The sequence below is a fragment of the Prosthecobacter sp. Pr1 genome (assembly GCF_057652315.1).
In genome coordinates this window covers 57,672-173,014 of sequence record NZ_JBYFBS010000009.1, presented here as the reverse complement: position 1 = coordinate 173,014, position 115,343 = coordinate 57,672, and the positions used below count along the sequence as shown (strand labels likewise).

The 115,343-nt window shown below is 57.9% G+C and carries 81 protein-coding genes (2 of these 81 cut by a window edge); 34 read left to right on the top strand and 47 right to left on the bottom strand.

The window, feature by feature from the left end:
* Positions 1–1,306, top strand: partial view of a Gfo/Idh/MocA family protein gene (locus tag AC24GY_RS16260; RefSeq protein WP_487685139.1) — the 3' portion only. It extends 224 nt beyond the left edge of the window; only the last 1,306 of its 1,530 coding nucleotides appear in the window; its start codon lies off the left edge, out of view; the stop codon is at positions 1,304–1,306.
* Between the two features lie 174 nt (positions 1,307–1,480).
* Here AC24GY_RS16260 and AC24GY_RS16255 read toward each other — a convergent pair whose 3' ends face one another.
* From AC24GY_RS16255 to thiD, 3 genes are read right to left on the bottom strand one after another with little or no spacing between them, the layout of a single operon-like run.
* Positions 1,481–1,690, bottom strand: a complete 210-nt coding sequence (locus AC24GY_RS16255) for a hypothetical protein (RefSeq protein ID WP_487685136.1) — start codon at positions 1,688–1,690, stop codon at positions 1,481–1,483.
* A complete protein-coding gene (locus AC24GY_RS16250; protein ID WP_487685133.1) occupies positions 1,690–2,787 on the bottom strand; it encodes a S41 family peptidase in 1,098 nt (365 codons plus the stop codon). The genes AC24GY_RS16255 and AC24GY_RS16250 overlap by 1 nt, the downstream gene beginning before the upstream one ends.
* Positions 2,784–3,614 (bottom strand): bifunctional hydroxymethylpyrimidine kinase/phosphomethylpyrimidine kinase, encoded by an 831-nt coding sequence (gene thiD / locus AC24GY_RS16245; protein WP_487685129.1) that lies wholly within the window; start codon positions 3,612–3,614, stop codon positions 2,784–2,786. Before thiD ends, AC24GY_RS16250 begins: the two co-directional genes overlap by 4 nt.
* A gap of 71 nt (positions 3,615–3,685) precedes the next feature.
* Between thiD and AC24GY_RS16240 the strand changes: the two genes are divergently transcribed.
* Together AC24GY_RS16240 and AC24GY_RS16235 are read left to right on the top strand one after the other, a co-directional pair.
* Positions 3,686–4,066 (top strand): ApaG domain-containing protein, encoded by a 381-nt coding sequence (locus AC24GY_RS16240; protein ID WP_395739355.1) that lies wholly within the window; start codon positions 3,686–3,688, stop codon positions 4,064–4,066.
* A gap of 227 nt (positions 4,067–4,293) precedes the next feature.
* Positions 4,294–4,734 (top strand): hypothetical protein, encoded by a 441-nt coding sequence (locus tag AC24GY_RS16235; protein WP_487685125.1) that lies wholly within the window; start codon positions 4,294–4,296, stop codon positions 4,732–4,734.
* 14 nt (positions 4,735–4,748) lie between these two features.
* On the opposite strand, the gene AC24GY_RS16230 is transcribed toward AC24GY_RS16235, so the two are convergent.
* From AC24GY_RS16230 to AC24GY_RS16210, 5 genes are all read right to left on the bottom strand, one after another.
* On the bottom strand, positions 4,749–5,510 hold the full coding sequence (locus AC24GY_RS16230) for a formylglycine-generating enzyme family protein (protein WP_487685122.1): 762 nt from the start codon (positions 5,508–5,510) through the stop codon (positions 4,749–4,751).
* Between the two features lie 3 nt (positions 5,511–5,513).
* Entirely contained in the window at positions 5,514–7,532 is a 2,019-nt protein-coding gene (locus AC24GY_RS16225) for a prolyl oligopeptidase family serine peptidase (protein WP_487685119.1), read from the bottom strand.
* Between the two features lie 32 nt (positions 7,533–7,564).
* Entirely contained in the window at positions 7,565–8,167 is a 603-nt protein-coding gene (locus AC24GY_RS16220; protein WP_487685116.1) for an Ntn hydrolase family protein, read from the bottom strand.
* 55 nt (positions 8,168–8,222) lie between these two features.
* A complete protein-coding gene (locus AC24GY_RS16215; protein ID WP_487685113.1) occupies positions 8,223–9,443 on the bottom strand; it encodes a nucleoside/nucleotide kinase family protein in 1,221 nt (406 codons plus the stop codon).
* Positions 9,444–9,515: 72 nt separating this feature from the next.
* Positions 9,516–13,703 carry a DUF7133 domain-containing protein gene (locus tag AC24GY_RS16210; protein ID WP_487685110.1) on the bottom strand — a complete coding sequence of 1,396 codons (4,188 nt, stop codon included), beginning with the start codon at positions 13,701–13,703 and terminating at the stop codon, positions 9,516–9,518.
* 199 nt (positions 13,704–13,902) lie between these two features.
* Between AC24GY_RS16210 and AC24GY_RS16205 the strand changes: the two genes are divergently transcribed.
* The gene (locus tag AC24GY_RS16205) at positions 13,903–14,736 is read left to right on the top strand and encodes an AraC family transcriptional regulator (protein ID WP_487685107.1); all 834 of its coding nucleotides are present in this window, start codon (positions 13,903–13,905) and stop codon (positions 14,734–14,736) included.
* 51 nt (positions 14,737–14,787) lie between these two features.
* Complete coding sequence (locus AC24GY_RS16200; protein ID WP_487685104.1) at positions 14,788–16,173, top strand: hypothetical protein; 1,386 nt, start codon at positions 14,788–14,790, stop codon at positions 16,171–16,173.
* A gap of 35 nt (positions 16,174–16,208) precedes the next feature.
* Here AC24GY_RS16200 and AC24GY_RS16195 read toward each other — a convergent pair whose 3' ends face one another.
* From AC24GY_RS16195 to AC24GY_RS16180, 4 genes are all read right to left on the bottom strand, one after another.
* Entirely contained in the window at positions 16,209–18,962 is a 2,754-nt protein-coding gene (locus AC24GY_RS16195; RefSeq protein WP_487685101.1) for a phosphoenolpyruvate carboxylase, read from the bottom strand.
* A gap of 110 nt (positions 18,963–19,072) precedes the next feature.
* On the bottom strand, positions 19,073–20,383 hold the full coding sequence (locus AC24GY_RS16190; protein ID WP_487685098.1) for a Gfo/Idh/MocA family protein: 1,311 nt from the start codon (positions 20,381–20,383) through the stop codon (positions 19,073–19,075).
* An 87-nt stretch (positions 20,384–20,470) separates the two neighbouring features.
* Positions 20,471–21,760, bottom strand: a complete 1,290-nt coding sequence (locus AC24GY_RS16185; RefSeq protein ID WP_487685093.1) for a DUF1501 domain-containing protein — start codon at positions 21,758–21,760, stop codon at positions 20,471–20,473.
* A 19-nt stretch (positions 21,761–21,779) separates the two neighbouring features.
* On the bottom strand, positions 21,780–23,858 hold the full coding sequence (locus tag AC24GY_RS16180) for a DUF1549 domain-containing protein (protein WP_487685090.1): 2,079 nt from the start codon (positions 23,856–23,858) through the stop codon (positions 21,780–21,782).
* 215 nt (positions 23,859–24,073) lie between these two features.
* On the opposite strand from AC24GY_RS16180, the gene AC24GY_RS16175 reads away from it, so the two are divergent.
* Positions 24,074–24,682 carry a hypothetical protein gene (locus AC24GY_RS16175; RefSeq protein ID WP_422315377.1) on the top strand — a complete coding sequence of 203 codons (609 nt, stop codon included), beginning with the start codon at positions 24,074–24,076 and terminating at the stop codon, positions 24,680–24,682.
* 53 nt (positions 24,683–24,735) lie between these two features.
* On the opposite strand, the gene AC24GY_RS16170 is transcribed toward AC24GY_RS16175, so the two are convergent.
* Positions 24,736–25,245, bottom strand: a complete 510-nt coding sequence (locus tag AC24GY_RS16170) for a hypothetical protein (protein ID WP_487685086.1) — start codon at positions 25,243–25,245, stop codon at positions 24,736–24,738.
* Positions 25,246–25,436: 191 nt separating this feature from the next.
* Between AC24GY_RS16170 and AC24GY_RS16165 the strand changes: the two genes are divergently transcribed.
* Positions 25,437–25,868, top strand: a complete 432-nt coding sequence (locus tag AC24GY_RS16165) for an FKBP-type peptidyl-prolyl cis-trans isomerase (RefSeq protein WP_487685290.1) — start codon at positions 25,437–25,439, stop codon at positions 25,866–25,868.
* Positions 25,869–25,913: 45 nt separating this feature from the next.
* Here the strand turns inward: AC24GY_RS16165 and AC24GY_RS16160 are convergent, their stop codons facing one another.
* Genes AC24GY_RS16160 through AC24GY_RS16150 form a run of 3 tightly spaced genes read right to left on the bottom strand, consistent with a single transcriptional unit; the run spans position 25,914 to position 30,013 of the window.
* Positions 25,914–26,615, bottom strand: coding sequence for an alpha/beta hydrolase (locus tag AC24GY_RS16160; protein ID WP_487685083.1), 702 nt, complete (start codon positions 26,613–26,615; stop codon positions 25,914–25,916).
* A 15-nt stretch (positions 26,616–26,630) separates the two neighbouring features.
* Entirely contained in the window at positions 26,631–28,652 is a 2,022-nt protein-coding gene (locus tag AC24GY_RS16155; protein ID WP_487685080.1) for an ATP-dependent helicase, read from the bottom strand.
* Positions 28,653–28,708: 56 nt separating this feature from the next.
* Complete coding sequence (locus AC24GY_RS16150) at positions 28,709–30,013, bottom strand: S8 family peptidase (protein WP_487685077.1); 1,305 nt, start codon at positions 30,011–30,013, stop codon at positions 28,709–28,711.
* Positions 30,014–30,132: 119 nt separating this feature from the next.
* On the opposite strand from AC24GY_RS16150, the gene AC24GY_RS16145 reads away from it, so the two are divergent.
* From AC24GY_RS16145 to AC24GY_RS16135, 3 genes are all read left to right on the top strand, one after another.
* Positions 30,133–31,893 (top strand): SLC5/6 family protein, encoded by a 1,761-nt coding sequence (locus tag AC24GY_RS16145; RefSeq protein ID WP_487685074.1) that lies wholly within the window; start codon positions 30,133–30,135, stop codon positions 31,891–31,893.
* 26 nt (positions 31,894–31,919) lie between these two features.
* A complete protein-coding gene (locus AC24GY_RS16140; protein ID WP_487685071.1) occupies positions 31,920–32,075 on the top strand; it encodes a hypothetical protein in 156 nt (51 codons plus the stop codon).
* A 114-nt stretch (positions 32,076–32,189) separates the two neighbouring features.
* On the top strand, positions 32,190–34,289 hold the full coding sequence (locus tag AC24GY_RS16135; RefSeq protein ID WP_487685068.1) for a DUF1549 and DUF1553 domain-containing protein: 2,100 nt from the start codon (positions 32,190–32,192) through the stop codon (positions 34,287–34,289).
* Between the two features lie 191 nt (positions 34,290–34,480).
* On the opposite strand, the gene AC24GY_RS16130 is transcribed toward AC24GY_RS16135, so the two are convergent.
* Positions 34,481–35,311 carry a class I SAM-dependent methyltransferase gene (locus AC24GY_RS16130; RefSeq protein WP_487685065.1) on the bottom strand — a complete coding sequence of 277 codons (831 nt, stop codon included), beginning with the start codon at positions 35,309–35,311 and terminating at the stop codon, positions 34,481–34,483.
* A 121-nt stretch (positions 35,312–35,432) separates the two neighbouring features.
* Positions 35,433–35,993 carry a GIY-YIG nuclease family protein gene (locus AC24GY_RS16125; RefSeq protein ID WP_487685062.1) on the bottom strand — a complete coding sequence of 187 codons (561 nt, stop codon included), beginning with the start codon at positions 35,991–35,993 and terminating at the stop codon, positions 35,433–35,435.
* Positions 35,994–37,186: 1,193 nt separating this feature from the next.
* On the opposite strand from AC24GY_RS16125, the gene AC24GY_RS16120 reads away from it, so the two are divergent.
* A complete protein-coding gene (locus AC24GY_RS16120) occupies positions 37,187–38,587 on the top strand; it encodes a DUF1501 domain-containing protein (protein ID WP_487685059.1) in 1,401 nt (466 codons plus the stop codon).
* 146 nt (positions 38,588–38,733) lie between these two features.
* On the opposite strand, the gene AC24GY_RS16115 is transcribed toward AC24GY_RS16120, so the two are convergent.
* The 3 genes from AC24GY_RS16115 to AC24GY_RS16105 form a co-directional block, all read right to left on the bottom strand.
* Positions 38,734–39,726 (bottom strand): DUF3500 domain-containing protein, encoded by a 993-nt coding sequence (locus AC24GY_RS16115; RefSeq protein ID WP_487685056.1) that lies wholly within the window; start codon positions 39,724–39,726, stop codon positions 38,734–38,736.
* Between the two features lie 321 nt (positions 39,727–40,047).
* On the bottom strand, positions 40,048–40,806 hold the full coding sequence (panB, locus tag AC24GY_RS16110; RefSeq protein ID WP_487685053.1) for a 3-methyl-2-oxobutanoate hydroxymethyltransferase: 759 nt from the start codon (positions 40,804–40,806) through the stop codon (positions 40,048–40,050).
* On the bottom strand, positions 40,800–41,336 hold the full coding sequence (locus AC24GY_RS16105) for a hypothetical protein (RefSeq protein WP_487685050.1): 537 nt from the start codon (positions 41,334–41,336) through the stop codon (positions 40,800–40,802). The genes panB and AC24GY_RS16105 overlap by 7 nt, the downstream gene beginning before the upstream one ends.
* 116 nt (positions 41,337–41,452) lie before the next feature.
* Here AC24GY_RS16105 and AC24GY_RS16100 point away from each other — a divergent pair, with 116 nt between their 5' ends.
* From AC24GY_RS16100 to AC24GY_RS16090, 3 genes are all read left to right on the top strand, one after another.
* Entirely contained in the window at positions 41,453–41,677 is a 225-nt protein-coding gene (locus tag AC24GY_RS16100) for a hypothetical protein (protein ID WP_487685047.1), read from the top strand.
* Between the two features lie 190 nt (positions 41,678–41,867).
* Positions 41,868–43,202 carry an MFS transporter gene (locus tag AC24GY_RS16095; RefSeq protein WP_487685044.1) on the top strand — a complete coding sequence of 445 codons (1,335 nt, stop codon included), beginning with the start codon at positions 41,868–41,870 and terminating at the stop codon, positions 43,200–43,202.
* 84 nt (positions 43,203–43,286) lie between these two features.
* Positions 43,287–44,744 (top strand): APC family permease, encoded by a 1,458-nt coding sequence (locus AC24GY_RS16090; RefSeq protein WP_487685041.1) that lies wholly within the window; start codon positions 43,287–43,289, stop codon positions 44,742–44,744.
* Between the two features lie 471 nt (positions 44,745–45,215).
* On the opposite strand, the gene AC24GY_RS16085 is transcribed toward AC24GY_RS16090, so the two are convergent.
* From AC24GY_RS16085 to AC24GY_RS16075, 3 genes are read right to left on the bottom strand one after another with little or no spacing between them, the layout of a single operon-like run.
* Complete coding sequence (locus AC24GY_RS16085; protein ID WP_487685038.1) at positions 45,216–45,632, bottom strand: hypothetical protein; 417 nt, start codon at positions 45,630–45,632, stop codon at positions 45,216–45,218.
* Positions 45,633–45,648: 16 nt separating this feature from the next.
* Positions 45,649–47,103: a hypothetical protein gene (locus AC24GY_RS16080; protein WP_487685035.1), complete on the bottom strand. Its 1,455-nt coding sequence runs from the start codon at positions 47,101–47,103 to the stop codon at positions 45,649–45,651.
* 9 nt (positions 47,104–47,112) lie between these two features.
* The gene (locus AC24GY_RS16075) at positions 47,113–47,313 is read right to left on the bottom strand and encodes a hypothetical protein (RefSeq protein ID WP_487685032.1); all 201 of its coding nucleotides are present in this window, start codon (positions 47,311–47,313) and stop codon (positions 47,113–47,115) included.
* A 632-nt stretch (positions 47,314–47,945) separates the two neighbouring features.
* Between AC24GY_RS16075 and AC24GY_RS16070 the strand changes: the two genes are divergently transcribed.
* On the top strand, positions 47,946–50,252 hold the full coding sequence (locus AC24GY_RS16070; RefSeq protein WP_487685030.1) for a PEP/pyruvate-binding domain-containing protein: 2,307 nt from the start codon (positions 47,946–47,948) through the stop codon (positions 50,250–50,252).
* Positions 50,253–50,284: 32 nt separating this feature from the next.
* Here AC24GY_RS16070 and AC24GY_RS16065 read toward each other — a convergent pair whose 3' ends face one another.
* Positions 50,285–51,973: a class I SAM-dependent methyltransferase gene (locus AC24GY_RS16065; protein WP_487685026.1), complete on the bottom strand. Its 1,689-nt coding sequence runs from the start codon at positions 51,971–51,973 to the stop codon at positions 50,285–50,287.
* 148 nt (positions 51,974–52,121) lie between these two features.
* On the opposite strand from AC24GY_RS16065, the gene AC24GY_RS16060 reads away from it, so the two are divergent.
* From AC24GY_RS16060 to AC24GY_RS16000, 13 genes are all read left to right on the top strand, one after another.
* A complete protein-coding gene (locus AC24GY_RS16060; protein ID WP_487685023.1) occupies positions 52,122–52,814 on the top strand; it encodes a queuosine precursor transporter in 693 nt (230 codons plus the stop codon).
* A gap of 206 nt (positions 52,815–53,020) precedes the next feature.
* The gene (locus tag AC24GY_RS16055) at positions 53,021–54,184 is read left to right on the top strand and encodes a hypothetical protein (RefSeq protein ID WP_487685020.1); all 1,164 of its coding nucleotides are present in this window, start codon (positions 53,021–53,023) and stop codon (positions 54,182–54,184) included.
* Between the two features lie 12 nt (positions 54,185–54,196).
* Positions 54,197–54,556 carry a hypothetical protein gene (locus AC24GY_RS16050; protein WP_487685017.1) on the top strand — a complete coding sequence of 120 codons (360 nt, stop codon included), beginning with the start codon at positions 54,197–54,199 and terminating at the stop codon, positions 54,554–54,556.
* A gap of 20 nt (positions 54,557–54,576) precedes the next feature.
* Entirely contained in the window at positions 54,577–55,377 is an 801-nt protein-coding gene (locus AC24GY_RS16045) for an SDR family NAD(P)-dependent oxidoreductase (RefSeq protein ID WP_487685014.1), read from the top strand.
* Positions 55,378–55,442: 65 nt separating this feature from the next.
* Entirely contained in the window at positions 55,443–56,513 is a 1,071-nt protein-coding gene (locus AC24GY_RS16040; protein WP_487685011.1) for a pyridoxal phosphate-dependent aminotransferase, read from the top strand.
* A 17-nt stretch (positions 56,514–56,530) separates the two neighbouring features.
* The gene (locus tag AC24GY_RS16035) at positions 56,531–57,244 is read left to right on the top strand and encodes a B3/B4 domain-containing protein (RefSeq protein WP_487685008.1); all 714 of its coding nucleotides are present in this window, start codon (positions 56,531–56,533) and stop codon (positions 57,242–57,244) included.
* A 4-nt stretch (positions 57,245–57,248) separates the two neighbouring features.
* The gene (locus AC24GY_RS16030) at positions 57,249–57,794 is read left to right on the top strand and encodes a DUF3291 domain-containing protein (protein WP_487685005.1); all 546 of its coding nucleotides are present in this window, start codon (positions 57,249–57,251) and stop codon (positions 57,792–57,794) included.
* Complete coding sequence (locus AC24GY_RS16025) at positions 57,791–59,260, top strand: pyridoxal phosphate-dependent decarboxylase family protein (protein ID WP_487685002.1); 1,470 nt, start codon at positions 57,791–57,793, stop codon at positions 59,258–59,260. The genes AC24GY_RS16030 and AC24GY_RS16025 overlap by 4 nt, the downstream gene beginning before the upstream one ends.
* Positions 59,261–59,271: 11 nt before the next feature.
* Entirely contained in the window at positions 59,272–60,279 is a 1,008-nt protein-coding gene (locus AC24GY_RS16020) for a prephenate dehydrogenase/arogenate dehydrogenase family protein (protein ID WP_487684999.1), read from the top strand.
* A gap of 853 nt (positions 60,280–61,132) precedes the next feature.
* Positions 61,133–62,770 carry a TIGR02677 family protein gene (locus AC24GY_RS16015; RefSeq protein WP_487684996.1) on the top strand — a complete coding sequence of 546 codons (1,638 nt, stop codon included), beginning with the start codon at positions 61,133–61,135 and terminating at the stop codon, positions 62,768–62,770.
* The gene (locus AC24GY_RS16010; protein ID WP_487684994.1) at positions 62,767–64,011 is read left to right on the top strand and encodes a TIGR02678 family protein; all 1,245 of its coding nucleotides are present in this window, start codon (positions 62,767–62,769) and stop codon (positions 64,009–64,011) included. Before AC24GY_RS16015 ends, AC24GY_RS16010 begins: the two co-directional genes overlap by 4 nt.
* Before the next feature lie 3 nt (positions 64,012–64,014).
* Positions 64,015–68,067: a TIGR02680 family protein gene (locus AC24GY_RS16005; RefSeq protein ID WP_487684991.1), complete on the top strand. Its 4,053-nt coding sequence runs from the start codon at positions 64,015–64,017 to the stop codon at positions 68,065–68,067.
* The gene (locus tag AC24GY_RS16000; RefSeq protein ID WP_487684988.1) at positions 68,064–69,314 is read left to right on the top strand and encodes a TIGR02679 family protein; all 1,251 of its coding nucleotides are present in this window, start codon (positions 68,064–68,066) and stop codon (positions 69,312–69,314) included. Before AC24GY_RS16005 ends, AC24GY_RS16000 begins: the two co-directional genes overlap by 4 nt.
* A gap of 1,341 nt (positions 69,315–70,655) precedes the next feature.
* Here the strand turns inward: AC24GY_RS16000 and AC24GY_RS15995 are convergent.
* From AC24GY_RS15995 to AC24GY_RS15940, 12 genes are all read right to left on the bottom strand, one after another.
* A complete protein-coding gene (locus AC24GY_RS15995) occupies positions 70,656–74,834 on the bottom strand; it encodes an NACHT domain-containing protein (protein ID WP_487684985.1) in 4,179 nt (1,392 codons plus the stop codon).
* Positions 74,835–74,863: 29 nt separating this feature from the next.
* Positions 74,864–78,442: an SEL1-like repeat protein gene (locus tag AC24GY_RS15990; protein ID WP_487684982.1), complete on the bottom strand. Its 3,579-nt coding sequence runs from the start codon at positions 78,440–78,442 to the stop codon at positions 74,864–74,866.
* A 286-nt stretch (positions 78,443–78,728) separates the two neighbouring features.
* A complete protein-coding gene (locus AC24GY_RS15985; RefSeq protein ID WP_487684979.1) occupies positions 78,729–79,637 on the bottom strand; it encodes a 5'-methylthioadenosine/S-adenosylhomocysteine nucleosidase family protein in 909 nt (302 codons plus the stop codon).
* A gap of 979 nt (positions 79,638–80,616) precedes the next feature.
* Positions 80,617–81,105 (bottom strand): hypothetical protein, encoded by a 489-nt coding sequence (locus AC24GY_RS15980; protein ID WP_487684976.1) that lies wholly within the window; start codon positions 81,103–81,105, stop codon positions 80,617–80,619.
* Positions 81,106–81,162: 57 nt separating this feature from the next.
* Complete coding sequence (ruvB, locus tag AC24GY_RS15975; RefSeq protein WP_461527109.1) at positions 81,163–82,167, bottom strand: Holliday junction branch migration DNA helicase RuvB; 1,005 nt, start codon at positions 82,165–82,167, stop codon at positions 81,163–81,165.
* A 241-nt stretch (positions 82,168–82,408) separates the two neighbouring features.
* The gene (locus AC24GY_RS15970; protein ID WP_487684971.1) at positions 82,409–83,188 is read right to left on the bottom strand and encodes a hypothetical protein; all 780 of its coding nucleotides are present in this window, start codon (positions 83,186–83,188) and stop codon (positions 82,409–82,411) included.
* A 124-nt stretch (positions 83,189–83,312) separates the two neighbouring features.
* Positions 83,313–86,540, bottom strand: a complete 3,228-nt coding sequence (locus AC24GY_RS15965) for an FtsX-like permease family protein (RefSeq protein WP_487684968.1) — start codon at positions 86,538–86,540, stop codon at positions 83,313–83,315.
* Complete coding sequence (locus AC24GY_RS15960; protein WP_487684966.1) at positions 86,537–87,211, bottom strand: ABC transporter ATP-binding protein; 675 nt, start codon at positions 87,209–87,211, stop codon at positions 86,537–86,539. Before AC24GY_RS15960 ends, AC24GY_RS15965 begins: the two co-directional genes overlap by 4 nt.
* Positions 87,212–87,317: 106 nt before the next feature.
* Positions 87,318–88,601, bottom strand: a complete 1,284-nt coding sequence (locus AC24GY_RS15955; protein ID WP_487684963.1) for a phenylacetate--CoA ligase family protein — start codon at positions 88,599–88,601, stop codon at positions 87,318–87,320.
* A gap of 177 nt (positions 88,602–88,778) precedes the next feature.
* Positions 88,779–89,648, bottom strand: a complete 870-nt coding sequence (locus tag AC24GY_RS15950) for a D-hexose-6-phosphate mutarotase (protein ID WP_487684960.1) — start codon at positions 89,646–89,648, stop codon at positions 88,779–88,781.
* A gap of 10 nt (positions 89,649–89,658) precedes the next feature.
* Complete coding sequence (cdd, locus tag AC24GY_RS15945) at positions 89,659–90,045, bottom strand: cytidine deaminase (protein ID WP_487684957.1); 387 nt, start codon at positions 90,043–90,045, stop codon at positions 89,659–89,661.
* The gene (locus tag AC24GY_RS15940) at positions 90,045–92,627 is read right to left on the bottom strand and encodes a CehA/McbA family metallohydrolase (RefSeq protein WP_487684954.1); all 2,583 of its coding nucleotides are present in this window, start codon (positions 92,625–92,627) and stop codon (positions 90,045–90,047) included. The genes cdd and AC24GY_RS15940 overlap by 1 nt, the downstream gene beginning before the upstream one ends.
* A gap of 77 nt (positions 92,628–92,704) precedes the next feature.
* On the opposite strand from AC24GY_RS15940, the gene AC24GY_RS15935 reads away from it, so the two are divergent.
* From AC24GY_RS15935 to AC24GY_RS15915, 5 genes are all read left to right on the top strand, one after another.
* Positions 92,705–93,670: a heparan-alpha-glucosaminide N-acetyltransferase domain-containing protein gene (locus AC24GY_RS15935; protein WP_487684951.1), complete on the top strand. Its 966-nt coding sequence runs from the start codon at positions 92,705–92,707 to the stop codon at positions 93,668–93,670.
* A gap of 62 nt (positions 93,671–93,732) precedes the next feature.
* A complete protein-coding gene (locus AC24GY_RS15930) occupies positions 93,733–97,206 on the top strand; it encodes a DUF1553 domain-containing protein (protein WP_487684948.1) in 3,474 nt (1,157 codons plus the stop codon).
* 129 nt (positions 97,207–97,335) lie between these two features.
* Positions 97,336–99,285, top strand: a complete 1,950-nt coding sequence (locus AC24GY_RS15925; protein WP_487684945.1) for an acyltransferase family protein — start codon at positions 97,336–97,338, stop codon at positions 99,283–99,285.
* A gap of 134 nt (positions 99,286–99,419) precedes the next feature.
* Positions 99,420–100,760, top strand: coding sequence for a DUF1501 domain-containing protein (locus AC24GY_RS15920; RefSeq protein WP_487684942.1), 1,341 nt, complete (start codon positions 99,420–99,422; stop codon positions 100,758–100,760).
* Positions 100,761–100,792: 32 nt separating this feature from the next.
* A complete protein-coding gene (locus AC24GY_RS15915; protein ID WP_487684939.1) occupies positions 100,793–102,253 on the top strand; it encodes a hypothetical protein in 1,461 nt (486 codons plus the stop codon).
* 84 nt (positions 102,254–102,337) lie between these two features.
* Here AC24GY_RS15915 and AC24GY_RS15910 read toward each other — a convergent pair whose 3' ends face one another.
* From AC24GY_RS15910 to panD, 9 genes are all read right to left on the bottom strand, one after another.
* Entirely contained in the window at positions 102,338–104,446 is a 2,109-nt protein-coding gene (locus AC24GY_RS15910) for a hydantoinase B/oxoprolinase family protein (protein ID WP_487684936.1), read from the bottom strand.
* Positions 104,343–105,914 carry a hydantoinase/oxoprolinase family protein gene (locus AC24GY_RS15905; RefSeq protein WP_487684933.1) on the bottom strand — a complete coding sequence of 524 codons (1,572 nt, stop codon included), beginning with the start codon at positions 105,912–105,914 and terminating at the stop codon, positions 104,343–104,345. The genes AC24GY_RS15910 and AC24GY_RS15905 overlap by 104 nt, the downstream gene beginning before the upstream one ends.
* Complete coding sequence (locus tag AC24GY_RS15900; RefSeq protein WP_487684930.1) at positions 105,911–106,624, bottom strand: tetratricopeptide repeat protein; 714 nt, start codon at positions 106,622–106,624, stop codon at positions 105,911–105,913. Before AC24GY_RS15900 ends, AC24GY_RS15905 begins: the two co-directional genes overlap by 4 nt.
* A 27-nt stretch (positions 106,625–106,651) precedes the next feature.
* Positions 106,652–107,086, bottom strand: a complete 435-nt coding sequence (locus AC24GY_RS15895) for an NYN domain-containing protein (protein WP_422317291.1) — start codon at positions 107,084–107,086, stop codon at positions 106,652–106,654.
* 94 nt (positions 107,087–107,180) lie between these two features.
* Positions 107,181–107,978, bottom strand: coding sequence for a PIG-L deacetylase family protein (locus tag AC24GY_RS15890; RefSeq protein WP_487684926.1), 798 nt, complete (start codon positions 107,976–107,978; stop codon positions 107,181–107,183).
* Positions 107,979–108,057: 79 nt separating this feature from the next.
* The gene (locus tag AC24GY_RS15885; protein WP_487684923.1) at positions 108,058–108,951 is read right to left on the bottom strand and encodes a sugar phosphate isomerase/epimerase family protein; all 894 of its coding nucleotides are present in this window, start codon (positions 108,949–108,951) and stop codon (positions 108,058–108,060) included.
* A 156-nt stretch (positions 108,952–109,107) separates the two neighbouring features.
* Positions 109,108–110,022 (bottom strand): dihydrodipicolinate synthase family protein, encoded by a 915-nt coding sequence (locus AC24GY_RS15880; RefSeq protein ID WP_422317297.1) that lies wholly within the window; start codon positions 110,020–110,022, stop codon positions 109,108–109,110.
* A gap of 66 nt (positions 110,023–110,088) precedes the next feature.
* The gene (locus AC24GY_RS15875) at positions 110,089–113,205 is read right to left on the bottom strand and encodes a PVC-type heme-binding CxxCH protein (RefSeq protein WP_487684919.1); all 3,117 of its coding nucleotides are present in this window, start codon (positions 113,203–113,205) and stop codon (positions 110,089–110,091) included.
* Positions 113,206–113,293: 88 nt separating this feature from the next.
* Positions 113,294–113,644 carry an aspartate 1-decarboxylase gene (panD, locus tag AC24GY_RS15870; RefSeq protein ID WP_487684916.1) on the bottom strand — a complete coding sequence of 117 codons (351 nt, stop codon included), beginning with the start codon at positions 113,642–113,644 and terminating at the stop codon, positions 113,294–113,296.
* A gap of 92 nt (positions 113,645–113,736) precedes the next feature.
* Between panD and rsmA the strand changes: the two genes are divergently transcribed.
* On the top strand, positions 113,737–115,083 hold the full coding sequence (rsmA, locus tag AC24GY_RS15865; RefSeq protein ID WP_422316806.1) for a 16S rRNA (adenine(1518)-N(6)/adenine(1519)-N(6))-dimethyltransferase RsmA: 1,347 nt from the start codon (positions 113,737–113,739) through the stop codon (positions 115,081–115,083).
* Between the two features lie 59 nt (positions 115,084–115,142).
* Here rsmA and AC24GY_RS15860 read toward each other — a convergent pair whose 3' ends face one another.
* On the bottom strand, positions 115,143–115,343 hold the end of the coding sequence (locus AC24GY_RS15860) for an HAD family hydrolase (RefSeq protein WP_422316804.1). It continues 393 nt past the right edge of the window; 201 of the gene's 594 nt are visible here — the last part of the coding sequence; its start codon lies off the right edge, out of view; it ends in the stop codon at positions 115,143–115,145.

Here is a 115,343-nt window from a genome sequence, read left to right as displayed (position 1 = left end):
CCTCGAAAAAGGACTGAGCTCCTACGACCAGGAAAAAATCAAAGTCACCGGCTACTCCGATCTGCGCAAACTTCTGGAGAACAAGGACATCGACGCCGTGAGCATCGCCACGCCAAACCACTGGCATGCCCTCTCCACCATCTGGGCCGTGCAGGCGGGCAAGGATGTGTATGTCGAAAAGCCCGTGTCGCACTGCGTGTGGGAAGGCCGGCAGATGGTCAAGGCCGCGCGCAAGTACGGCAAGATGGTGCAGACGGGCACGCAGTCGCGCTCCAGCCGCAAAGGCCTCGCAGAAGGGGTGAAGTATGTGCAGGAAGGCAATCTCGGAAAGATCCTGCTCGCACGCGGCCTCTGCTACAAGCGCCGCCCCAGCATCGGCAAGACCGAAGGACCGCAGCCGGTTCCTGAATCCATCGACTATGATCTCTGGTGCGGCCCCGGCCCGAAGGGCCCTCTCATGCGCGCGAAGCTGAAGTACGACTGGCACTGGACCTGGGCCTACGGCAACGGCGACCTCGGCAACCAGGGCATCCACCAGATGGACATCGCCCGCTGGTTCCTCGGTGAATCAGAGCTCTCCCCCAGCGTGTGGAGCGTGGGTGGCCGCCTCGGGTATGAAGATGACGGTGAAACCGCCAACACGCAGATCATCTACCACGGCTATGAAAAGGCCCCGCTCATCTTTGAAGTTCGTGGGCTGCCAGACGCGAAGGACGGCAAGAACATGGACAAGCTCACGCAAACCAGCAAGGGTGTGAAGTTTCAGCCTCTTCCCGGCAAGGAAGGCAAAGATGGCAAAAAAGACCCAGGTGTCGAAGGTGCGGGCGTCGGTGTCATCATCGAGTGCGAAGGCGGAACCATCGTGGTGCCGAATTACTCGGGCTGCGTGGTCTTCGACAAAGAAGGCAAGGAGGTGAAGAAGTTCGAAGGCAGTGAAGACCACTTCAAAAACTTCATCAATGCCTGCCGCAGCCGCCGGGTGGACGATTTGAATGCCGACATCCTCGAAGGCCATCTCTCAAGCGCCCTCTGCCACACCGCCAACATCAGCCATCGTCTCGGCCAGAAAGAGAAGCCTGAAGCGATCATGGAAAAGATCAAAGGCGACACCTTCGCCACCGAAGCCTTTGGGCGCATGCAGGAGCACCTGGGGAAAAACGAGGTCGATATCACCAAAGACCTCCTCACCCTCGGCCCCGTCCTCAAGATGGATGGCAAGACCGAGCGGTTCATCGATCAAGACGCCGCCAACGACATGCTCAAGGACAAGTATCGTCCGCCCTTCGTCGTGCCGGATGAGGTTTGAAGTACGACAGACACTCCTGTCTGTCGATCAGCGGCACCGCCAGCCACCCTGCACCCCGTCCACAGCAAAGCTGACGCATGGTGGCTTCGATCCGTCACTGTGGCACCGTAGTTCGTTCGTGAACCCTGAGTTCTGAAGGTCCCGCTGATCGACGGACAAGAGTGTCCATCGTACTCAAGCTGCGCCCATCATCTCCCCATAGGAAAAGTCACAGACGTGCATGCGCACGCGAACCTGCGCGCCTTCCGCCAGTGGAAAATCCGGCAGCTCTTTCTGGATGGTGCCAAAGATCTCTTTCCCGTTTGGCAGCAAGGCATGGCAGGTGCGTGGACTGATCACACGACGAATCGTGGCGGTGGTTTCAACTCGGGTGATAATATCCATCACTTGGTCACGGGAATGGCACGGCGTGCCGGAGGTTCATTGGTGGCTGGAGGCTTGCGGTTCCAGTCGATTTTGGCGGATTGAAACAAGGTGCGTGCTGTGATGAGATCCACCGCGCGCTGCAGCACGGTGTCAGAAGGGCGCGGAGCATCCTCAGGCAGTGCCTTCCCGGCGGAGCGCCTGAGGTAGGAGTCGAGTTCGGGATTGGTGTTAGCCACGAGCGCGGCCTCGTTGAAGCGCGGGCGCGGCTTGTCGATGATGGAGCTTTTGACGTCCTTGGCATCGGTGGCGTGATACACCTGGCGCTTGAGCGTGGTCGGCATGGAGATCGGAAAATCAGGCTGCAGGCCCTTTTTGAACACCGAGCTGTCGTCCGTCAGCAGCACCTCGGCGCGGGCAAAGCGCAGGGACCACTCAGCATCCACCGGCACCGTTTCATAGCGCACGGCTCCACCGCGTGTGGGGGCACCAATCAAGAGCGCCTGCTTCCGCTGACGCAGCACTGCGGCCATGGTTTCACCCAGATTGTTGGTCTCATCATCCACGAGGACAAGAAGCTGCTGCGACCACACCGGCTCGCGCACGTTCGTTTCGACTTCGGAGGCCGCCTGCCCCATCTGCTTCATTTTGAAGAGCACTTCGCCTTTGGGCACAAACAAGCTCAGCATGTCCGCCGCGTCATTGAAGTTTCCCGGCGGCGCCGGACTGCGCAGATCCAGGATGAGATGGCTCACTTTTTTAGCCACAAAATCCTGCAGATGCTTTTCCAGTTCCTTCGTTTCTGTCGGCGTGAATTCGCGGGGCCTCAGGTAGCCAGTCTGCGGCGTCAGCAGTTCTGCCTGCACACCAGAAAGCGCGCCGGATTTGGCTTCGCTGGTCCGGGGGACCAGTTCCGCGCCGAAATCAAGACGCTGCAGCAAGCCGGAGAGCGCAGCACGGTTCAGCACATCAAAGGTCAGATCGCTGCTGCGGATGTATTCCTTCTGCAGAATCCGAAACGCCGTCTGGATGCCTGCCTGGCTGACGTCCTTCGGCTCCGGGCCGCTGGCGGCGAACACGGAGGAGGTGAAGGTCAAAAGGATGGCGAGTCGTCTCATGCGTCGGTCTGCTGCAGATGATTGAGAGCATGTACGGGCCCTGCGCCAGCACTTTGCCACATGAAATGCTGGGCGATGGCGCGGCTGACGAACTCCTTGGCCGAGGCAACTGCCTCATTCAACCCCATTTCCTGCGCCAGACAGGTGGCGATGGCGGCGGAAAACGTGCAGCCCGTACCATGCGTGCGCACTCCAGGCGTGCGCGGGGCGGTGTGCCAGAAAAGCTCACCATCCAGGCACAGGACATCGGCGGCATCTCCTTTCAGATGCCCGCCTTTCACCAGCACAGCGGCATCAAAACGGGCGCTCAGTTCGCGGGCGCAGTCCTCCATGGCTTTGAGGTCTGGCACCTCCCGATCCCACAGCACGCGGGCCTCGTCCAGATTCGGCGTGATCAGCGAGGCCAGCGGCAGCAGTTCGTCGATCAAAGTCCGCACGGCGGCGTCTTCCAGCAGCTTGCCTCCGCTGGTGGCGATCATAACTGGGTCCACCACGAGGGGGATGCGCCCATGGCCAAACTGCTTCCAAGTTTCCGCCACCGCGTGCACCTGATCCCGCCCTCCCAGCATGCCGGTCTTCGCAGCGGCAATGGGAAAGCCCCCAAACAGCACACGCACCTGATCGGCAATGAAGTCCGCATCCAGAAGGCGCACCTGGGAAACGAGGCCCGGCGTCTCTGACACCACGCTCGTCAGCGCATTCAAGCCGTAGCCACCCAGGGCTGAAATGGCCTTCAAATCCGCCTGCACCCCCGCTCCGCATGAAGAATCTGAACCTGCAATGGTGAGAACGACGGGAGGGGAGGATAGCATGGTGGCGGTTGGCATGATGGTACGAGTCCGGCTGCTTTTTGCAAACCCCGGCTTGTGGCATCCTGCGTATGGACTAAACTCATCCCATGAATTTCGATCCGTTGCCAGGACTCACGGTCACGGTGGACAGCATCGCCTACGATCCCACTCGGCCTGCTCCGCCGGACAGGCCCCACCCGTTTGTGTATCATCTCTCGATCCACAACGACTCGCCCGACATTGTGCGCATCTTTGGCCGCAAATGGATCGTGCGAGACACAGACGGCGACACCATGGTCGTCGAAGGCGACGGTGTCGTCGGCCAGTTCCCCAATCTCTCCCCGGGGGAAACCTTCAGCTACAATTCCTACCACGTCATCAAGACCGAAAGCACCGCCACCGGCTCCTTCTTCGGCACCACCCCCGATGGCCGACGTGTCTGCACCAAGATTCCGCCGATTGAGATGCATCCGCCGCTGATGGTGTAGAGGCAAGGAGAAGGACAAGGTGCGGCACTTGCCAAGTGCCGCGGATCACGCAGGGAAGTCGCGTCCCCTTAACGGCACAATACTCCATCGTGGAGTTTTGATAGCGTTGTTTCCAAGCCGGGACTTGGCAAGTCCCGCTCCTTGGGGACGCATCACTCCACGTTTGGCGCAAATCCGTTGATAAGGTGGTTCACAATAAGCATGTAGTGCCTCGAACCGCAGGAAAAATGAACGAAGTCCAAAGAAAGCCAATCTGGAAACCTCTCAGGGTATTCCTGGTCGGGGCCATTGCGATAGCGATGGTTGGTTATTCGTTTTTTCCGCCTTCAATTGCTACATGGCAGGCAACTTCTTTTGAGGTTGATCGCTCATTGTCTCAGAAGGTATCGATCGAAGCACAAATCCGGGCCATTGAGAAACGAGATCCCCACAAGGATTTCGCGATGTATGTCAGGGACCAAAATCTATTCCTTTACGCCGTAGCCGACTCTCAGGTGACTATACCTGGCGTTGATCATTTCACGCTGCCATTTTTATTTCCTGTTCGCGTCATCACTGGAACAGGAGAGACCGGGGCGGGAGGGCGGAACGAGCATCTCAATCGAGTAGCACGGAAGTTCGCTGAGCAGTTCAATCAGGAAATGTACGGATACATTGTGACTTGGTAAATAATGGGAACGCCTCACTCCTTCTCACACACAATCCTGAACCCCACACTGTCGAGGTGCACATTGTAAGGGTCCGGTCCACGGAATGACGCCAGTAGGCGCTTCTCGCTACCAGTTCTGAACGCACCGCCACGGACGATGCGCAGGGTATTCTTCGGCGGATCATACCAGCCATCCACCCACTCCCAGACGTTGCCGGCGAAGTCGTAGAGACCATTGGCATCGGCGGGGTAGCTGCCCACGGGCGCGGTATCTGGATAGCCGTCGTCCATCTCCAGCCACTTGGCGTCGTAGCTGTTGTGATACTTTTTGCCAAATGCCTCATCGCAAAAGTTGCCGACCTCTTTGCTCAGCGGACCCTTGCCCCAATGATGCACGCCCGTGCTTGGTGGCTGCTGATTCGGGGCGATGCCTGGCTTCTCCTGCAAACCTGCCAGCACGCTCCACTCCTGATCGGTGAGCAGTCGGTACTTGCGCCCTTCCTTCTTGCCCAGCCATTCGCAGAAAGCCTGCGCCTCCGCAAAGCTCACGTTGATGGCAGGATGATCGGCCGTTTGCGGAAACTCAGGCTTCCTCCAATCCACGTTCGTGGCAATCGCGAACGGCTGATAGTCCTTCACCCGCGTCTCATAGCGGCAGACCAGCACGCCAATGCTCGCCACCTTCACAAACGGCATCTCCAGACTGTTGGAGAATGCCGTCTCGATCTTGGTCTGCTGAGCACCGGCACACTGAGCCAGCAGCAGCAATGCAAGGGCGGTGAGCGTGCGCTGCATGGCCTACTTCTTCACAGGGGCGGCTTTCCACTCCCAGCTCTCACCGAAGAATCCCGCATCGCTGATGCCACCGGGGGCCTGGCTGGTCTTGGGCTTGGTGAGGTCGATCACCGCCCAGTCGGGCAGCTTGGCCACCTGACGGGCGTTGTTGAGGTAATCGTATTCGCGGTAGGTGAAGCCACTGTTGATCACCACATACTTCGCAGGGTTGAGCGGATTTGGGTAGATGAGCACGGGGGCATTCGTCGCGGCATCGTAGGTCTTGCCATTCGCCACGAGCTTGTCCTTGGACCACTGGATCGGCAGCTTGTCAGCGATCTTGGCCAGAACGGTATTGCTCTGCGGGTCGCCCCAGAGCACGAGGTTGTTCGCGGCGATGTCGGCATCGCTGATGGCGGTGTCATCCTTCGTCGGCGCATCGCCACGGAACTGACGGCGCCATTCAAACTGCGCGCGTTCAAGCTCCGCCTTGGCCCAGGCGTCCACCTTCTCGCTGGCTCCAGCCTTGGTGGGTTTCACAAACAGGAACTTGTCCATGAAGGCGTCGTCGATCGGTCCTTCGAGGCCGTGCTTCTTGACCAATTTGCCATCACCTTCGTTGTCCAGCGTCTGCGTCCACTTGCCGTTCTTCATCTGGAAATGCACCAGCCATGAGCGGTCCAGTTTCGGGCGGGTCACTTCAAGAAGCTGGCCGTCGATGCTGACCACCGGCTTGAAGAGCAGGGGCATGGGGCAGGTGCCGGAAGGCATGTCGAGCGTGAAGGCGCTGATGTTCTGCAGCTTGATCATGATCTCAGACGGGCCGGTGATGCGCGCATGAATGCGACCGCGCACCCAATGTTCTTCCAAGGCGTCCACCGTGACCCAGAACATGTGGTTGTACCGCAGGAACCAGGTGGAAAGATGAATTTCCTTCGGCATGCGGTTGCGCCCCACGGCTGCGATGCTGGCAAGGCGCTTCTCGATTTCGACAAGCGAGTCCGGATGAATCTTGTGCCCCGTCTGTGGGCCAATGATGTGCAGAAGATCCACGTTCTCGCCACGCAGGGCTTTTTCCATCATGTCGGCAGCCTGCTTCTGTTTGTCGATCTCGCCGCTGTAGGCCACGGTGGGGCAGTTTTCCAGATTCAGGGCATTGTCGGTGGCATTATACCAGTGCCAGAGCTTCTGCTGATACCAGGGGGCGCCGCTCACATCTTCGTTCTGAAAGCCGCCAAGGAATTCGGGAGTCTCGGCAAAGCCGGCACCTGGATTCGCCGCGCACCATTTGTCCGCGTAATTCACTGCAAACTGCCATGCCGCCGCGCCGCCCATGCTGAAGCCGCGCACGATGATGCGATCTTCATCGACGGCATAGAACTTGGAAGCATGATCAATGGCTTCGATCAGATCGATCTCTCCCGCGAACTTGTTCGCACAGCAGTAACGACCGTAGGCGTGCAGCACCAGCGCACCTTTGGGGGTGATCTGTCCGACCTGCTTGCGCCGCTGATCCAGGAAGGCCAGCTCGCTGAGAGTCTCGCCACGACCATGACACCAGATGTCCATGCGCACCGGGGCGCCCACATAGCTCTCAGGAATCACCATGCCGTAGGGCTGCACCGAGCCATCAATCTTCGAGCGGTAAGCGCGCACCACCAGCCCCTTCTGCTTCGTCCACGGTGCCTGACCCGCTTTGAACTGTTCGGCACGTTGCAGGCCTTCGGCGATGATTTCATCCGCGCTCTTGAGCTCACCCAGCTTGTGCACCTCATTGTAGCGCAGCGCCCAATCGACCGCCTTGTGGTAGATCTCAATGTCAGGCAGCAGATCCGCGAGCTGCGGATTCTTAGCCTGCGCCTTGGTGGCGTCATCGATGGCGGTGCGGAGTTTTTTCAAACCTTCCGTGAGCCGGCCACGATCCGCATCAGGCACGTCCACGCCAGGAGGTGGCACCGGACGCACGTTTTCGGCTTGATTGTCCTTGGGGCCATCGGCAAGGGCGGCGCTGAGAGCGAGGAAGGGGAGGAGGAGGCGCTTCATGGTTGGAGAAGAGAGAAGAAAGACGAAAGAGACTATTTCTTGCGGGAGGTTTTCGGTTTCGCAGCGGAGAGCAGCGGCACGCTGTGAATTTCAAAGGGCGCACTGGTGGCGCTGTCGAACTCAGCGGCGGCTTCGAGCCCGGCGCGCGCGATTTCCTCGGCGGTCTTGCATTTGTCATACGCCGTCTGCATCGCGCCCAAGGCGTAATCCCGGCCCGAGCCTGCGGCCCAGAATTTGTGAAACTGCTGCGCGGAGCGGTACGAATAAATGGCGAAGATACCGTGCGGGTTGGCCAGCAGTCCGTAGAACTGTGTGGTCTCGAATTCCTCGCCTTTGTCCGGCATGGCGGCCATGAAGTACTCCACCTTCAGCCATGCGTGCGAATGACGGAAGGTTTCAAAGATGGCCTCGCAGGAGGAGAAATCACGCGGACGGTCTGGGTTGGAAAAGTAGCTGTTCATCACCACCAGGCTCGCCGAGGTGCCGGTGAGCCCAATAAAAGTGTCCGCAATCTTGGTGATCTTGGTCTTGTTGACGACGTGCTGCGCCTTCTGCCTCAACGAACCGAGACAGCTGAGCGTGTCAGCGCCGATGCAGGCGACGCCATTCTTCTGAGTAACTACGATGGTTGACATGTGACGTGATGTGTAAAGGGAGCGCAGGGATCTCGCAACCCTCAAACAGCACGCTTTACGGCATGAACTGCCCGCGCCGAATTTCGGAACCCTTGAAGATGATGCGGAATCGGAAGACCTTTTTCTTCCGGCACTGAATCAGGCCAGTCTGCAAATCAAAGCGTTCCGGAATCTCGATACGGTGCAGGTCCGCCGTGGCGTGGTAGCCGCGTTCGGAGAAGATGTCGATGAGCATCGCCAGTGCTTCGGGATCGTGGAAAAGCTTGTCCTCCGTGTTGATGTCAGCACGGCCGGAGATCGCATGCCGCACGATGATCGGCATCATCTTGTCCTGAATGAAAGTCACCACCGCCTGCATGAGCTCCGGCTTTTCCACCTTGTAGCCATCGAGACGGCGCACGAGGTCCTGCCGTGCATGCCGCACGATCTCGCTGGCCAGCGGCAGATCGCGCAACTGGTCGAAGGTCCGCGGATCGAGTTCGAGAGAGCTTTGGTATTCAAGCTCACGAATGATGTTGTCCTGCACCAGTTCCAGCGGTGCCTGCGCATTGATGAAGTGGTAGTGGAAGATCTCCTTCAGCGAGACCAGCGCGTCGTAGGTCTTCTCTTTGAAGACCTGGTAGCGATTGCGCGCCAGCGCAGGATCAAAATCCGTGGCACGCTCCTCCCACAGTTCGCCCAGGCCTGAGCTGCGGACTTCAGCATTGTGCGCCAGCACCTCCTGGCCGCGCTTGAGCTGGCGGGCGATGCTTTCCGCCTCATCGACAAACAGCACCATGATGTGGAAAATGGGCTGCTTGAAATGCGCGGCGTCAGGTGTCTCTGAAAAGTCACGGCGCAGGCGGATCATCTCATCAAAGAGCATCTTCAAGCACTCCACCTGCACCTTGGTGCGCGGAAAGCCGTCAAGAATCGCGCCGTTTTGCTGCTCAGGCTCGAGCAGCTTGCGAATAAGAATGCCTACCACCTCGCGGTCGCCCACCATGCCGCCCTGGGCTTTGAGCTTTTGCGCTTCCGGGCTGTCGAGCAGCGCGCTGACCACAATCGGTTGCGCCGTGATGCCCCGCACCTCGCGGATGAAGTCCGTGTTCGTACCCTTGCCAGCCCCCGGCGCCCCGCCCAGCAGGATCAACTCCTTCGGAAACCGCAGCTTCTCGCGGCCATATTCCTCCTCCAGCTGCTTCCAGACATGGTTGAAGATGAGCTGGGCGTCTTTGATTTCCAGATCTGCCGGCGCGGCAGGTTTGGTGGCGGGTTCGTTCGTGGCAGTCGGCATCGCTGCGATTATCCCAAGGATGGCCGCTTGCCAAGTACAACGAGCGACCTTGCGTAGTCCCGCTCTTCGAATCTACCCCTTGAGCGTCATCAAATAAGCCAGCAAATCCGCCACCTGCTGCTCCTGCAGCGCATCGAGCAATCCCTCTGGCATCAGCGAACGCCGGATAAATTTCGTACTGCGAATTTCCTTCTTGTCCAGTCGGCGGTCGGGCAGCCCAGGCATGCGGATAACGACGGCTTCTTTGTCCTCGCTCACAAAAAAAGCATCAATGAGATCGCCGTTTTTCATCTCCACACGGTAGATCCGGTAACCCGGCTCCATGGCGGCATTCGGGGTCAAAATATTACGCAGCACCGCCTCCAGGCCCATCGCCCCCGCTCCACTGAGATTCGGGCCGATCTGGCCGCCCGCACTGCCGATCTGATGGCAGGCCATGCACAGCGCACTGAGCACTTTGCCATTGGCCGCGTTGCCCTTGGGGGCGAGCGCGGTGAAGCGGGCGAACTTCGTGTCCAGCGCCTTTGCCTGCTCCTCGGTGAGCAGCGGTGGCGAGTCGATGGTTTTGGCGATGCGGGCGCCTTTGCCAAAGATGCTTTTCAGTTCCGGCTTGAGCCGGTCTGTGGAAGAGAAGACCAGAGCAGAACCGGCTAAAGCCGGGACGACAATACGGTCAAACGTGGCGCGGATCTCTTGAGCACTGCGCGCTGTTTTCCACACGCGGAACTCCGTGATCACACCCTCCGTGCCTTGCTTGGGCCCACTCCAGCCCATCTTGCAGTTCTCCCATTTGGCAGGCGCAGGCTTCGAGCCTGTGGCATCCAGTTCGCCATTTTGATAAATGCGGATGATGTGTTTGTCATCGCGAGTGACCGCAAGGTGCGTCCAGAGATCGGGCGTCATGGGCTTGGTCGACACGCAGACATCCTTCAGCTCTCCTCCGGCATAGACGCGGAACTTGGAACCGAAGAAGTTCATGTCCACGCCTCCGGGCGTGCCCAGAAGGCTGTCAGCATTGCTGATGCCTTCGGCGAGACGCACCCAGGCCTCGACGGTGAATGGCCCGTCGAGCGTGATCTTCGCATCCACCACAGCCGTGTCTTCCCCATCAAGCAGCAACACTTCTCGGAAGATGCCCCCGAGTTGCTGCTGAAGTTTTTCGAGTGCAGGATCATTGCCGAGCACGGTGGCAAGCCTCTCAACCGTGGGGCCATCGAGATCCGCCTGCGGCAATGTTTTATCGAGCAACGCGGCCACGATGGTCTGTGCGCCCGCCTTGGTGCTGGCAAGAGTGTTCAGGGCCGCACGGCGCTGCGCTGGCTGAAGCGAAGGATAAAGCGTGAGGAGCTTGGCTGCGGCATCTGGCGCGCGCGAGGCGGCGAGGGCTTCGACTGCCGCATCACGCACCTGGGGTTTTCCAATCGTGGCGAGCGAAACGAAAACATCTGCAGCGCCACTGCGTAAATCCTTCAAGACTTGCAGCGTAGCGATGAAGTCTTTGGAATCACTGGATTTCGTGCCTTTTGAATCAACCACCATGCTGAGATCACCTCCGCTGATGGTGATCGCCATTTTCAAAGGCTGAACAAGACTGTCTTCCAAATCGACGAGTTGGAAGCCGCCGATGAGCTGGAGAGCGAGGTTGCGGACAGAGCCATCAGCACTCCCGATCATTCCTTTCGCCGTTTCCGTCAGCAACGGCGCGATCTGTTTCGCATCAAGCTTCGTGCGCTGGGCGAGCAGTTTCTCAGCAACAACCGTGCGCGACTTTTCATTCGTCAGCAGCGCCTTGAGGGCATCGCCCACTCCGGCTTCCGCCGGGAACTGGGCGAGACGGAGGAGCTCTTCATCATTCGGAGCACGATCCAGATGCGGCAGCAGCTTTGCCACACGCGATGCGCTCGTCTTCGGTTCCAATGCAAGCGAGGCAAGCACGCGGGCTTCCACAGGCAGCTTCGAAGCACCCTCGGAGTCGAGAAACTTCGCGACGACATCAGGATGCCGTTCCAGGAACATGCGCACCAGGAAGCGTTCGAACTCGCGGTCATAGGCCTCGCGCACAGGAATCTGTTTCGGCCCACGGGAGGATTGGCCGAGCGGTCCGGAGAGGGAGGGTTTGGCGAAGGAGAGCAGTTCGCCGATGTTTTGATTGGAAAGATTACGACCGATAGCGCGGATCTGAACGCTCTCACGGGGATAAGCATACTCAGACGCCGCCCAGTGGTTCGCGGCCAGCTCTTTTCTATCACTAAGAGTTTGCCAGGCAATTTGAGTTTTTCCAACAGGGCCATCCTTCAGTGCTGCATTGAGTTCTTCAGTGCTCAGCTTCGTGAAGTCGGCCACTTCCGCTTTGGCCCCCTTTTGCTTTACACGCCAGATACGCCCCCGCGTTTTGTCACGATCCGGATGCGCGCGCGGCACCTCGTTGTGGGAGATGATCTTGTTGTACCAATCCACGATGTAGATGCAGCCGTCGGGACCATTGGTAAGCCCTACAGGGCGAAAGAAAGGATCATCGCAGGTGATGAGGTCGGGGAGTTGCTCCAGCTTCCAGTACGCGCCATCGCGATGCATGCCGAGGGTTTGAATCTTGGATGTGATGGGATTCGCCACGGCCATGGTATGCGCCGCTTTGGGGGCACGCAGTGAGCCATTCTCAATCAATGCAAGACCGCTCAATCCGGTGCCGCCCATGCGGAACTCCGCCTGAGGTGGGAAGTCGGGCTGGTAGCTTTTCTTGAGGGCCTCCATGCCGCCGGGATAATACGCATACTCATGGAAGGGCATGATGGGGTAGCCGTAGTCGTTCGCTTCCTGAATGAAGGTTTCACCTTCGCCAGTAATCACGAGCCCCCAGATGTTGTTTGGGCCCACACTGGTCATCTCAAAATCGCTGCCGTCGGGCCTGCAGCGGGCCATCCCGCACTTGGGGTAATCAATGACCACATCGCTGCCGGGCTTGCGCACCTTGCTGTTGTTGAAGAGGCCCTGCGCCATCCAGATCCAGCCGCCGGGGGCTCGGGTGAACTGATGCGGAAAAAGGTGCGAGTCCTGCACGCCGAAGCCGGTGAGGATGACGTCAAACGTGTCCGCCTTGCCATCGCCATTGGTGTCCTTGTAAAGCTTCAGGTCATGCCCATGCTGCACGTAGCACGTGTCGCCATTGCCCCAGGGCAGCATGCCTGTCGGGATGGCGAGGCCGTCGGCGAAGACGGTGGGATTGGTGAGTCCACCCGCGGGAATCGGCCCATTGACCGACTCCCGCGGATAGACGACCACCTTGTCCTTGCCATGGGCCGCATACACCGCTTCTGCGGCGGCGGGGTTTTCATTCGCATCCACCGGGTACTCCAGCGCCGTTTGCGTCCACATTCGCCCTCGTTGATCAAAGTAAACGCTGACGAATTTGCCCAGCCCTTCGCTTTCTTTGACGACGAGTTCGATCTCGTAGCCTTCCGGCACATGGAACTTCTTCAACTGCTCCTCGGCGGACAAAGCGGTGCCCTGGACGTTGTTGTAGCTGATGTCACGCTTCGGCGCCGCTGCTGCATCCGCCTGCGGCTTTGGCGTCGGGGCGACGAGTTTGCGTGCGACATCCACGCCGCCGAGCGATTCCCAAGTCGGCGCGCCCGGCGTCGGGGGAAGTTCTTCAATCGTCACGTCCTTGACCTGCACGAGGCAGACACCACCGCTATGCACCTGCGGTCCAATGAGGCCATCCAGTGCGATGTTCTTGTCCACTTCGGTGTAGTCCATGCAAAGAACGCCATTGATCCATGTCTGAATGCGCGGCCCTTCAGCACGGATGCGGTATTCATTCCAGCCAAAGACATCGATGGCCTTGTCCAGCGCGGCCTGCTGCTCCGGCGTGGGTGCCCAGATGACCTTGTTGCGGCGGAACTCATCATAAATTTTGCCAAACCAGCCCGCACCGCAATCCACCTGATACCCCGTCATGTGCGCACCACCAGGTACTCGCAGGCTGCGAATCTGAATCCCGCTGTTGAGCATGCCGGTCTTCGGATCACCGCTGACCTTGATCTTGAGCTTCAGCTCAAAATTTTGATAATTCTTCTTCGTGCAGATGAAATGGTTCTCCTTGATCTTCTCCGTCGTGGAGCCGCCGGTGATCATGCCGTCTTCCACCCGCCAGATATTGGGATCATAGTCCCAGCCATCGAGCGACTTGCCGTCAAAAAGGGAAATCGGCTCCGCATGGAGCGCGGTGGTGAGGAGGAGCAAAGAGAGCAGGTGCTTCATAGGTTGGAATAACGGGTTGGTTAAACGCAGGCTAGCAGGATGACATGCACGGTGTCATGCCTGAAATGCACCTGGGCGGCGCGCCATGCCAAATCAAGGAGCGGGACTTGCCTGGTCGCATGCGAGCTGTTTCAGCGCATGACGGCACTTGGCAAGTGCCTCTCCTTGCCAATCCTGCGCGGCGCGCTGTAATGCCCCCATGAACCACGAACTCTCCGAAACCACCCTCGACGGTCCGCGCACGCGGCGCTGGGTGGTGGAGGCCCGCGAGTGCGTGGAGATGACCACGCACCGCATCGCACGCTTTGGCCTTGATGAAGCGCTGCCTCCCTACCGGCGCGTGCGCATGAGTCCGACGGGCAGTTTTGTTCTCGCGTGCGTAAGTGGCGAAGGCTCCATCTTGCTCGATGGTCGCTGGCAGCGGGTGAAGCCCGGCATGGTGTGCCTCGCGCCGCCACGCGTGTTGAATGCCTTTGAGGCCAAAGGTCGTGAACGCTGGTGTTTCGCGTGGATTCGCTATGACGAGCCGAGTTTCGTCACACCCGTAGTTGGCGCAGCTTCCCCCGTGATGCCCACGGCCCACGCAGATGAAATTGCCCGCATCATCCATGGAGTGCGCGCCGAGTGGGAAGGGGAGCGCGAGCCGCGAATCCTGCACCACTGGCTGGAGCTGCTGCATGCCACCATCCGCCGCATCGCCCAGCCCTGGCGCAGTCGCGAACCACGCGTGGCCAAACTGTGGGCGGATGTGGAAAAGGACCTCATGCGCGACTGGACACTCGCCGAACTGGCGCATCGCAGTCACTGTAGCCCCGAGCACCTGCGCCGCCTCTGCATGAAGGAACTGGGCCGCAGCCCCATGCAGCACCTTACCTGCCTGCGCATGGAGCAGGCACGCCGCTTCCTCGAAGCCGGAAACGACAAGCTCGAAGTCGTGGCCGCAAACGTCGGCTACGCCAATGCCGCGATTTTCTCACGGGTGTTCAAGCGCTGGGTCGGCGTGGCACCGGGGGAGTATCGCGGGAGAGCTTGAGATCAATTCAAGCATTGACGCCCTCAGCCTGACTTCGCTATTCTGCCGTATATGTGGCGCTCATTTCTTTGCCTTGGGATCATGGTGGCTGCCGTTGTGACTGCGGCTGAACCCACCAAGCTACGTTTGGTCGCCGACCTGAATCCGGGGCAGAACGGCTCAGGCCTGACGAATTTCTTTGTGTGGAACAATCAGGCGTGGTTCTTCGCCGCCTCCGATCAGAGCGGTAAAACGGTGTCGCTCTATCGCTCAGATGGCACCCCAGCAGGCACACGACGCATCAAGGATTTTCCGTGGCAGGAACGCGGTTCCATTTTCGAAAACCCCTTTGTGTTTGAGAACCGCTTGTACTTTCAAGGGCCTAACGCAAAACTTGGCAAAGGCAGCCGCATCTGGGTGACGGACGGCACCGAGGTTGGAACACGACCCATTTCTGAAGATGGCAAAGATGTGTGTGATGAATCCAAACCATTTCTGATCGGCGACCGTCTGGTGCTCTCGCTTCATGGCGACTATAAAGGGCATGGTTTGGTGGCACTCAATCTCCACACGGGCGTGACGGAAACCATTGCGGTGCCTTTTGACGGCTGGGAAGACTATACTGATGGCGCAATGCTGAACGGTTCCATGCTGAAACTGGACTTATTTGGGAAGTCAATCTGGAGCATTGATGGCACACGTTCCGGATTGAAAAAGCTGGTGCTGCCGGGACTGCCGGTCTTTGATAATGATGGCGACCTCAATCAATTCGTCTCCCTGCCGAATGGAGTACTCATGCTGCCCAACGGTCAATGGAAGCAGCCATTGGAATTGTGGCACACCGATGGGAAATCCGTGGCCAAAGTGGCATCGTGGTGGCCCGACAATCCTACTTCTCAGCTCTGGTTCGGTCGTGTGGGCGTTCTTGGAATGATGCTTGCCTATGATCGCACCCGACGCTGCGGCTTGTGGATCAGTGATGGCACGGCAGCAGGATCCAAGACCCTTAATGACAGCGATCCGTATAAAGAGGCATCCTTCTCCTTTTCAAGTGGTCCTCATCCCAGCCCAGTGGTTGCCGGAGATCGGCTCTTCTTTGTCATGGATGACGGCAAGCATGGTCTTGAGCTTTGGTGCTCGGACGGCACCAAGAATGGGACCCACCTCGTGACCGACATTGTGCTTGGCAATGAAGAGGCAGAGATTTTCAAACTGATCCCAACGGCCGATGGCCGCGTGTTGTTCCAACGCAAGAACTCAAACTCGGGCACAGACGTTTGGATCACAGATGGAACAGAGGACGGTAGCCGGAGACTAGCTATTTTGAACCGGGCGACAGACATCGTTGCGGTGCTCCAAGGAATGATTCTCGTTGTCTCGGAAAGTGATCAGTTCGGGCGTGAGCTGCAGGCGCTGGACATCCCGGAACTGACCATGCCGACAGCCGGGTCCAAATGACCGCGGCGCGAAGCTTGAGACTTCAAGGCCATGTTTTAGCCCGTCGTCCTCAGTCCCGACGCAATCGCATTGATCGAAATCAGCAAGTCCGACACCATCGCATCCGCAGCTTCGGTTTTACCGGCAGCGGTGAGTCCACGCCATTCACGCAGTAGCGCGATCTGCTGGTGGTGCAGCACCTTGAGCGGTTCTTCGCGAATGTTCAGCGTGTAGGCGAGGCGCGGGCGGCGGCCTTCAATGGTGCCTTGGAAGAGGTCATCGATGATGGCGCGGGTGGCTTCGTATTCGCCGAGGATGGTGCCGAGAAAGCGATCTCGCACGGCGGTGTCCTCCACCAGAGCAGCGTAGGCGCGCATGAGGTCGGTGTTGGCGCTGACGAGGGAGCTTTCGATGTTCGTGAGAACGTAGCGTAGGAAGGCCGAGCCGGGAATCGCCGCGGCCAGGGTGGCATAGCTTTTGGGATCTTCAGTCTTGAGCTTGGTCAGAGCGCTGCCAGCACCGAACCAGCCGGGAAGGTAGAAGCGTGACTGCGTCCACGAAAACACCCAGGGAATGGCGCGCAGATCATCAAGCGAAGCCTGTCCTGTGCGGCGGGCCGGACGTGAGCCAATGCGGGAGTTTTCCAGGGCATCGATCGGCGTGGCCTGTCGGTAGAACTTCATGAAGTCCGGCGCATGCAGGAAGGCGCGATACGCATCACGGCTGTCGGCTGCCAGTTTGTCAAACAGCGGCTCTAGTTCAGGCGGGGCGCTGGATTCGGTGCAGCGATGGCGTGCAGTAGCCGCCGTGGCGGAGGCCATGAGCAACTCGGCATTGTAAACTGCGGACCCAATGTGCGCGTACTTTTGCGCGATGGTCTCGCCCTGCTCAGTCATGCGCATGCCGCCGCTGAGGGAACCATGCGGCAGCGCCTCCATGAACCAATGTGTGGGGCCCGCTCCACGTCCGACGGTGCCTCCACGGCCATGGAAGAAGATCGGGCGCACACCATGCCGATGGATCGTGGTGGAAAGCTCACGCTGCGCACGATGCAGCGCGCACTGGCTGGCCACGATGCCGCAGTCTTTGTTGGAGTCGGAGTAGCCGACCATCATCTGGAATACTGGCGTGCCGCCCTTGCTTTGTGCGAGGAGACTGCGCTTGGCCACAGGATGCGAAAGAAACGCCTCTACAATGCCAGGGCCGGATTCGAGATCGCCCATCGTTTCAAACAACGGCACCACGGGCAGGGGACACACGAGTCCTTCTTCGCTCCAGGCCATGAGCCCGGCTTCACGCGCCAGAAGGAAAACGACGAGCATGTCTTCGACACAGCGTGTCATCGAGATGATCAGAGAACCGAGGCCCGCATTGCCATACTTGGCGCGGTGATCGGCCAGCACGCGGTAGCAGTCCAGCACCGTGTCCGCCTCAGGTCCGGCAGAAATGCCAGGAGATAGGAAAGGACGCGGAGAGGCGAGCTCACGATCAAGCAGTTCACGCTTTTTCTCGATCGGCCAGTCGATGAAGGAACCACCGTCCAGCAGGCCTGCGGCACGCAGGAGTTGATCGAGCGCCTTCTCATGAAACGCAGAATTCTGCCGCACATCCAGCACGGCGGAGTGGAAACCAAAAGCAGTCAGATTGCGGCGGAATGGAACGATCTGCTCCTCGACGACGGCCTTGGAACCAACATCGAGCAAGGTCTGCGCGAGCACATCAATGTCAGCACGCAGTTCCTCCGGCTGCACATACGCGACCGGTGAAGCGGGCTTCTCGATGGCCAGCACAACCTTCGCGTGCATGAGGTAAACAGCGGCGCGCCACGGCTCCTCCTTGTTGCGCTCCAGAATGTTGGCAAGATCCACGCCCGGCTCGGTTTTGAGCTGCGCAGTGAGGGCGGCGATCAGCTCCGTGAGCTGCGGTGGCGTGATCTGGAACAGTGAACTCAGCGGCAGATGAAAGGCGAGAGCTTCCAGCCCACGACGCTGCACTCGCAACGCGTTCTTGCGCATGACTTGCAAGGCATGGCGCGTGACATCCGCCGTCACGAATGGGTGCCCGTCGCGGTCCCCACCGATCCAGGAACCAAAGCGGATCAGGGGCGGCAGGGAGTCCACCTCTGTCACATCATACCCAGCAGCCTGCCAGGCTTCGCGCAGGTGCACGTGCGCACGGGTGAGCGCCTCGGGAAACACATCGCGCAGATAATGCAGCGCGTTTTGCAGCTCAGCCTCGATGCTTGGGCGTGTGACGTGAATTTCGCCGGTGCGCCAGAGGTTTTCGAGCTGGGTCTGCAGCTGGCTTTGCAGGCGGGCCTGCTCGCGCGGCGTGTAGGCCGGGTTCTCATGCCGGTTCATGAGGCTGTAGATCTCCCGGTGCAGCTCGCGCACCGTCTCGCGCTTGGCCTCGGTGGGATGGGCGGTGAGCACGGGCTCCACGCAGACATCACGCAATGCCGCAAGGATGTCGGCCTCCTTCAGTCCGAGGGTTTGCAGTTGCTTCAAATTGTCCGCCCACAGGCCCTTTTCAGCCTCGGGTCCGCTCTTTTTCTCCCGCAAACGTCGGATTTGTGAGGCTGCCCGCTCCTCCACGACATTGAGCAGCTGAAAAGCGATGGAATAGGCCTGTCCGAGCGAGCGGTTCGTCTTTTGCGGCACCCCGGTGCCGATCCAAGGCAGGCTGGCCGCCAGTTCGGGTTCCCCAAGCTGCTTGAGAACGGCGGAAAAGGCCGCCATGAGGTAGCGCAGGTCGTCTTCGAGAAGTTGAAAGCCGAGGTTGCGGAGGTTTTGCGGGGGAGTTTCGGACATGGCTGGGTGGAGCTTGCGAATCAAAGCAGGAAGGATGCCTGATTCGCAGAGCCATGTCGAAAGCCGATGGAAAAGGCAAGATCAAGCGGCAATCGCTGGAATGTCGGCTTTTAGACCGGGTAGGCCCAAGGCTTACGGTACTCCCGCTGCATCAGTTTGCTGGCCTCTGCGTCGCCGATGATCAGCTCTTTCTCCGGATCCCACTGGATGCTGCGTCCCGCCTTGTAGCTGAGCATGCCGAGCAGCGGCAGGCAGGTGGAACGGTGGGCGCTTTCGATGTCGGCGATGGGCTGCTTTTTCTTTTCGATGGCATCGATGAAGTCGGCCCAGAGCAGGCCGATGTTGTGGCCATCCGGCTCCTGAAGCTGGTGGTTGCCGTGCTTCTCGCCCTCTTTGGGATTCACCGGGTAGAAGGTCCAGCCATCGCGCCAGCCGATGTGCAGCACGCCTTTTTCCCCATAGAAGTAGCAGCCGATCTTATGCTTCTCGTTGTTGTTGTCGGCAAATTTACGGTGCTCCCACACGGCGGTGAACTGCTCAAACTCAAACGTGGCCACCTGATGATCCGGCGCATCGGTGGTCTGCTCCTTGTCATTGAGCACGGCAGGACCGGCGATAGGTCGCCCTCCGGTGCAGAAGATTTTCTTCGGCCCTTTCTCGCCGCTCCAGAGCATGATCTGGTCCAGCCAATGCACGCCCCAGTCGGCCATGGTGCCGTTGGCGTAGTCGAGGAAATGGCGCCAGCCTCCCGGATGCAGCTTGGAATTGAACGGGCGCATCGGCGCTGGGCCGCACCACATGTCCCAGTCCATCCCTTCGGGCACCTGGCTGTTCGGCTTCGGCTGCTCGGGTCCACCCTTGCTGTCGGCAAAAGCACGCACCATGCCCACTTTGCCCACGGCGCCGGACTTGAGGAAATTCATCGCCTCGACGTGATGCGGGCCGATGCGGCGATGCAGCCCCACCTGCACCACGACGCCAGCCTCGCGTGCGGCTTTCACCATCGCCTTGCTCTCATTGATGGTGTGCCCGGTCGGTTTCTCGACGTAGATATGAGCGCCCGCTTTGCAGGCGGCAATGGTTTGCAGCGCATGCCAGTGGTCCGGCGTGGCGATGATGACGATCTCCGGCTTCTCCTTGTCCAGCAGTTCGCGGTAGTCCTTGTAGAGCTTCGGGTCATCGCCGGAGATTCCATTCACCGTGTCACCGGCGTTGGAGGCCACGTCTTCATGCACGTCGCACAAGGCGCAGACCTTGATGCGTCCGGAAGCCAGAGCCTCCTTCAAAATGTTCATCCCCCACCAGCCTGAGCCAATCAAGGCCGTGCGATACTTCTTCGCCGGATCAGCGCCGAAGATGTGAAACGATGAAGCGGCAAACGCGGCGGTGCTGGCGGAAAGAAAATGGCGGCGGGAAGTCATGGTCAGGAAGGCGATGAAAGCATCGCGAGGCAAAGTACGCCAGCCGTTCGAGAGGCTTGCGGAGAATTCAGGCGGAGAGCTTTCGCGCTACGCAAACAGCTCCATCACCGCCTTGCCCTTGTCTCCCACCGTGAAGGGCCGGTTGCTGGGCGACATGACGACTTCATCAATAGGCAGCCCAAGGCTCCAGCCAATCGTGGAAAGGAAATCCTGCGGGCTGGTTTGCTTGTCGGCCACCGCCATGCCTTCCTTGTCACTGGCCCCGTGGATGTAGCCGCCTTTGATGCCACCACCCGCGAGCAGCGTGGAGAAAACCTTCGGATGATGGTCGCGTCCGCCGTTGCCATTGAGCTTGGGACCACGGCCAAATTCTGAGCAGAGCACCACCAGCGTGCTTTCCAGCAGCCCACGTTCCTTGAGATCTTCCAGCAATGCGGAGAGCGCCTGGTCGAGTTCGGCACCATGTTCATCGAGACCGTCGTCGATGTTGTTGTGCATGTCCCAGCCGCCTTTGGCGACTTCGATGTAGCGAATCCCTTTTTCCACCAGACGCCGCGCCAGCAGGCAGCCCTGGCCAAATTTGCCCTTGCCGTACTTTTCCTTCAAGGCCTCCGGTTCGTCATCGAGGTGGAAGGCCTCCAGGTCCGTGCTGGACATGATGCTGATCGTTTTGTCGTAGAACTGCGTGTAGCTCTTCACCTCCGAGGTCTTGAAGCGATCGCGGAATCCGGCATCAAGTTGATCCAGCATGGCGAGGCGCTTGTTCATCTGCTCCGGGCTGGCCTCGCTCTTGGCGTATTGCAGGCCCACATCGGGATCGAGGATGGGCAGCGGGGAAAAGCTGGAGGGGAAGAAGCCGTTGCCGTTCTGTGGCTGGCGGTTCACGCAGACGTTGGAGGGCAGCGTCTTGTGGCTGGAGCCAAGGAAGTGCTGCGCCCAGGCGCCGATGTTGGGATGCTTGATGGTCCCGCGCTCCTCGTAGCCGGTGCGGATCACATACTGCCCGGCGGCATGCACCCCCGTTTTGGAAGTCATGCTGCGGATGATGCTGAACTTGTCCGCCTGTTTGGCGAGGTTCTCCATCGTTCCTCCCAGTTGAAAGTCAGCCTTGGTTTTGATCGGCGCTTTCGGTCCCTGCGTCGGGCCATCCTTCGGGTCCAGCGTATCGATGTGGGACATGCCTCCGATCATCTGGAGAAAGATGACGTTCTTGGCCTTGCCAAAGCCGGGGCCCGTAGGCGCGGCTGTCTTGGCGGTTTCGGCTGCAAAGGCGCTGCCGCCGAGACCGTGCAGCACGGTGACGCCGAGAGCGGCACTGGCCCAGCGCTCGCAAAAGGCACGACGGGAAATGGGATCAAGCTGGTTGTGAAGATTCATGGCAGGAAAGGGTGAGAGTTTATTCCACGAAGATGAATTCACGGGTGTTGAAGAGCACCCAGGTCAGATCGCGCATGGTCATGCCGTTGCTAAGTCCCGCAGTGGCGGTGGCCAGTTCGTCGGGCTTGGGTTTGCGGCTGAAGAAGCTGAGGTAAAGGCTCTCCACCTGCTGCTCCGGTGTCTTCTGCGCGCTGGCCGTTTTCACCACGAGTGAATCATTCTGGCCGATCACACGCTGCGCCTCGCCATTCATGAGCATCAGCACCTGCGGGATGCTGCCTTCCTCGCTTTCACTGTCGGCGATCTGGCGGTCGCTCTGGCCAAACATGCGGAGGAAATGCTGGTCCTTCTCAGGTTGCGGCAACTCGGAGGCGCGGGCCAGAACCAGTCCGTCGCGCACTGGTGGGGCTAGGGTCAGGTCTTCTTCGCCGCCTTGATTCATCATGCGCTTTTTCCTGTTCTTTGGGTTGCCTGCGGCCTTGCCGCCAAACTGCCGCATGCTCGCGATGGCGTTTTCGATCTGGCCTTTGACGACATCGGGCGAGGCATCACCGCTCAAGTCGATGCTCATGGCCTTGGCGTAGGTTTCGCCACGATGGCCTTTGAATTTGTCCACGTCAGCACCGATGACGAGCGTGGCGCAGGAGTCCCAGGCCTGCTCGGCGGTCATGCGGCGAAGGATCGGGCCAGGAAAGAGATAGGCGGAGTTGTCCGCCAGTTCATGGCTGGTGGCCTCACGTTGGTAGGTGTCGGTGTTGCACAGCACACGCAGGAACTGCTTGAGGTCGAATTTCAGACGCACCATTTCATTGGCCAGGTGGTGCAGCAGCACCGGATTCACGCTCGCATTAGGGTCATCCAGATCCGCGACCGGTTCCTTCACGCCGATGCCAAAAATGTGCTTCCACATGCGGTTCGCGATGGTCATGGCAAAGCGCGGATTGTCCGGGGAGGTCATCCATTTGGCAAACTGGGCGCGCAACTGCTCATCGTGCTTGGTGGTCTGCACGCCCTGATAGGCCTTCTTGGTTTTGTCATCACTCCAGGTGATCAGCTTGGGAGTCACCAGATCCCCGGGCTTGGCGTCCGGGTATTTGTAATCATCCGGCATCTTCAAATCATTCGTGCTGGAGTCTTCGACGGCCAGGGCATTGACGCGGAGGAGGTTCTTCGCCTGCTGCTGTAGTCTTTTGTCCCCCAGTGAGGCAATCACCTTGCGCATGCCCTGCATGCCTGCACCCGCATTGCCTTTGGCCCCGTAGGTTTCCGTGGCACCAAAGAAGGCCGCCATTTCATAGAACTGGCGCTGCGTCCAGTCGGCAAAGGGATGGTCATGGCACTGCGCGCAGGACACGTTCGCACCGATGAAGGTGCTCAGCGTGAGGCTCAGATTGTCCAGCCGCATGCCGGCATCGCGCAGCAGATAGCCGGTCGCGCCGTTTTCCAGCAGCTTGCCGTCCGCCGTCATCATGGAGTAAACGAGCTTGTTCCACGGCACGTTCTCTCCGATCTGCTTCTTCAACCAGTCCTGATAGGTGTAGAAGCGCGCCTTCTGGGCCACGTCCGCCATGCGCAGCATGTCGGCAAAGTAGTTGAACAGGTGGCTGCGATAGCCCTCGGACTCCAGCAGCCGGTCGATCACTTTCGCACGCTTCGAAAGGCTGGTGTCATTGATGAATTCCAGCGCTTCTTCCCGCGTGGGGATGCGCCCCGCGAGATCCAGAAAGACGCGTCGGACGAACTGTTCATCGGAGGCGAGCGGGTTGGGCTTCTGCTCCACCTTCTTCAGACCGGCTTCGACGAGCATGTCGATCTGTGCTGCGGCCTGCGCCAGATTGGGGTCGGACGGAATGCCGAGACCTTCAGGCTTCAGCGTTTTGGCCGCCTGTTGATCAGCGGCGGAGAGCTTGTCCAAGGAGAGGCGGTAGACGTAGCCGTTGCGGACTTGGAGGAAAACATTGCCGTTTTCAATGCCACGGAAGGTCGCCTCTAGCTTTCGTCCCTGGGAGTCAGTCCAGGTACGGTAAACTTCATTGTCGGCCTGAAGGCCGGTGACGAGGAGTGCACAGGCAAGGGAGATACAAAGACGCGTTTTCATGATGGAATCGTCCGCAGATCCGGGGCGATGGCCGGTTAAACGAAGAGGTCATCAGGAAGTTTCAGTTCTTTTACGAATCCTTTAGCTGAGGATGGAGATGGACCTTGGACAATCCCCGGAAACATCTTTGCCTGCGGCAAAGAAAACACATTTTCATCCTTCAAATTGGCCTATATTCTTCTATGTCAGAGAAGTATTGTCAGTCGTTGTCCCTCATGAATCCTTGGATCGCCCTTTTCACTGCCCTATGTTGTCTCTTCACCCTCGCAAGCTGCGAGACACCGGCTCAACGGGCGCAGAAGGTCAAAGACGAGCGCCTCCTCATAGTTAAGCGGCCTGCCATGGCGGAAAAAATCATCGAGGACGTGGTGAAACTGCCCGAAGAAAAAGAACCCTCCATGTGGGAAATTGCCCAGACCTTTCCCGCCTATGACTGGTCCATCAATGCCTTCCATCGCGATGGGCTGACCGAGGAAAAGGATGATCACTTCATTCTCAAAGGCGACAAATCCCAGACGCCTATCGAAATTAAGCAGATGGCCGATGCCAAGCCCCTCAAAGTGCAAATGACCATCGGCCCGATTGATGATGGTTTCGGCTTCCGCAAACCGAAGCTCCACTACGCTTTCAAGCGGGTGGAAGGCGGCTGGAAACGGACGGCCTGGCATGTGACCTGGCATGGCCCCGCCTCCAAGGACGGCGAGGAAGAGCACCCGCTGAGCGAAGAAGAAAACCGGGAAAAGATCGAAAAAATCACAGGTGAACCCTATGTGGACGAAGTGGAGGCAGCAGCAGCGGCAGACATGACCAGCGCATCACTTTAATTAAAGCACTTCCGGGCTTCAGTTCGTTTTTTGCAAAGAGCAAAACTCGCCCTCTACGCAAACACCGGCGCAAACGAATCGATCAACGGCAGGAAAGCCTGCTTCGAAGCCTCATAGTCGGTGCAGTTGTAGTCATGCAGGCTCACGCGCACCAGCCAGGGAAACTGCGTCATGCGCAGGCAGACGATACGGTAGTTGGTGTTCCGTTCAAGGCAGTCGCTTGCCGAGATGGCCGTCTCGCTTTCATCATGCTGCCATTCTTCGATGATCTCCCAGTGGTGATCGATCATCGCATGCAGATTGCGAATTTCCGTGTCACGCCAGGTCGCCAGATCCGCCAGGGCGGAGGAGCAGGGGTTGGTGCGTGTAAAAACAGAGATGTAGGCCCCTTTGGTCCCGTCGCTGGCCTCGAAATAGAATGACCTCGGCCCATCAGTCATAGGTTTCTGCACCCAGTCGCAAGGCAGCAGGATCTGCCATTGCTCGGTGCTGATGGTGTTGTAGTCGGGCATGGCTTGGTTTTCGGTGTCTTTTAGCAAATAAAAGACCTCGGATTTTATCATGAAACAGGTCCCCTTGGCAACAGATGTCCTCCACGTTGGGCACCTCAAGTTGCACCCGGCATTGTGGCTAAACGCTTGACGAAAGTCGCTCATGAAGTCAGTTCTGGCCGATGAACGTTCTCTCAACCAGCCTTCCCTCATCCTTCCATCCTCGTCGTGCATTCGGTGCCGCCCTGCTCGGGTGCTTTCTCATGGCGGCAGGATGGACCAAGGCAGAAGAAACAGTCCCATTCCCCAAGCTTCCAGAAGGGGCTGGAGAGATCAGCTCCAAGGCTGCGAAGACCTTCACCGCCACCGAGTCAGGCTTGAAGTATCGCATTCTGCGCGCAGGCACCGGCGCCAAGCCCACTCCCCAGCAAAAGGTGGAGGTAAACTACCACGGCTGGCTGTTCAACGGCCGGGTCTTTGACAGCTCCTACATGCGCGGCATGCCGATCACCTTTGGCCTTAATCAAGTCATCAAAGGCTGGACGGAAGGCATGCAGCTCATTGGCAAAGGCGGCATGATCGAACTCGAAATCCCCGGCTACCTCGGCTACGGCCTGCAGGGCCAGCCCGGCTCTGGCATTCCACCCAATGCGACACTTCACTTCCTGGTGGAGCTGATTGACATCACGGAGTGAGGCAAGGACTGGCGATTCATAAGCAGAAGGCCCCGCTGACAAGGTTCAGCGCTTCATTAACCACGCCAGCGATTGAGGCAGTTCCGCAGCCCAGGAAGCGGAGTCGTGACCACCGTTGTATTCGTTGGCATAAACATCGTGACCGCCAGCTCTGAGCGCGGAACTCAGACGCCGCACGGAGTCGAGCTGGCTGCTCCTTTGAACCAAGGGCGTGGGTGGGTGCGAAGCGTTCGTTTGCAGCTCTTGCAACCCTACGCTCATCCACATGCGCTGCGACGGTGATGGCATCGTCGGGAGCGCGTTCAGCAGCCATTCATCCTCCCACCATGCCGAGGGCGACTGAGCGAGAACGCCGGCAAAGACACCTGGATGACGCAGCGCCGTGAACACGGCCTGCAAGGCGCTCAAACTCAAACCGCACAGGAACAACCGTTCAAATTGAAAAACCTCGTGATCGATCCACTGCGGCACCTCCTCAGCCAAGAAGGACGCAAAGGCCTCGTTGCAGGTGTAATCCCCATGCCGTCCCGCCGCGCTCACATTTGGCAGATAGACACAAGCCACTGGTGACAGCAGACCTGAAGCTTGCGACTCATTCAGAATCACAGGAGCCTTCACCCGATTTGTATACAGCTCTCCGTCGAGGAAAAGCAGGCAGTCCTTGGATGCGCCAGCAGTAGCAGGATAGTAAACTGCTTGTCGTGAAGCCGGCAGATGTGAGCTGAGTATTTTGTGTTCAGTAAACATGAGGTGGAAGCTTCTCTACCATCCGCTCTTCACATTCCACACCTCCACAAGGTCCTTCGGCAGATCCGAGATAAATCGCGAGGGACGCATCATGATGTCGCCATCCCGGGCCTGGTGATTGATGACGGGATAAGTCAGATACAGCTCGTCCTTCGCCCGGGTCACGGTGACATAGAAAAGGCGGCGTTCTTCTTCGAGCGCCGCGTCACCGCCTTCATCGATGGCGCGTTTGTGGGGGAACATGCCGTCCGCCAGCCAGACGGCGAAGACGACGTTCCATTCCAAACCTTTGGCCTGATGCCCTGTGGTAAGTGTTACAGCATCACGATCCTGCTGTTCCTGCTGGGCCGGTTTGTTGTCAGTGTCTACACCACTGAGCAGGGAAAGCTGGCTCAGGAATTCCAGTGGATCGGTGAAGCGGTCGCTGAAGTTGCTGAGCTGTTCCAGGTCCTGCTGGCGTTGCTCGTAGTTCTTGAACTTGGACTTCATGTAGTCCTCATACACCCCGTCGGTGATGCTGCGGATCATCTGCGAGGGAGCCACAACCTTGCCTTCTTTGTCGATGAGTTCATCAAGCGTGTAGGCAAACTGTTCCCACGTGGACTTGGCTTTCTTTGGCACCTTCAGTGGCAGAAGCACTTCGGAGAAACTGGTCGGCATGGTTTCCGCCTTTGCGGCATCGGACTTGAGCCATTCCTGCCACAGCTTCGCGGCGCTGACATTGCCGATGCCTTCGACGAGGCGCACCATGCGCATGAAGCTGACCTCATCCTGGCGGTTGACGGCAAACTTCATGAACGCCGCCACATCCTTCACATGCGCCTGCTCAAAGAAACGCAGCCCGCTGGTGATCTGAAACGGAATGCCACGCTGCGTGAGCTCCATCTGGATTTCCATGCTATGGAAATGCGCACGATAGAGTATCGCGATGTCATTGAGCTCCGTGCCTTCATCCTGCAGTTCCAAAATGCGCTGAGCCACGAAGGCCGCCTGCGCTGAGGAGCTGTCCAGCGAGACAAGCGCGGGCAGCATGCCTTTCGATTCGCGGGCGGGCACCAGATTCTTCGGGATCTGCCCACGGTTCATGGCTATGGCCGCATTGGCGAGGTTCAGCACCTCGGGCACGCTGCGGTAGTTCACCTCAATCTTGTGCACGCGGGCCTTCGGCCAGTGCTGGTCGAATTCGAGGATGTTGGAAACGTCCGCCCCACGCCAGGAGTAAATCGACTGCGCGTCATCTCCCACCACCATGAGATTCCCCTGCGGGCCTGTAAGCAGCTCGACCATGCGGCACTGCAGGCTGTTGGTGTCCTGATACTCATCAACGAGGACGAATTCAAACTGGTGGCGGTAACGTTCCTGCAGATCTTCATTTTCCTCCAGCAGCTTCACCGTGAGCGCCAGAAGGTCGTCGAAGTCCATGCAGTTGGTCTCACGCTTTTTCTCCTGGTAAAGCGTGCGCATCTTGAGGATGCCCGAGGCCACCTCTTCAAAGTAGGGGTAGCGTGTGTGAATGATCTCCTTGAGGCTGCAGAGCGTGTTGTCAGCCAGCGAGAAGATGTCTCCCAGCACTTCGGCCTTGGGAAAGCGGTACGTGGTGGTGTCGATGCCGCTGCTGCCCAGCACCGTTTCCATGAGGTCCTTCTGATCCTCGCGGTCCATGATGGAGAAGCCTTTGCGGTAGCCAAGGCGCTCCGCGTTGTAGCGCAGAATGCGGTTGCCGATGGAATGGAAGGTGCCGCCCCAGATGCGGGTCGCATCTTGAGTGACGAGCTCTTGCACCCGATGCTGCATCTCACGCGCGGCCTTGTTGGTGAAGGTCAGCAGCAGGATCGATTCCGGCTGGATGCCATTATCCAGCAGCCACGCGACCCGATACGTCAGTGTGCGCGTCTTGCCGCTGCCTGCCCCCGCAATGACCAGCGCCTGCCCCGGTGGACTCGTGACCGCCTCATACTGCTGCTCGTTGAGCTCCGCCTTGTAGTCAATGCGGTTGCTGGGTTCGTGCGTGCTGTGCAGCGTGTAGTTGCGGGCCATCGTGGAAGTAGAAGGGGGTGGTTCAGGAGTCAAGATCGCTCAACCTTGACCTCTTCTCACTTCGGCACCTGAATCAACCCCGCCCCGACTGCCGTGGCGGGGGCTTGCAGCGGCTCTGCTGTCCGTGTGAGCAGCGGAATGATGTTGGGACCGTAGTAGCCGCGACCCAGCAGGTAAGCGACCACACCACTGGTGATCGCCGTGGCCTGCGACGTGCCGCTGCCGATGACAAATCGATTGTCGGCATAGCCAGAAACGATGCCGACGCCCGGGGCTACAAGGGTGAGGCCTTCGCCCGAGTTTGAGAAATAGGCCTGCGTTCCATTGGCATCCACGGCCCCCACACTGAGCACACCAGGAATGCCGGCCGGCATGGAGAGGGAAGTGAGCTGCTCATTGCCTGCTGCGGCGACGATCACGACATTGCGGCTTTGCGCATAGCGCACCGCTTCATCCAGCACTGGGGAGTCGCCATTGGCACCGAGGCTGATGTTGATCACACGCGCACCGAGATCGGTGGCCTTGATGATGGCGGATGAAACCAGCGCGGTGTTGCTCTCGCCATTCGTGTCTGCCACACGGATGTCCAGCAGTTTGACCGCTGGAGACACGCCGCTGACGTTAGGGTCATTCCCTGCGATGAGCGAGGCCATCGCGGTGCCGTGTCCATTGAAGGCGCTTCCGTCGTTGACGAGGTCGTAGTGGGTGATCTTCACATTCGCTAGTGATGGGTGGCTGGTGATGCCGGAATCGATGACTGCGACGGTGACTTCCTGCCCCCAGCTGGAGCGGTCGCCGCTGGCACCAATGACATCCAATCCCTGGCTGCGAAACGGGGCCTTCCCACCCGGATTTGATGTGTCGGATTCCGCAATGGGAGGCGGCAAACCGGGGATGCGGGTGATGAGATTCGGGCCGACGTGGGAGTACTCCTCGGCATGCGCATTGAGATCCCGTTCCAGCGCGGTTGTGTCTCGAAAACGGACGCGGGCGGTGCGCAGTTTGATGTCGTAACCGATCAGTTCGAGTCCGAGGGAGGCGGCGCGGTCCCGAAAGGCGGCCAGGGCCTCGGGGGTGCGGAAGGTGAGGAGCGCTTCGTTCGGCATGGAGCCGGGCACGTTGAGCGTGGCGATGGTGGGCGTGGCGGCCGGACTGGAGGGGGCAGGGGAGGCCACCACAGGTGCTTGTGGCATTGCCGTGAGCGCGGGTGGGGAGCCTGACTTCAGGCTGCGTTTTGCCGGTGTCGCCCCGGCTTTGAAGGAAGGCTCGACATTGGAAACCCAAAACAGCCACAGCATCGAACCTGCCATGATCAGCACGGCGGTGGCGAAAAACAGGACTGGCAGGCGGTTGGGGCGCATGAACGGGAAAAGTTTCGCACATCGGCGCACTGGCGCGAGTTCTGCTTTTGCGGAAATACGCGGCACTTTTCCGAACAACAACCTTGTTGTGCCTCCACGCACTCCCTAACTTAACCACCATGTCGCAAAAGAAAGAAGCCTGGGGATCACGTCTTGGAGTCATCATGGCCGTCGCGGGCAGCGCGGTGGGCCTGGGGAATTTCCTCCGCTTTCCCGGCCTTGCGGCGCAGTATGGCGGCGGTGCCTTCATGCTTGCCTATGCAATCTCGTTTTTGATCATCGGCCTGCCGATCGGCTGGGCGGAATGGGCGATGGGGCGCTATGCGGGCAGCAAGGGCTACAATTCCGCACCCGGGGCCTTCGCGGCGATCTTGAACAAGCGCTGGGCCAAATACATCGGCATCATCGGGGTGATCGTGCCGGTGATGATCTACATGTATTATGTGTTCATCGAGTCCTGGTGCCTGGGGTATGCAGTTAAGTTTTGGACGGGGGGCGTGGATTTGAAATCGACAGAGCAGGCGGTGGCGATGTTTAAAAGCATGAGCGGGCAGGTTGGCGACGGCTCCGCGCTGTCGTTTTCGTGGGACACTGCGCTGCCATGGCTGGTGGGGGTTTTTGTGTTCAATTTTTGGCTTATCTACCGTGGAATTTCCGGGGGCATCGAGAAGATGTGCAACTACGGCATGCCCATGCTGATCGTGCTGGCACTGATGGTGCTGGCGCGTGTCATGACACTGGGGGCGCCGGATCCTGCGAAGCCGCACGACAATGTGGTGAACGGCCTGGGCTACATGTGGAATCCGAGCAAGGTGAAGATCGAGCGAACGCAGCCTGCGCCGGGTGAGGCCAGGGTGGTGGAGGAACTGGTGGGTTCGGCGGCCATCACGGCAGCGGAGCAGAAGGTGGCAGCGAGCGGCGGCGCGTTGAAACTGGTCACCATCACCCCATGGCAGCAGCTGCAAAATCCGCTGCTGTGGATGGCGGCGGCGGCGCAGATTTTCTTCAGTCTCTCGGTGGGTTTTGGCGTGATCATTGTGTATGCGAGCTACCTGCAAAAAAAGGACGACGTGGTGCTCAGCGGCCTGACGGCGAGCAGTGCAAACGAGTTCTGCGAGGTGGCGCTGGGCGGACTGATCACCGTGCCGGCGGCGGTGGCCTTTCTGGGGCTGGCCTCCGTGGCGGGGCAGGGCACCTTTGGCCTCGGCTTCACCGTGCTGCCTCTGGTGTTTGCCAAGATGCCGCTGGGTGCGTTCTTCGGCGGGGCCTTCTTCTTCATGCTCTTCCTTGCAGCAATCACGAGTTCGATCTCGATGCTGCAGCCGGGGATCGCCTTCCTTGAAGAAGCGATGAATGTGGGCCGCAAGGTCAGCGTGACGATCCTTGGCATGCTCACCACGCTGGGCACGGGGTTTGTGGTGTATTTCACCAAGGATCTTAAGGCGCTCGACACGCTGGACTTCTGGGTGGGAACCTTCCTCATCTTCATTCTCGCCACGATCCAGATCATCATCTTTGGCTGGCATTGGGGCATCGAGCGCGGCCTCCGCGAGGCGCATCAAGGAGCTGCCATTCGCATCCCTCGTATCTTTGGCTGCATCATGAAATGGATCTGCCCGGTGTTTCTGCTGGCGATCTTTATCATGACGATTCTTACCAGCGTCTTCGGCTTGGATCTCAGCACTGGGACCTTCGGCAGCGTTTCATCCTACGTGGCGGATCTCATCGGCGATGTGAAGGACGGCAAAGTAAGGGAGACGAATTTGGCCGCTCAGCTCAGCGTGGCCCTGGTGATCGTCGTGGCCATCTACTTCGGGCTGCTTTCCTCCCGTTCCAAGGCCTACCAGCGCGCCGAGCAGGGCCTGGACAAACACGACTGATTGCGAACCCTGAACCCCTCCTATTCATGACCACCTTCGGCCTCATTGTCATGCTGCTTTCTGTTGGCACCGTCGCCACCTTGTTTGGCTGGTGCATCTACAAGGTGCTCACCACTCCGAACGAAACGGAAAAGGTGCATGGTGTGGAGTTCCACACGCCGGACATGGACGCGGACAGTTAGATTTTAGTGTGTTGTCCGATGTGATGACGCTGAGGGGAAATTGAGCTGGGCGATGTGGTGCCTCTTTTTTCACGCGCTGATTCAAGAATGCGGTGGTGAGAGCGTATTGGGAGAGTGATCGCGCGCTTCACAGCTTTGCTATGCCTGCCTGTGTTTGTCATGGCAGGGAGTCCGCCTGTGGCGGAAGGGCTGTGGTCGCTGAAGGCATTTGCGGTGCAGAAAGTTCCGGTGGTGCAGATGACGGAGTGGCCGAGGTCGAGGGTGGATGAGTTTGTTTTGGCGCGACTGGAGAAGGATGGGCTGGTGCCGAATGAAGAGGCGGAACCGCTGACGCTGCTGAGGCGGGTGTACTTTGATTTGATCGGGCTGCCGCCGCCGCTGGAGGTGGTGGAGGGATTTCATATATCGAAGTTTCCGGCGGTGGTGGATGGGCTGCTGGCCTCGCCGGAATTTGGTGTGCGCTGGGGACGGCACTGGCTGGATGTGGCGCGCTATGCGGAGACGAGCGGGAACACGCGCAACATGGCCTATGTGCTGGCGTGGCGTTACCGGAACTATGTGGTGCGTGCCTTCAATCGGGACACGCCATTTGATGAATTCATCCGTGAGCAATTGGCGGGCGATCTGCTGCCGCCTGCCGCTGATGCGCTGAGGCATGATGACCAACTGCTGGCCACGGGTTTTCTGAATGTGGGGGTGAAGTCGCTTGGGGAGTCTGATGCAATGCTCTATGACATGAATGTGGCGGATGATCAGATCGATGCGACGTGCCATGCCTTTCTGGCGCTGAGCGCGAACTGCGCGCGCTGCCATGACCACAAGTTTGATCCTATCCCCACGGCGGATTATCACGCGCTGGCGGGCATTTTTCGGAGCACGCAGAATTTGTCCGGGGTGGAGACGAACAACGTGAGGAAGGAGGCGGAGGCGATGCCGCTGGGGCGTGACGGAGTGCAGCAGATGCAGGCGGTGAAGCAGCATGAGAAGGTCATTGCCGACATGCAGAAGGACTACGCGGAAGTGGCGAAGAAGCGCAACACGATGCGCGAGGAATTGGTGAAGGCGGGGATTGATCCGGCGAAGAAACCGGCGGTGATGCCGAAGGAGATGATGGAGAAGATGAGCACGCTGACGGTGCTGGAGAAGGATGTGGGCGAGTGGCAGAAGAAGCTGGCGGAAAAGCAGAAGAGCATGCCGGTGGCACCGCCAGTGGGGATGTCTGTGCGGGATGCGGAGACGCCGCTGGACTGCCCGGTCTTTGACAAAGGTGAGATCAAAAAGCCGCTGGCGGCGGTGATGCGCGGGGCGCTGTCGGCGATTCCCGTGAAGCTAGCGACCATCGGCCCGAAGGAGAGCGGGCGCAGGCAACTGGCGGACTGGATTGCGAGTCCGCAGAATCCTCTTACCGCGCGGGTGATCGTGAACCGCGTGTGGCTGCATCTGTTTGGCCGCGGGCTGGTGGGGACGCCGGATGATTTTGGGCGCATGGGGATGCAGCCGACGCACCCGGAGCTGCTGGATGATCTGGCGGCGCGGTTTGTGAAGGAGGGCTGGTCGGTCAAAGCCTTGATACGTGAGCTGGTGCTGACGCGCACTTATCAGATGAGCTCAAGTACGCGCTCGGACGTGGCGCAGGCGAAGGATCCGACGAACCTGCTGCTGTGGCGTGCGAACCGGAAGCGGCTGGAGGCGGAACCGCTGCGCGATGCCCTGCTGGCGCTGGGCGGCACGCTGGATCTGACGCCGCGTGAGGGATCGCCAGTGGCGGACAAGGCGAAGGCTATCACTCCGCAGGGACGGGAGGTGGGACGGAAACATTTCCTCAATGATCTGCAGGACGACACCACGCACCGGAGCATCTACCTGCCCATCGTTCGCGGGGCTCAGATGCCCATGATGCAGTGCTTCAATGCCGCCGATCCGGGGCTGGTGGTGGGAGGTCGCTCTGCTAGCATCACGCCGGTGCAGTCGCTGCTGCTCATGAACAGCGAGCAGGTGATGCGGCAGGCGGAGGGGGTGTCAAAGCGGCTGGGCGGAGGGAGCGCAGAGGAGAAGATGGTGAGCGCGTGGAAGATGATCTGCTGCCGGGTGCCGACGGTGGAGGAGCGGGAGATGATGAAGGGGTTTCTCGTGAGTGCGGGGGATACGCCGAGCGGCTGGGCGCAGCTATGCCATGCGCTGATGCAGAGCGGGGAGTTTCAGGTGGTGTATTGAAGGGGGGCGGCGAAAAGGGGAGGGAATAAGCGTTGAAATACGAATTATCTTAATAACAGATGTATCAAACATTGAAGGCTGGAATGTGTCCCAATCAGTCATTTCCAAAAAAACAAGACAGATCAAGGAACAATTGACTGAAGACACCGTTGGGCGTGGAGTGATTCCCTGCGACTGATGGTTACGCGACTTCATTCTGCAGGTTTGCGTGATAAGATCGAAAGCATTGCGAGTGTCTTTAGATTCGGCATACGGCCAGAAGTTCCAGGAGACGCTACCATCCGAATCCCACGATCAGTCGGCTCTTGGTATTCGCGGAAACTGACGTCGAAGACCTCTAGGCTTGTGGGCTCCGCCTGCTCTCTATGTGATTTGAATAAGTCGTCCACAAGGAATTGCTCTTTGGGTGGTTCTCCACGATCGACGACCTGAAGCCACCCGCCGGGACGCAATAACTCGTCGGCAAGTGAGTAGATCCGGTTCTGGACGTGGAGGCGATACTCGTTGCCGTCCTTGATGCGGAGGTTGGAAATGTTGCGGCAGGTCTGGCGCATCATAAAAGTCCCAATGAGCCAAACAGTGACAGCATCGAACGGTTTCTCGGCACGAATAAAGCGTAGCATTTCTGGGTCGTTCATCAATGTGTCAGCATGGACCAAGGTGACCTTGCTGGTGGCCGGAATGCGACTCTGATCGAAATGCAGGTCGTGGGTGCCATCGCTGAATTCTTCGTAACCAAGTCGGTAAACAGGTTGAACCGAATAGCCAGCCGATAAGATGGCTTTATTGGAGCGGTGAATGCAATCGGCGTTCTCTTCTAGGGAGACAATTGCGGGCGAGTAAGCCTTCAGCAATGCCAACAGGCCTTCGCCGGTGCCACAGCCAATATCAAGAATGCGCTTCGGAGAAAGCGGCGCAAGCTGCTCTGCCATCCATGTGTAGCAGCCTTGTTTATCGAAATGGACCGAGTTGCTGGCCCAGTGGTCACAATAATCGGTCTTTTCCTTCGTGGTAGGTTTCATTCGGACTGGGAAAACGCGTATAAGTCGCCTAACATATCGGATCAGGCGACGGCGAGCGTCGATGACTCGATAGATGCCATACGAGCCGCTGCCTGCATCCGTTTTGTTCGCCTTTGATTTGTTATGTAACTTCATCTGTCGGTGCCACTGAGATTTTGGGCATCAACGAAAAGAACGCCTCGCGCTGGTTAACGATACCGGCAAGATCGGCGGTTCTGAAAACCTCGGTGTGAAGCCGTTCGCAATCCGACGTGATGCAATCAATGGCAGCTCGCTCCCACGTTCTTCGGCATGGCCAATTGCCGGTGCAAACAGCAAATGGTGCCGAGCATCGATGCTTCGTCAGGCGTCCTTCGATATCTGTCGTGAAGCCGACCTTAAAGCGTCCACTATCGTGTTCAGGCTCCAACTGAACCAAATAGAAGTATCCAATTTCACCCTCTCCAATCAATGCACCGGAATCACTGGCCGCTGCACGGCGTCCGCTCAGCAACGCCTCACGAACTCGGTCGATGTCCGATGAATCAATCGTATCGACCTGTTGGTTGCCTCGCTCCTCATCCCGTCGCTTCTGCGTGACGATACCCAAGCGACGAACAATCTTGAAAATGGTGGGACGATGGGCCTGAAGCTCATCAGCAACATCCGCAATCGTCACTCTGTCTTCAGAATCGGTTAGCATTCGGAATCACTTTGTAGTTGGGCGAACGATCCCAAGCTCAAGGGCTGCACGGAGCGGCTCGCTGCAGCACATGGTTAGGCCGAGGGCTTGAGTTTTGTTCATTCCTATTGGTGGTCTGTACGCTCATTGCATGGATTGGAGGTGCGACTGGGTTCAGTCTTAAGACGGTGAACTTGCCTCAAGTTCATGGTTAACGGCATCTGAGAGCAATTCGAGAGCAAGTTCGCCGCCGAGAAATACAAGATTATTGACCCAGTCACACCTAATACCATTTGGATTTGTGTCCCAATCAAGACAGACAGCAATGTCTGGGTCCAAGGCCTCTAGCCGAGCTCCTTCATGAACGAGCGGACAACGCAAGAATTTGTATATCAATTCTTCAAATGACATGATCTTTCCAGTCTTCGGAACTCCAATATTGTGAACCTGAGGGCGTCCTGGACGCCGCATTTTCGAAGTAAGAAAAGCAACAAATCGTTCACGATTTTTCGTGTTACTTGGATCTCTCGCACATGCCAAAGCATCCACCGCACAAACCAACAGCAAAATCGCCCCATGTTTTCGGCCTTGAGCATAGAGAGCTCTTGCGTCGTCCAGGAGCCACGAAAGATTATGACTTGAGGGTGTTGTTGCCATAGTTGTTAGAGCGCATGTCGCGGACTAGTTGATGAGAAACAATTCTGTTGAGAACGTCAACAACATTATGGGCTGCCATTTTGTCGAGTGATGCTCGCAAGTGATGGGCATCGTTGCGTCTGACAGACGCCGCTGGTGGGCGTGAGGTGCGGCGGAGTGGTGGGTTCGCTTCCCAGCTTGCTTTGAGGCAACCCAGCGGAGCACTCGCTAAAGCTCGGCACCACTGGGCTATATTACGCAGCTCCGTTGGAGCTGGTGTGTGGCGGAGTGGTGGGGCAAAAGATGACGATGGGTTATACGGAGCATAAGGTCGCAGAGACTGGATTCGCCGGGAGGTGCAAGAGAACGAACCGTGTCTCTATAGCGATTTCAGAAATTGATTTGCTGATCGCAGCTTCGAGAGATGGCGGAGCGGTGGGACGTTTGGCATGCGGGCAAGATTGCCCGCGCTACTACCGGCTGCGCGGTAGGTATAGGAGGAAAGTTGAACAGGGAGCATTGAGTTGCGGGCAAGCGACAAGAATTGAGCGTGGGTGGCGTATGTGTGGGGCATGGGGATGATTTTCAGCCGCCGGGATTTGCTCAGTGCTTCGAGTGCTGGGTTTGGTATGCTGGCGCTGCGAGGATTGTTTGGGGCGAATGCGCAGACGGCGGCGAGGATGAATCCGCTGGTGCAGGGGCCGACGCATTTTCCGGCGCGGGCGAAGCGGGTGATTTTTTTGTTCATGCAGGGCGGACCGTCGCAGGTGGACACGTTTGATTTCAAACCGGCGCTGACGAAGCAGCATGAGGTGCCGAATGCGAAGGGGAGCACGAATGTGTATTACCAGTCGCCGTGGGAGTTCAAGGCGCGGGGGCAGAGCGGGATGCTGATTTCGGATCTGCTGCCAAACATTGCCCGGCATGCGGATGACCTGTGTGTGATCAATTCGATGCACACGGATCACAATGCGCATCCTCAGGCGATATTGCAGATGAACACGGGGAGCTTTGCGTTTACGAGGCCGAGCGTGGGCTCGTGGTGTGTGTATGGGCTGGGCACGGAGAATCAAAATCTGCCGGGCTTTGTGACGATCAATCCGTCGTTTTCGGGCGGTGGGCCGCTGAAGCATGGCTGCGCGTTTTTACCGGCGGTGTGCGGCGGGACGGCGATCGGCCAGGACAGCGGGAATGGCGCGAGTCCGGATTCACCGGCGACGTCGCTGAAGGATATTCAACTGCCGTTCATGAAGAATGCGCGACTGGATGTGACGGCGCAGCGGCGGCAGCTGGATCTGGTGCAGTCGCTGAACCGGCAGAGGCTGGCGCAGGATGGAAGCAACGAGGCGCTGGAGGGATTGATCACGTCTGCGGAGCTGGCCTTCAATATGCAGCGGGAGATGCCGGAGGTGATGAACCTGAACAAAGAGAGCAAGGCGACGCAGGAGATGTATGGGATTGGCGATGGGAAGGTGACGGATCAGATCGGGCGGGCGTGCCTGATGGCGCGGCGGTTTGCGGAGGCGGGGGTGCGTTTCATCCAGGTGAACCATGAGTTCTGGGATGATCACAGTGACATTTTTAAAGGGCACCCGCAGCATGCGCGGGAGACGGACCAGCCGGTGGCGGCGCTGCTGACGGATCTGAAGCAGCGCGGGCTGCTGGAGGACACGCTGGTGCTGTGGGGCGGGGAATTTGGCCGGCCTCCCCTGCTGAACAAAAACAAGGGGCGTGATCATGACCACCTTGGCTTCACGATGTGGATGGCGGGCGGTGGAGCGAAGCCGGGGATCCGGTATGGGAGCACGGATGAAACGGGAATGAAGGCGGAGCAGGACAAGGTGCATCTGCATGATCTGCATGCGACGATGCTGCACCTGCTGGGGCTGGATCATGAGCGACTGACGTATCGCTATGCAGGAAGGGATTTCCGGCTGACGGATGTGTTTGGGGAGGTGAAGCGAGGCTTGCTGATGTGAGGGAGCGAAAAGGACAGAAGTGGGGGCGATTCGGGGATGAGATCTTGGCGGAAATTTTGTCAAAAATTTGCACGCCGACCCCATTTTGGACGGCGCGAAACGCCTGAAAAATATGCGGACTTGTGCTGCTCTCTGATCTCTTCCGGCTAAACCGGAAGATGGAAGTAGCCGTGGATGTGGGGGTAGCCGCGGAAGTACCAGACGAAGTCGGGGCTTTCGATCTGCCAGGTGTCCCAGACTATGTCGGCGCCGATGTCGTATTTGCCGCCGTAGCAGGAGATGAAGAGGCGCTGTGCGAGGTTTTTGTCCTCGATGGTCTTCATGGTGGCGGCGACGTCATCGGGACGGAAGCAGACGAGCATGCGGCGCATGGTTTCGAGGAGCTTGGCCTGCTGGTCTTTGGTGAGATCGGCTGAGCTGAGGCCGGGGAGGTCGGTCTTGCGTTTTTCGATGACTTTGGCGGGGCTTTCGGGGCGGGGTTCGCGGCCGACGAGGATTTTTTCCTGCTGCCTGCCGTCGAGGGCCTGGACGAATTCATTGAAGACGAGGCCCTGATACCAGAAGGGATTGCCTTCGTGGTCTTTGGTTTCGTTGAAGGCTTTGGCGAAGTTGCCGTAGAAGATGGGGCGGCCGCCGAAGCCGAGGCCTTGATCGGTATGGGCGTGGCAGCGGCGGGTAACGTGATGGCCGGTGTAGATGAACTCGAAGTCGGGATCGGCCGGGGTGCCGAAGAAGCCGACGGAGGGGGTGTTCTTGATGTTGCCCATCAGGTCCTTCTGCACCTGCCAGTTCATCTTCTCGCGGTGGTCGGGATGGTGGAGGGACTCGAAGATTTGCCGGACGAGGTCCTGCTGATCTTTGGTGTAGAAGGTGTGGAGGCGCTGCTCGGGGCAGATGTACCACCAGTTGCTGACGTAGCCGCGCTGGGGGTGATCGAGCGGGAGGACGATTTTTGAATGCTGCTCTTCGGTGAGGCTTTTGTAGAACTGGGTGGGCAGGGAGTCTTTTCCTACTGCTGCTGGGGTGGTCGCGGCACGCAGTGATGGGAAGGCGGTGAAGGCGGCGGTGGCTCCGAGGGTGCGGAGGATCTCGCGGCGGCTGAGGAACTTCCGGTCGAAGGGAGCGAGGAGGGAATTCATTGGGGCATTTTCTCAGAGAGGGCGGGAAAAGACCAGCGGGAATTGGCAGCGCGGTGTGGGATTGCTTGAACAGCGAAGTCAATGAACTCAAGGCGGCATGATGGTGGAACGGAGTGTCACGGTGGAAAGTTCTTTGGGTGAAGCGTGACGCTGTGGCCGTTCGTCCAGAACCGCCTGAAGGCGGAACTACAATACGTACGCTGGGTTTGCGATGTTGGGGGGCGAAGAGGTGGGCAGTTTTCGCAGAGCAACTGAACTCAAGGTGACTTGGTTGCGGTGCGGAGGGTGTCAGTGGAAATTATCCGGGCGAGGCAGGGGAACTCAGGCCTGCACGTCGGCCATGTATTCGCGGACGGCGCGGAGGGTTTCGCCTGCGACATCGGCGCGGGCTTTGGCAAAGGGGGGGCGGAACCAGGGGAAGCTGCCGAGGAGGTCCGGGGTGACGAGGACCTGGCCGTCGGTGTCGGTGCCGGCTCCGATGCCGATGGTGCTGGATTTGACGAGGCCGGTGATTTGCGTGGCGACGACGGGGACGATGCTTTCCAGGACGATGGCGACGGCTCCGGCTTGATCGATGGCCTGGGCGTCGGCGATGAGTTGGTCGATGGATTCGGCGGTCTTGCCTTTCTTTTTGTAGCCGCCTTCTTCCTTCACGCTCTGCGGGAGCATGCCGATGTGGCCGACAAAGGGGATGCCTGCGGCGATGATGGCGCGGATCTGCGGGAGCATGCCGACGCCGCCTTCGAGCTTCACACAGGCGGCACCGCAGGCCATGAGACGCCGGGCATTGGCCACGGCCATCTCGGGGGTGAGGTAGCTGGCGAAGGGGAGATCTGCGATGACGGGGGCGCGGGTGACACCGCGGCAGACAGCGGTGGTGTGGTGCACCATCATTTCCATGGTGACGCCGGTGGTGTCTGGCATGCCGAGGACGACCATGCCGAGGGAGTCGCCGACGAGGAGGAGGTCCACACCGGCGTCATCAAGCATGCGGGCGGTGGGGTAATCGTAGGCGGTGAGGACGGCGAGCTTGGGGCCGCTGGCTTTGCGCTGTGGGAGTTCGGAAAGGGAGGTTAGCATGAATAGGCGATGCCGTAGCGGGGGATCTTGTTTCGTTTGAGGAGGATGAAGGCCACCAGAGGATAGAGCAAACCGAGCGCGATGCCGATGTAGCCGGAGACGAGGGTGACGTTTCGCGTGGTCTCAAGCATGGCGGGATTTTTTACCTGCTGCAGGGTGTAGGCAAGGGTGAAGGGCAGGGTGTAGGTAATGGTGAGCCAGGCGGTGAGCAGTGCAGCGGCGATGCCATAGAGGGCGCAGGCCAGGGCGGCTTTGCGGGCCAGTGCGCTGAGGCGGAGTAGGCCGACACCGGAACCAAACTGAACCAAGGCGTAAAGGAGGCCCGGGAAAAAGAGGACCCGCATGTAGGAGGCGTAGGTGGGATTTCCGCGCATCATGTCCGCCATGAACCCGGTCTGGCCTTCGAGCGGGGCAAAGCAGACGCTGGAGTTCTGAACCATGCTGACGAGGGTGAAGCTGCCGAAGAGGATGTACAAGCCGCCAATGACCTGAAAGAGGGTGGTGGATTGGGAGGGCGGGGGGGATTCCATGGGGACCGCACTAGGGCAGGCGGTGCTGGCGATGTCACGCTGAAAATCATGCGTGACAGATCATCGCCGATATCATTGAATAACTCCCAGTCTGCTTTCAACCAACCTGACCAACCATGAAAACACTGCTGACCCTTCTCGCCTTCACGGCCTCATTGACGCTCAACAGCATCGCCGCTGATCCGCCCGTGAACACCGAATGCCCGGTGTGCCACAAGGACGCGCGTCTGATTTTCCGCAGCAATACCAAGGACGGCAAGCGAGTGATCTTCGCCACGGCGGAGTGCAAGGAGAAGTTCGACAAGACGCCGGGCAAGTATCAGGTGAAGCCGAAGTCCTGAGCTGGACGTGGAGTGATGCGAACCTTCGGGTGATGTGATGCGTCTGGCGGTGAGCCTGAAGGCACTCACGCATCATGCGCTGGATGTGTGTGTGGATGCTCGATTCCGCTTTTGATGGACGGGATCGAGTGATTCCGCATTCCGTGCTTGAGCGGTGGATTGACCCACGGATAGACTGCGGATTCATCTCATGCCATCCAGCCTCCCGGAACCAACCTCTCACACCGCGGCACTCGACCGTGCACGCCGCAAAGCTTACTGGCATCTGCTGCCGCTGCTGTTTGTCAGCTACATGATCGCCTATGTGGACCGGCAGAATGTGGCGGTGGCGAAGCTGACGATGACGCGGGATCTGCCGGGCTTTGACAATGCGGTGATCGGCTTCGGTGCGGGGATTTTCTTCCTGGGCTACTTCCTGCTGGAGATTCCCGGGACGTTGATGGTGGAACGCTGGAGCGCGCGCAAGTGGATCTGCCGGATCATGATCACCTGGGGCGTGATGGCGGGGCTGACGGCTGCGGTGACGACGCCGTGGCAGTTTTACACGGTGCGCTTTTTTCTCGGGCTGGCCGAGGCGGGCTTTTTTCCGGGCGTGGTCGTTTACCTCACGCACTGGTTTCCCAGCCGTGACCGGGCTCGTGCGCTGGCCACGTTTCTCGTGGCGACGCCGATGGCGCAGATTGTGAGTCCGAAGATCTCGAATGCGCTGCTGCAGATTGGCTCGGATGCGGCGCATCCTCCGGTGCTGGGCATGGTGGGCTGGCAATGGGTGTATGTGTTCTGGGCGCTGCCTGCGGTGGTGCTGGGGACGTTCGTGTTTTTCTGGCTGGTGGACCGGCCCAAGCTGGCGAAATGGCTCACGGAGGAGGAGAGTACGGTGCTGGAAGCGGAGCTGGAGCGCGAACGTGCGGAGACGCGCAAGGGCAAGCGCATGACGGTGATCGAAGCGCTGAGGCACCCCAAGGTGCTGCTGCTGGCGCTGGTTTATTTTTGCACGGTGACCGGCAGCTATGGCATCGAGTTTTTCATGCCGAGCATTTTGAAATCGTGGTATGCGATGGACATGAACCAGTTGACTTGGCTCATCATGCTGCCGCCCGCCGTGGCCATGTGCGGGCAGCTTTTCATGGGCTGGAGTTCGGATCATTTCAAGGAGCGCCGGTGGCACGCGGTGCTGCCGATTGTCATGGGTTCGACGGCGCTGGGGCTGATGCCGCAGACGCAGGGCAATCTGGTGCTGACGATGGTGTGCCTGATGACCGCCTTTGCCGGATTCAAGAGCTACATGCCCGCTTTCTGGGCGCTGCCGAGCATGTTTCTCACTGAGTCTGCAGCCGCAGGCAGCATCGGACTGATCAATTCGATTGGAAATCTCGGTGGCTTCCTGGGGCCGAATGTGCTGGGCACGGTGGAAAAAATGACCGGCTCATTTGTGGGCGGGCTTTACTATTTGTGCTGCTCCATGCTGGTGGCCGCCACGATCATTTTTAGCTTTGGGCTGGGGAAAAAAGAGACTGTCAAATGACGTGTTATTTGGCAGTCGTACTGGCACTTTTAATGATTGCGGCTTTGTGCGCGTCTTCACATACTCGCGCCACTTTCCCGCATTATGAAAAAAGGTCTGTTCAGCACCAAATCCACTTCGCAGCTCATCGCCGAGTCCAATGATGATTCGCACGGACTCAAGCGCGTGCTTTCGCGCTGGGCGCTTGTTTCACTCGGCATTGGGGCGGTGATCGGAACGGGCATCTTTGTGCTAACCGGACATGCGGCGGCGGACTTCGCCGGACCTGCCGTGGCCTTGTCCTATATTCTCTCCGGGCTTGGGTGTTTATTTGCCGGGTTGTGTTATGCGGAGTATGCGGCGGCCATCCCCATTGCTGGCAGCGCCTACACTTATTCGTATGCGACTCTGGGGGAACTGGTGGCGTGGCTCATCGGCTGGGATTTGATTCTCGAATATCTGTTCGCAGCGGCCACAGTCGGGGTCGGCTGGTCCAAGCATTTCACCCCGTTCATGAAGGATTTCTTCAACGTGGAGTTGCCTGAGCAGTGGTGCCGAGCCCCCCTGGACTACATTGACGGGCACATCACGCACACGGCCAATTATGTGAACATTCCTGCCATTTTGCTGATCTGGATCATCACGGCGCTGCTGGTCGTGGGCATCAAGGAATCCGCGAGTTTCAACAATGTGATGGTGGCGATCAAAGTGGTGATCATTCTGATGATCATCGGTCTTGGCTGGGGCTACATCAACTCCGCGAACCTGACGCCGTTCATCCCTGAAAACACGGGGGAGTTTGGCAAGTTCGGCTGGAGCGGTGTTCTCAAAGGCTCTGCCGTGATCTTCTTTGCCTACATTGGATTTGACGCTGTCTCGACGGCGGCACAGGAGACGAGGAATCCGCAGAAGGACATGTTCTGGGGGATGATCGGCTCGCTGGCGATCTGTGCGGTGCTGTTTGTGGCGGTATCCATCGTGCTTTGCGGCATGGTGAACTACAAGGAGTTGCATGTGGATGCCCCGGTGGTGTACGCGCTGGAGAAGGTGGCAGGGGACAGTTTGAAATGGCTGCGCATGGCGGTGGAGATCGCGGTGCTGGCGGGGCTGAGTTCGGTGATCCTTGTGCTGCTGATGGGGCAGCCGCGAGTGTTTTTCAGCATGGCCAAGGATGGGCTGCTGCCGCCGATGTTTGCCAAGGTGCATCCCAAGTACGGCACGCCGCACATCACCACGATCGTCACTGGGCTGGTCTGCTCCCTGCTGGCGGGTTTTCTGCCGCTGAATCTGCTGGGGGAACTTGTGTCCATCGGCACGCTGATGGCATTCAGCGTGGTCTGCATCGGCATCATCGTCCTGCGCAAGACCAAGCCGGACATGCCGCGGCCTTACCGCACGCCGTTTGTTCCGGTGGTGCCATTGCTGGGTGCTGGCATCTGCGTGCTGCAAGCGTGCTCTCTGCCAGCGGACACTTGGATCCGGCTCTTTGTGTGGATGGCCATTGGGCTTGTTATTTACTACTTCTATGGGATCAAGCACAGCAAGCTGCGAAAGGAGTCTTGAGACTGTGTTTTGCAGGCTAGGCCACAGGCCTATAAGCTGGCATATTTTGCAATGCGGTCTGGCGGTTGGTTGAAAACTCGGGAAGCTTGGCGGGGTTTACTGGTTAACCGTCATGTCCCTCACTCCTGATGACTTCAAACATCGCCTACGGGCCGGTGATGAAGAGTCTGGGAGGAAGTCGGAAACGCAAGAGAGAGCGAAGGTTCCTGCTCTTCCTCCTGTAAAGGCGCTGCCGAAAATTCGGCGCAGTGTCATGTCTCGCGTGCAGGCTCCACCGGCAGATACATGGCGGGTGCGCTGGGACAAATGGGGCGGACGCTCGCTGGCTTTGAGCCTTGTCGTGCATGTGCTGATCTTGAGCGTGGGAGCACTGATCGTGGTGCATCATGTTACCGACAGGCAGTTGGACTTCATTCCTGGTGGAGGCACAGTTCAAGGGGCGCAGGCGGAAGAGGCGTTGCAGCACAAGATTCAGCAGAAGAAAAATCCGTGGCTGAAACAGGCGATGCCCAATCGCAAACTGGCGGTGGCCAACAGCATCAAGGATGTGATGGTGCTGTCGGAGCTTCCGGACATGCTCGATTTTTCGCCGACATCCAAGCCGATGGGTGGCGGCGGGGCGGTCAGCGGAGGATTTGGCCTGGCGGGGGCGGCGGGAGGTGTGGGCACCGGGGTGGGGCTGGGGGCCAAAAACGGCATGGTCTTTGGCCCTTTGTTTGGCCTGACTATCAAAGCCAAAAAGCTGGCGGTGGTGCTCGATGTTTCTTCTTCGATGATGCCGCACTTGGAACGTGTGGTCAACGAGGTGGACAAGGTGGCGAAAGGAAGCGTGGTGGTGCTGTATTTTGGCTGCGGTCTGGAGCCGCCTGAGAAGCCATTGGTGGGCACGAAAATATTTCGCACCTCAGCGGTCGAGTTTGAAAAATTCTGGCGTCAAGGCGGGGCCACTTTCATGGAGACGGCGCAGTACAAAATCAAAACCGAAGACCCTATCCCGAGCAAGGATCTGTTCCTCAAGTTGTCTCGCCGTCCGCAGACTTATTTCATCCACAATGTGGGAGTGGGCTACACATGGCTGGCGCTGCTGAGTGATGAGGTGCGCAATGCGGATGGGCTGTACTGGTTCTCCGATTTTCAGGATCGCGTCGACTTCAAGCAGATGGCTGTGGTGCTCGACAACTTGAAGCGCCGGAAGCAGCGGCTTTACATTCACTCGTCCGGCAAAGGGGAGTACTTTGATCTTGTCAAAAACCAGCTCGTGGTTCCGACGGAGGGGGATTCGTATATTGAGGAGTGAGGAAAGTGAGAAGCTTGCAACCAGCTTGAGGGCGAGGGAGTTTGCGCAAGCCTCTCGCATACCTCCGGCATGCGATTTTGAGCTTGTTGGCTGATTTGGCGTAATCCGGTGGTTTTCGCTCGCAAAGCCTCGCTTCACCACCGGCTTGTTTATAATTTCATTTCCTGGTTTCGTTTTAATACTGGTCTGAATTTCTGACTGATCGGCTGGTACGGAAATCTGACCGTTGCTGGTCTGTTTTTCTGACTGATCAACCGCTGGTGCGATTTTCTGACCGATCAGAGAATCCGACCAGCACAGGGCATAGGTCGCGCTGCGTCGTTCATCGAAACGATGGCTGAACACGCCGTCGGCCACACGGATGATGTAGTTCTTTTCTAGCGCGGTGCGCACGGCCTTGGCAAGATCGGAACGGCTGCCAATTCGCGCGTAGTTCTGAATGTGCTGGAAGGAGAGCGCCACCTGCTGACGACGACGTCCATGCTTGGTCTGAAAGCCAATGCTGTGACGGATGACCGAGCCGACGACCTTGATGACGGAGAGGGGTTCATTGGGAATCACGACATCAAAGAACTCGTTCGGGATGTCGGTGCGATTGCCGTCGCCTTCAAAAAAGCCCCGGAATTCGGCAGGCCGGGTGGTGTAGGCCGCCCCGCTCCAGTTCAAGGCATAGAGCGCCGACTGGCCGGCATCATGTGCAAGTTTCGGTCGTCCTTCGCGAATGCATGCGATGACCCGACCTGTGAGAGCGTCATCAAGGGCACAGCGGATCATGTCGCGGCTCACCCCCGCCTTGTGCTCCAGCTCACTGTAGGAGGCTTCGATCTGCTCCTCCTGTGGGTTGCCATTGGCATTGCACCATCCAAGGGTTTTGCGAATGAGGTAGCCAACGATACGCACGACACCACGCGAGAAGTGCGGAATGACCACGTCAAAGAACTGGTTCGGCGTGTAAGTCGTGTTCGAGGTCGGCGGTCTAAATCCCCGAAATGTCGAAGCCGCCGGGCTGGGTGCCTTTGGTGCAGAGAGGACGATTCGATTTTCCGTAATCGTGTGTCCCATATTTGTGCGCTAAAGTCGAATTACCGGCTCGGGCTTCGCGGTCTCGACCTTTTGTTCATGCTGCTCCGCAAGCCACTTCACATACCACCGAAGGATGGCGTTGATGATGAAACTGCGGCTGCGCTGCTGCTCGCGCGCCAGTCCGTCAATGAACCCGAGCACATCACTCTCGAACTTCACGCCCGCAGATTTTCGGATGATTTTTTCCATGCCCTTATCTTACCATGAATGTGACACGACTGGTCACGTCGCCCTGTGGATAACCTGCGGTGCCTCAAAACTTGGGTCGCCCGTAGTTTTGCACCTCTCCGGCTTTGCCGTATTGTTTCCCGCGCGGCTGCGGATGAGTGAGCAAGAGCCTCGTGGCAAGGCGGGGAGGCACTTGCGAGGCTTATCCGGCAGTGGCGCTATTCATTGCATGGGTGGCCGAAGGAACCGCCTGGCTTGCCATTCGCGCAGCGATGCCAAGTGGGGCGGTTGTGGTGGCGGAGTTGCCTCAAGCGCTTGAGCGATGACGGGCAGGTGGAAGAGGGGGCTGACGGTCATCGCTGAAGTGCCTCAATTTGGGTGACTGTCCTGGTCTTGAGCGAAGAGAATGACGAGGGAGGGAGGCGGCAGGTTGAATGGTGAGGGCGTTGCGGGACACCTCCCGCTCGAAGGGGTAGCGGCGCACGCAGTAGCCGCGAGGGGAAGGCTTTCCCCGCCGTTATTGCGTATCGGCACTGCGGGGCGTTCGTCAGTCTTCTAAGATGGTCACTTGAGAACTGACGACCAATCTGATATTATGATTTCAATATTTTCGAGCCTAATTTTTTTAGGCGAACCTGCCAGCCACGCTCACTATGACAACCCCTCGCAACGCCTATATACATCAGCTTCGTTCCGTTTCACGTGTTCATATTGGGCAGGTGGGAGGTAAAGCTGCATCTTTGGGGGAAATGTGTACCATTCCTGGATTGTGCGTGCCTGCCGGCCTTGTCGTGGCTGTAGATGCCTTCTTCAATCATATTGCAGCCGCCCAGATTGATGATCAGATATCAAAGATCGTGAGCAAGCTTGATAGCGCGAATGACATTGCTGAACTGAATCAAGCTGCTCAAAAAATCAGGGGTCTTCTTGAGGCGACAGAGATCTCCTCAGAGTTGATCAGCCAGATCCTTGGTTCTCTAGAGGGGGGGCATGACAAATTGTACGCGGTTCGGTCAAGCGCGACCCAGGAGGACTCAGCAGATGCAAGCTGGGCAGGGCAGTTAGACAGCTACCTAAACGTCGAAATCGAGCAGATAGGAAAGAAGATCATCAAATGCTGGGCCTCGTTGTTTTCACCTCGTGCATTGAGGTACATGCTCGAACATCCTGGATCAATCGGTTCTGGCGTGGCGGTTGTGATACAGGAGATGGTCAATAGCAAATATTCCGGGATATCGTTCTCGGTTGATCCTGTTACTGGGGATGAAAATAAGATCGTGATCGAGGCCACTTCGGGGCTTGGAGACGCTATCGTTTCGGGACGGGTCATACCGCATCAATATACCGTTCGGGCATCAGATTTCGCCATTATAAACAGGTTAATCGGTCAGCAACCGGAAGTAGAACGGCTCCTCTCCGACGAGTTGATCAACAACATCGCCCGGACCAGCAAGTCACTAAGCACCCACTTTGGATATCCATGCGATGTGGAATGGGCAGTATCTGATCGGCTTTACATCGTCCAATGCCGGCCCGTGACGGCAGTCTCCTCGTCAGTGCAGGATGCCCAATCACGCCTCAGAATGACCTCACTTTGGAGGTACCACGGGACGTACACCCAGGGGTTGTTTTCCGCCTCGTTTTGGGGAGGTTGGTTCGATAGAGCTACGGTTTCCGCTCTCGGATTCACAATCGATCATAGTGGATACATGGTTTTCGCTGGAGGATCGGTGGCATATGATCCAGAGACCTGCCGCGCTATCGAAGTCCAGGTTCGCACCTTAATGGCTAACAACGAATGGGGCATCTTCACTCAGTTCCGCGATGTGGCAGCTCAGGTCTTTGAAGAGGCATTGCGGGAGGCCAAGCAAATAGGTGCAAGCGAACCATCCCTAGATACATTCTTGCGACTGGTTGCGTCAGGAAAGAAGTTGACACTTTTCTGGTATCTTGCGGCGATACCATTGAGTTTCGCCATCGAAACTATTGTGTCGGAGCAGGCAATCAAAGACGGTATCTCCGCAGAAGATGTGCCGTTGCTTGTACCTCATGTAGAAACGCCAGGGACCGCTCAACAAATTGACGCCCGGTTGCTAAAAGCGCAAATTCGAGACGCATCATTTTCCCAGGTGTTGAAGTCGGAAGAACTGACGTTAAAATTGGAAGCGTTTGCGACCAAGTACGGGTGGATCAAGTTCGGAAACTGGAGGGGAAGTGAGTTAGATGCACAAGATGCATACAATCTGATCGTCTCGGTGCCTGACGTCTCCGACCTTGTTGGCATAAAGCCGGTTTCGCCCGAGCTGGGCCAATGCCTCGGGGTAATGGAAGCCATCCTGTATGTCAAGCAAGCGGGGGCCGAGTTCATGTCGCAGGTCCAAGCGACGACTCGCGCCTGCCTCGTGAAGCTCGCTTCTAAATTGGGACTCAGCCTCGACGAACTTCTAGATAGATCCATCGACGAGGTTCTCGAAGGCTTGGCATCCGGATGCTTGAATCCATTGTCACGAGACCCTGATTGCTGGGCCGTCACCTCGAACGATGCCTATCGTACAGGCTACCTCTTCGACCCTACTGCTGTAGCGTCCCTCAAGCTGGCATTAATTCCGTCCGCCTCGACTGAAACAACAACCATAGCGGGGACAACGGCACAGGCTGGAGCTGTGTCTGGACGGGCACGTATTGTGCTAACCGTCGATGACCTGCACAAGGTCCAGCCAGGCGATGTTCTCGTGGCGGACATGACAACCCCGGAGTTTCTGGTTGCGATGGGGCTGGCTTCAGCATTTGTCACAAACATGGGAGGGATGCTTTGCCACGCGGCCATCGTGAGCAGGGAGATGAAAAAGCCATGTGTGATTGGAACCCATATTGCAACGAAAGTCCTCCATGATGGCGATCTGATCCATGTCGATGCAACGAGTGGCTTGGTGCATTTGCTTCAGCATGCAAAAGCTTGACTCAAAGATACATTGTTGATTGATGTCTGAATTTACTGAAGATCAGCAACTCCGTGCTCCTGGTCATTCATGGCACGTCTGCTTTCGGCTTTATCAATCGTGATAATCCAGTTTTCCGCCGGCATTTGACCTGACTTTCCAAAGGATTCTTTTATAAATTTTGCGATTTGTCTATACTGATTATCGCTGAATTCAAAACAGCCAAATAGTTCGATTACTTCTCGCCCATATGGCGTTAAGGTTTCCTTGTCTATAATTTCCGACAAAGGAAAAGGCTTATTATTTTCAATAATAGCTTCCATTGTTGCGCCGGATGAAAATCGACTTTCTATGTCCTTCCACAACTCCTCGGCATAGCATCTATCGGGCTTTCCCTCAATGTGTAGCTGGAGTCCATTAGACTTGCGGCGAAGCCCGTCGGCGAAGTTACACAAGAGGTTGATAAAATTGTTTTTTAGAGGCGCATGCCAGATCACGGCAAAGCCATCCCTTCTAAGTACGTCAAAAATTTTGTCCACATAACTTGGGCAACTGAGATAAAGCGAATGCGAAGCAATCACCAGATCAAATGTCCTGGGTGCCAATTCTGTGCTTTCAAACGTCCGTGATATTACTTGAGCTTGTTTGATGTTATCGTTTCGCAGGTCCATTGGTGGAGCTCCGGGGTCAATGAGGATAATTTGGATGTCACGATACCCGAGCTTCGTCAGTTCTCTGATAACTGCATTAGTGACGTCACCATTGCCAAAGCCAATGTCAAGCACGCGAAGTGGTCTCGGACGAGTAGTACTTGTTATCTGAAAAAGTCTGCTCACCGTGGTCGCAAGATAGTTCTCTGAACCAAGGCGCTCGACAATTTTCCGGTAAATTTCCGCTTTTCTTCGTTGACCGAATACAACTCGGTAAGCCTGTTGAAGCTGCTGGTCGAAAGGGCGACGATCTTCAAAACAGCCAAGGAAAGGGATTGGCTCGGCAAGTTCGAGGAGCCGCTGGCGGTATGCAAAGGCTTCCGCGCTAGGCATCCGAACCCATATATCTTTGATAACTTCACTGCCATCTGTCAACAAATGAGATCCTCTATAGTAGCTTAAAGCATTGTATATTTTTGCTGGTCCTTGTTGATTCCGAATTGTGAACAAAATGCATCTACTTTTCCATCCAAAGAAGAGACTTGGCTGATCGCAAATGCGGTACCCCTTTATTCGATTCAGAGCGGTTTGTTGCCCGGATAAACGCCGAGAAAACTTTGAGTGCAATTCCCGAAACGCTTCCAAAGTATTGGTCCCATCGACATTAGAGTAAAAGTAGTTAAAACAAATACCTTGTCCGATGAGCTTTGCAATGTATTCAAAGAACTCGGGGTTGGAGAGCTCAAGGTAGTTATCTCCCGCAACTATGGACGCGGTGAAAGACAAGTTGGGCTGCACGGTGATTGCATCAACCATGTCTTGGTAGATTTTTTCCAGGGATCCAGAACCAAGAATACCATCATGGCGTTGATCGCTCGGTCGAATTAGGAACTCGTCCTCTGGGACACCCAGCAGCGAAGAAAGATTTTTGATTTGATCAGGCTTCAACCTTGCTCTCTTGGCTCTGGAATATTCACTCGGATTATTAAAATTCATGGCGTGAGCAAGGTCGCCGAATGACTTGTTAGCCCTCTTTGCCAGCTGCTCAAGAGCGTCAAAGTTGCAGATGGGAAGCGATGAATCTTGGTTCACTGATTATTTGAAGTGAGTCGTGACTTGGCAAGTTTGACAAAATTTGACAAAATGGTAGCTTTTTCTGTAAAAACGTTGCCAACTTATTTTGAACCTTTGTCAACAGTTAAATTTTGTGGACCTCAATTCGTATGCTAAACTCATCTCCATGGAAGCGAGAATTGCCATTTATATCATTGTCTCTCTAGTCGTCGCCACTATCATTGCTATCTTGGCAGGGAGACGGTACGGTAGCTGGCTCGTCGAAGTGTCTTACGCAGGCCTTGTTGCGGCATCCATGGTTACCGCTAGCAAGCTTGTTGTTCTGACGAGCGGCTCTGTTGTCAGTGTTGCGGTGGGTATATATTCCGCAACCTTCCTGCTCACCGACTTCCTCAGTGAGCGGTATGGACGAGGTGCGGCCTATCGTGCGGTGTGGATGGGTGTTGTTGTTGAGCTCCTAATGTTAGGGGCGTCCTGGTTTACGATCTGGGTTCCGCCGGCTTCATTCTGGACGGGCCAGGCCGCGTTTGAAGTGGTTTTTGGGGGCACGATGCGAATTGTATTCGCTTCGGTAACAGCCTTTGTGATCGCCCAGCTCATGGACGTTTACGTTTACAACTGGTTTATCGACCGGAGCGGGAGGCGAAAGCTGTGGCTTCGCAGCAATATCTCGACGATTTTGGCACAGGGAACGGATACGATTATTTTCTATAGCGTGGCCTTTGCTGGAACGGGCGTGGACCTGTTCAAACTCATCTGGGTTACTTGGATTGTTAAGATTGCCATCTCCTTGCTGGAGACCCCATTTCTCTACATCGCTCGCTATTACACCCCACAACCCAAAGAAACTCAATCTTAAACACAAACCACAAACTAAAATCTGCGTTCAACAAAAAAACCCTGTGCCGGTGGTGAGACAACGACACAAGGTTATCCGACAAGACTATCACATCGTTGCCGTGTTCGGCTAGAACAAGGGTAACTTCTCGGGACAGCGCCAGTTGTCAAGGGAGTTGTGAGGCCAAAATGGCACTTGCGGGTTGATCGCGCCTAACCGCGCCGCCCATGTACCACTCTCCCCACTACAACGTTGCGGAGTTGAATATGCGTTCACGTATCATTCAGCCACCTCAACCCATAAGCGTTCAATCATCTTGTTTCACGCCCTGTTGTAAGGGCATTTTTCTCCCCATTGCTGAAACTGTGATTCAACAGACGGGCCAGGGCATGCTGGATACAACTGTCCTTGCTGTTCTTCGTGATACTTGCGACGAAATTGGCCGGGGACAATCAGCGGCATGGCGAGTGGCCATGGTTGAAGAGCTTCTTCATCAGATTAGCCGTCCAGCAAAACTGCCTCGAAGTGCAACAGACCGTGTGTTTGAGGTCACGCGCGTGCATGGGGCAATGTATACAATTTATGCTGCTTCCAGTGTCCTTGCGGGATCACGTTTGGTGAGTGCCTCGAAATTAGGTGCGGTTTCTCAGAGTCAACTCGCGTCAACGCTGCACCACTTGGTCAACATGCCGAACTTGATAGCGACGGCGCAGCAGTCCTTACCTATGATGACTGAAAAAGGAAAGGAAGAGGATGCGATTGCCATGGAAATGGAACTCACCCCAAGAAAGGGGCTTTCGTTTGCTCATCGCCTGCCAATTCTGCGCACGGTGCTGAAACGCTGGATCGGTGTCCATCACGTTTTTTACTGCGTCCTCGGTGCGGCGGCGGGAGCCATGGAGACAGGCGCGAAGCTTGTGAGCAACGGTGAGCATGATCTCGCCCTTGGGGTTCTCCAAGCGGCGGAGGCACTAGTGCGCGACTCATCACATCTCTTTTCAATAGCCACCCCTCAGGGATTTGTTTATCGAATGCTGGTGCGCCCTTGGATGATGGCCGTCGCGCCGAACCTCTCAGGCGGCGAAGGGGCAGAGCACGTTGTTTTTCTCCGGGCATGGCGGAAACTTCAGAGTACATTCAAACATGTTGACACCGCCTCGGTAATTGGAGGTGCCTTTGAAAACCTGCGTGCCACCTACGATCTCGCATTTGTGAGGCATGAATACGTTTGCAGGGCGGCAGTCGGAGCGCGCAGCAGCCTGAAAGGAAAAAAGGGGGGGGCTGCTGCCCCCGACACACTGCTGAAACTGCGAACAGCCAGGCTCGGAGTCACGCCATCGCGTTGTCCAATTACTCGTCTGATCGATTTTTTTTCGAAATCCAACCGCTAACCCAGCAAACCAATGAAAACATTAAAACACAAACATCACTGTCAGGAACGAATCCAAGTCCAGGAAACCATCCCCCTAAAGGAAGAATACGCGACGTGGGCCGATGCCTGCTTTGTCGCTCAGGCTTACGATGACACCGCAGAGGTCAATGCCCATCGCGCGGACGGTTATCTAGACCACGCCCAATTCTTCTTCCTTCCCGCCACCTCGGAGGCTTCTCCAAAGCTCATTGTTCAGTATCTCTGGCGGGATGCAGAAAGCCTCCGCACTCTGCTTGAGCAGGAAAAGTTGATCCTTGCAGAATGGTTTGAGCGCTACACCAGCGGCCCCCGCGAGGTCGTTGCGATGGAGAAGCTTCCAGTGGACCTCTGAAACCTCTCGATGTCTTAGTCATGAAAATTGATCTCCATGGTCGGCGCGCACTTGTCACAGCGGGAAGCAGGGGAATTGGTGCCGAAACCGCCGTGGTGCTGGCGGAAGCCGGTGCCAGCGTCGTGGTGAATTACAACAGCGACGAGACCGCTGCGCAAGATGTGGTGCGTCGCTGTCGAACCGCCGGTGCGACCGCCTTTGCAATGCAGGGCGATGCGTCGATGCCCGAGACAGCGGATCGTCTCGTGGCGTCGGCTGCCAAGCAGCTTGGTGGTCATATCAATCTGCTCGTGGCCAATTATGGTCCGTTCGTCTTTGGTCCGCTCACAATGCTCCGACCGGATGCGTTTCAAAAAATCGTGTCCGACAACCTGTTCTCGGCGCAGGCTTTTTGCTCTGCTGTGCTGCCTGACATGATGACCATGAAGGACGGAGTAATACTGGGCGTTGGGCTCTCCTGTGTCATGGACTCTCTTGACGCCGCGCCCAATGTTGGGGCCTATGCCCTGAGCAAGGCCGCCCTGGCCAGCTACATGCGCACCCTGGCTGCCGAGACAGCGGCCCATGGGATAAGAGTTTGCGTGGTTGCTCCCGGCCTGATCGACAATGGTCATCTGCCGGATGGCCAGAAGCGATGGATGGAAGAGCGAGTTCCTTCGGGGCGACTCGGAACTCCCCGCGAAGTCGCGAATGTCATCGCATTTCTCGGTTCCGATCAAGCTTTGTATTGTAGTGGCGCGGTGATCGCGGTTGCAGGCGGATGGCGGTGGGATCAGGACCGCTCCACAAAATATGATCGAACGATGCACGGAGGCACCTAATGCGAACCCAAGGACATTCCCAGCGTGGCGAGGCAGTCCTCATTGAGGACTTCCGCGCTGAGGCCATGCGGTTTGGCGGAGTGGACCTCGCGTCGGGCACCTGGGAGCATGGTGTCCTGCCATTCCCGGAGTGCGTGTTCGGCGGCACCTTCATCATGCCCGGTTATCCGGATCTCAGAGGCCTGCCAGAACTTCGGGAACAGATTGCCAAATACTATGGTGCCTCCATCTCACCAGAAAATGTCTTTGTGACCCAAGGTGCCACCGGTGGCATCATGACCACGCTGGCCGCGCTTATGGAGGCGGGCGAGGAAGTATTGACTGTCGCGCCCTGCTATCCCGGCATCCTTGATGTGACGCGTCAATTGGGGATGTGCATTCGCACCGTTCCTGCTGTGCCATGCGAGGGACATAGTTTTGGCGCAATCGACTGGACGGCCATGCGCACAGCGGTGTCGCCCAAGACCAAGATCATCTTCCTGTGTGATCCCGACAATCCCACCGGACGTGTGCTGGACGAGGAGGATTACCGCCAAGCTGCCGCGCTCTGCGACCACTATGGCGTGATCCTTGTAGTGGATCGCACTTATGAAGCATTTCCGATTCAAAAGTCCATTGTGCCAACGGCCAAAATCTTCGGCACGCACACCATCATCATTGGAAGCATATCGAAAAGTCTGGCGGCAGCTTCGCTCCGGGTGGGGTGGATCTTGGCTCCTTACGCCATCGACCGCTCTATGGTTGTCACCATGGACGCACAGTTTGGCGGCGTCACCCAGCTCGCGCAGGAGATCGTCGCTCGGGCGTTTTCTCAGAATCTCCTTTCCACCCTCCAACATGCAGCCAAAGAGCGTCATCAGGAGTTGTCTAAATTCATACAAGAGGCTGGCTTTCTTGCATGGCCTGTGGGCGGTGGGATATTCATGTGCGTCGAGACCACTGCTTCTTCTCCGCGTGATGGCTGGATGGCGTTAGCACGCCAAGGCGTGGTCGGCATACCTGGATTTGCGTTTTCTGCTCGCTCCCAATCCTCGGCTTCATTTGTGAGGCTCTGCTTTGCCCGCTCCTCAAAGACGATTGCCAGTGCTGGACATCACCTTACCCGCATGAGTGCAAAGAATTTGTCAGAACACTAAAACCAAAAAACAACAGTATGAAAAAGAAGTTCACTATCGATAAATGGATTTGGGACCGGTTCCCAGGAATGAAGCTGGTGTGCCTCGCAGGTCACGGCCTTGATAACAGCGGCGATGGCACTGGCATCACCGCATATCTTGAAGGAATTCAGGAAAAAGTTCGCTCTCATCTGGCCGGACGGCGCGCCGACTCGGTGGAGGCGTTCACCGCCTGGCGGGCCGTGCAACCAGGCAAAAATTTTCCTGCCGCCCACGAGGCGCTTGGCCTGCGGGTTGCCGGTGGAAACCGGCTCCGCTCGATCTCACCTCTGGTTGATCTTTACAATGCAGCCAGTCTTGAGTTTCTGAGCGAAGACATCGCTGCACCGATCGGCGCGTGGGACAGCGATGTTCTTCCGGAAACTCGTCTGATTGAAACCCAGGGAGGCGAAACCTTCACCGAGCTTGGCAAAGCTGCTCCAGTCACCGCGCTTCCCGGCGAAATTGGATATGCCACGCTTGGTGGAGAGGAGTTGGTTACACGGCATTTTGTCTGGCGCCAATCAAGTCTGGCTGCGGTATCGCCGAAAACAAAGGCGTTTTTCCTGGTAAGCGAAGTGATTGAGCCTTTCGCCAGCAAATCAGAGTTCATAAGGTCACGGCTTTCGGATTTGGTGAAGGAAAAATTTCAAATCGAGGTGGCTTCGACCGTGCTCGGCGAGCCCGAACAAGAATGGATCTGGGAGGAATAATGCCATGCATACTATGGAATATCATCAACATGGTTCAGAGCCCACAGGTCGCTTCTCGAATTTCCATCTGGCCCAGTTCAATTTCGCCACCGCGCGTTTTGAACTGTCCGATCCACGAATGGGCGATTTCGTAGACGCCCTCGACCACATCAACGAACTGGCAGACAACATGGACGGTTTTGTGTGGAGACTACAGACCACCGCGGGTAATACCATCGAGATCCGGCCGTGGCCCAGTCACCCGCTCCGTTTGGTCACTCTCAGCGTGTGGCAAGGAATCGATGATTTGACGCGGTATGCCTACAGCGGGGAACACGCGAAAATTATGGCCCGCCGGCGGGAGTGGTTTGAGGAGGCCAATCCGAATGATCCTTACCTCGTGCTGTGGTGGGTGCCTGCCGGTTACATCCCCACAGTGGATGAAGGCGTGGAGAAGCTCACATTGCTGGCTGCGGCGGGATCCACCGCGCAGGCTTTTAGCTTCCGTTCTCAGTTCGATCCTTTTGGCGAGCCACTTCTCCGTGAGGGGAACAAACATATCAAGCCATGAGCAAGAACCTTCCATTGCTGCCATCTTTGGAAAACATCGGCGATATTTCGTCGGGAGAGTTGGCTGAAGCGTTCGAGATGGTTCGTGACCACGTCGCGGAGCACTTCGGTTCAAACACGCACGCGCCGGTCATCGATCCGCAGTGGTCGCCCCTAGACCTGACGAATGCCCTACCTCTGCTGCCAATGAACGGCATGCCGCTGGCGCAAGTGATAAGACTGTTTGAAACAAACATCGCGCCAGGCCTGCTGAGATGGAATCACCCGAGGTTTGCGGCGTATTTTTCCACCAGTGTGGCCACCCCCGCGATCATCGCCGACACCTTTACCGCAGCCTACAACAGCAATCGGATGCTTCGGTCCGCAAGCCCCGCCTCGGTGGAGCTGGACGGCATCGTGGGAGTCTGGTGTGCTGAACTTCTCAAAATCCCCAAGGGATTTGCATCCCAGTTCTTTGTCAGCGCCTCTGAAAGTCACCTCCACGCCTTGCTAGCCGCCATTGGCCGAAAGACAGAAGGCCGCTCGCGCAGCGAAGGTCTCATCGGAAGCCCCCAATTCGCGATTTACACTTCAGAACTGGGGCACTTTTTCGCTCGTAAAAACGCCGTCGCAACCGGGCTCGGTGAAAAGTCGGTTCGCAAAGTGCCTGCTGACGGGCAAGGGCGTCTTCTGCTGCCCGAGCTGCGCCAAATGATTCTCTCCGACATCCAGGACGGCGTTCAGCCGCTCATGGTCATCGCCACCGTCGGCACAACTTCCATTACCTCGGTGGATAGCGTGCCGCAGATCGCCGCCCTTTGCCGCGAGTTTTCGATTTTCAGTTATGTGGATGCGGCGTATGGCGGGGCGTTTGCCGCCCTTCCGGAATGCGCGTGGATTGCAGAGGGGTGGAACCTGGTTGACGCGATCTGCATCAATCCACACAAAACACTTTTCGTGCCTCAGGGATGCAGCCTCCTTTATCTGCGGGACCGCGGAGAGCTCCGTCGCATTTGCGATCACCGTGCCGAATACCTTCCTTCTTCAACTGACGAAGGAGATCCCATGGATTTCTCCCTGTGGTGTGGACTTCGGGTCAACAGCCTTCCGCTTCTTTTCAACTTGCTGGTTTTTGGAGCAGAGGGAATTCGAGCGCGGCTTCGCAGAACGTTGGAATTGGCCGGGTTTGCCGTCAATGAACTACAGCGTCACCCGTATCTCGAACTTCTGGAACAGCCGAGATTTGGCGTCGTTTGCTTCACCATCAAGGAAGACCTAGATCCATTCGCGCAGCAGGTAATGGTCAAAGGGGTCTGCCATGAGGTCCAAAAAAGTGGCAACTGCTGGATAACCACCACGCATTATAAAGGGCGTGAGTGGTTTCGCCTGGCGTTGGGCAATCTTCACACCAGGACAACAGACGTGACGCTAATCATTTCCGAAGTGGCCAGCATCGCGCAAGCCTATCTCAAAAAACAACCAACCTGAACATCATCGTCATGTACAAGCTCATCAACGCCCACAATGAGGTGCCTTTGAAGGTCACGACTCCCACCATTGGCATCATCGGCGGACAGGGGGCGATGGGGCAAATGCTTGCCAGAGAGTTTCGGGCTGACGGTTACAAGGTCATGGTGAGTGGCGAAGACATGGCACACACCCCCCGCATGTTGCGGCGGCTCAATCGCGCCCTGATTCGCAACAGCGATGTCATCATCTTCTCCATTCCGATTGACCGATTTGGAGGTGACCTCCGTGAGATTGTCGGGTCCAACCTTAGGACCGGACTTCGCGGCAAGCTTGTGCTGGATGTTTCATCCACCAAGCAGGAGCCGATGGTCAAATTGTGCCAGATGAAAGGACCTTCCGTCATCGGAATGCACCCCATGTTCGCGCCAACGGTCAAAGGATTTCGCGGCTTGAACGTGGTCCTTTGCCCCGCATTGCAACCCGACGCCATGGGAAACAGCGTCATGCGGCAACGGCTCGACCAATGGACCGCATGGATTCTGGCGTTTTGGCAAAAGCGCGAGGTAAACGTGTCTTTCATGTCATCTGCAGCGCATGACAGAATGGTTCCCTCAATTCAATTCGACGTTCTTATGTCCGTAATGTGTTATGCGCAAACGCTGCAGCAGATGCATGTCAACATGACGCACCTACTCAGGTTTTCGACCCCGAATTCTAGAGTGCTCGGGGCGACCATGTCCCGTATGTTAACCAAACAGATGGTGCAAACCTACACTAATATTGCCTTCGGGAACCCGCAGAATTTTGCTGCGGCCGATGCTTTTGCGGAATCGGCGGCGGAAATTCGGAATTTCCTGCATACCGGCGACCGCAATGGATTTCAAAAAGCGTTGGAATCTTTGGGGGAATTTTTGGATGGTGGTCCTGCGGACGAACTCCGTTCCGATGCCGCGTTCCTCCAACGATCTCTAGCAAATCGAAAATCCATTGAGCAGATTCCCGAGATGCTTTCATTCGGGACGCAAAAGACAATGTAAAGTTTAGGAAACTCCTGAGAATAAGGAGACTTGGGGGGATAGTTTGAAAAATCGCCATCCCTTTGCCTCGATTCGTAGAACGAGCCATAGCAGAAATTGGGCTGACCCGCATCCCTAAATCAAGCGCGGCTGTGGATGAGTGAGCAAGAGCCTCGTGGCAAGGTGAGGATGCGTCTGCGAAGCGCATCCAGCAGTGGAGCTGCCATGGTGGGCGGGGGAATCGCCTGGCTTGCCATTCGCGCAGCGATGCCAAGCGGGGCGGTTGTGGTGGGCTGGCCGGCATCACGCACTTGAGATGGCGCAGATGGCGAGGTTTGCCCGAGAGGGCGGTTTGCATCTGCGATATCTGAAGTGCCACGAATCTGGTGGGCGAGGCGGGCTTGCGTGAAGACGCAGGCTGTCCGGAGCCTGGGCAAGCTCTGAAACTTGAGGGCGTTGCGGGACACCTCCCGCTCGAAGGGGTAGCGGTGCACACAGTAGCCGCGAGGGGAAGGCTTTCCCCACCGAATATCTCAACCTCCAAGGGCGAAAAATACCCAACGCATGGAAAACGAAAACATCTAACGTTGAACTGCTACGTGCTGACCTCTTGGTCATATCCCAAATACTCCCACAACAGTTTCCGATTCTGCTCAGATGGAGGGTTCTTATGCAGTTCCCAATATTTGAGCGTGCCCTATGAAATCCCTAGCTGGCAGGCCAGTTCCTTCATCGTCAGATTCTCTTTCAGTCGCTTGGCACGCACATGATCAGCAATGCAGGTCGGTTTCAAATGCCTGTCATACCGCAGCCACCAGCGCCGCGTATAGCGGTTTAAATGCTTGGGAGAACAATGGGTAAGGCTTTCATAATAATGGTTGTGCATTTTCGGGTTCTAAATAATAAATATTTTGAGGTGCCAGAGCTCTTAATCCATCGTAATCCAGCCCCTGAAGCCGCCACGGCTGTGGACGGCTTGGACGTAAATCATCGTGTGTTTCACCACCTTGCGGCACAAAAAGTGGGGGCGTACAGAATCGTTCTCCGTGTTTTTGTTGCAGCTAAAGAGAGGTTTGAAATAGCACTCCGCCCTGCGGACGTGTTAGAACGGCTAAGCGATGATGAAAAACGACAAGCAGGACTCGACGACGAGGACTCCGTTACCGGTTGTTTGTCGTCTCTCTGCGACTGGGGAAATCTGAGTGCAGCTCGGGATGTTGTTTCGGCGCGAACAATAGAGGAATATTTGCGCCCCAAGTTGCTTTATCAGCTCACACACGCAGGAGATCTGGCAGAGCACGCACTGGCAGATTTTGATGAGGGGCTGGTTCGGCCTGGAGAGCTTTCCGCGTCAGCTCTGCACGACATTGCGGAAGCCCTTGAGGAACTGTTGGCTCTTATGGGTGGCGAGGAACTGGACGCAGGAAAAGCCGTACGCACGCTCACGGAGTTGTCATCCCGCTTCGATACATTGGTCACGCGCGCCCAAATGTTTATTGGTGGATTGCAGCGTGAGTTGGACAGGCCGGAGGCTGAGGAAGTGTCCTTTTTGGCTCTCAAAGAGGAGCTTCTCGGCTACCTTGATCGCTTTGTGAAGGAGTTGGTGAATGCCACATTCCGGGTGAGCCGGTCACTGCAAAAATTGGAGAGCCTGAACATCTCCCCCGCGCTCGAAGCAGCGGCCGATGCTGAGATTAAAGATGCCCTTTCACCCACGGATGAGCAGCGACTGCGAGCTATGCTGTTGTGGCAAAATCGATGGGCAGGCCTGCGAGCATGGTTTATTGGCAGCCACGACCATCAAGCTCACGCAGAAAGCCTTCGCTCGAGGGCGCTGGCTGCCATTCCAGCATTGCTGGAGCGGGTGCAACGGATGCATGCTTTGCGGGCGAATCGCGCCGACCGCGGCACGGACTTTTTGACTCTGGCGCGTTGGTTTGCTGAGGCACCGGAGGAGGATGATCTGCACCGGCTGTGGAGAGTTGCCTTTGGACTGAACTCGTGTCGGCATCTCCGTGTGAATGTGAGCACCTTACAGGCATGGGATCACATCGAAGAGGGCGAGCGCCCATCGTGGGAAAAATGTCCTCCTTACATCATAACCATCACTCAGTGGCAGCGCGGACGTTCTGGCATGCGCGGAAAGCCTCCGGCCATTGTAGACCGCAGCGCGGCCAGGGAGGAATTGCGTGCTCAAGCGGAGAAGGAGAGCCGGCTGCTTCAGGAGGCACGCAAGTCCATCGCCATCCGCACCCCCTGTGTGTTGTCAGAGCTGTCGGAGCTGGATGGCCCCGCCTTTGATGTTTTGATGGATGCCATAGCAGAGGCTTATGCAGTCATTGGACACGGTGAGATCCGAGGCTCTGCTAATACAGCTGACGGAGGCTTGAGTGTCAAAATCGAATTGCCCCAGCCTCAAACCGCAGGAGCAGTGCTCAATACGCCGGGAGGCGTCCTGTTCGGTCCTGACCTGCTCATCACTCTGCGCCTCACAGATGAACCTGCTGCATGAATCGTCCCGCTTTTCAGGAGGCCATCGATTACCAACGCTCCTCCGATACAGAGCGTCAGGAAGCTCTCCGGTCGCTTCTTCGGCAACCTCTGCTAATCGCGGAGCATCCGGAGCATGGGGAGGCGTTTGCAAAGGTTCGGCGTCATGCAGAAGCGTTGCGTCAGTGGTTTGCTAAAAACACAGGCTGGGCGTTGGAGGTGACAGCAGAATGTGCACGGCTTTACAAAGTGCCCGCCAGGGTCACGGATCCTACTCATCCTGCGTGGGTGCCCAAAAAGGAGGGAGTGCCGTTCTCGCGTCGCGCCTACATTTTGATGTGCCTAGCACTGGCCGCTCTCGTCCGTAGCGAGCGTCAGACCACATTAGACAAATTAGCCGCCACCATCGTAAACATGTGGTGGGAAGAGCCAGCATTCAGCGTTCTCACGTTTGATCTGGATGCGGCGGAGTCACGACGTGATCTGGTGAACGCACTCAGGCTGCTCACGGAACTCCATGCACTCAGGCATGTTGATGGCGACGACAGCCAGTTTGAGCGGGACCGAAGTCACAACGTCCTGTATGATGTCAATCATCTCATCATATACAGGCTGCTTGTGACCCGCCGTCCTCCGGCAGCCATCCAAGAACATAGCTGGAGGCTCAGACTTGAAGCGTTAGTTGCTGAGCCCGCTCTTGACGAAGGAGAGCAGCGCAACCAACGCATCGCTCACTACCTTCATCGCAGGCTCCTGGATGATCCAGTGCTGTATGCCAATGCGGCAGATTTAACGCCTGAGGCTCTCGACTATCTGCGTAGTCAGCGGCCTTTTATTCTACGCAGGCTGGTGGAGGCCACAGGCCTTGAAAAAGAAGATCGCGAGGGCGGCATTGCGCTTGCCGATCCCACGGGTGACTGCACCGACATAGGCATGCCGGAGGAGGGAACTCTGGGCCATGCGACACTGCTCACGGCCGAACATCTTGGATCGTTACGTCAAAACGACCCAGGCGGCACTGTCACTGTCACGCTGGTTGAAGAATTTTTGGCCCAGCAGGCTGAGGCATTTCGTGGTTACTGGCGGAAAGAGACTTTGGCAGAAGGTGCGCAAAAGGCCCTGGCCAGGGATGTCATCCGCCGCCTTGAGAGCCTCGACCTTGTGCGTCACATTCGGAGCGAGTTGCTCGTCATGCCAGCCATCCACCGGTACCGCCATAAACTGAATACCAGCACTCAAACCGAAGCCGCCGACAATTCTTGAATCATGCTGCCTGTTCCACTCACATCCCGATTTCAAGCGCTCCGAAGCGGCTTGATCAATCTCTTTAAATATGAACAGCAGGAGTTCTGGTTTGAGAAGGGACGGCTGCTGGTCCGTGGCAACAACGGAACTGGCAAATCTCGTGTCCTGGCCCTTCAACTGCCGTTCCTTCTTGATGGACGAATTGAAGCCCGTTACGTCGAGCCTGATCGAGATCCCGCGCGCCGAATAGACTGGCATCTGCTCATGGATCAGTACCGTGAGCGCACAGGCTACACATGGATTGAGTTTGGCAGACGTGACGAGGCAGGTGTTGAGCACTATGTGACATTGGGCATTGGGCTTCGAGCCGTGCATGGAGGAGACAGTAATCGCTGGTTTTTTGTCACTGAACAACGCGTTGGGGCCGGCTTTCAATTAGTGGAAAATGCCCACCCATTGAGCAAGGATCGGCTCACAGAAGTTCTTGGTGCAGGGTGCCTATATTCCGGTCCTCGTGAATACCGTGCAGAGATTGACCGGCGTCTGTTCTCTTTGGGGCGAGAAAGATACGAGTCGCTGATAGAGCTGCTGATCCAGCTACGCTCGCCTCAGTTAAACAAAAAGCTGGAGGCTCAGCCGATATTCGATGCTCTTTCGGATGCACTGCCTCCACTCGCGGATAACGTTGTTCAGGATGTGGCTGATGCTTTCAAGCGGCTGGATGAACTGCGAGCCGAATTTCATGCTCTAAGTGATCTCTCCAAGTCTCTAACAGCGTTTCGTGCTTTCTACCAAACTTATCTCCAGGCCGCCATCCATCGTCTTGCAGGAGAGGTGAGAGCCACGCACTCAAAATATGAAGATGCATCACGCAAAGTAACAGCCATCCAGCGTGATATCGGTGAAGCCGCTGAGAAAGAAGCCCGTGCTGAAGGTGAGCTCACTCAGGCGGGAGACGCCTTTACGAGGACAGAGATTCATCTGCAGACCCTGAAAGACAGTGAAGATGCAGATAAGGCGAGGTTGCTTGACGATGCCGAACTTGCAGCCAGCAAAGCTCAGGGGCACTATTCCTCAGCGCGCCAGCATGCAGAGGCTGCAGAAGACAAGCTCGCCAAAGCCGCATCAGACGTTGCCTCTCAGCAGAAGGAACACGACGCGCGGCTGAATGACCGTGATATAATATGGAATAAGGCTGCGGAGCAGTCACAGCTAGCCGGATTTCACACCGAACATCAATCATTAATGCCATGGCCGCAGGATTCTACCGCTGTTGGCAAATTGAAATTGGAACATCAGCGGCTGGCAAAGGACCATTTGCATCGTCTTGATCAGGTGGATCAATTGCTCAAGCTCGTCGACGATGCACGTGCTTCTGTTGGGAAGGCGCAAGCGGATGAGGATCGTGCTGCAGATGTGGTCAACTCTCACCGTGCAGACGCAGACCGACACCATCTTGCGGCAGAAGCCTCTCTGAAAAGTCTCGCTGAAGAATACACCAAATGGCATCAGCGACTGCGCTGGCTTAGACTGCCTGCTTTTTCGGAATTATCCCAGTCAATGGACGATTGGCTGGAAACTGCCGACAGCACTCATCGGATACTAGCGACCATTGTCACGAAGGCTGGAGAATCTGAGGCTGCTTCTCGCAGTCAGGCAAGAACTCAATGCAACCATGCGCTAGACCAACTTCTGCATGAAAAAGAACGCCTTGAGCTCTTGCGCACCGAACTTGCTCATGAAGCTCCTCCACCGCCCGTTCCGGCAATTCGTGATGCCGCCTCACGGCGGGGACGTCGTGGAGCTCCATTGTGGCAGATTTGCGAGTTTCATCCTTCATTAAGTGACGCACAACGCGCAGGTCTCGAAGCAGCATTGGAGGCATCGGGAATTTTGGATGCCTGGATCACGCCTGAGGGCAAGCTGGTTGGCGAAATGCCTTGCGACAGTTTTCTCCTCGCCCAGCAACCAACGCCATCTGCATCGACGCTGGCCACATGGCTTGTTCCAGATCTCTCACCCGAATGCGACATCACCCCGGAGACTCTCACGCATGTGCTGAATGGTATTGGCGCTGGAGAGCATCATTCATCCCATTGGGTGACGCTTGATGGGCGCTGGCAGCTTGGCCCGGTCTATGGCCGGAGCTCCAAAGAAGCGTCACAGTATCTCGGAGCAACAAGCCGAGAGCTTGCACGGATTCGGCGGTTGACTGAGGTCGAAGGGCAACTCAACGGTCTGCAGAGCCAAGAGCAGCTCCTCACTCAGGAGCATCGAACGTTGGACGTGCGTGAGCAAGAAGCAGGGGAGGAGTCAAAATCTGCACCTGGCGATGAGGACATCTTCGGAAGTTTGACACTTCGAACTGATGCACGCATCAAGCAGACGAAAGCAGATAATGACCACGCACTCGCCATCGAAAAAACCGAGAAGACCAGACAACAACTGGACGAGGCGGTGACCAAGCTGAACCGAGACACAATGAATCTCGGTTATACGGAGAATTTGCACAGACTGCCTGAATTGCGCGCCGCCTGGACGACCTATGATCGGGTAATCACTGAAGCTTGGGGATGCCTGCAGGCATGGATCAGCGCTTTACAGCATCTGACAGCCGCACAAGGGAGAGAGAGGGTGAATGCGGAGGACCATGAATTGCGCCTGTGCGAACTGGAATCTGCGCGAGTATTGGAGCTTCAGGCGAAACAGGCCTATGAGACATTGCTCGCAAACTCAGGTGCGTCGGTCATTGATTATCAAAGGCAATTGCGAAATGCCGAAGAGTCAAAATCGGCAGCAAAGTCTCATTTGAAGGCTGCCGAAGAAACTTTAAATAAAGCCAAGATCGAGCATGCGACGCATAAAGCACAGCTCGAACCAGCAAAGAACAACGTCACTGACGCGGAGAGCCTCCGTGAGCGCGCAATAGCGATGCTTCGAGTTCCTGCTCTTCACGGCCTGTTTCCTGAAGCGCATGAGAGCTTGGTTGATGTTGAAACCGATGCGTGGGCGGCCACGCGTGCCGTGGCTATAGCCCGTCGTATCGACAAGGATCTTCCAGAAATGAATGTGAGCGACGAGGCGTGGACCAGGCGGTTGAATCAGCTGGACGAACACATTAATATTCTTCGCACCAGCATTGGGGGCATTTGTGATGTGATAGATCAGACGATCAGCCAGGGCCTTAAAGTCGTAGAGTGCCGGTACCACGGCATAATGCACAAGCCGGCAGGATGTCTTGCAGCTGTGGATAACGAGTGCGAAATCCGCGAGCGGCTCCTCGGCGAAAGGGAGCGAGAGATCATCGACCACCACCTTGTGGCCGAGGTGTCCATGCGGCTCCGGGCGCTTATTGAAGGAGCGGCAATTCGAACTGAGCAGATGAATGAAGAGATGACGCGGTGTGCCACGACTCTAGGGCTCTCTATGAAACTGGTTTGGGATCCGAAAACCGAAGACTTGCCACAAGGTCTCCCGGCAGTTCGCAAACTGCTTCTGGGAGATCACGCTATCTGGACACCGATTGAACGTCAAACCGTCGGGGATTTCCTGCATCAACTGATTCAGGATCAGAGGATTGCCAATCCAAAAGCCACGGCAGCGGAGCAGTTGCAGCTCGCGCTAGACTACCGGAAATGGCATCAGTTTTATGCTATGCGCCGCCAAAACGACAAAAGCAAATGGGACCGGCTGACAAAACAAAAGTATGGCACCGGCTCCGGCGGCGAAAAGGCGCTGCTCATAACGATTCCAAAGATGGCCGCTGCTTCGTCGCATTATCAAACTGCCGCCAAACATGCGCCACGCTTCATACTTTTGGACGAGGCATTTGTAGGCCTTGATTCTCCGACGCGTGCCCAACTCATGGGACTGCTTGAAGCTTTTGATCTTGACTTGGTCATGACCAGCGAACGCGAGTGGGGGACACATGCCACGGTGTCAGGAATTGCGATTTACCAGCTCGTTGCAAATGCCGATGCTGTGGCCGCGACTCGGTGGGTTTGGAATGGTGCAACCTGTCGGCGCGCGCCTGTTCCAGACACTCCAGAGCTTCGTTCCCTCGCTTCCGCATGACTCAGCAACAACAGCTTCGCAATATCTTCGATCAACCTGGGTGGCGACGCTTCATCGATGCAATGCTGAATTACCGGGATCAAGGGCGACCGTTTCCGTCGGCTGTGACACTAAGACAGCCAACGCAAGATGAGCGGCTCCTTTATGCAAGGCTCCTGCGCGTGCCTTTACAACGCGGCGGTAGCACGTTGCGGTATGACCTGGGCAGAGTTGCAGACGCGTTGGTAAATGGCGGTCTGGAGCGTGACTGGCAGGCGATTCTTGAACTGCTTCATGGTCCGGTCTCAGAAAAGCATCTTGCTGCCAGGGCAAACAAACAAGCCTGGCAAGACTTCTGGCCGCAGATAACGAGCTCTCTTGCGGCAGCGCCGTTTGACCAATGGGAGGATTGGCTGCTGTCCTTAAAACGTGATGGTGTTCTCAGGCGGTATGCTGACGGGGATACAAGCCAGGCTCAATACTGGGTGGAGACAGCGGCTAAACTCCTCCGGGTTTTGCCGTTCCCAGTGGAACAGTCTCTTGCCAGTGTTGCCGCTGAACACTGCGGCGGCAGCCATGCGCTGGATGTGGCGACGCCATTGTCCACGCTGGTTCTTAGATGCCTAGGGCTTCGACTCAAACAGCCCTTGCCGTCCAGATCTGAGTCACGACGAGAGCTTTGGGGAAGTTTTGGGGTGATCTGTGATGAACTCAGCGCGCCCGTGCTGGCATTTAACCTCAACCTCCCTGGTGAAGAACCTCTCTGCCGCCTTTCGTCTTTGGCAGCGGCAGAAAACCATCCGCTGCACCTCACCACTCGTCTGATTTGGTCTACCGAGTGGGAGTCGGTCCGATGCCCACCTGAGGTTTATGTCTGCGAAAATCCGACAGTTGTCAGCATGGCAGCAAATCGCTTTCGACATCGATGCCCGCCGCTGATCTGTGTGAATGGCGAGCCAACCACGGCAGTTCGATTGCTGCTAAGGCATTTGAGATCCGGCGGCTCCCGACTGCATTATCACGGAGACTTCGACTGGCGTGGTATCGCCATCGCCCGACGCGTAATAGAAGAACTCGGAGCCGTCCCGTGGGACTTCGACGCCGCAGCGTATTTGGCCGCAGGGCGCTACCCAGGCCGCGAACTTGGCGATAATCCCGGCCCCTCACCTTGGTGCCCCCAACTGTCGGTTGAAATGCAACGACACGGGATTGCCTATGATGAAGAAGTGCTCGCCGAAGAATTGCTCGGCAAAGTGTGCGAGGGGTAATAGGCGTCAGGTCGGTGCCGGAGTTCCCCACCAGCCGTTAGACAGGCCAAAGAGACTTTGGCGATCAATCATATCGGCCATCAAGGCCGAGATGGTGATCGTCTTTTTTACCCGGAGGCAGTAAAATGAGCTGCTGTGGAGGAGCAAGCAAAGCCTCGTGGAGGAGGGGGAGGCAGTTGCGAAGATCATCCGGCAGCGGCTCAGTGACAGCGGCGAAGGAATCGCCTAGCGATGTCAGGTGGGGCGGTGGTGGTGATAGGAGGCATGAACACTTGGATGACCTGGATGGCGAGGGAGGGAGGAAGACGGTTTGCAGCCAGGCATCTGAATGCGCCAGCAGGGGGGCTGTTCGAAAACCTGCTGACCGAAGCGGGGAAAGTCCGAGGGCGTTGCGGGACAGCTCCCGATAGAAGGGGTAGCGGCCCACGAAGTAGCCGCTAGCGGAAAGCCTTCCCCCAAACAGCAGCAAATCGATTTCTTCAGGGAAGTGACAAAAGCCAACACCATCTATTTCAAGGGTCTAATGTTCCCCGATCAAGACCGCCCTTCTGGATCAAACCCCAAGTACTCCACAAGAGTCTTTCGATTGCGGCCTGTGGGGGTAGATTTATGCAATTCCCAATATTTCAGCGTGCCATGTGGAATCCCCAGTAGGCAGCCTAATACCATGCACAATTGAAAACAGGTCTTATTTCATCTCGGGTGCTGGGAGGTTTGGGGTCGGAGCGGAGTGATGGGTGATCGCGGGGGGGAGGGATCGGGACGATCCCCCCTCCTCCAAGGCATGCGTGGAGGCGAAGCTCTGGCGGAGAGGGACCATCCTGGTCCCTCAGCGCTCCGCTGGGTCTGGCGTTCTTAGATCACCAGGCGTCGAAAAGATGCGGCTGTCTCTGTGACGTAATCTGGGTGAAAAACAGACCCGTTTTCAATCCATCGTGATATAATTCCTTCATCGTGAGATTCTCTTTCAGCCGTTTTCCCCGCACATAATCCGCAAGGCAACTTGGACTCAAATGTTTATCCGACCGGAGCCACCAACGCCGCTTATATCGCTCTAAATGAACGCTTAAGCGCCGCTGATGAAAAGCCAACAAACGCATCCAATTAATTCCAGTTAACGAGTGGTTGTGGTGATTGAAGGCTTGCCGTGCACAGGTGAAAGCGGGTCTGAACATCTGGCGTGGGCGAAGCGCTGGAGGTGCGCTTGCGAGACAAGGCGGTATGGCAGGGGAATGCTGCTGGGGAACCCGGTGTATGAAGAAGGCGCTGGGTTTGCTGACACCAAAATGGTGGCTGCGATGCATCCCAGCTGTTTTTGATGTAGTGAAAGCGTTTGGCTGTCTAGAGCGGAATTGATGCACCTGTGGGGGCTTCCGCCTGGTCTTGTTCCTGGAGCCGGATTTCACCGGCAATCTTGAGCAGGGTCTCCTCCAGAAGTGAGCGCACTTTGTCGTTTTTGTGAGCGCCGATGAGTGAATGAAGAACATCGGCATACTCACCGGAGGAGATGGGCCTGCTGCTTTGTGAGATATCATCCTGACCAGATTGAAGAAGACACATCTGCTTCTTTGGGCCTGCGTTTTTCCACATCTCAATCCAACGATCTTTGGGCATTTGATTGGCTTTCTGCCTCCGAGTCTGAAGAGCGGCAAGCAGGCGCCTGGCCCAGTACCAAAGAAACAGAATGATCACCAGAACGACTGTCCCCCCCCCAAAAAGACTGACCAACGCAACGATCACGGGTCTGAAATGAGGGTTTGTGACAGTGCTGGAATTTGCGATGTGCGACAAAGCTGCCATCAGCCAGCAAACCAACGCAAGCAGCATGAAAAGAGCTGCCGGCAGCCTGAGGGCTTCGACGACATAGCCAGCGCCTTTGATGGTGAGAATTTTTTGGTTGGCTTTTCCCAGGGTGTGGCCAGCCCAGAAGAGGACCGCGACGCCGAGGCATTTGAGGCCGGTCCAGCCGGAGGTCATGTCTGGCAGGGAGATCTCCGCAAAATAAAAAAACGCCGCGACCGCTGCTGTGAGGAGAGTTACAAGCGCCGGGGCCCCATACTGATGCCAAAAATCGCTGAACCTCTCCTGGAATGTGAGGCGCGGAATTTTTGGGGGAGGCACCTGCGAGCCTTGTTTGGCGGAGCGGGCGGAGGTCGAAAGCGATCCGCCACCAGAGAACCCTGAATTTGCCAAGGACATCACGGAAAAAAGCAAGACAACAGATGCGATGGAAATGCTGAGGAGGCCGAGCTGAGGCAACAAGGGCTGGAGGTCAGATGAGAGGAAGGCCACCGAACCCAGGGCCAGTGCTGCCAACAGCCAGCTCAGCCACCGGCGTTTGCGAGGAGGGGGCGACTCTCTGCTTTGGTCATCCGGAGGAGCCTTCCCGAAGGCCCGACCGGCGAGGCGCAAAATATCCGAAAAATTTAGGAAGCAAATGAAGGCGAAGTAGATGAGCAGCTCGATCCATTTTTTTTCAATGGCGATGCCAAGCCAGTCACGCATGAAGTCCGCGATGATCTGACAGGCATGGCTTTTCGCACTCATCAGCGAATTCCAGTAGTTTCCGATGCGGGTGCCCATTTCGCTGAGCCCGTTTCCGAGGCGGTTAACCCCTGAGGAAAGCCAATCGGGAAACTTCCATTGGTTCTTACCGAAGTCCAGGCTTCTGAGCCAGTGCCATGCGGAGGCAAGCCACCCATCCACAGCTGCCGAAACAAACTGCCGCCTGCGAAAAACAACAGGATACACCGGTGCCAGCAATGCGAGTAGAAAGAAGGCGCCTAAACTAAGCAATGTCTGCCAGACGGAATTGACCCCAGGGTCTAGCAAGTTTGTCCGAATCATTTTGCGGTAATTGCCGAACTGATACTTTTCGGCATTTTTGCGCGGTGCCATCCAGATGCAGAAAGCGCCCACGGAGACATACCGGGTGAGAACGGTGGCCCAGCCCCAGAGACGCAGAGAACTGCGCAACAAAAGGCATAAAAGCCCCCAGACGACAAGGCTAAGGATGGTGAACTCAAACAGGGACAAGGCAACAAGGGCGCAAAGCACAACCCCGAGAGCGAACTGGGCGTGCTGACACCCTTTGAGTGCGGCCTTGCTCCAGCAGTTAGGCACCGACCGGTCTCCACAGCAAAACAAGATAAGCATGGACGCGGTGCCCGAGAGGCCCACCCAGCAAAACCAAGGCAGATAGAGGAGGCGTTGAGGCATCTCATAAACAGGCGTCCACCAATCCGGCCCCCACCACCAGAGGGTGGGAAACAGGGGCCCTGCCCAGATCATCGCAACAATAAGCAGGCAGAAGAGGCCAATGTCGAGCATCCAGAACCCAAAGGAGGCTTTCAAGGCGGCGTGGTTCTCCTCGTCGTAGTGCTTGTCCAGTGCGGCGGCCGCTTTCATGCGGTCCACCCGGTAGGTGCCCCTGGCCAAAGCGATGCAGATGATGTTTTTGTCCGCGTCACTGCTATGACGGCGCACGTTGGGATTGTTCACTGTCATCTCGAAGAATTTGTTCCTTGTCCAGTCAGAGGCGGTGGCAAGGGTCCTGGAGATGAGCGCAGGGTCCTCTTCCGGACGTGGCGGGAGGAACTGTAAAACATGGAGCATGGCCGCCGCCGAAAACTTGCCATGAGTGAGCAGGAAGCGATGTGCCCTGTAAACCACCGGGAGCAGATCCGCTCTGACCGGCTCGATGACTTCGCGCGCCTGAGCGACCACACGGGAGGCCACTTCGATTCGCATCATCATCAGCCGTTCCTCTTCGAAAGTCAGAACAGGCGGGGCATCGGCACCTGAGGTTCGGCTGGCAAGTTCCGTTTCTTTGATTTCAAGCAGGCTGGCGAGGGACTGGGCGAGCGCGGAGACCACGCGCGCGTCCGAGGTGCCAAGAAGGATGAGGTTCTGCATGGTTTCCAGCCAGCGCGCGGAGTCGAGCTTCTTGCTCCAGTCGATCTCGATGTCCGGACAATGCAACAGGTGCCAAGCGGCAAAAAACTCGTCGAAGCGGTGATGCAGGAAGCCGACGGAGCGTACTTCATGGTTGGTACGTGCCAGCAGGATGCCCGCTTTGGAACCTTCCTCGATGACCCGACGCATATCGGCAGTTCCTTCAGTCGTGCCATCGTGCAATTCCGATTCTGGAATGATACAGCCGCGGTTCTTGTTTGCGATCTGGTAGGCGATCCTGCCCAGATCCAGAAACAGCCGGTGCTTATCCGGCGGCGGATCATCCTTGCCAGCGTGATGTTTGTTCCACTCACGGTCGACTTCGTTTTCGAGATACTTGTGCAGAAGGGCGACCCGGGACTCCGGTGCACCGTCGCCATGGCTGAGGCTGGAGCAGAGCAGCTTGAGGACAAAGGGATTACCCACGGCTTCCCCAAGCTTGTTGGAGACCTCCGCCGTAGCAATCCATCTAGCCAGCGCGGCGGCGTCCGCATACCTGACTCCCTCAATGGTCAACGGGAGCATCTCCCTCATGTTCAGCTCGATGAAAGTTTGAATTTGAGCCACGTTGAACGGGCGAAGCTGAAGGCGCTGGTGTCGGAACACCGTGTGAAAGTCAGTAAGGCGGCAGGAAAACAAGCAGCGATTGTGACGACGAACCGTCTCCTGGGCAAAGTCGTTGAGTGCCCTCGTATGGTCGTCATACCGGTCGCGGCTCATTTCGTCCATGGCGTCGAAAATCCACACCAGACAGCCCCACTGCTCAAGCTGCAGCAGGTATTCGCACAGCGGGGACCTAATTTTCTCCGAGTTCAGCTCGGCCGTGACGTAGTCCAGCACATCGTTCCACCAGTCAATTTTCCCGGATTTGACATGGAAGCCGCCAAGTTCCACGTGCACCGCAACACTGCAACGGCCCCCCGCTTCGATGATATCTAGTGCGGTCTGGGCCAGGGTCAGCGACTTGCCGCCGCCAGGGTCGCCTAAAATGGCCACCGGCTGTTTGGCGCGTGCGAGAAAATGAGCGACGTTTTGGATCTTCAGGGAGCTGGACTCCGTGCCGAATCCATCCGTCTGCACCAGCGTGGGAAAGATGCCGCGGGAATAGGGATGCGGTTTGACCGCACGGTGTTTCCCAAGCTCGTTGGCACCCAGGGGAACATATTTGCTGTCGGCAACCTTGTCCTGAAGATAGCGGCGGAGGATGTCATTGTGCTGCTGGATCACTTCCTTGATTTCGCCTCGCATCCACAGCCGGTTGAGCCGGCGCTGCCACTCGGACCTGACAACCGAGACCGGCGAATCTGCCATCCTGGCATAGGCCCTGCCTGAGGGATGTGGGGGACGAATGCGATAGAGCTTTTTCGCCGCCAGCCAGAAATCCGACCATCTTTCATTCAACCGGATCTGCTTCTCCAAGGTTTCAACCCAACCCGCAGGAGTGTCCGCGGAACTGAACTGAGTATGGTCCAGGCCGAGCTCCCTGATAAGGCGGGAAAGCTGCGCCCAATTCTGATCATGCAGCCGGGAACGGGTAGCGTCGTCAAAGAAGGTGGGAACGGACATGCGGAGACGGCGGGAAAACGTGAAAGTGGCTAGGGAGGAGGCCATGCCACCGTGGTGACGGGCGGGCGGTGGAAGAGGGCTTGAGAGTAGCGTATCAGCTGTTCGCGAGTGCGGCGCCAGTAGCTTTCCCTAGCCTTGCTAGTATCGCTAGTCTTCGAATCTAGGGTTGAAAACCAAAAGGCGGTGCTTCGTGCATAATCAAGCAGGCCTGCGTGCGGATTCCCCAAGTCGGCAAGCCGCCCCCAGGTATCGGAATTCTCCTCTTCCAACGCTTTTTCATAGCACTCCAGAGCTTTGGCGATGTCTTGAACGGTACCCATGCCCTTTTCATGGAAGATGCCCTTGCGCAACAGACAATTCTTGTCTGCGAGTAAAGCGCCTCTGGAATACCAAAAGTAGGCTAGGTCCAGATTTTTGGTTACCCCGGTGCCGTTCTCATGACAAAGCCCCAGACGATAGATCGCATATTTATCCCTACGATAAGCAGCCTCCATCAGCCAAACGGCACCTTCCTGTTCGTTTTTGTCCACCCCAAAGCCACCTTGCAAATGCAACCCAAGGTTGCGCATGCCCGTGACCTCGTTCCGACCAGCGGCCTTGCGGTACCATTCGACCGCCTGTCGGCCATCCTCGGGTGTGCCAACCCCCTCCCCGTAACACCATCCGAAGTTATTCATGCCTCCGCTGTCTCCAGACTCTGCGGCCTTTTGGTTCCACTCAAATATTTTCTTTGGATTTTTGCTGACGCCGTTACCGTTTAGATAGTCCAAAGCCAGCCGAAACATCCCCGTAGCATTGCCAGCCTGAGCAGCTTTCTGATCCCACTCGAACTCTTTTGCGGCATCATGCCCAAAGTCTCCATTTTCGCCATACCCCGAGGCGATTTTGATCATGGCCGGGGTTCCTCCTTTCTCGACCATTTTTTGCTGCCATTCCTCGACTTTCCCTGGATTCTTGGCGACGCCGATGCCTTTTGCATAGCAGACTATCAGTCGCCACACACCGTCGTCATGTCCAGCCTCGGCGGCTTTTTGATACCATTCAAATGCCTTGCCAGCATCAGGCTTCTGAAGGCTTTCTCCCTTTGCGTATTCTTTTGCCAATTCAACCATGGCGGAAGTGCCGTCCGCCTCCATCAGTTTTTGGCGCCACTCGGCCGCCTTTGCAGGGTCCCGTGCAATGCCCACGCCTTCAGCGTAACATGCGGCGAGGTGCAACATGCTGCTGCTGTGGCCCGTTATCGCGGCTTTGCGATACCATTCGAAGGCCCTGACAGGGTCTTTACTGGTACCTTCGCCGCGTTGATAGCGTCCGGCCAGTTCCCATATGCCTTCTGTGTTTCCAGATTCTGCGGCTTTGCGATACCACTCGAATTCTTTGACGGCATCCGGCCCCAGATTACCAAACACGCCATACCCCTCCGCAATCCGAATCATGGCCTCGGCTCCGTCTTTCTCGATCATCCGTTGATGCCATTCGGCGGCCTTTGCAGAATCCTTGGCAACTCCGATGCCTTTGGTGTAACAAGCAGCCAGCTCCCACATACCCTCGGTGTCCCCCGCCTCGGCGGCTTTGCGGTACCAATTGAAGGCTTGGCCAGGGTCCTTGGAAGTTCCATTGCTGTTTTCATAGTGTCCAGCCAACCACCGCATGCCCTCGGTGTTTCCTGCCTCAGCGGCTTTGCGATACCACTCGAATACTCTAGTGGAATCAGGCCCCAAATCCCCCCACGGTTCATATTCCTTTGCAATCCGAGTCATGGCCGGGCCTCCGTCTTTCTCGATCATTCTTTGCTGCCATTCGGCAGCCTTAGCAGGGGCCCGTGCTACACCCTTGCCCAAGTCACAACCAACAGCCAGCTGCCACATGCCATTCGTATTGCCGGCCTCCGCAGCTTTACGATACCACTCGAAGGCCTGGTTGGAATCGACCCCCAGATCTTCTCCGTTAAATCCATTTCCGATACGGATCATGGCCGGAGTTCCGTCTTTCTCGATCATCCGTTGATGCCATTCGGCGGCCTTTGCAGAATCCTTGGCAACTCCGATGCCTTTGGTGTAACAAATGGCCAGCCACCACATGCCCTCGGTGTTTCCTCCCTCGGCGGCTTTACGGTACCAATCAAAAGCTTTGGCTGGGTCCTTGGTGATCCAACCGCCTCGTGCATAATGCCAACCCAGCTTCCACATGCCCTCGGTGTTTCCCGCCTCCGCAGCTTTGCGATACCATTCCAAGGCCGTTCGCCGGGGGGCATTCCCTGTTCCTTCGCCTTTCTCAAGCATCCGAGCCAGGGCCGTCATACCTTCGGTGTTGCTGGCTTCCGCCGCCTTGCGAGCCCACAGAAAGGCCAGGTCGGGATTGACTCTGAAAGCAGCCTTTCCTTCATATCCCTCCGTTGCAATCCGAACCATCGCGGAGGCACCTTCTTTCTCCACCATCTTTTGCTGCCATTCTGCGACCTTCGCAAGGTCCCAGGCAACTCCAATTCCTTTGGAATAACAAACGGCCAGTTCCCACATGCCATCGGTATTGCCAGCCTCAGCTGCTTTTTGATACCATTCAAATGCCTTCCTGAGATCTTTGGAAACACCGATGCCTTCGGAATAAAAAAGTCCTAGTATGAACATTGCCCCACCATTGCCCAGCACTGAGGCCTTGAGGAAGCATCCTGCCGCCTCTTTTTCATTCTTTTCCACTCCCTCGCCTGTGAGCAGACAAAATCCCAAGCATTTCAGGCCTTCATGGTCGTTCAATCTAGCAGCCTTGCGGTACCATTTGACTGCATTGGTTGGGGACTTAGGTACACCGACGCCATTCTCATAGCAGCGGCCCAGGTGACACATGCCGCTGCTGTCGCCACCTTCAGCGGCTTTAAGGTGCCAAGCCATGGCCTGTTCCAGTTCGACAGGCCTGCCTTTTCCATACTGAAAGCATTTGCCCAACATCGTCATGGCATGAAAATTTCCTTCAGCAGCGCCTTGTTGGAAAACGCTGGCGGACTTTTGAAACCAGTGATCGGCCATGGCAGCATTTTTAGATGTGCCTGTACCATCCTGATAACACCACGCCAGGTGCCACATGCCATCGCCACATTCCAAGTCTGCGGACTTTCGGTAGTACGCCAGCGCCGTTTCGAGGTTTCTGGGCAGGCCAATGCCGTACTCCTGGCATTCCCCCAAGCGCCACATGGCCTCGGCGTTGCTTAGGTCGGCAGCTTTCTGAAACCAAGCCGCAGCATTTGTGAGATCTACATCGCCACAGGCACCCTTGGCTAGAGAAAGGCCCAGACGGACCATACCATCAGCGTGCCCCAAATTGGCTGCTTGCTGAAAAAGCTGGCGGGCGCGGCAAGGATCACGTGGCACCGCCGAACCCTGTTCCAAACGCAAGCCTTCAACTACCAGATCAGATGAAGACTTGGCGGCAGGTGCCGGCTGCGGACCGTGGTCGACGACTTGCTGCGCCCGTGTCTGGCTTGACGAACTCGGGTGGAAAATGCCAAGGAATACTGCGGTGGTCACAAGGCTGCCAAAGCGTAGAGATGGGAAAGCAGCGCCGGGCCGTGAATATCCGGGGGACAAAGGAAACAAGGGCGTCATCTTGGTCATACCACAGGCGAGTTCCGGACTGAGGCCGTCTCCGGACTCATCGCCCTTATGATGGGAATGCAGCTCTCCGGGCGTTATCGGATGATATCGTAGTAATTTGAGGCATACTTCTAGGATTGACATATCGATATATCCCTCAGCAGAGCTTGCACCAATTTCATCATTTGCGCATGGCTCAAGCAATTTTTGGATATTCTTGGATACAAAGCATCCTCTGTCTTCCAGAAACGAGGCGCTTGTCTCGTCTTGACGTTGAGCGCCCTAACTTTTCCTTTCCCCGTGCGACTCAGCTGACCTGGGAGAAACCGTCCACGGCTGTGAAAAGTGCCTTGGCCACATGAGCTGCATTATGCGCCGCTGTTTGCTGCCAAGCATCCTTGTAGGGATGGTCTTTACCATGCCCCCAGTCGCAGATGGCCTTGATCACCAGCCAGTCGATCTTTGCACGCGCTGCGCTTACATACAAGCCGACGGCCTCCATCTCACCGCCCAGGGCTTCTGCAAAGAGGGACTTGAGGCTTTCGCGGTAGTCGAGATTGTCCACCAGCTTCTGGCCCGAGAGCAGCAGGCCGAAGCGCAGCTTAGGCCAGGACGGAGAGCGCCGCCTTTCGGCCGCGTCAATATGACGGAGACGGTTTCTGAGAAAGTCGGAAGTGCTGGCCTTGTCTCCGCGCGGAGTCAAGATGCCGTTAGCATTCATTCGACCTAGTTCGTAGTCTTGAACCTGGGTGGCAACGATGACGTCCCCAATTTGCTGCTTGATCTCATCACAGCCAAAGGCAATGCCCACCGCGACGACGGCTGAAAGCCGTGACTTCCAATGATCAATGGCATCCTGGGTGCGCTGCTGTGCGCCACCGATAGCGCCAGCGCCCATTTCACAGATTGAGTGGACGATCTGGCAGCCATTGTGAACACCTAGGTGCTGATAGGTGATACCACCGTGATCCTCACGAATGGGCACTGCCCCCGGCTCCAGAAAGGCATTCCACAGCTCGTCGGTCTCAACGCTGGTCACAGAGAGCAAAACAACGACTGGCAGGTCTTCGTGCTTTGGCGGGCTGGCCGGTCGGCGATTCTCCTTTGGGTAGATATTATGAGCTCTGGCCACATATCCCCAGAATTCGGGCCACCTGGCTGTCAATGTCAGTTGATCCGCGAGGGTCTCCACCCAGGAGGCAGGCGGAGCTGTCACGCAAAATTGGGCCTTATCCAGGTTTAGATTCCTTAGGATCGAGGCAAACTGAGGCCAAGACAAATGCCCCAGTCGCTGCGTTGTCTCATGATCGAAATGCTGAGGGAAGGAGTCGGAAGTCATGGCTTACGCGTTTATTTTTGAGGGAAGACCATTCGAATTGAATTGGCAGATCGTGCCGTGGGACATGACACACATCTTCCTGTCGTACCCTGCTGTCAACGATGGTGAAATCGACTGGGTGGCACTTGCCAATGTGAGCTCAGTGCGGGCACAGGGGCCACGTGACGAGGCGGGGGGAGTGTGCAAAACTCAGCCTACAGCGCCGGTTCCGATGTGAATGGTGGAAGCAACCCGATTGCCATTGCTACAATAATGACAATCGGCGCGACGGGGGTGGCTTGGTGGCTCATGCTGCAATGGCCGTTTGCATCTGGACCTATGAAGTGTCTCGAATCTGGCGACCGGGGGAGCGCAAAGCTTAGAATGACCACAGTCTGAGGAGGCTTTTTGAATATCGAGGGTGGAACGCCTACCTCTTGAAGGAGGAACGGCCCAGACAGTAGCCGCAAGGAGAAGAATTTCCCTATCCATATCAGCAAATTCAAGTCACCAGACCAATGACAAAGAGCCAACACTGATTTGCTACAAGGTCTAATGTTGAGCATTCCTTGAATGACCCTCAGGATCGAATCCCAAGTATTCAACCAGCACATTTCGATTGCGCCCAGCGGGCGGACATTTGTGCAATTCCCAATACTTGAGTGAACCATGCGAAATTCCCAGCTTTCCAGCTAATTCCTTCATTGTCAGATTCTCTTGCAGCCGTTTGATCCGCACATAATCCGCCAGACAAACCGGCTTCAAATGCCTGTCCGACCTCAGCCACCAACGACGCCTATACCGCTCCAAATGAACGCTCAAAGTCCGCTGATGAAAAGCCAACAAACGCATCCGGGAGCGAAGCAATAGCAAGCACTCACCGCACAGGCACGAACCGCACGATGTTGCGGTGGTAGACCTCGCACTCCTTCTTGTGCATCCAGATGCTGAACCAGAAGAGCAGCGCGCCGAAGATGACGACGGAAAATACCAGCAGCCGGCTTTTGGGAGAACGCGATGCGGCGAGGGCGGCGAGGCTGCAAAGCGACATCACATAGTAGGGCCATGCCCAATCCTTGCGCCGTTGGGTTTGCTCCTGAATCAGCGGTGCGAAATCGGGAGAGCGGGTGGCAAGGATGCGGGGGGTGGCCTTGTCGCGCAGATCGATGTAAGGCCAGACGCTAGCGCAGGAGACGCCGATGATGGCCAGTGCGAGCATGCGGCACTTGGCCTCACCGAACATGAAGGAGACGATCAGAAACGTCAGCCCGATCCCAAGCCCGTACAGGGGCAGGGGCTCCAGCAGCAGATGGAGGTACTCGGGGTCGCAGATGCTCTGCCAGAGGGTGGTGAGTTCGCGCCACATGGGGAAGGATGCTGAATGATAGATGACCGGGTGCTAAGGCGGGCCACTTACAGGCCTTTAAAACAACTCCGTCTGCCCGGTGGTCGGAGGCATGAGGCCGAGTTTGCGGTAGGCGGCGGGCATGGCGACGCGGCCGCGGGGGGTGCGTTTGAGGTAGCCTTGCATGACGAGGTAGGGCTCGTGCACGTCTTCGAGGGTGCTGGTGTCTTCACCGACAGCGACGGCGACGCTGCCCATGCCAACGGGGCCGCCGTCGAACTTGCCGATGATGGCTTCGAGGATGCGGGTGTCCATTTCGTCGAGACCGGATTCGTCGATGTCGCGCATGGTGAGGGCCTGGCGGGCGACGTCTTCGGTGACGATGTTTTGAGCTTTGACCTGGGCGAAATCGCGGACCCAGCGGAGGAGGTGATTGGCGATACGCGGCGTGCCACGGGAGCGGCGGGCGATCTCATGCGCGCCTTCGGGCTCGATGGCGACGTTCATCAAACGTGCGGAGCGGATGAGGATGTGCTGGATCTCCTCGGCGGTGTAGTAGTCGAGACGGTTGGGAATGCCAAAGCGGGAGCGCATCGGCGCGGTGAGCATGCCGGCGCGGGTGGTGGCACCAACGAGGGTGAAGGGCGGGAGATCGATGCGGATGGTGCGCGCCTTGGGGCCTTGATCGATGATGATGTCGAGGCGGTAGTCTTCGATGGCGGGGTACAAGTATTCCTCGATGCTGGGATGCAGGCGGTGGATTTCGTCGATGAAGAGAACGTCGCGTTCCTGAAGATTGGTGAGGATGCCGGCGAGATCGCCCGCGCGATCGATCTGCGGGCCGCTGGTGGTGTGGAGCTTGGTGCCGATGGCGTTGGCGATGAGATTGGCGAGGGTGGTCTTGCCCAGGCCGGGCGGGCCGCAGAGGAGGACGTGGTCCAGAGACTCGCCGCGCATCTTGGCGGCTTCGACCATGACGAGGAGCTGTTCTTTGACCTTGGTCTGGCCGTGGAACTCGGAGAAATCCGCCGGGCGGAGGGCGAGATCGAAGGGAGAGTCGGGGTCGTTGAGCGCGGGGTTCACTGCTTATATAGGAGCGTGCGCGGCGCAGAGTGCAAGGTGTGGCGCACGGCTCTTCGTGCAGGGATGGGCAGATTTTGGCAATGCTGTGCAGGGGACGCTGAGGGGGCGGATTTGATCAACCACGGAACACACAGAATACACGGAAAGGATTTCGGATTCTGCGGAGGTGTGTTTCGGTGTGACCATAATGCTGCACCCGCGATGAGAGGTGCCTGTGAAGCAGCGGAATGCAGCGTCCTTATTACCCATTTGGCCTCCGCGAATCGGGCGGCGCGAAGCGTGAGTGATCGTTGGGATCGAGTTGCACTTTCTCCACGGGAGGATTGATCGTGGTTGATGGATTAGGAGACATCGCAGCCAGTGGTGTCTCAGTCTCATTGGCTGAGAGCGGATTGCTGACGACCGTGACATTGCTCGGGGCAGTGGCGTGCTCCAGCCAGCGGAGGATACCTGCCACAGGCAGTGCTACGATGAGGAATGTTAGAATTGGATGGTAGGCTCCATCGAGGATGTGTGCTTGAAACTCGGAGACCCAGGAGGCTGGCGGAAGATTGGCAAAGGTAAGCACAACCGCGACAGCCAGCACCACCCATTGCAGCCAGCGGAAGGCGTGACTCAGCGCAGGGGCTGCCCGCAGGCGGGCAGCCTTTTCCTCGTGTGCGGCCTGCAACTGGTCCATGAACTCTTCAATCGCGGCCACACGTGTTTGTGCCGGCAACTGGCGCACCTCCCACATGGGATGCCAGTGCAGCATATCGCGCACGGGTGAAAACAGCATGGATGCCCGCCGTGCCTGCGCCCATGAAAGCGGTGCACCTAGCCGCAGCCGTGCATGCAGCCACGAGGACAGGGGCCGCAGGGCAAACCACCAGATGAGGATCCCTGCGAGGAAGCAGAGGATAAAGAGAAGAGGATGTCCCTTGGCCGGTGGATTGGGCACACTGAGCAGGAACATCGCCATGGTGAGGGACATGCCCGCGAGTTTGGCCAGAAGGTCGAAGATGTGCGTCCAGAAAAGCATGGAGAGTCAGGATGAGGGACGCTCGATGTTTGTTCTGAGAACTGCCGATTGGCAATGGTTAAGTGGGAGGGGATCTGAACCAGAGGCACTTGGCAAGTGCCTCTCCTTGGGGGCTGTGTGAATCTTACTCGCGACGGATGGAATCGGTGAGGGTGCCGCGCACGGCGGTGGCTACGGCGATGGCGCAGATGATGAGGCCGAAGCCGAGGACGGCGACGATGAGCTCGACGAGGAAGGTGAGGGGCAGGCTGCCGCCGCGTTCGATGAGTTGAGGAAGCACGGCGAGTGAGGCGGTGACGACGCCGAGAATGAGGCCGAGGACGAGCAGGAGGCTGTGCTCTCCCATGATCATGCTACGCAGTGCTCCGGCGCGGAAGCCGAGGGCCTGCATGAGGCCGAGCTCGCCGCGGCGTTCCAGCACATGGCGGGCGATGAGGACGCCGATGCCAGCGGTACCCAGCAGAACGCCGAGACCGCCGAGGACGGTGAAGATGCCGATGTAGGTGTTTTGCACGCTGAGGAACAGCTCCAGCCGCTGGCGCGTGGGCTCCAAGGCGAGGCCACGCTGCTCAAGCTGGCGGGTGAGATGGGCGGCGATTTCGGCTGACTGCTCAGGCTTGGAATCGACCAAAAAGAAGCGGTAGCCGGCGGCATCGGGGTACTTGGAGAGGTAGTCTTTTTCGGTGATGATCATCTTTCCCTGAAGGATGGAACCCGCCAGCAGGCCGACGATTTTCACCTGGAAGGTGTTTCCGGAGCTGTCTTGGTAGTCCAGCGTATCGCCCACGCCTTTGCCGAGGCCCCACATGGCGGTGGCTTGATCGGCGATGGCGGGGATGGGATGCAATACAGGTATATCAATTGCACCCTCAGAGTCGGAGGGCGGCTGTTTCAAATTCTCCCAGGAGCCTGATGCAAAGGCAAAGGTGCCGGTGAGTTTGGCCGGATCTGCAGCGACGAGCACGGGCTTTTGGGCGCGGTTGAGATTCAGGCAGCTTGCGTCATCGCCATCGCGCACGCGGAAGGGCACCACGCGGGCCTGCGGCATGAGCTTTTCATCGAGGCCGAAGGCGTCCCAGCCTGCTTTCACATTGAGGTCTTCATACACTGGAAGCGACGATTCGCCGATGAGGGCAAAGCCGCCGGTGCCGGAATCGCGTGCGGTGGTGTCTCCTGCGCTCATGCGGAAGGCGTTTACTGCCACCACGAGGAAGATGCCACCTGCCATCATGCCGATGACGGCGAGGCTGCGGGAAGGGCGGCGGGAGATATTGCGCAGGCCGATCTGCCGGAGGGAACGAGCGAGTGTGCCGCTGTCCCGCCGCATCCAGCCGCGAAGGAAGAGGAGGCCGGCGATCATCATCAGCATGCCGGAGCCAAAGAACATGCCCGCGACGGCTTCGGGATTTTTCAGCACAAATCCGGAGGCAAGAAGAGCCAGCGCGACGACTGCGAGAATGAGCATCGGTTTGCTGCCATGCTTTTTCTGCACCGGCGCGAGGTCATCGCTCCAAGATCCGGCGAGCAGGTCACGCGCCTGAATTTTGAAGAGTTTCCGACTGGCCCACCCGAGGGTGAGCAGCACCACGACCAGCGTGGCCAGCGCCGCATTGAAGATGGTAGCGAAGCTGGCGCTGAAGATGAGGGGCAGCCCTTGTGTGGCGCCGGTCCAGATGGCGGAGAGTCCGTGCAGCGCGGTTTGCGTGTAAAACATGCCGCCAAAGACACCGAGCAAAACGCCTGCTGTGGCGATGACGCCTGCCTCCAGAAGCCAGGCGCGGCGCACCATGCCACGAGTCCAGCCCACGGCCAGTAGCAGGCCGATCTGCGGGGCGCGACGCTCAAGGGTGAACAGGAACAGCAGCGCGGCGAAGACGAGAGCGGCCGCGATGAGAAACATGCTGAGACCGATGAAGAGGCCGCCGAAGTCCACGCTGCCTTTGGCGGCGTTTCCGGCATCCTGTTTGAAATCACGCGGCACCAAGCCGATGTCTGCAAGCTGCAGGCGCAGGGCGAGTGCGTTTGACTTTGCCTCCATGGTCTGGCCTTCATTCGGCAGGCGAATGGCGGTGAGCTTGCCAAAGCGATTGGCCCAGAGTTTTTGACCGGCAGCCAGGGTGATGAAGCCCTTGGGGGTGCCTTTGAATTCATCCCAGTAGGCCTCGTCTTTGTCGCGGATGGCCTTCATGTCCATGGGGATGCCGGGCTCCCAGTCGCGGCAGTTGTCCACGTCCGAGACGCCGGGGAAATCGGGAGTCCAGGCCTTGGTGACCATGGGATCATCCATGGGAAGGATCTTCGCGACTTTGAACTTCGCGGACTGCTGCTTGAGATCTCGACCGAGACCTACCACGAAGTATTTGACCTCCAGTTCATCGCCGACCGCGAGTTTGTGATCATCGGCCAGCCATTGGGTGATGGTGATTTCATCATCCTTGCCGTGTCCGGTCGCTGTGACCATGGAGTAAGGGGTGCCGCCCTGCTTGGAAGTGATGCCGTTGACCAGATAAGTGAGCACACCGTAGGCACCTTTGAATTCGCCGAGCTTGTCCGCGATGCTGCGGTCCAGGAACACGCGGCTGGTGCTGATCTCCCAGTCCTTCTGCGCGCCTTCGAGGCGTTTGAGTTTGAGTGCGAAATCTTCGAGGGTGCGATGTTCTTCCACATGCGCACGCAGGGTGTTGAACTGCGGATGAAGAAGGGCATTCACCCGGCCATCCATTTCGAGCTGGGTTTGCAAATCGGCGAGGTTTACAAAAACCGAGTCTGGCGGCACCTGCGAGGCGGTGAGCTGAAAGGCACCGAAGTCTTCCGCACTGACGACTGCTGCGATGGTGCGACGGAGGGAGATGTCTTGATTGGTGCTGCCGGAGAGGGGGGCATCGCGCGAAATGGCGCTGGGGCGCTCAAGGCGCACGAGGATGGTGTCGCCAGCTTTCACTCCGAGTTTGCGCGCGAGCGGTTCATTGATGGCCACGGCGGACTTATCAAAGGCGATGTCCCTGGAACTGGTGCTGAGCTTCCAGAAGCTGGCGTCCACGCCTAGAACCTGAGCGCCATTAACACGCACCTTGCCATTGGCTGCACTCGCCGCGCCGGTGGCGATGATGACGGGGGCTGCATTGGTTTTGCGTGCCAGGGTTTCGGTGAACCAGCGGTCTCCGCCGAGAATGCCGCCTTCCACCTTGCCGAGTCGCAGGGCCGCCACGCGCTCCAGGCTGGCACGCACGGAATCACCCACGAGCATGGAGCCGGTCAGAATGGTGGCGGCCAGGAAGGTGCCGAAGAGGAGGCCCAGATGGCCACGCCAGTAATGACGTGCGGACTGGAGGACGTAATCCGTGAGTTTCATTGCAGAGCGCCTTCGTGAATCGTCAGCACACGGCCCATGCGGTCTGCCTGTGCGCGGTGGTGGGTGACCATGATCAGCGTGACGCCGCTGCTTTTCTGAAGCTGGAGCAGCAGGTCGGTCAAAGTGTCGGCGCTGGTTTCATCGAGAGCGCCGGTCGGTTCATCGGCAAGGATGAGTCGTGGCTGATTGATCAGTGCGCGTACAAAAGCCACGCGCTGGCGTTCGCCGCCGGAGAGCTGCGCGGGCTTCCAGTCCATGCGGTCCTTGAGCCCTACCTGTTCGAGAAGGGACTCGGCGCGCTGCAAAGCATCTGCGGGAGGTGATTTCAGGGCGAGCGTGGGGAGCAGCACATTCTCCAGCACGGAGCACTGAGGCATGAGATGATGCAGCTGGAAGATGAAGCCGATTTTTTGACTGCGCACGGCGGCAAGCTGCTGAGCCGTGAGGCTGGTGAGGGCCTGATCATCAAACGTGATGTCACCGGAATCGGGCAGATCGAGCGTGCCAAGAATGTTGAGCAGGGTACTCTTGCCGCAGCCGGAGGGGCCGACGACGGCCACGGATTCACCGGCTTCAATGCTGAGATTGATGCCGCGCAGCACGGGCACCTGAGCGCCGCTGCCAGGGTCGGTGTAGGATTTGGAAACGTTGGTTAGTTGGATGAGTGGCATGGGATGAGCGTAAACAAGCTGTGGCAGATGAACAGCGGGAAAATGAGGCATCCATTATGCCTAGTTTGTCACTGTAGCTTCGTTATTCGGCCCGCTTGCGGATGGTTCAGGCTGCTTGAACGATGCGCCAGCGCTTCGCTTTGAACTCATGGCGGGGCAGGGTGTTGGGCTCGGCGAGGCGCACTGAAATACGAAGCGAGAAGGTGTCTTTTAGCTTGGCTTCGAGACGCTTGAGCAGCGGCTTCGCCACATTGCCGTCCATTTCGACGACCAGTTCGATCTCGTCCATGGCATCCACCTTGCGCTGTTCGACCATGTATTCGACCACTTCAGGGAACTGCCGCACCACGGCTTCGATGGCGCTGGGATAGATGTTCACGCCGCGCACGACGATCATGTCGTCCACACGGCTGAGGATGCCGCCGTCCAGCATCAACCTGCCGCGATGGAGCTTCTTTTTCACCCAGTCGCCGGTGCGGTAGCGCAGCAGCGGGCAGGCGGTACGGTCCAGCGTGGAGAGGATCAGCTCGCCGCATTCGCCGTCGGCGACTTCCTCGCCTGTTTGAGGATTCACGATCTCAGCAAGGTAGGCCTCCTCCATGACCACAAGCTGCCGTGGCATGTCTTCCGTCTCGTAGCTGACGGGGCCGACCTCGGTCATGCCGTGATGATCAAAGATGCGGGCTTCCCAGAGTTCCTCCAGACGTTTGCGCACCTCGGGCACGCTGCCACCGGTTTCACCTGCCACGATGATCTTGTTGATGCGCAGGCCCATGCGTTCCACGCCGGAGGGGGCGCCGATCAGTTCGCCCAGCCGTAGTGCATAAGTGGGAGTGCAGCAGAGGACCGTGGCGCCATAGCGGGCCATGGCCTCCAGGCGTGCCTGGCTGGACATGCCGCCAGTGGGGATGATGAGGTAGTCTTTTGCGGCTGCTTCATAGGCCGTCCAAAAACCGAGGAACGGGCCGAAGGAGAAGGCGAAGAAGATGCGGTCGCGGCCTTTGACGAGCCCTGCGGCATCGAAGACGCGCTGCCAGCACTTGAGCATGGCATCCCAGCTTTCGGGAGTGTCCACCCAGGCCATGGGGACGCCAGTGCTGGTGCCGCTGGTCTGGCAGAACCGGGTGTACTGGCTGATGGCCCGGGTCAAATTGGTGCCGAAGGGCGGGTTCGCGAGGCGGTCTGCCTGAATGTCCGCCTTGGTGGTGAAGGGCACCTGCGCGATGAAATCCTCCACGCGATTGAGGCGGCTTACTTTGAGCTGCCATTCGCGGATCTTCTTGCCGTAGAAGCTGTCCGTGGTGGCGAGATTGAGCACGATGGAGCGCAGCTTGCGCCACTGGTTGGAGCGCAAACGAACCCGGTCGATCAATGGAGGACCCTCAGACACGCGTCAAGACATGGCGAGGCATGGAGCGGGGTCAAGCAACGGGGTGGATTGAGCAAATGACGAAACCCGAATGACGAATGATGAAGAAAATCCGAATGTCTTAAATGCCTTCGCTCATAGGATCATCGACATTCATTCGTCATTGGCGCGTTGTGTGGCTTTCAGCGCCACAGGGAGCTACAATTTCCTCACGTCGATGCGCTGCATCAGCAGATGCTCATGGCCAGGCTGCACGGTGACGACATCCTCGCCAGCGTTGGCGGCTTCGATGCAGAGAAACTCGGGGTAGGCTTCATCGGGAAGATCGGCGAGGCGCTTGGATTTTTCGATCCACGGATTCCACACCACCGTGGCGAGGCTGCCGGCTTTTTCGATGACGAGTTCGCGCTTCCAGAGCGGATCATGCACGATGACGGTGGCGTCGGAGATGTACATGCGGTCCACTTCCTGATCGATGACGATGGTGCCGTGCTGCGGGCGTTTGTCGGGTGACAGGCGGCCTTCGACGTACTGCGTGCCATGCAGGCCATGGATGGCGACTTTGCGCACGTCTTCTACATTGAAATAAGTGTGCAGCGCGCCGGTCATGGTCCAGGCGGCGGAGTCGGTATTGGTCACTTGCAGCGTCACTTGCAGCGAGGCCCCCATGTGGACGTGCAGCCTGGCTGAAAAAGCGTGCGGCCAGAGGGCTTTCGTGGCAGCGGAATCAGACAGCTTGAGAACGATGTCCACCCCTGCCGTGGTCTCACGCGCCACATCGACCTCCCACAACATCTGGCGGACAAAGCCATGGGCTGGCTTGCTGCTGTCCGTGGGGTTTGGGCCAAACCAAGGCCAGCAGACGGGAATGCCACCGCGGATGGGCTTCCCAGTTTCCAGCAGCGCATCGGCGCTCATGAAGAGCACGGGGTCGTGTCCTTCGGGAATCCAATCGGTGACGTGAGCTCCGTTTAGCGCGATGCGACCCGACGCAGCGGGATGCTCGATGACGAGGATGGGATAACCTGCGGGTTCTTCAATGAGTGAAACGGAAGGAGGGAGAGTCATGCGGGCGCACTCATATCCTGAAGCTCGCCGGCAGCAACTCCGCCATCGTCATTGCCACTGGTTTTCCATCGCGCAGAAACCAAATGGACGTGTCCGGCCATGCAAATTCTGCGATCACCTGACGGCAGGCCCCACAGGGAGGGAACTCATGCCCGATGGCGATCACCGCGAGTTCGGCGATTTTCATGCTGGGGCCCTCTTCTGCGACAGCGCGGAAGATGGTGTTGCGTTCCGCGCAGATGGTCAGGCCATAGCTCGCATTTTCGACATTGCAGCCGGTGAAGAGATTGCCCTGCGCCGTGAGCAACGCACAGCCGACCTGAAAGCGCGAGTAGGGGGCGTAGGCTTTCGCGGCGGCGGCGGTGGCGCTTGCCAGGAGGGAGGAGGCGTGGGGCATTAATTCTTCTTTTTCTTCTTCGGTTCGGCTGCGGGTGGTGCTGCTGGAGTCGGAGAAGCAGGTTGCGGGCCGTCTTTGATCAAGCCGGCTTTCATGAGTTTCTCTTTTACGGCATCCACCTTGAGTCCTCCTGTGGGGAGTTCGAAGCCGAGGTTGTCGCCGTTGGGGGTGAAGCCATTGCCGTCGGCATCGACGTAGATGGGATTGTTGTAGGCGCAGGGGCGGATCTTGGCGTAGTCGCTGGTGCCGTAGCCGATTTTTTGGTCGCCGTCCTCGTCGATGGCGACGACGATGAGATGGGCGTCTTGCTGCAGCGGCACGTGGATTTTCTCGTCGAACTTGATCACGCCGTCCTTGAACATCTGCGGGTGGGATGCGCGGGTGAAATTGAGTTTGGGATCGGGGCGGCTGTTGACGAGAACCTGCACGCGGTCGATGTCCATCCAGTCGGTGCATTGCACGCGCACTTTGAGATCGATGCCGCCGGTGGAGCGGTCATCATCTCCGGCGATCTTGCCGTTTTGCGTGGTGACTTCGAGGAAGGGGCCGGTGCTCAGCACGAGGTGGCCGGCCTTGGCATGTGGGGAGAGTTCAGCCCAGTCGATCTTGGCGGGTTCATCGGTGCTGCTGGGAAGGTAGCAGCGCCAGCAGCCGACACCATTGCCATAGACGGAGTGAGCATCTGCCACACCGACGGCGGTGACGCGCAGGCCTTGATTCAAAAGCTGACGCCAGACGAACTCGCGAACGGCGCTGACCTTCATGGCCAGAGAGCCCGCCGGGCGGCTGAGGCGGAAGGGTGCGTCTGCGAGGATGTCTGTGCCTGCGCCGTTTTGGGATTCGGTGCCATCGATCATGCTGCCAACACCGACGAAGCCGCCGTCTGCAATGCCGTCGCTGTCGCGGTCAACGAACATGTTGGAGAGGTCGGGGTGGTTGAACTGAATCCAGCGGTCGGCGCGCTCGGTCTGCCAGCGGCGCAGGGTGAGGACGGTGATGCGTGGGTCGTCATTCCAATCAGGCGCACCGCCGTTTTGCTTGAGGGGATCGGGCTCAAAGGGGAAGGCATTGAGATGCTGGCGGCTGCCAGTGAGCTCGACGCCTTTGACGGTCTTGATGTGGGCTTCGAGGCCGAGTGCCTTGATGGTGGGCTCCCAGTCGTAAAAGCGGTTGTGCTCGGTGGTGGGAGTGAATTCCAAGTTTTCTGCGGCGATGTTGATAATGCGGCCGTCCGTGTCGCAGACGTTGTCACCACTAGGGGTGCTGTGATTGTGGAAGTCGGCGCTGATCCAGCCTTTGGTATCGACCACGCGCTTGAGTGTGCCTTTGAAGACGGACTCTTTGCCAGCTTCGACGGTGACTTCCTGCTCCAGATGCGAGTACTCAGGGCCACGCACCACGACGACGCGATATTTGCCGGGTGGCAGCTGCTGGGTGAACTGACCGTCTTCGCTCATGTACTGATCCACGCAGCCATGCGCACGCCATTTGGGGCCGAAATCCAGTTTGGGTGCATCTTGGTCGAGGGGGGCGAAGTGCGCTTTGCAGGGGATGGGTTTGCCGGATTCGTCGGAGATGGCGAAGCGAATGCGGGCGGCGTCCGTCAGGATCACTTTGGGGGTGAGTGCCGCGCCTTCACCGACCGTGATAGCCATCTTGGCCTGAGTGCGTCCCAGGTCTTCAATCTGCAATTCCACGGGACCTTGCGGCAGTTTGAGACTGAATTTGCCTTCGTCATCGGGGTAGGCTGGAATGCCTTTTGCACCCTCGGGAACCACGATCCTGGCTGTGGTGATGCCCTTGTTTTTGGCATCCAGAATCAGTCCGTCCACGCTCCCCAGTTTGACGCCTTTGACAGAGCGGAACTCACCAACGGCCTGCGCAGGGGATGTGCCGACGGCAAAGAAGCGTGAGATGACGACTTCCTTTTTGGGCGCGAGCTCCATGGTGTCTTCGACTTTTTCCGCGCCGGTGACGTTGAGTGTGCCGACGGCGTAGCCGCACTTGTGGGCGGGATTGATGGCATCGGTCCAGAAGATGCCGTCCGTCGTCATGCCGGTGACATCAAAGCGAGTGAGGTCCGATTTGGTGAAGACCTTTTGCGGCTTGTCGGTTTCGTTGCGCAGTGTGGTGGTGATGAAGATGCCCTGCGTGCCGTCTTGGACGCGGTATTCATGCCTCTTATATACACCGCCGTTCTTTGCGGCGGTGGTGACGGATTCCACGGCGGCCTCGCTCTTTTCCTTTGAGTCGAGGATTTTCACATAGCTCACGGGGCCGTGGCCGCAGGGACCATAGACGACGAGCTGGTCGTTGTTGGCACCGCGCAGGGTGAGATCATAGAGGCAGCCTGGGGTAACGCCGTCCTCACCGTAGAAGGTGCTCATGTTCGCCTTGCGATTGGGCGAGTTCTGCGAGATCACGGCCTCGACCTTGTCGCTGCGGAGAACGAAGTCGCCCAAGATGCCGTCTGCCTCCTTGCCCTTGGGAAGTTCGGCTTCGCGGCCGAGCGCGGCTTCAAAGACTTCGGCGGCAGGCACGGAGCTTGCGATAAGGAGGGAGAGCAGGATGGCTGACTTCATGGTTGGGAACGAAAGCTGTAACCAACGGACATCGGAGTGACATCTTGTGAACGGAAACAATTTAGTTAGTTTAGCGCGTGTCTTTTCCTAGCAAACGCCTCCTGTGGCTCGATCTCTTCCGTGGTCTGGCCGTGCTGGGCATGGTCTGGACGCATTCGGCAAACACGTTTCTCGACGCCCGGCTGCAGCATACGGGGTGGTATCACGAGCTTACCTATTATCACGGACTGATCGCCCCGGCGTTTTTCTGGATCGCTGGATTTGTGCGGGCGCATGTGACATCGGCGGCGCCAAAGCCTGCGCTGCCTGCCTTGAAAAGGCTGCTGATGGTGCTGCTCATCGGCTACCTGATGTATGTTCCGTGGCTGGATCTGTTTCATGCACAGGGGTGGCCTGCGGCGTGCACGGTCAATGTGCTGCACTGTCTGGCCATCAGCGGGATGCTGATGCTGCTGGCGGAGCGATTTGGCCGTTGGCGGCAGGTGGTGGTGGTCGTGATGCTGGTCTTCTTTGTGGGGCTGCAAAAGTCGGCGGAGAGCTGGCACACGGGGGTGCTGTTGATTGATCAGTATTTCAACCGCAACCAGGGTTCACTCTTTGCGCTGTTCCCGTGGGTGGGTTTCGGGCTCGCCGGATTTCTGACGCGGTGGCTTTGGAACGGCACGGTGGATCGCCATGCGGGGGGGGGCTTCATTCTGGGCGCGCTTCTGGCTTTTGTGCTGCCGTATTCATGGCAGGGAGGGCAGCCGGAGTTCTTTCTGGAACGTCTCGGCTGGGTGATGATGGCCGCTGTGCTGGTGGCCTGCGTGGCGGACCGCCTCAGTGCTGCTACCGGCTGGCTGCGACTGGCGGGCCGTGAATCGCTGCTGCTGTATGTGGTACATTTGCTGCTGATTCATGCGGTGCCGCTGCCGCGGCTGCCCTTGCAGTTTCTCATCGGCATGACCCAGCCGCTGTGGGTGGTGTTTTTGATTTTTGTGGGGCTGTTTGTCGTTTCGCTGGGGTTGGGGTGGTATAACGAGCGGCGAAAGATGCGGCGATAGCGGGCTACGTTGAGGATCTATGGCAAGAGCTTTGCCGTTTAGGGCGTAGTTTGAGGCTAACCATGATCCAAAGTCGCCACGTTCTTGCCTTCATCCTGTTCACCTCCTCGCTCGCTGCGGAGGTGGCGAAGGTGCATCCTGCACAAGCGATGGGGCTGCTGAAGACGCAGTGCCTGGGGTGTCATAATGCGGAGAAGAAGAAGGGCGGGCTATCGCTGGAGACGCGTGAACTGGCCCTGAAGGGGGGCGAAAATGGTGCTGCCATCGCCGGAGATGCGGATCACAGCGCCTTGATCAAAGCGCTGAATGATCCGGGCGATGCGCACATGCCGCCGAAGAAGCAGATGCCGGAAAAGCAGATCAACCTGCTGAAAGCCTGGGTGAATGCGGGGGCGCCCTGGGATGATGCGGCGCTGAAGAAGTTCGGCGAACTGACGCCTGCGGACAAACTGACGGCGCTGCCTGCGAGCCACACACCCGCTGCGGCGATGGCGCTGAGCGCGGATGGCAAACGCCTGGCAGTGGGGCGCGGCAACCGGGTGCTGATTCGTGATTTGACGGCGAAGGATGCGCCGGTGGTGGCGACGCTGGAAGGCCACAAGGATGTGGTGCAGTCGCTGGCCTGGAATGCGGATGGCTCGCTGCTGGCGGCAGGTGGTTACCGGAGCGTGCTGGTGTGGAAGGCACCAGCATGGGAAGTCGCGCATACTTTGACCACGCCCCTGGAAGGGCGTGTCACGGGCGCGGTGTTTCTGCCGGATAATGCCACACTGATTTTGGCCGATGGGGCTACGAGCTTGAAGGGGGTGGTGCATCGCTGGAAACTTGGAGAGCCGAAGCCCTCGCAAACGGTGGAGGCGCATGCGGACAATGTGTTGAGCCTGGCCATAAGCCGTGATGGAAAGCAGATCGCCACTGGCGGCGCGGACAATCAGGCCAAGGTGTGGGATGTGGCCACTCTGAAGGAAGTGGCGAGAATTGAGGGCCATGTGGGCCACATCGTGGCGCTGGGATTCAGCACGGACGGCAAGTGGCTCGCCACGGGCAGTGCGGACAAGGATCTGAAAGTCTGGGACATCGCCAGCAAGGAGATGATCATGCTGCTGGGAGACAAAACCTCGCCTGTGAACGCGCTGCTGTGGTCGCCGGATTCCACCAAGCTGACGTATTTCAATGACAACGGCAGCGTGCATGGCGTCACGGAATTGAAGGCGCATGATGGCGTGCGCCTTGCCTTTACCTCGGGGACGGACAAGAGGATTGGTACTCTCGAAGACGTGCCGAATGCGGCCGTGATGACGGCGGATGGCAAGAATGTCTATGCCGCCACCGATGCGGGCGATGTCTTCCAGATCGATGAGAAGCTGAAGGTCACGAAGCTAAACGGCCCTGCGGCTGCACCTGCCGCGCCGAATCCCAAGGCGCTCTCCTTCACGCAGGACATCCTGCCAGTGCTCAGCAAGGCGGGGTGCAATCTGGGCAGCTGTCATGCGAAGTCGTCGGGACAGGCAGGCTTCAAGCTCTCCATCTTTGCCTTTGATCCGAAAGGGGACTACATGGAACTGGTCAAGGACTCGCGCGGTCGTCGTGTGTTCCCAGCGTTGCCGGAAGACAGTCTGCTGCTGCAAAAGTCCGTGGTGCGCGTGCAGCATGAAGGCGGGCAACGGTTTGAGCCGGACTCCGAATCGGCGAAGACCATCGCGGAATGGATTCGACAGGGCATGCCGTATGAAACGCCGGGCCAGCCTGCGCTCACGGGCATCGAGGTGGTGCCTGCTGAAAAGACGTATCGCAAGAATGAAGCGGGTGCTTTGAAGGTCACGGCCAAGTACAGCAACGGCACCACGCGTGATGTGACGGGGCTGACGGATTACATTTCCTCCGAGAAAGCCATCGCCGCCGTGGATGAAGACGGTCATATGAAGACCACGAATGAAAGCGGCGAGACGGTCATCGTGGCTCGTTACATGGGGATGGTGGCCATCTCGCGTGTGGCGGTGCCGGCGGAAAAACTGCTGCCGCCGGAAAGCTACGCCAAGCTGACCGTGCGCAATGAGATCGACAAGCTCGTGTATGCACGCCTGCAAAAGCTTGGCCATCTGCCCAGCGACACCTGCACGGACGCGGAGTTTCTGCGCCGCACGACGTTGGATGCCATTGGCATGCTGCCAACGGTGGAGGAGGCGCGCGCTTTTGCGGCGAACAAGGATCCCAAGAAGCATGAGCAGTGGGTGGAGGCATTGCTGCAGCGTCCCGAGTGGGCCGACCACTGGGCCATCAAGTGGGGGGACCTGATTCGTCCGAATCCTTCGCGCGTCGGCGTAAAGCCGGTTTATCTGCTGGACCAGTGGATCCGCCAAAGCTTCCGCGAGAACAAGCCTTGGGACCGCTTCGTGCGCGAACTCCTCACGGCGCAGGGCAACACGCATCAGGACGGCCCTGTGGCAGTCTGGCGCGACAAACGTGATCCCGTGGATGCGGCGACCTTCGTGGGACAGATTTTCCTCGGCGTGCGTCTTGAATGCGCGAAGTGCCACCACCACCCGACGGAGAAGTGGGATATGACGGACTATTATCAGATGGCCGCGTTCTTCACACAGATGAAGCGCAAGGGGCAGGGGATCTCCGCGCCGATCAGTGGTGAGCCGGAGCAGATGTGGTTCGCGCCGGGTAATGCGGGCATCGAGCACCCGGTCTCCAAAACCACGCTCAAACCGCGCCCGCCTGCCGACAAGGAAATCACCATCGCTGAAACGCAGGACCCGCGCGCGGTGCTGGCGGACTGGATGACCAATCCGCACAATCCTTACTTTGCGCCTGCCCTTGTGAACCGAGTGTGGTCCAGCTTCATGGGACGCGGCATCGTCGATCCAGTGGATGATTTCCGCGCTTCGAACCCGCCCACCAATGCGCCGCTGCTCGACTGGCTGGCACAGGATTTCGTGAAGCACGGCTATGATTTGAAGCACCTCATGCGCAACATCATGCTGTCGCAGACTTATCGCCTCAGCAGCCTGCCGAATGAGACGAACATCGCCGATTTGAAAAACTACAGCCGCAGTTACCGCCGCCGTCTGCCTGCGGAAACGTTGCTGGATGCCGTGTGTGAAGTCACCGAGGTCCATGAAACTTTCTCAGGCATGCCGTCGGATGCGCTGGCGAAGCAGACGTGGAATCACAAGCTCGAAAGCCAGTTCATGGACGCCTTTGGCCGCCCCAATGCCAGCTCCGAATGCCCCTGCGAACGCGATGCCAAACCCAGCGTGGTGCAGGCGCTGCATCTGATGAACTCGACCAAGCTGCAGGAAATGCTGATCAGCAGCAAGGGCCGCGTGACAAGGCTGGCCAAGAGCGACCTCAAGCCGGAGCAGATCATGGAGGAGCTCTACCTCGCCTGCTACTCACGCCTGCCCACCGCCGAAGAGGTGGCGATTGCAGGGAAGGCGCTGGATGTCGGTGTCGCGAACAAGCAGCAGGCGATTGAAGATGTGCTGTGGAGTTTGCTGAATTCGGCGGAGTTTGTGTTTAATCACTGATTGCATGAAATGAGCCTTGGATTTATCCGTCCTGTGATTCGATGGGGCATGGGCACCTCTGAAAAAAACAATTTGCAAAAAATTGCGGATGTTAAGGCCTAGGTTTAGGGCCCTTGGATCCGTTCAAACATGACCCTTTCTGCAAGCACACACAGCCAGCCCGCCTTTAAATACCGCCCGGACATTGATGGCCTTCGAGCTCTGGCAGTTCTGCAGGTGCTTATCTATCATGCCAAGCTTGGTTGCCCGGGCGGTTTTGCGGGAGTGGACGTTTTTTTTGTTATTTCCGGCTATGTGATCACCTCACTCATTGTCCGGGAGATGGCGGAAGGCTCATTCAGCATGCCGCAGTTTTGGGAGCGGCGTATCCGGCGCATCCTGCCCGCGCTGTGCGTCGTGCTGGTGTTTGTTCTGGTGACCACCTGGATGTTTTACCTGCCTGAGGATTTCAAACAAGCAGGCCAGTCTCTTCTGTACCAGGCGCTGATGGCTGCCAACTTTTACTTTCGGGGAAATGGCGACTACTTCGCTCCGGCGGCCGAAACGAAGCCTCTGCTCCATACTTGGTCACTGGCAGTGGAGGAGCAGTTTTACCTGTTCTTTCCGCTGCTGCTGACCTTCCTCATGCGGTCCCGGTCCTCCAAATGGAAGCACTACATTCTCGGGATCACCCTTGGCTCATTCATCCTCGGGTCGGTCGGTGCCTATTCATCTCATAATTATCGTTCAGCCTTTTACCTTCTGCCATTCCGTGCCTGGGAGCTGCTTGTCGGTGTAGTGCTGGCCATCTACTGCCCAAGACCCCAAGTCAAAAGGTGGGTGAGTGAGGCATCCGGCCTTCTGGGGCTGGGGCTGATCTGCATGACGATGCTTGCTTATAATGATCACATGCACTTTCCAGGCCCTGCAGCACTGGCCCCATGTCTCGGAGCGGCGCTCATCATCTTTTCGAGTGGCTCAAGTCCCTCTATCGTCGGCAGACTGCTTTCATTCCCGCCTTTTGTCTTCATAGGACTGGTGTCCTACTCGCTGTATCTCTGGCATTGGCCTTTGCTGACATTGTCCCAGTATCTCTCCGCTCATGAGCTGAGCACTTCCAGCCGCATCCAGTTGCTGTTGCTGAGCTTTGTACTTGCCGTGCTCTCCTGGAAACTAATCGAGACGCCTTTCCGTCGTCGCCAGTGGCTTGGTGAACGCCGCCAGATTTTTAAATTTGCAGGGATCACCACGGCATTGTTTCTCGCCCTGGCGTCCACAGTGTGGGTTTTCAATGGCTTTCCTGCGCGATTCCCCGCCAAAGCACTCGCGTATGCCTCCACTCATATGGACAACCAGACTCAGGATGGTTACAAAAAGTTTCACGACCAGGCCGGCACGTTCCAAGGCAACGGTTGGAATTTCATCGAGTTTGGTTCTGACAAAGTCACCCAGCCGATCAGCCTGCTTCTGTATGGAGACAGCCATGCCGCAGCGGCCGCTCCTGCCTTGGACCTTGTCTGCCGCGAGGCTTCGCTGCGTGCTCTCATGCCAGCCCGTCGAGCGACTCCTCCGGCCGTGAAGAACAGCCCCACTCCCTATCAACCGCCCAGCAAAAGGGCGCCCAAAGTCTCCGAAGATATTGTGGACTTCGTTGCCGAGCAGCACATCAAACATGTCATCTTCATCTGCAGGTGGAAGCTCTATGGGCCATTGGACGAACTCAGAGACGATCTTGTCACCTCAACGCGCGCCCTCATGGCGACAGGTGCCCAGGTGATCGTGTTCAAAGGTCTGCCCGAACATGACAGTGACGTACCCCGTGTGGCTGCTCTCACGGTTTTGCGGAGGGGCGACTTTGACACCCTTGGCATCAGCAAGGAGCAGCACCGAAAGGCCAGCGCCCCAATGGATGAGATCTTTGCCAAACTCACTGAGATGGGAGTCACGGTGGTGGATCCGTCCGATCTCTTTCTCAACAGCAGCGGCAACTATCGTGTGATTCAGAATGACAAACTCCTCTACCATGACAACAACCACCTCACACCCGCTGGGGCGGAACTCTTGGTTCCTTTTTTCAGGTCTCTGGTACAAAAGTTTTAAAGCCTGCCATTCACGCTGAGGGCATCGAAATTCCACGAGAAAGGCCATCTGCGGACACCCGTGTCATTAATTGAGCAGGACTTTTGACCACCCTCGCAAGAATGCCTGATATTTAGCGTAGTCTGCTCATACAAATGACTCGTTTTACTCACAACTGCGCCGGTCATATGCGGCGTGATTTTCTGAAGCTCGGTCTCACCGCTGCCGGTGGCGGCTTGGGCTTCACAGATCTGCTGCGTGCGCGAGCCATGGCGGCGCAGGCTCCGCAGCCTTCGATCGCTCGGCCCGTAAACTGCATTCTAGTGTGGCTGGATGGTGGTCCCTCGCACTACGAGATGTTTGATCCGAAGCCGGATGCTCCGAGTGAGATCCGGGGTTCATTGGGCACGATCCCGACCAGTGTTCCAGGGGTGCGCTTCTCTGAAAGTGTGCCTCACCTGGCCAAAGCAGCGGACAAGTTTACCGTGCTGCGCAGCGTGACGCACAAGGATCCGAACCACGGCGGCGGCAATCATTACATGATGACGGGTGCGCCGACACCGGTTCCGGTGGGCTGCGGTGCCTTTGTGACCTTTCATCCATCTTTTGGCAGCGTGGTGAGCTACAAGCGTGGCATCAAAAATGGCCTGCCAGCCTACATGACACTGCCGAGCATCACCCGCAGCGGTGGTCCGAACTTCCTCGGTGCAGAGCATGCTCCGTTCGTTGCCGGTGGCGACCCGAATTCGAAGGGCTTCAAGGTGCGCGACGTGGTGCTGCCTTCCGAAATCAGTGATGCACGTGGACTCGCACGCCGTGATCTGCGCCATTCGCTGGACCGCATGAAGCGTCTGAATGATGCCGTGGCGGAAGATCCGGCGGTGAGCTTTGACACTTTCTACGGTCAGGCAGTGGATCTGATCGCCTCCAAGCCGGCGCAGGAAGCTTTCGATATTTCGCTGGAAGATGAGAAGACGCGGGATCTCTACGGCCGCAATGATTTGGGCCAGCGCATGCTGCTGGCACGTCGTCTCGTGGAAGTGGGCGTGCCGTTTGTCACCGTGAACTACGGTGGCTGGGATCATCACCGCGATCTGTTCAAGACCTGCAAAGGCGAGTTCATGAACAAGTTTGACCAGGGCATGGCAGGACTGATCACCGACCTCGATCGCCGTGGTCTGTTGGAAAGCACGCTGGTCGTTGCCCTCGGAGAATTTGGACGCACGCCGAAGATCAACAAGGATTCGGGCCGCGACCACTGGCCGGGCGCGATGAACATCCTGTTCGCAGGCGCTGGAGTTCCACGTGGCGGCATCGTTGGTGCCACCGATCCGAAGGGCTACTACGCCAGCGACAACATCTATTCACCGGAAGATTTTGCCGTGACGCTTTACACCAAGCTTGGCATTGATCCGCACCAGGTGCTGCACACAGGCAGCGGACGTCCGGTGCAGTTGATCAACGGCGGCAGGCCCATCCGCGAGCTGTTTGCGTGATGCGCCGGGAACTGACGAATGACGAATGCAGAATGACGAATGGCCGCCGTGTGCTGGCTTTCGTCATTCTGTGTTCCGCCTTCATCACTTCGGCATTCGCGGCTCCGCATGCGTTTGAAAGTCTGTTTCCAGCAGGAGGGCAGATTGGCGGCCGGGTCGAGACGCTGGTGAGCGGCAAGGGGCTGGAAAAGGAGACGCTTCTGGTCTGGAGCAGCGATCCGCATGTGGTGGTGCTGGGTGGTGACAAGCCGAAGAAGTTCTATTTGAACATCGCCAAAGATGCTGTGCCGGGCCCGTGCCTGATCAGGCTGTACAATGAAGCGGATGCCTCGCCACCTCGAATCATCGAGGTGGGCAAATTTGAAGAAGTGCTGGAAAAGGAGCCTAATGACACGCTGGCCGATGCCAAGCAGGCTGAGGGAAAGATGAATGTGACCTTCAACGGCGTGCTGGAGAAGGCGGGTGAAGTGGACACCTTCACCATCCGGGCGCAGAAGGGGAAACGCATCCGGTTTGATCTGCATGGTTATGCTTTGGGTTCACCGATGGACCCCGCGATGCGGCTGCTGAACGAACGGGGCGTTGAGATCGCTGCCGGGCATGACACGCACAATCTTGATCCGCGCATTGAATACACGCCTGCTGCCGACGGCGCTTTGTTTGTGCAGCTTTTCGCGTTTGCACATCCGCCTGCGGCAGATGTCGCCCTCAAAGGCAGTGCCAGTCATGTGTATCGGCTCACGGTGACAGATGAGGCGAAGACCGTGGCGGCTTTGAGCCAGCCGGGGAAAATCACGCTGCCTGCGGTGCTCAATGGCTGCATCAGCAAGGCGGCGGAAGAGGATGCCTATACGTTCACTGCGAAGAAGGGTGATGATTTGCAGATCAGCGTGCGCGCACAACGCATGCGCAGTCTGCTGGATGCCACGCTGCGGATCGAGGATGAAACGGGGAAATCTCTGCAGCAGGCGGATGACGCCGACAAAGACAGCCTGGACCCCACGCTGCGCTGGAAGGCACCGAAGGATGGTGAGTTTAAGCTGATCGTTGGCGACCGGTTTCAACATGGCAGCGCCGAGCATCTTTATGAGCTGACGGTGAAACCGTTTGTGGCTTCGCTCACGGCCACGCTGGATACCCATGCTTATCGTTTGGAGGCTGGAAAGTCGGTGGAGGTGAAGGTCACGGTGAAGACTAACGGCACGTTTGCCGGAAAGATCAAAGCGCAGGCGGTCCAACTGCCAGCGGGAGTCACGGCGGAGAGTGTGGATGTGCTGGCGAAGGGTGGTGAGGTGAAACTGACGCTGAAGGCGACAGCGGAGGTGGTGGCAAATCAGGCACCGTTTGCCGTGGAGATTGTGACCAGCGCACCGGATGCGGTTGAGACAGTGAAGGCGAGCTATGCGATTCCGTTTACTGAGCCGCGTGGGGATTTGCTGATTATGGCTGACACGCATCCGTGGCTGACGGTGGTGGCGAAGAAGAAGCCGTAGACGCGAGTGCGCGGGGCAGACGTATGCGGTGAGTGTGGGGGGATTTGGGGGCGCTGGTCGACAGGCAAGAGTGCCTATCGTACTTCAAGCGGCGGGGCCGCTTCCCCAGGCACCGCCGCCGGGGGTTTTGATGGTGACGCGGTCTCCAGGCTGGACGGGGAAGGAGGTGCAGCCTTCGAGAGTTGTTGATTGACCTTCGCGCAGCAAGGTTTGGTGGCCGGTTTTTCCGGCGAAGCCGCCGTGGAGGCCGAAGGGAGATTCCACGCGATGCTGGGTGAGGAGGCTGACGGTGAGCGGGGCGAGGAATTCGAATTCGCGGATGACGCCATCGCCGCCGTGCCATTGGCCGATGCCGCCTGAGTGGCGGCGGATGGCGAACTGGCGGAGACGCACGGGGTAGCGTTGTTCGATGATCTCGGGATCGGTGATGGCGGTGTTGGTCATGTGCGTGTGCAAGGCATGAGCGCCGTGGTAGCCATCTCCAGCGCCGGAGCCGCCGGCGATGGTTTCGTAATAGCCGAAGCCTGTGCCGCCGAAGAGGAAATTGTTCATGGTGCCCTGGCTGCAGGCCTGGAGGTCGAGGGCTTTGATGAGGGTATCGACGAGGCGCTGACTGACTTCGACGTTGCCGCCGACGACGGCGGGATCGCGGGAGGCATCGCCGGTGAAGGTGGGATTGAGAAGGGATTCAGGGCAGATGATTTCCACGGGCTCCATCAATCCCTCATTCAGCGGCAGGTCTTCCTGCAGCATGAGGCGCATGACGTAGAGAACGGCGCTGCGCACGATGGCGGTGGTGGCGTTCAGATTGCGCGGATGCACTCCGGAGGTGCCAGTGAAGTCGAGGACGAGTTTGCCGTCGGACTTGCGCATGGAGACGGCAATGGTGGAGCCGTCATCGAGTTTCTCCGCTGCTGAGATGGCTGCGGGCAGGCGCTCGATTTGTGAGCGCATGACCTGGGCGGAATGATCCAGAATGCTCTGCATCATGGGCTGCAAGGAGTCGTCTGAAAGCGCACGCAGACGCTCGGCGCCGTGCAGAATGGCGGCAAGTTGGGCGTGCAGGTCGGCGAGGTTGTCGGCGAGATTGCGTGTGGGGTGTACGGCGGAGGTGAGCAGGGTGCTGATCTCGTCAAAGCAGGAGACGCCGCCGCGAATGAGGTGGAGGGGTGCGATGACGACGCCTTCCTCGATCAAGCGAGTGGCATTGGCGGGCATGGAGCCGGGCGTGATGCCGCCGATCTCGGCATGGTGCGCGCGATTGGCGATGTAGCCGATGAGCTGGCTGCGGGTGTCATGCACGGGCGTGATTAGCGTCACATCGGGAAGATGAGAGCCACCGTAGGCGGGGTGATTCGTGATGATGGTGTCGCCCGGCTGCATGGCGACGGCTTGCGCAACTTCGCGCACACAGACGCCGAGAGCCCCGAGATGCACGGGGATGTGCGGTGCGCTGGAGAGCAGGCGGCCATGGGGATCGAGCAATGCGCAGGAGAAGTCGAGGCGCTCGCGGATGTTGGTGGAAATGGCGGTGCGGCAGAGGAGGGCTCCCATGTCGCTGACGATGGAGTGGAAGCGATGGCGCAGGAGATCGCGCCCCAACGTGGGTGGCGGGCCTGCCATCTGATCACAGCGCAGCACATGGCCGAAGCCCGTGACCTTTTCCACGCGCCAGCCGGGTGCGATGACGATGGTGCTGAAGGCATCCTGGATCAGCGCGGGGGCTGGTTCGACAGGCTGGGCGAGAAGTGGTGAGCCCAAAGAGGAGCTCTGAGGTTCGCGCAGAATGATGCGCAGGCTGACGAGTTCGATCTCGCGTCCGGCAGGCGGTTTGTAACCAAACAGGCGTTCGTAAACTGCGGCGTAGAGATGCGGTAGGTCGGCGGGGTCTTGAAACTCCACCTGCAGCGGTGTGTCCTGGCCTTTGAGGCGAAGTTCGGCGATTTGTGTGCGCTCGCCTTGTGGCAGGGCTGCGAGTTCGGCTGGCAGGATGTTCAATGCAGACGTCAGCGGGAGGCGGATTTCTTTTTCGATGATGCGTTCCGGCAAGGCCTCCTGCAAGCCAACGGCGCTGAGGATGCCGGCGTGCTCAGGGACGAGGATGGTCTGCATGCCGAGGGATTCGGCCACGGCACAGGCATGCTGCGGGCCTGCGCCACCAAAGGCAAGCAGCGCGTGATCTGCGGGGGGCAAAGCCTTCGCCTATGGAGATGCGGCGGATGGCATCGGTCATGTGCTCAATGGCGAGGCGCAGCAGGGACTGTAGGAGTTCCGCCTCCGTGCCTGTGCCGCCGGTTTGTGCATGGAGTTCGCTCAAGCGTCGCTGTGCGGCTGAGATATCGAGTGGGATCGGTGCACGTGCGGGATCGAAGCGGCCGAGGAGCAGATTGACATCGGTGATGGTCAGCGGGCCGCCTTTGCCATAGCAGGCGGGGCCGGGATTGGAGCCTGCGCTTTGGGGGCCGACGGCGAGGCCGTGATGTGTGAGGTGGCAGATGGAGCCACCGCCTGCGGCGACGGTTTCGATGGCGACGCAGGGCGCGAGCAACTGCATGCCGGCCACGTTTTGGGAGAAACGGTAGCCGGGGCGGGTGTCGATGCGGGCCACATCAGTGCTGGTGCCGCCCATGTCGAAGGTGATGATCTTGGTGATGCCGAGGCGGCGTGCGGCATTGGCGGCACCGATGGCTCCTCCGGCAGGACCGCTGAGGAGCATGTCCTTGGGCCGGATGTCATCGGCAGATTTGAGGCCGCCAGCGCTGGTCATCACCTGCATGTCCGGGGATACGCGGCGGATGCCATTGAGGAAGGATTGCACGGGGGCGTGCAGGTAGGCATCGGCCACGGTGCTCTGGGTGCGCGGCAGGAGCTTGGCAAAAGCGGCGGTCTGATGCGAGAGCGTGAGGTGCGTGAAGCCGCACTCGCGCAGGATGGCGGCGACGCGAAGCTCATGCTGCGGATGGGCATGGCCATGCAGCAGGGAGATGGCGGCAGTGGTGATTCCCTGCGCGATACACTCACGGGCGGAGGCACGCACATGGGTTTCGCTGAGGGGTTCGAGCACCTCGCCAGAGATGCTGATGCGTTCAGGCACTTCGCAGGCGATCTCGTGGAAGATCACGCGGGGTTCGTGCTTCAGCGCGAAGAGATCGCTGCGGCGCTGGTCGCCGATTTGCAGGAGGTCGCCGAAGCCCTTGGTGATGAAGAGGGCGATGCGGCCGCCCTTGTGCTCCAGCAGCGCATTGGTGGCACGCGTGGTGGCGATGCGGAGATTGAGGGGAGGAAACTCGCGCCCGGGCGGGGTGTTGGTCAGAATGCGCGCGCCGAGAACCGGAGCCTCCTCACCGGTGGTGAGTTCCAGCAGGGTGCCGGGTTGCCAGGATGGAGGGGCGTCGAGTGTGATCTCTCCTGTGTCATTGTTGAAGGCAGTGATGGTGCGGACTTCCGTGCTGCCGACATCGTTGATGTGGAAGCCTGCAAGGAAACTGGCGGGCAGGGGAGGGAGGCCGGAGAGACGAAAATGGATGTTCATACTGCTGGCCACGACGGCACGCAGGTGACCGGTGGAGAGTACTTTGCAGCGTGATTCACGGCCCTGAGGGTCGAGAGCGTGGCAATCTGTGAAGGTGCCACCGGTATCGGCTGCGATGCACCACTTCACGGTTTTTTGGACGTATCCGGGGGCGGGGCGAAGTCCAGGTCAGGCACCCAGCGCAGTTCCTTGAAGGCATCGTAGTACGGTTCGCAGCTCGGGGCTTTGAAAACAGCCACGCCACGCTTCACCCATTCATTGGCTTTGTTGGGATCGCCTAGGTCAAAGGCAATGGCTGCCTTGCTGAAGTAGTAGGCCGGGGTGTCGTCCATGAAGGTGAAATTTTCCGCGATGATCTGGTCGGCGGCGGGGCGGTGACCGAGCTTGAGTTCACACAGCGCCCGTTTGTAATGCACGAGGTGGCGGATGACCATGGGCAGCTTGGGGTAGTCCGTGGCCAGTTTGGTGAAGGACTGGAGCGCGGTGGTGAAATCGTGTTTCACAAAGTAGAACTCAGCGAGATTGAACTTGGGCAGCGGACTTTCCGGCTGGAGCTGCGCGGCTTTTTCAAACTGGGGCAGGGCGAGGTCGAAATCACGACGGCGTGGTGACAGGTAGATGTCGCCGCGCAGGGCATAGATGTCGGCCAGGTTGGGGTTGAGTTTCTCGGCGGCATCCAGCTTTTCGAGCGCATCGGTGTAGCGCTGCTTCACGCGCATGTCGCGGGCTTCCAGCAGGAGCTTTTTGACCTCATCTGAAACGGGAGCCTTAGCAGGGGCTTGCGCCAGGGCGGCGGAAACGCCAAGCATCAAAAACAAAAGGGGAAGAATCAATCTCATGGCAGGAGCTTAGAACGTGAATGGGAATCAGGCAAGGCGGGCGCGCATGCTGGTTTCAGCACCATCGCACAGGCTGCGGAGGATTTCAGGGCTGAACCACTCGGCTCCAAGTGACAGAATCGTTTCACGCACCATGCCGTCGGCGGAAACAACGCGCATGGGGCGCTCATGGATGTATTTGGCCACGAGGCGCTCGATGATGGTGTCCGCCGTGGTGCCGGGATCGGCGTAGATGATCTGCAGGCCCTGGGGCTCGCGCTCTTCATTGGTGCCTTGTCTGGCTCCATCAAACACGACGACGACCTGCATGCCGCTCATGTCCTGAAGATTGCGCAGGCGTTTCAGCAGCTCCGTACGGGCCAGATGACGCCGGGAGGCGATACGATGCTCCCGCTTCAGCTCCGGCCAGGCGTGGATGACGCTGTGACCGTCGACAAGCAGGTAGGTCAGCGGAGCGGGCATGGGGCCGAGTTAAAGGTTTAAGCTCAAGTTTTCAAGCTGGGAGCCAGTGTGCTGCCAACTTTAAACTTTTCGCTTAAACCTTCGAACTTGGAACTCAGACCGGAGTGGCTTTGGCCCGCTCGTATTCCTCATTGATGAGGCAGAGGTCGCCAAGAGCGTCTTTGAGGGGATCGATTTCTTTGGCGCTGAATCCGAGGTGGAGGTGTCTGCGCCAGCCTTCGGCGTATTCGAACCGGCCAGAGAGCCTGCCGATGGAGCGGGAGGACTCGTCCATGCTGATGAGGTAGGAGTCCATGCCCTGGCTGACATCGAGCCAGTGCTTCTGGCTTTCGTGGGCTGCGAGGGATTCGCGCTTGAGCTCGTGAACGCTGGTGGTATCCACAAACTGCCCGGCCTGGAGCTTCTGGCGCAGGGGATCGCACTGGCCGTGAGGCATGGCGTGATAGACGGTCACATCGTGCGAGTAGGAAGGGAGGTGAGGATCGGTCTGGAAATTGGGAATGCAGTGCGAGAACGCAGCGGTGACGGCAAGGCGGCATGCCTGCATGTGATCTTCCATGTAGTCAGCAGGGGCATGGGTGAGGACGATGCTGGGCTGGGCCATGCGCACGACAGCGGCGACTTTGCGCAGGTAAGGCACGCAGTAGGTCAGCTCCAGGTCATCACAGATTGGCGGATAAAAGGTGGCTCCAAGGATGCGTGCGGCTTCTTTTCCTTCTTCGAGACGTTTCTGCGTCGTGGTAGGGCCGTCCATCTGCACGGAGCCGCCATTTCCGGTGCAGAGATTGATGTAGTGGATGTCCCAGCCGCGCTCTTTGAGCAGCAGCAGGGTTCCGGCGGCGACGAATTCGATGTCGTCAGGATGGGCGAAGATGGCGAGGGCGGAGGGCATGGGGGGGATTGTTCTCGGTTCTCGGTTCGTGGTTCTCTGTTAACGGCGAACAGAGAACTGAGAACCGCGAAACTGTTTGTTACATGGCGAAGATTTTGTCCATGCGTTCGGTGAGCATCTTGAGGCCGTTGGGGTTGATGCCACCGCGCTGTTCGCTGATGGCCCAGCCGGTGTAGCCCACGTCATCGAGGGCTTTCATGATGGCGGACCAGTTGTTGTCGCCTTCGGTGAGGTCGCAGTCGAAGCCTTTGTAGATGCCTTCTTCCTTCATCTTCTTGGTACTGTACTCTTTGACGTGGATGCGGTTGATACGCTTGCCGAGCACCTTGATCCACTGCTCCGGCCAGCCGAAGCGCAGCACGTTGCCGATGTCGAAATGCCAGCCCACGATGGGATCACCCACTTCATCAAGATAGCGCACGGCTTCGAGCGGACTGAGGATGAAGTTGTTCCAGACGTTCTCGATGGAGATCTTCACGCCGAGCTCTTTGGCCAGCGGCACGGCCTTTTTGATCTCAGCAATGGAACGAGTCCAGGCCACGTCATATGGCACGGTCTCGCTCACCACGCCGGGCACCACGAGGATGGAATCTGCACCGTAGGCCTTGGCATCGCGCAGGGTGGTGAGCACGCCCTGCAAACCTTCCTCGCGGATCTTGGGATCGTCATGGGTGAGCGTCTGCTTCCAATGCGTGTGGCAGCACACGCTGGCGGCTTGCAGACCGGACTGGCCGAGCGCATCGATCACCTCCTGATGATTGAGGCCGCCTGCTGGCTCGACGCCTTCATAGCCAGCCTCCTTGGCGAATTTGTATTTCTCAACCAGCGTGCCCTTGATGCCGAGCGTGCCGCCCATGATGGCCTTGCGCAGCTTGCGGGCGGGTTTGGCGGCTTCCTGAGCTGTGATGCCACCGGAAGCGGCAAGGAGAGCGGTGGTGAAGAGAGACTGGATGAAGTGACGGCGTGAAGTCATGGTGTGAGAATACGCATATCCATGGCGTGAGTTGTCACAAACCGTCAATACAAACTTCCCGCATTAGGCAATGCCTAATGCGGGAAGTGAAGTGTTTTGTTGAAGCAATGATCAGCGGTGGTTAGGAGCCACTGACTGCTATTGCAAACTCCCGGCTCAGCCGTTCTTGGCCAGCAATGCCTTGGCAGCTTTCTCGATCTTCGGCAGCAGGTTGGCTGGAAGTTCGGTGAGAAGAGGAAGAACGGGGCCGGTCTGGGCAACGCCGGAGAGCTCGACGGCGTGATGCAGCACGAGGATGGGGCTGTGGGCATTGCGCAGGTCTTCGAGGGCGACGAATTCCTCGCGGATCTTTTCAGCCGTGTCCCAGTCTTTCTTCAAGATGGCCTGAAGCAGGGCTGTGGAGCGGGAAGGGGCGATGCAGACGCAGCCTGCGGTGAAACCAGTGACGCCGAAATCACGCAGATGGATGATGGATGGCTGCTCGCCGATGCCGCTGACGATGAGCTTGGTGTCCACCAGCTTGATGAGCTTCTTGAGATAAGGGTCCTTCTTTGGATCAGGCTCGACGATGGCGTATTTGATCCAGGAGATCAGGCCGTCATTGACGAGTTCGGCGGCGAGTTCAGGAGTGATGTAGGAACCGTCCTTGATGTAAAGCACGGCCTTGATGCCGGACTTTTCCACGAAATGACGAATGGCCGTGGCGACACCGGCAGGCTTGGAGGGGAAAAGCGTGGGCAGCAGCATCGCGGTGGGGAAGGCGAATTCGCTGAGAATCTTGGCCTGATCCATTGCGGTGCCATACATGGGTCCAACGGAGGGAACGATCCACATGTCCTCAGGTGCCACATCGACCAGCATCTTCAGCAGGGAGTGGTACTCGCTGGGGGCGATGTTGTAGAGATTGGCATTGCCTCCATAAAGCAGCGTGCGGATGCCGCCTTTGTACATGTGCTTGATCAGGCGGCTGTTTTGCGACTTGGCCAATGACAGATCTTTGTTCCGGCAAAGTGGCGGCACAGCGATGACGGAGGACTGCAGATCTTCAAAGGTAACGGGGGTGGTCTTCATGATATGTTCACAGGAGCGCAGACAGCGACGGCTGCAAAGAAAAACCGGTTCAGTTTTAGGGGATGGTTACTGTCCCTCAATGAAGCTAAGAAGATCAGCCATGTCTGCAACGCTCATGCCGGTCTCCAAACCTTCCGGCATCAGGCTCTGCCCAGTGGAGCTGCTGCCTTTGATCTCCGAACGCTGGAGTGTCTTTTCAATGCCGCCCATCATCTTGAGGGACATGCTTGATGCGGTGTCATTCGTAATAATTCCAGCCAATGTCTGACCGTCCTTTGTATTGACGGTATAGGCAATGAACTGAGAGGCAACCTCCTTGTGGGGTTCAAGGATTGCCGTAAGAAGAGCCTCGCGCCCCTTGGTTTTTACCGTAATCAAATCTGGGCCCACCTGCAATCCCATGGTTCCTGCACGATGACAGGCCACACAACGTGCCATGTACTGCATCTGGCCTTTCTTGGCGTCGCCATGGGCGGCGATGGCGGGTTTGAACTTCGCAGTCACCTCTTCACGCGATGGCGGGATGACGGAGGCCAGCGCTGTTTTTGCCGAGGCGGCGACTTTGGGGGACTTGTGCTTGAGGAGCGCCTGGACTTGGGACGCTGAGAACTCCGTCGGTTTTACCGCGCTGGATTCCAGCAAGGCCAGGGCGCGATCTTCGCGGGCGAGGAGGGCTTCGAGAGCGGCTTCTTTGGCTTTGGGGCCGTAGCCGACCCAGTTTGTGATGAGTGATTTTGTTACAGCGGGTGAACTGCTCTGGGCCAGTGTAAGGATGGAGGCTGCTTGCACAGCATCTGGCTGGCCTTGTGCGAGGCATTGAGTCAGGGCTTCGGCGGCTTCCTTGGCTGAAGTGAGGCCGAGGAGTTTGATGGCTTCCACGCGTGCCGTTTCCGGTTTCTTGGTGTCAGCAGCATTCGACGCAGCTTTGGTGAAAATGCCGGTGAGCTTATGTTCGGTATCGGCTGTAGCAAGGTCGATGCCTGCCTTCTTGAATCCGGCGGCCAAGGCACCTATGAACTCGGCTCTTGGCGTTGATGCAATTAAACCAATTAGAAGGGAGGCATTGGGTTTGCCGCCTCGATCACGTTCCGCCTGATGCGCCGCTTTAGCTGCGCCACCCGCTGCTTGAATGACCTTCGATATTGACTTGAGCTTTGCTGGCTCCGCTTTTTTTAGCCCCTCTGGGTCAAGAAAGATGACTCCGACCAAAGCGATGCTCACATCTGGGTTTCCACTCAAGTATGCATCAACCACCCGATCGTTGGTCGGCAAGTCATTAAGAACCATTTGAGCAACACTTGAAGTCATCGACCTGCGACTGGAGCCAAGTGATTTTATTGCGGACATGTCGAAGAGATCTGCATCCTTTAGAAATTCGCCCACAGTGAGTGCGATTTGAAAATGAACACGCATGTTGCCACTCTGCGTCTGCCCCTCAATTGCCTTCGCAATTTCATCAAACCCTAGTGAACTTGGCTGCAAAGTCTCAGACAAATGGAGAGCAGCCTCCACCACGTGAGGGTCTTTATCCAAGATAGCTTTGCTGAGCATGGATGCGTTTAACGCGCTGAAGCCACGAAGCGCCCCCAGTGCATGCAACTTCGCCAGTGCATTGTCACCACCCAACACTTTCTCCAGCATTGGCACAGCCGCCTTGTCCTTGCGCTCAAACAGCAGCCTCTGCGCGGTATCACGATGCCAGCCGTTCGGATGGCCGAGGGTCTGCACGAGTTCTTCGGTGCTCATCTTGCCCAGAGCCACCTTTTGGCCGATGCGCTCGGCGCCTTTGTCGGGGACGATGCGGTAGATGCGGCCGCGGTCGTTGCCGCTGTTGAGGTCGATGTGTTTTTTGATCTCGTCGGGGATGCTCCAGGGGTGCTCGATGACCTCGCGGTACATGTCGCAGATGTGCAGGCAGCCGTCGGGGGCGTTGGCGAAGTTCACCACGCGCACCCAGGTGTCCTTGCTGGCGGCGAATTCAAAGCCGTGCTCGTCGGCGGGGCGTTCGCCGATGAGGCTGATGCCGTCCGCGCTGGGTTTGATGATCTTGCGATGCACGAGCTGGCCTCCTGCATCCCCAGTGAAGCTGTTGTTCACGAAGTCGGGGCCATAGGCATCGCCGCGATAGATGGTGGTGCCGGTGGCGCCGGTGAAGTAGCCGCTCACGCGTCCGCCGCCTTCGACCGCGCCTTTGACCACACCGGCGATGCGCCAGCGCGTGCGGATGATGCGCCAGGGCTCGTCCGGGCTGAGGCGAAAGACTTCCGCCGCGCCGCCGTCCGCCGCGATACTCTGGCGTGCGGGTGGCATGGTGTAGTAGGGATTGCGGTTCGCATACTTGTCATCGTAAACCCAGTATTGGAGGTGATCGGAGTTCGAGCAGGCGAACTTGCGACCGTAGTTGTCAAAGCTCATGCCATACTGCGCGCCGCCGCCTTCGAGGCCGAACTCCAACGAGATCGGATCAAACCAGAAGTCTTTGCCGCCGAGTTCCACGCCTTTGTCGTCTGGGCGCTTCAGGCAGGTGATCACGCCGCGGTTGCCGCCACCGGCGAGGACGTGAATGCGATTGTCCTGGCCCCATTGGAAACTGTTCATGAGGCCCTGCACGTTGAGGATTTTCAATCCGGTACCGAAGCCGGTGAAGACTTTCTCGCGCACCTCGGCCTTGCCATCGCCGTCCTTGTCCTCAAAGCGCCAGATGTCGGGTGTGGCACCGACATAAAGGCCGCCATTGGCCCAAACGAGGCCGGTGGGCCAGGGGAGGTCATCGGCGAAGACCTGGCTCGTTTCGTAGTAGCCGTCGCCGTCTTTGTCTTCCAGCATGGAGATGCGACCCAGATGAGGTGTGACATCGCGCATCTCGCTGTAGTCGATCATTTCGCAGACAAACATGCGACCGTTTTCGTCAAAGCAGACGGCGATGGGGCTGCGCACCTGCGGCTCATGTGCGGCGAGTTGGAGTTTGAAGCCCTTTTTCACCTGCCAGGACGCGATGGCGTTCTTTGGCTCTATAGCAGGGTAGCGGGGCAGGTCCTTGCCGGGATCCACGGCCACGGGGTTCTTCGTCTCACCGTAGGCCTTGGCATAAGTCGTCTTCGTCTTGATGCCATCCACCTGCGCGAAGAGCGAGGTGTTTAAGGCGAGCAGCAGCAGGAGGGAACAGGCGGCAGTCTGAGTCATGACAAGATCATACGGAGTCCTGCGGCAGCATGAACAGCCGAAAGTCGCTCAACGTGGTATTCTTGTGCTGATACCCTGGGCAGCCGGCTTACAGAACCGTGTCATTCACCACTTCGTTGCGCTCATTGAGCAGCAGACGCTTGGGGATGATCGGGTTCTCGCTCTGGCCCCAGGCCATGATGGTGACACGGTGGCCGGTGTTGATGAGGTGGGCGGCGGCGCCGTTGACGACGATCTGCCCGGAGCCGGCGGGGGCGGGGATGACGTAGGTTTCCAGGCGGGCACCGTTGGTGATGGATGTCACCAGCACTTTTTCGCCCACCCAGAGGTCGGCTTTTTCCATGAGATCGGTCGGAATGGTGATGCTGCCTTCATAGGCGATGTTGGCATCGGTAATGGCGGCACGGTGGAGTTTGGATTTGAGGCAGGTTCTAAGCACCCTCAAGAGTGCTTCATTCGTGCCGGGGGTCAAGTATTGGCTGTCTGAATGGATTGGTTTGATGGAAGCGCAGAACGGTGGATGATGCGGCAATGAGATACCGCGACCAACGCCGCTCCGAAGCCCCGCCGCCCCGCCCACACTTCACCCCACGCAAGAGCATGGGGCAGAACTTCCTGCAGGACGAGGAGATTGCCCGCTGGATCGGCGATCAGGTGCAGCCGGACGGGGCGGATATCGTGGTGGAAATCGGACCCGGCATGGGAGCTTTGACGAAGCATCTCGTCGGCAGGCCCAAAAAGCTCATTCTGATCGAAAAGGATTCCCAGCTCGCGCCGGAGCTTCAAAGCCAGTTTGAAGGGCGGGACGATGTGGAGGTCATCCACAATGACGCCACGCGCATCAATCTGCGTGCGTGGTTCAAGCATGGCCCGCTGCGCATTGTGGGGAACCTGCCGTATTCCGTCGGCAGCGAGATCTTGAAGCACTGGCTCACGCCGCCGTCGCCGGTCGGTTGTGCTGTCTTCATGCTGCAAAAGGAGGTGTGCGACCGCCTTGCCGCCACCTGCGAGGATGATGCCTATGGTGCACTGAGCCTGCTGGTGCAGAAGGACTGGAATGTGGAGATGCTGCGCGTGGTGCCGCCGGAGGTCTTTGTGCCGAAGCCCCGGGTGGACTCCGCGATCATCCGCCTCACGCCGCGAGATCCCGCCACGCTGCCGGTGTTTGATCACGTGCTGTTTGACCGACTGGTGCGCATGGGCTTCTCCCAGCGGCGCAAGCAGTTGAAGAATCTCCTGCCGGAAGCACCCGGCGGCTGGGAGGCGCTGATTGAGGCGCTTGGCGTGACGGGGATGGTGCGTGCGGAGGCGCTGTCGCTGACGCAGTGGATTCAGATTGCGCGTCATTATGAGCAGCGTCATGAAGCTGATGCGGGGCAGAAAGCCAGCGAGATGTTTGATGTGGTGAATGAGCGTAACGAGGTCATTGAGCAGCTCACTCGTGGCGAGGTGCACAAGCGCAAGCTGCTGCACCGTGCGGTGCACATTTTCGTCATCAACAAACGCGGGCACATCTACCTTCAGCAGAGGTCACATCTCAAGGATGTGTCACCGCTGAAGTGGGACAGCAGTGCCGCCGGTCATCTGGATGCCGGGGAAGGCTATGCCAGCGCTGCAGTGCGGGAGTTGGGAGAAGAGGTGGGCATCCATGTGGAAGCCACGGAACTGGCGGCGCAAATCCCGGCAGGGGACAATACGGACCATGAATTCGTGGAGCTACGCATCGCGCGGCACGACGGCCCGGTGCGCTGCCTGCCTGAGGAGATCGCCACGGGGGATTGGTTTAAGCCAGAGGATATCAGCGCGTGGGTGGATGCGCGTCCGCAGGATTTTGCCAAGGGCTTTGTGACGTGCTGGAAGGCGTGGATTCAGAAGTAGCTCGGGCAATCTTGCCCGAAGCGAGCGCGTCTGAGGCGGGCAGGATTGCCCGCACTACTTTACCGCATCGTCCGCGGAATAAAAACTGACTGCATTCCGGCGGCATTGGCGGCCTGAATGCCACTGTTGCCGTCTTCGAGGACGAGGCATTCGCTGGGGGCGATGCCCATCTGTTCGGCGGCGAGGAGGAACATGTCGGGCGCGGGCTTTCCATGTTTCACCTTCTTGGGTGTGATGATGATGGGGAAGAGATCGATCAA

Coding starts and splice junctions, on each gene's coding strand:
- AC24GY_RS15930 (WP_487684948.1), top strand. CDS start 93,733: ATGATCCAAAGTCGCCACGTTCTTGCCTTCATCCTGTTCACCTCCTCG.
- AC24GY_RS16100 (WP_487685047.1), top strand. CDS start 41,453: ATGAAAACACTGCTGACCCTTCTCGCCTTCACGGCCTCATTGACGCTC.
- AC24GY_RS16070 (WP_487685030.1), top strand. CDS start 47,946: ATGACAACCCCTCGCAACGCCTATATACATCAGCTTCGTTCCGTTTCA.
- AC24GY_RS16230 (WP_487685122.1), bottom strand. CDS start 5,510: ATGCAGCGCACGCTCACCGCCCTTGCATTGCTGCTGCTGGCTCAGTGT.
- AC24GY_RS16195 (WP_487685101.1), bottom strand. CDS start 18,962: ATGTCCGAAACTCCCCCGCAAAACCTCCGCAACCTCGGCTTTCAACTT.
- AC24GY_RS15960 (WP_487684966.1), bottom strand. CDS start 87,211: ATGCCACTCATCCAACTAACCAACGTTTCCAAATCCTACACCGACCCT.
- AC24GY_RS16000 (WP_487684988.1), top strand. CDS start 68,064: ATGACTCAGCAACAACAGCTTCGCAATATCTTCGATCAACCTGGGTGG.
- AC24GY_RS16075 (WP_487685032.1), bottom strand. CDS start 47,313: ATGGAAAAAATCATCCGAAAATCTGCGGGCGTGAAGTTCGAGAGTGAT.
- AC24GY_RS16015 (WP_487684996.1), top strand. CDS start 61,133: ATGGTTGTGCATTTTCGGGTTCTAAATAATAAATATTTTGAGGTGCCA.
- AC24GY_RS16145 (WP_487685074.1), top strand. CDS start 30,133: ATGTCGCAAAAGAAAGAAGCCTGGGGATCACGTCTTGGAGTCATCATG.
- AC24GY_RS15990 (WP_487684982.1), bottom strand. CDS start 78,442: ATGACCAAGATGACGCCCTTGTTTCCTTTGTCCCCCGGATATTCACGG.
- AC24GY_RS16220 (WP_487685116.1), bottom strand. CDS start 8,167: ATGTCAACCATCGTAGTTACTCAGAAGAATGGCGTCGCCTGCATCGGC.
- thiD (WP_487685129.1), bottom strand. CDS start 3,614: ATGCCAACCGCCACCATGCTATCCTCCCCTCCCGTCGTTCTCACCATT.
- AC24GY_RS15940 (WP_487684954.1), bottom strand. CDS start 92,627: ATGAAGTCAGCCATCCTGCTCTCCCTCCTTATCGCAAGCTCCGTGCCT.
- AC24GY_RS16175 (WP_422315377.1), top strand. CDS start 24,074: ATGAATCCTTGGATCGCCCTTTTCACTGCCCTATGTTGTCTCTTCACC.
- AC24GY_RS15980 (WP_487684976.1), bottom strand. CDS start 81,105: ATGTGGCGCGAACTCACCACCCTCTGGCAGAGCATCTGCGACCCCGAG.
- AC24GY_RS16125 (WP_487685062.1), bottom strand. CDS start 35,993: ATGCTAACCGATTCTGAAGACAGAGTGACGATTGCGGATGTTGCTGAT.
- AC24GY_RS16045 (WP_487685014.1), top strand. CDS start 54,577: ATGAAAATTGATCTCCATGGTCGGCGCGCACTTGTCACAGCGGGAAGC.
- AC24GY_RS16185 (WP_487685093.1), bottom strand. CDS start 21,760: ATGAATCTTCACAACCAGCTTGATCCCATTTCCCGTCGTGCCTTTTGC.
- AC24GY_RS16020 (WP_487684999.1), top strand. CDS start 59,272: ATGTACAAGCTCATCAACGCCCACAATGAGGTGCCTTTGAAGGTCACG.
- AC24GY_RS16115 (WP_487685056.1), bottom strand. CDS start 39,726: ATGAATTCCCTCCTCGCTCCCTTCGACCGGAAGTTCCTCAGCCGCCGC.
- AC24GY_RS16080 (WP_487685035.1), bottom strand. CDS start 47,103: ATGGGACACACGATTACGGAAAATCGAATCGTCCTCTCTGCACCAAAG.
- AC24GY_RS16095 (WP_487685044.1), top strand. CDS start 41,868: ATGCCATCCAGCCTCCCGGAACCAACCTCTCACACCGCGGCACTCGAC.
- AC24GY_RS16150 (WP_487685077.1), bottom strand. CDS start 30,013: ATGCGCCCCAACCGCCTGCCAGTCCTGTTTTTCGCCACCGCCGTGCTG.
- rsmA (WP_422316806.1), top strand. CDS start 113,737: ATGAGATACCGCGACCAACGCCGCTCCGAAGCCCCGCCGCCCCGCCCA.
- AC24GY_RS16060 (WP_487685023.1), top strand. CDS start 52,122: ATGGAAGCGAGAATTGCCATTTATATCATTGTCTCTCTAGTCGTCGCC.
- AC24GY_RS16105 (WP_487685050.1), bottom strand. CDS start 41,336: ATGGAATCCCCCCCGCCCTCCCAATCCACCACCCTCTTTCAGGTCATT.
- AC24GY_RS16035 (WP_487685008.1), top strand. CDS start 56,531: ATGAAAAAGAAGTTCACTATCGATAAATGGATTTGGGACCGGTTCCCA.
- AC24GY_RS16030 (WP_487685005.1), top strand. CDS start 57,249: ATGCATACTATGGAATATCATCAACATGGTTCAGAGCCCACAGGTCGC.
- AC24GY_RS16255 (WP_487685136.1), bottom strand. CDS start 1,690: ATGGATATTATCACCCGAGTTGAAACCACCGCCACGATTCGTCGTGTG.
- AC24GY_RS16215 (WP_487685113.1), bottom strand. CDS start 9,443: ATGCCGACTGCCACGAACGAACCCGCCACCAAACCTGCCGCGCCGGCA.
- AC24GY_RS16160 (WP_487685083.1), bottom strand. CDS start 26,615: ATGTTTACTGAACACAAAATACTCAGCTCACATCTGCCGGCTTCACGA.
- AC24GY_RS15900 (WP_487684930.1), bottom strand. CDS start 106,624: ATGAGATTGATTCTTCCCCTTTTGTTTTTGATGCTTGGCGTTTCCGCC.
- AC24GY_RS16240 (WP_395739355.1), top strand. CDS start 3,686: ATGAATTTCGATCCGTTGCCAGGACTCACGGTCACGGTGGACAGCATC.
- AC24GY_RS15915 (WP_487684939.1), top strand. CDS start 100,793: ATGACGAATGGCCGCCGTGTGCTGGCTTTCGTCATTCTGTGTTCCGCC.
- AC24GY_RS15875 (WP_487684919.1), bottom strand. CDS start 113,205: ATGACTCAGACTGCCGCCTGTTCCCTCCTGCTGCTGCTCGCCTTAAAC.
- AC24GY_RS15995 (WP_487684985.1), bottom strand. CDS start 74,834: ATGTCCGTTCCCACCTTCTTTGACGACGCTACCCGTTCCCGGCTGCAT.
- AC24GY_RS16050 (WP_487685017.1), top strand. CDS start 54,197: ATGAAAACATTAAAACACAAACATCACTGTCAGGAACGAATCCAAGTC.
- panB (WP_487685053.1), bottom strand. CDS start 40,806: ATGCTAACCTCCCTTTCCGAACTCCCACAGCGCAAAGCCAGCGGCCCC.
- AC24GY_RS16165 (WP_487685290.1), top strand. CDS start 25,437: ATGGCGGCAGGATGGACCAAGGCAGAAGAAACAGTCCCATTCCCCAAG.
- AC24GY_RS16120 (WP_487685059.1), top strand. CDS start 37,187: ATGATTTTCAGCCGCCGGGATTTGCTCAGTGCTTCGAGTGCTGGGTTT.
- AC24GY_RS15895 (WP_422317291.1), bottom strand. CDS start 107,086: ATGCCCGCTCCGCTGACCTACCTGCTTGTCGACGGTCACAGCGTCATC.
- AC24GY_RS15885 (WP_487684923.1), bottom strand. CDS start 108,951: ATGACTTCACGCCGTCACTTCATCCAGTCTCTCTTCACCACCGCTCTC.
- AC24GY_RS15965 (WP_487684968.1), bottom strand. CDS start 86,540: ATGAAACTCACGGATTACGTCCTCCAGTCCGCACGTCATTACTGGCGT.
- AC24GY_RS16025 (WP_487685002.1), top strand. CDS start 57,791: ATGAGCAAGAACCTTCCATTGCTGCCATCTTTGGAAAACATCGGCGAT.
- AC24GY_RS15970 (WP_487684971.1), bottom strand. CDS start 83,188: ATGCTTTTCTGGACGCACATCTTCGACCTTCTGGCCAAACTCGCGGGC.
- AC24GY_RS16180 (WP_487685090.1), bottom strand. CDS start 23,858: ATGAAAACGCGTCTTTGTATCTCCCTTGCCTGTGCACTCCTCGTCACC.
- AC24GY_RS16225 (WP_487685119.1), bottom strand. CDS start 7,532: ATGAAGCGCCTCCTCCTCCCCTTCCTCGCTCTCAGCGCCGCCCTTGCC.
- AC24GY_RS16090 (WP_487685041.1), top strand. CDS start 43,287: ATGAAAAAAGGTCTGTTCAGCACCAAATCCACTTCGCAGCTCATCGCC.
- AC24GY_RS15880 (WP_422317297.1), bottom strand. CDS start 110,022: ATGAAGACCACCCCCGTTACCTTTGAAGATCTGCAGTCCTCCGTCATC.
- AC24GY_RS16005 (WP_487684991.1), top strand. CDS start 64,015: ATGCTGCCTGTTCCACTCACATCCCGATTTCAAGCGCTCCGAAGCGGC.
- AC24GY_RS16055 (WP_487685020.1), top strand. CDS start 53,021: ATGTACCACTCTCCCCACTACAACGTTGCGGAGTTGAATATGCGTTCA.
- AC24GY_RS15950 (WP_487684960.1), bottom strand. CDS start 89,648: ATGACTCTCCCTCCTTCCGTTTCACTCATTGAAGAACCCGCAGGTTAT.
- AC24GY_RS16130 (WP_487685065.1), bottom strand. CDS start 35,311: ATGAAACCTACCACGAAGGAAAAGACCGATTATTGTGACCACTGGGCC.
- AC24GY_RS16210 (WP_487685110.1), bottom strand. CDS start 13,703: ATGAAGCACCTGCTCTCTTTGCTCCTCCTCACCACCGCGCTCCATGCG.
- AC24GY_RS16235 (WP_487685125.1), top strand. CDS start 4,294: ATGAACGAAGTCCAAAGAAAGCCAATCTGGAAACCTCTCAGGGTATTC.
- AC24GY_RS16040 (WP_487685011.1), top strand. CDS start 55,443: ATGCGGTTTGGCGGAGTGGACCTCGCGTCGGGCACCTGGGAGCATGGT.
- AC24GY_RS15925 (WP_487684945.1), top strand. CDS start 97,336: ATGACCCTTTCTGCAAGCACACACAGCCAGCCCGCCTTTAAATACCGC.
- AC24GY_RS15920 (WP_487684942.1), top strand. CDS start 99,420: ATGACTCGTTTTACTCACAACTGCGCCGGTCATATGCGGCGTGATTTT.
- AC24GY_RS16205 (WP_487685107.1), top strand. CDS start 13,903: ATGAACCACGAACTCTCCGAAACCACCCTCGACGGTCCGCGCACGCGG.
- cdd (WP_487684957.1), bottom strand. CDS start 90,045: ATGCCCCACGCCTCCTCCCTCCTGGCAAGCGCCACCGCCGCCGCCGCG.
- AC24GY_RS16200 (WP_487685104.1), top strand. CDS start 14,788: ATGTGGCGCTCATTTCTTTGCCTTGGGATCATGGTGGCTGCCGTTGTG.
- AC24GY_RS16155 (WP_487685080.1), bottom strand. CDS start 28,652: ATGGCCCGCAACTACACGCTGCACAGCACGCACGAACCCAGCAACCGC.
- AC24GY_RS16250 (WP_487685133.1), bottom strand. CDS start 2,787: ATGAGACGACTCGCCATCCTTTTGACCTTCACCTCCTCCGTGTTCGCC.
- AC24GY_RS16170 (WP_487685086.1), bottom strand. CDS start 25,245: ATGATAAAATCCGAGGTCTTTTATTTGCTAAAAGACACCGAAAACCAA.
- AC24GY_RS16190 (WP_487685098.1), bottom strand. CDS start 20,383: ATGACTTCCCGCCGCCATTTTCTTTCCGCCAGCACCGCCGCGTTTGCC.
- AC24GY_RS16010 (WP_487684994.1), top strand. CDS start 62,767: ATGAATCGTCCCGCTTTTCAGGAGGCCATCGATTACCAACGCTCCTCC.
- AC24GY_RS15890 (WP_487684926.1), bottom strand. CDS start 107,978: ATGCCCTCCGCCCTCGCCATCTTCGCCCATCCTGACGACATCGAATTC.
- AC24GY_RS16140 (WP_487685071.1), top strand. CDS start 31,920: ATGACCACCTTCGGCCTCATTGTCATGCTGCTTTCTGTTGGCACCGTC.